The organism is Collimonas fungivorans (assembly GCF_001584145.1).
Taxonomy (GTDB): Bacteria; Pseudomonadota; Gammaproteobacteria; order Burkholderiales; family Burkholderiaceae_D; genus Collimonas; species Collimonas fungivorans.
In genome coordinates, this window is record NZ_CP013232.1 from 5220117 (window position 1) to 5333404 (window position 113288).

Here is a 113288-nt window from a genome sequence, read left to right on the forward strand (position 1 = left end):
TGTTCTGGGCTTTCTTGTCGGTAATCGCCTTCAATACCGTCTCGATGCCGAACACCGCTTGCTGCGAAGCGAACTGGTCGGCTGTCGCCAGGACGCGGCCGTCTTTCAGCATGGGCTTGATGGCGTTGATGTTGTCGTAGCCGACCACCAGCACCTTGCCGGTCTTGCCGGCGGCCTTGACCGCGGCGACTGCGCCCAGGGCCATGTTGTCGTTACCGGCCAACAATGCCTTGATGTCCGGATGCGCATTCAGCATGGCGGCGGCGATCTGGTTGCCCGGCGCCATTTCCCACTGGCCGGACTGCACGGCAACCACATTGGCGCCGGCGGTCTTCATGGCATCTTGGAAGCCCAGCGTGCGTTGTTGTGCATTGAAGGTTGTCGAGACACCTTCGATGATGCCGACCTTGTCGCCAGTTTTGATCTGCTTGGCAAGATAGTCGCCGACCAGCTTGGCGCCCAGGCGGTTATCCGGGCCGACGAACGGCACCGTGATGCCTTTTTCCTTGAGTGCTGCGTCATCCAGCTTGTTGTCGATATTCACCACGATGATGCCGGCGTCGATCGCCTTCTTGATGACCGGCACCAGCGCCTTGGAATCGGCGGGAGCGATCACCAGGCCGTTGACCTTGGAAACGATCATCTGTTCGACGATCTTGATCTGGTTGGAAGTATCGGTTTCGTCCTTGATGCCATTGGCGATCAGGTCATATTGCGCTGCGTGGGCCTTCTGGTGTTCCTTGGCGCCGTTTTCCATGGTCAGGAAAAATTCATTGGCGAGCGACTTCATCACCAGCGCAACCTTCGGTTTGGCAGCGGTCTGCGCCATGGCTGGCAGAGACGGCAAGGCACAGACCAGGATGGTGGCGGCAATCAGCTTGAGGCGGATACGGGTATTCATCAAAAGTCTCCTGAAATTTGTTGTTGAGCAGCGGATCGGTATGCCGCCATCTTGAGCGCGCAAACGTTTGCGCGTTTCGATGATAGCACCAGATCCCGCAAAAAAACAAGGCCGCTGCCTTGCTTGCCAAAACAGCAATTGAATTATCAGGGGAACTGCTGGGCAGAGGATTCCAGCCTATGAAACAGGCGTCAGGTCAGGCCGAAAGAAAGCGCTCCAGCCGCTGCACGCCGTCTTCCAGGCGCTCCAGGGAACTGGCGAAACACCAGCGCACGTAGCCTTCGCCTTCCGGGCCGAAGGCATTGCCGGGCGCCAGGCCGAGGCCGGCGTCGCGCACCAGCTGCTTGCACAGCGCCAGGCTGTCGCCGACGCCGTCGACGCGGAAGAACAGGTACATCGCGCCTTTGGGCCGCGGCGCGGTAATCCCCGGCAAGGCGTTCAGGCGCTGGTACAGGAAATCGCGCGCCGCGCGATAACGGATCACCGTGCTGCCGATGATTTCGTCGCCGCGTTCGATGGCAACGACGCCGGCGCGTTGCACAAAGCCGGGGCGCAGGAAGTGTTGTATTCGATCAGCTTGCCGATGTCTGTCATCAAGGTCGGCGGCGCTACCAGCCAGCCCAGCCGCCAGCCGGTCATCAGCCACGATTTGGAAAAACTGTTGGAAGAAATCAGGCGGTCATCGGCGTCCGCGATATCCAGGAAGGAAGGCGCGCACTGCGGCGCGCCGGCCTCGGTATACACCAGCCGCTCATAAACATCGTCGGCAACAATCCAGATGCCGTGCCGGCGGCAATGCGCCAACACGATTTCCTGCTGTTCGCGCGGCATGACCCAGCCGGTCGGATTGTTGGGCGAATTCAGCAGGACGGCGCGGGTGTCCGGCGTCAAGGCATCCAGCAGCTGCTGCAAATCGAGTTCCCAGGTGTAGCCGAACCGCAGCGCCACCCGCACCACTTCGGCGCCAAGGATTTTCGGGATCTCGGCGACGTTCGGCCACAGCGGCGTCACCGCCACCACACGGTCACCGGGATTGATGATCAGCTGCGACAATACCATCAGCGCCGATACGCCGGATGAGGTAACGGCTATCCGGCTGCTATCGACAGGCTGGTGCAAGGCGGACAGGTAGGCAGCGATCGCCGCCCGCAGCGGCGGGATGCCATAGTTGTGGGTATAGAAGGTATCGCCGTCGTCCAGCCCGGCCTTGGCCGCATCGCGGATGAAGGCCGGGGTCACCTGGTCCGGCTCGCCGAACCAGAACGGCAAGACGTCGTCGCGCCCCATGCCGACGTTGGCGACCTCGCGGATGCGCGAAGCTTCCAGTTGACGAACCACGTCGCGGGCGACGGCAGGATGATCCAGGGACATGGCAATATCCGGTGAGCAAAAGCAATAAGCAAGTGTAGCCGAAGCGTGGCCATAGCGTGGCACGGCAAAATCACCGAGCCAGTGATCCAGGCTATTCCGGCGCCAATAAAAAAGCCGCTCAGGAAGCGGCTTTTTCTGGTGCGAATCAGGCTTTATGCGGCCTTGCGCTTGGCGACCACTCTTTTGGGCGCCGCCTTTTTCACCGCCGGTTTCTTGGCCGCCGGCTTCTTCGCTACCGCTGTTGTTTCGCCCTCTTCCGCTTCCACCGCAGCCGCTTTGGCCTTGCCCTTGGCCGGAGCCTTGGCTTTGCGTTCTTCGAACTCGAAGCTGACCTTGCCATCCTTGCCCTTGACCAGGAAGGCCTTGAACGGACGGCGCGTGCGCTGCGAAATGAAGCCCGGCAGCAAATCGGTCTTGCCGTCGTTAAGCAGCTTGACCATCTGTTCGGGCAGGATTTCCTGCTGCAGGATGATGCGGCCGCTGCGGAAATCGCAAGCCTTCGGTTTTGCCACCGATTTTTCACAGACGTAAGCCAGGCCCATTTCGTAGACGCCGTTGCCGCATTTCGGGCAAGGGCCGAGTGCGGTCTGGCCGGTGAAATCGACACCCTCGCCGTCTTCGCCTTCGCCGTCGTTCTGGCCGAAGTCGAATTCCAGCTTGTAGTTCTTGATCTCTTCGTCGCGGCTGATTTTCAGGATCGCGGCAAACGGACGGCCCATCTTCGAGCGGAATCCTTGCAGTGGACCGATGGTGCGCTTGGTCAGCAGTTCTTCGACTTCCGGAATTTCGAACTGGCGGCTGCCCGGCGTCTTGCTCATCGAGAATTCGCATTTGGTGCAGGCAAAGCGGCGATAGTTTTCCTTGACCACGCTGCCGCAGTTAGGACACGGCGCCAGCAGGGTCGCATAGTCGCCTGGGATGGTGTCGTTATCGTATTCCTTGGCGCGCTTGACGATGATCTGGGTCAGCTGCGCGATTTCGCGCATGAACTCTTCACGGCTGATGGTGCCGCGTTCGATCTGCGACAGCTTGTGTTCCCACTCGCCGGTCAGCTCGGGCTCGGTCAGCTCATCGACGCCGAGGCCGTGCAACAGGGTCATCAGCTGGAACGCCTTGGCGGTCGGCATCATTTCCCGGCCTTCGCGCAGCAGGTATTTCTCGTTCAGCAAACCTTCGATGATGGCAGCACGCGTCGCCGGCGTACCGAGCCCCTTGCCGGCCATCGCTTCGCGCAGCTCGCCGTCGTCCAGCAGCTTGCCGGCGCCTTCCATCGCCGACAGCAAGGTCGCTTCGGTGTAGCGCGCCGGCGGCTTGGTGACCAGGCCGTTGGCGGTAATCTTGTCGGTCTTGACCTTCTCATCCTTGGCTACTGCAACCAGCGTGCCGCTGTTTTCCGGATCCTTCTCATCCGCGGCTTCCTTGCCGTAGATCGCCAGCCAGCCCGGATTGGTCATGACCTTGCCTTCAGTCTTGAACTGGTGGCCGGACACTTCCGTATAGCGGGTGGTGACCTGGAACTCGGCTGCCGGGAAAAACACGGCCATGAAGCGGCGCGTCACCAGGTCGTACAGTTTCTGTTCCGGTTCCGACAGGTTCTTCGGCGCCTGCGTGGTCGGGATGATCGCAAAGTGATCGCTGATCTTGGTGTTGTCGAAAATGCGCTTGTTTGGCTTGACCCAGCCCTTGTTCAGGATCTGTGCGGCAAACTGCTGATAGTTATTGTTCTCGGAGACCGTTTCCAGTGCTTGCTTGACGGTGCTCAGGTAATCTTCCGGCAAATGGCGCGAATCGGTACGCGGATAGGTCAGCACCTTGTGTTTTTCGTACAGCGCTTGCGCCAGGCCGAGGGTATTCTTGGCGGAGAAGCCAAAGCGTGAGTTCGCTTCGCGCTGCAGGCTGGTCAGGTCGAACAGCGCCGGCGCCATCGAGGTGGTCGGCTTCGATTCTTCCTTGACGTTGCCCAGCTTACCGCGGCAGGCGGCCACGATCGATTCGGCGGCAGCCTTGCTCCACAGGCGCTCGGCACGCTTTTCCGGATCGTTTTCATCTTTCTTGTGCGCAGTGTCGAGCCAGCGGCCTTCATAGATGCCGGCGGCGCACACGAATTCGGCGCGCACTTCCCAGAAATCGCGCGGCACGAACTTCTTGATCTTCTCTTCGCGCTCGACCACGATCGACAGCGTCGGTGTCTGCACCCGGCCGACGGTGGTCAAATAGAAACCGCCTTCTTTCGAATTGAAGGCGGTCATTGCACGCGTGCCGTTGATGCCGATCAGCCAGTCCGCTTCGCTGCGACAACGGGCGGCGTCGGCCAGCGGCAGCATGTCCTTGTCTTCGCGCAGGTGGGTGAAGCCGTCGCGGATTGCGCCCGGCGTCATCGACTGCAGCCACAGGCGCTTGACCGGCTGCTTGGCTTTCGTATATTGCGCGATCAGGCGGAAAATCAGCTCGCCTTCACGCCCGGCGTCGCAGGCATTGATCAGGGCGGTGACATCCTTGCGCTTGATCAGCTTGTTGAGCACCTTGAGGCGCGACTCGGTCTTGGCGATCGGGTTCAGCGCAAAATGCGGCGGGATCATCGGCAGGTGGGTGAAGGTCCACTTGCCGCGCTTGACGTCGTATTCTTCAGGAACGGCGATTTCCAGCAGGTGGCCGACCGCCGAGGAGAGGACGTATTCGTCCGATTCAAAGTACTCATCGTGCTTGGTGAAGCCGCCGAGCGTCTTCGCGATGTCGTTCGCGACAGAAGGTTTCTCGGCAATGATGAGGGTCTTGCTCATAGTGTTGTCTCGAAAGTAGCGCGCATTATTTCAGCGCATGTTTTTGCTTTGGCTCGCCGCGGCAGTCCGGAAATTTAGTTGCCAACGGGAAATCTCCCGTAATATATCAGTAAACTCTTTGCAGCAAACCCTTAGCAGCAAACTGATAGTAGTAACTCGCAGCAAATTTCACAGCCGGCGCCGCACGATGCGGCCAATGATAAGCGGGTTGTTGGAAAAGTCGCAAGTAGCAAGACCTCGGTCTGGCCAGCATGCAGCAGGTGAAAGTCGTGTTTAGTGCAGCTGGCGCGGCTCAGGATCGTCGTCTTCGTCGAGAAACAGCTCGTCGAACATCAAGCCGTCCGGCTCCTTGCCCTGGCTCCATAGCACCATCAATACGATCACCTTGAGTTTGTCGAGCGGGACCGGAGTCTCGCTGACGGTCAACGCGCGCTCAATGACAATCTCGCGTTGCACCGGGTTGAGCATCTTGGCCGACTCCAGGAACTGGATGAAGCCGATCGCAGGAATGCCCAGCACATCGATCTCTTGCTGGGCGTAAATGCGGATGCCAAAAGAAAAAGCGGTTTGCTGCGGGTATTTATCGGCGAACTCGTGGTTGGTTTCCGCCAGGTCCGTCAGCCAGCCGAGCGCCTTGGCTATCTCTTCTTCTTCAAAGCCGATCGCCGACAGCTTCTTGACCAAAGCCTCCGGTTCAGGGCAGGCGTCGGGCCGATAATAAGTTTCATACAGATAAACAAGGACTTCAAACATGGTTCTACTGTATCGCTAAGGTAAGGGTAAGACAAGCAAAGTACAAGGGTAAGCGCAAAAACGCAGGGCAATGAAGCCGTTTCAGCCGACAGTATACGTATATTAGTATCGCAGATTTATGCCGGACCGCCCGAAATGGCAAAATATCATCATCCTTGCGCCTGGCTTGCATCAGCCGATGCGGCGGTAAATTGCGCCGGGCAAAACCTCTATCAGCCCCGCCAGCTCCAGCTCCAGCAACTGCCCGCCCAGGCTCGCCGCATCGCTGCCGCTGCGCGCCGCCAGAACGTCGAAACTGACCGGATCATACCCGAGTATAGCAAGCAGCTTCTGACCGCTGCTGTCAGCCGGCGCCGCATCGGACAGCGCCGCGGGTTCCGCCGGGGTTGCCGCTACTGCCCGCAAACTGCCCAGCTCTTCCAGGATATCCTGGGCCGATTCCACCAGCTTGGCGCCCTGCTTGATCAGCTGGTGGCAGCCTTTCGACAGCGGCGAGTGGATCGAACCGGGGATCGCGAACACATCCCGCCCCTGCTCGGCCGCCATCCTGGCGGTGATCAGCGAACCGGACTGGGCCGCTGCCTCGACTACCAGCACGCCGCGCGCCAGGCCGGAAATGATGCGGTTGCGGCGCGGAAAGTTGGCGGCGACGCCAGGCATGCCCAGCGGATACTCGCTGACGATGCAGCCGGCCTCGGCAATCTGGTGCGCCAGCCCACGGTTGCGCGCCGGGTAGACGATGTCGGCGCCGGTGCCGATCACTGCCACCGTGCTGCCACCCTCGGGATTGCCGGCAGCGCCGCGTAAAGCGCCCTGGTGGGCGGCGGCGTCTATCCCCAAGGCCATGCCGGAGATAACGGTAAGGCCGCGCTGGCTGAGGATTTCGGCAAAGCGGTCGGCATTGGCGATGCCCTGGACCGTAGCGTTGCGGCTGCCCACCACGGCCATGGCCGGCCGCTCCAGCAGTTCGGCGCGACCCTTCACGTACAGCATCAGCGGCGGATCGGAAATGTCCAGCAAGGCTTGCGGATAGCTGCTGTCGGCCAGCGTGAAAAGCCGGTTGCCAGGCTGTTGCAGCCATTCCTTGGTGCGCTCTATCAGCGCCTGGAGAACTTCCGACGGCGCCGCCAGCAAGGCGTAGGCAATACGTTCGGGCACCACTTTATGCAAAGCGGAGAAGGAAGAGGAAAAGATATTGGCCGGCAGGCCGAAGGCCGCCAGCAGCCGGCGCGCGGTTTCCGCGCCGACGCCGGCCGTCTGTTCCAGACGCAGCCAGGCTGCCAGCTCATCGGCATCGACCATGGCGTCGCTTGCATTGCCGCCAGCAGGCGGGCGGCGGTCTGCACCGCCGCCATCGTCATGAAGCTTATCGTTGTTTATCGTTGTCAACAGCAGTAAAGACCTTTATTCCGGCGACCTGGCGATATCGCCGATATCGACCGTGTTCTGGACTTCCATGATCAGGCCATAGGAAATATGGTTGAACACACGGAAAATGAACAGGGTACCGTATTGTTCATCCGGCAGCTTGACCTTGTTGTTGTGATCGGCAGGATCCTTGACGGTTTTACCGAAACGGTACAGCTGCAGCACGGTGCCGATATCGATATTGTCAGCCTTGCCGCGGTTGATGCTGAGGATCTGGTTCTGCGCCGCGGTAGCCACGCCGCCGTAGACCGAGACCACGCGAGCGTTGACTTCGGTGGCCGGCGCATGCGGCACATAGTTCAGGATCGGCTCAACCGGGCGCGGGATGATGCGGTCGCCGACCTGCATTTCTTCCTTGGTGTCGACCACGCTGAATGTCGCCGCTTCGTCGGCAGTCTTGCCTCTGCGCTCCAGCTTCAGGGTGCCGAGGTACAGCGCTTCATTGGCGATGACCTTGCCGGTATCCGGATCCTTGAGCGGATTGCCGGGACGGAATACCTGGAACGCGCTGGCGTCAGCCAGGTCGCCGCGGACATAGGCTTTATCGCCCTTGCCGAGGTTCAGATGGCCGTCCTGGACCGCCACGATATGTGGCGAATTCGCCAACTCGTCGTCTTCGACGATCAGCGGCTGCGACAGGAACGGGCCGATGGCGTCGGTGGAAATGGCGGTGATCGCATCGCGGCCTATGCCTTGCACACGCGTTTGCGGCGACAACTTGACGACGCCGGGTTCGCCAGTCGATTTGCCGAGGCGCAGGCGGCCGTTGACGCGGTCAAAATAGACGATCTGGCCTGGATAAATCCAGTGCGGATTGCGAATCTGGTCCTGGTTCAGGCCCCATACCTGCGGCCAGCACCAAGGATGTTGCAGGAACTGCCCGGAAATTCCCCACAGCGTATCGCCACGCACTACAACGTGCTGATCCGGGGCATTGGGCAAGAATTCACAACGCATGGTCTTGACCGCTTGGGCATGGGCCATGCCGCCAAATCCGGCACTTAAAGCAAGAAGGAGTGCAGCTGTGCTAAACTTTTTCATATTGTTTCCGGTGGATACTGCGTTAAATTGGCGCCTACACCCTCGTTGGTTCGTCGCCACGGCTTTGATCGGCAAAGCAAAAAACTTGCCATAGTGAATCAAATTTTGCCCATAATCGATTGAACTAGCAAGAGAAAACCCCTTCCAAACCGCCTAAATTGTTACGCAATCTCGTATGTCCTTATTAAATATCCTGCGTTATCCTGACGTCCGTTTGCACAAAATTGCCAAGCCTGTGACAGTTTTTGACACCCGGCTCAAAAAATTGATCGCCGACATGGCTGAAACCATGTACGAAGCGCCCGGCGTCGGGCTGGCTGCTTCGCAAGTCGACGTCCATGAACAACTGGTGGTGATCGACACTTCCGATACCGGCACCGACCTGCGGGTTTTCATCAATCCGGAAATCCTCTGGGCCAGCGAAGAAAAGCAGGTTTACGACGAAGGCTGCCTGTCGGTGCCAGGCGTCTATGATGGCGTCGAACGTCCGGCGCGCGTCAAGGTGCGCGCCCTGGATGCCGACGGCAAGCCGTTTGAGGTCGATGCCGATGGCTTGCTGGCGGTGTGCATCCAGCATGAAATGGATCACTTGATGGGCAAGGTTTTTGTCGAATACCTGTCGCCTTTGAAGCGCAACCGGATCAAGTCCAAGATGCTCAAGGAAGAACGCGAGCTGAAACGCGACAAGCAATACGCTACAAGATAAGCAACACCGATGACTCTTCAAACGTATTTCATATGGAGATACATTTCTGTTTTGCGCAGTTATTGCGTTACCTGAAATTCCCGCCCTATTTAGTTGGGGACAGAGTAATTCGCCACGCTACGGTGGCTCTTAAACTCTACCCGAGCGGCTCTGTCCCGCAATTGTTGTGACTGTATCGCCCTCATGAAAATCATCTTCGCCGGAACCCCCGAATTCGCCGCGGTGGCGCTCAAGGCCTTGCACGACGCTGGCCATCAGGTCCCGCTGGTGCTGACCCAGCCAGACCGCCCGGCCGGCCGCGGCATGCAGCTGCATGCATCGCCGGTCAAGCAGTTTGCGCTGGACCACCAGATACCGGTAGCGCAGCCGGTATCGCTGCGGCTGGACGGCAAGCATCCGGACGTAGCCAGGGAAGCCCATGAACTGCTGCAAGCCACGCCGCACGACATCATGGTGGTGGCCGCCTACGGCCTGATCCTGCCGCCCAGCGTGCTGGACATTCCGCCGCGCGGCTGCCTCAACATCCACGGCTCGCTGCTGCCGCGCTGGCGCGGTGCGGCGCCTATCCATCGTGCAATCGAAGCCGGCGACGGCGAAACCGGCATCACCATCATGCAAATGGACCAGGGACTGGATACGGGCGCCATGCTGCTGATCGAGAAAATGGCGATCAGCGCCAGCGACACCACCGGTACGCTGCATGACAAGATGGCAAAACTCGGCGGCGACATGATTGTCGAAGCGCTGCGCCGCCTGGAGCAGGATGCCTTGCCGGCGACGCCGCAGCCGGAGCAAGGCGTGACCTATGCCGCCAAGATCAGCAAGGAGGAAGCGGCCCTCGATTTCTCGCTGCCGGCCGCAGTCCTGGAACGCAAGATACGCGCATTCAATCCGTTCCCGGCCGCCTCCGCCGTGTTCGCCGGAGTCACCCTGAAGTTGTGGCAAGCTCAGGTAGTTGCCGCCGACGGCAAGCATGTGGCGGGAACCGTCATCAGCGCGGACGCGCAAGATGGCGTGATCGTGGCCTGCGGCAGCGATGCACTGCGCATTACCGAATTGCAAAAGCCGGGCGGCAAACGCTTGCCGGCAGCTGAGTTCCTGAAAGCCTTCCCGATGCAGGGCGGCAGATTCAATTAGACGCCGGTCGGGCGACCAACACACATTCCAGGTTTTGAGAACCGCTCCAGCTTGCGTTCGGCGCCAGCTGGAGCGGATGCTCGACTGCTGCGGCCTCGATGCAGACAAACTGCTGGTAAGAATCCAGCTTCAGGTCGGCGATTTTTGCGCAGCCGTTTTCCCATGGATTCCACACCACTGCATCGGCAAACCCGTTCTGGGTCACGATCATGCTTTGTTTGTGGCTGCTTAAGGTAATCGGCTTGTCGACCGCAAAATAAACCCGGTCAACTTCCTCGGTGACATGCAGCACCTCTTCCTCTGCAACCTTGATGCGGCGATTGTCGACCGAGTCGCGGTAGCGATAGCCTTTGAGGCCGTACAAGGCAGCTTCGGCAACCTGCGCATTCAGGTAGGTATGCAAGGCGCAGGTGAATTCGAAAGGCTGGCTGCCGGTATTTTTCACCACCAGCTCGGTATTCAGGCTCTGGCCGGAAAATGTGATGCGCAACTCAAGCGCGAAAGCATGCGGGAATACCTGCCGGGTCTGTTCCGAATCGGTCAGGCCGAGGCAGATCAGGCCGCTGCCGTCTACCTGCCGCGAGGATTCCAGCAAGGCCCATGCGCTAAGGCGGGCAAAGCCGTGTTTGGGTAGCGGCCCTTCGCTGGCGAACTGCGGGAAAATCACCGGGATGCCGCCGCGGATTGCCGCATCGCTGCGCCATGAATTGAGCGGGCTCATGAACAAACGCTCGACGCCGTCCGGTCCGCGCCAGGAACAGACGTGGCCGCCGTGCAGCGCCACCTCCACCCGGGCGCCGTCGGCCGCGATGGCGATAATGAAATCGTTGGTCTCTTGCAGGTTTTTCGGATTTAGCACAATCATGTCTCCCGTCGCTGGCCGCGCCCCATCAACATTATGCAGAAGTTTACCGTCATACGGGTTTGCAAACCGGAACGGCCAGGCTGATCCCGTGCTGCGTGAAACCGAAGTGTTCATAGAAGCGATGCGCGTCCATCCGTTTCAGGTTGGACGACAAGGCAATCTTGTAACAGCCGGCCTCGCCGGCTATGCGCACGGCATGATCCAGCATCACGCTGCCTATGCCCTGGCCGCGGCAGGCGCGGCTGATGACGACCGCATCCATCACTGCCTGCTGGCTGCCTTCATGGGTCAGGCTGCAGAAAACCAGCAGGCTGAAGCTGCCGACCGCTACCCCATCGGCGAATACCAGGAAAGCCCGGAAGTACGGATAGACAGCCATCCTGGCCATGATCTGGCGCGCGCCTTCGGCGTCCAGCGTGGCGCGGGTTGGTTCATCATCCATCTCGGCCAGCAGCGCCACCAAAGTCTCGGCGTCGCCAGGTGTGGCCTGGCGCACCGTAACCTGCGGCAAAGGGGGATCGGAAACGGCGGAAGTCATTGCTTTTTACTCCGTGTCGGAATTATTCGTGAGAATAAAGACTATACCGAAAATTCCGCGCAGAGAAAAAAATGGCGCGACTGGCTTGCTGAAAATCGCAGGCGGCGCGCCATCGGTTGATGCAAAAACAGAAATGAAATATTTAAATAAACAATTTGCGCAAGCGCGATGAAACCAGGTCAATCGCGCTGACCGCCAGCACGATCATGATCAGCACCGCACATGTCTGGCCATATTCGAAGCTGCGGATCACTTCCCACAAGATCACGCCGATGCCGCCGGCGCCGACCATGCCGACCACCGTCGCCGAGCGCACATTGGCTTCAAAACGGTACAGCACGTAGGAAATCCAGAGCGGCATCACTTGCGGCAATACACCGTAGACGATTTCTTCCAGGGCGTTGGCGCCGGTGGCGCGTATTCCTTCGACCGGCTGCGGATCGATGGCTTCGACCGCTTCCGAAAACAGCTTGGACAAAGTACCGGTGGTCGCCACAAACAGGGCCAGCACGCCGGCAAACGGTCCCAGGCCGACCGCCACCACGAACAGCATGGCAAACACCATTTCATTGATGGCGCGCGCCGCATCCATCAAGCGCCGCACCGGCTGGTTGATCCAGGCCGGAGCAATATTGGATGAAGCCAGCAAACCGCAAGGCACCGCGCACACGATCGCCAGTGCCGTACCCCAGACCGCGATCTGTATGGTCACGATCAATTCCTGCAGGTAGGTGCGCCAGTCGTGGAAATCGGGCGGGAAAAAACTGGCGGCGTACGTGCCCATGTTGCCGCCGTCGCGCAGCAGTTCCAGCGGCCGCATGTCGGCCCCGCGCCAGGAAGCGATCAGCACGGCCAGCAGCACACCCCAGAACAGGGTGCGGCCTATCGATTGCTTGGGCGGTGCAGGGAATGCAGTTTGCATTTTCAGAGATACAGGACTTGTCATTCTCAGGATTTGGCCAGGTCGGACAATTTACGGTTGATGTCGTCCAGCTTGGCTTTCTTGTCGTCGGCGCTCAGGTTGGCGTCGGCTTCCAGCTTGCCCTTTTGCTTGAACAGTTCCAGTTGGCGGATGGGATTCAGCTGCGCATCGCTGGACTCTTCAAAGCCGCTGTATTCCAGCTTGGCCAGCTGCGCTTTTTCCTGCGCTGCATTAGGACCGGTCTTGCCGTAAGTGACGAAAAATTCCTTGATCTTGGCTTTGACGTCGGTCGGCAAGTCTTTACGCCACACCAGCGGATCGGCTGCGATCAGCGGCGATTTCCAGACAATCCGGACTTCCTTGGCGACTGCCGGCTGACGCTCTTCGATGCGGGCCATGGTGTCTGAAGCAAACACCGCGGCATCGATCTGCTTGTTGGCGACCGCCAGGATATTGGCTTCGTGGTTGGAAGTGCGGATCACCTTGAACGCTGTCTTCGAATCGACATTGTTTTTTGCAAAGATGTAGTAGCTTGGCACCAGGAAACCGGAAGTCGAATTCGGATCGCCAATGCCGAAAGTCAGACTCTTGGCGTTTTTCAGGATGTCTTCGATGCTCTTGTTCGGGCTGTCTTTCTGCACGCCCACCAGGCTGTAATAGCCGGCGCTGCCATCCGGATTGACCACATGCGCGAATACTTCGCCGCTGGCGCGGTCGACCGCTTCCATCGCCGATTTGTTGCCGAACCAGCCCATCTGCACCTTGCCGAAACGCATGCCTTCAATGATGCCGGCATAGTCGGAAGCGAAGAAGCCGTTGACCTTGATGCCGGTGCGCTTACTCAATTCATCCAGCACCGGCTGCCAGTCCTGCTTCAGGTTTTTCGACGATTCGGTCGAGATGATGCCGAAATTCAGCACCTTGACGTCGTCGGCATGCGCAGCCGACGCTGCCAGCATCGCCATGGTGATTGCGGCGCCGGAAAATAATTTTGCAAACATGATGTGGAACTCCTGAATGGAAGGGGTGGTACTCATTTACGAAACTGCGTTACAAGCTGAGCCTCAGGCTGCGACCGCCAGCACCGGCACGCCGTCGAAAGGCCCAGGCTCAGGTACAGCGGCAGCAGGCCGGGTCAAGGTGTTGGAACCGCCCAGGATGTCTTCTGCTTCGCTGCCGTACAGTTCGCGCAGCATCGGCTCGGTCAGGGCGCTGGAAGGGCCGTCGTACACCACGCGGCCTTTATGCAAGGCTACCGTGCGCGGACAGAAACGCAGGGCGACATCGACCTGATGCAGCGACACCAGGACCGTGCTGCCGTCGCGCTGGTTAACATCGGCCAGCGTCTGCATCACGCGCCGCGCCGACTCTGGATCGAGCGAAGCAATCGGCTCGTCGGCCAGCACCACGCGCGCCTTCTGCACGATAGTGCGGGCAATCGCAGCCCGTTGCTGCTGGCCGCCGGACAGCGCCGAAGCGCGTTTATAGGCGTGGTCGGAAATGCCGACCCGCGCCAGTGCTTCCAGGCCCAGCGCTTTTTCTTCCGCGGTAAACAGTTTGAAACAGCTGCGCCAAAGCGGCATGCGCGACAGGCCGCCGGTCAATACATTGGTCAGCACAGGCAACCGCCCGACCAGGTTGAATTGCTGGAAAACGAAACCGACGTTGGCGCGCACTGCACGGATGTTGCGGTCGACAAGACCGTCCTTCTGTACTGACTGGCCATCGATAGAGATTGTGCCGCCGCTGTTATCTGCAGCCATCAATCCGGAAATATGCCGCAAAAGAGTCGATTTCCCGGAGCCTGATGCGCCGATCAAGGCCACCATCTCGCCTTGCGCGAAGCGCAGGCTGACATTGTCGAGGGCGCGAAACCCGCCGCGGAACGTCTTTGATAAACCTTTGATTTCAACCATGATATGTACCGCCATTACTCTTTTGAATGGCGGAAGTATTGCGGTCAAATATGTCAGGCGTATGAAAGTTTTGTGACGATTCGATTACAACAGGCAGAAATGTAGACAATCTACAAGTCTGTTTTGACTGGCTTGGTTGGCGCTAGAAATTACTTTTTTGCGGGGAAGGCACACCCGGTTGTGCCAACACGCATCGTCGCTCCGACAGGGAAAACGATGCTGTATTGACCACGACCCTAGCGCTGTACCACAATCGGATTGACGCTGGTGCGCTGGCGGATCTGCTGCAGGATGCTGTCGGCATCGGAACGGCTGGTGTAAGGCCCCGCATACAGGCGATACAAGCCATTGACAGCGACGCTGTTGAGAGAGTTGACCAAGCCGGACAATTCCTGCATCAGGCGATTGCGGGCGCCATCGGCATTGGCTTGCTGGGAATAGGCGCCGAACTGCAGATAGAAGCCGCTGGCCAGGGTGCCGTTGCCATCGCTCTGCGCCAAGGCGGGAGCGGCCATGGCTGCAGCGGGGGACGATGGCGGATCAAGCAGCAGCGGTTGCGCCGTCAGCACCGGCATGTCCACCGATTCAGCGACCACGGTTGCCGGCGCGCCGTTGTCCCTGGCCGGCTCAGACAGAGCTTGCGGCGGCGCTGCCGCCAGCGTCCCGTTCTGGCGCTGCTTGTTCATGGCGATGATATCGGCCGGCAGCAGGCGCTCCACCTCGAGCTGGCTGCTGCCGCTGTTCAGGTAACCGAGCTTCAGCGCCGCCGTATAGGACAGGTCGATGATGCGGCTGGAGTGGAACGGTCCCCTGTCGTTGACCCGCACGATCACCTGCGCGCCGGTTTTCAGGTTGGTCACCCTGGCATATGAAGGGATAGGCAAGGTCGGGTGGGCGGCTGTCATCTTGTACATGTCGTACAGTTCGCCGGAAGATGTCTTCTGCTTATGGAATTTCTTGCCGTACCAGCTGCCGGTGCCGCGCTGCTTGAACGGCTGGTCGTCGGTCATCGGTGTGTAGGTCTTGCCAAACACCACATAGGGCTTGTTGCCGGTACGCGAATAGGGTTCAACTACAGGAATGGCATCCGGGGTGTCCAGCAGCCCGTCAGGGACGGCATCGCCCGGGCCGTCATCCTTGTAGTAGCCGCCGCGGCCGGAGCCGGCAGGCGGCAGCACAGGCACGTTGCGGCCGGCGGTGTTGCCGGCGCCCGACTTGGCCGGCACGCCCGGAACTGACGACGTTTTCGGCGAAGTGCCGCAACCGGCCAGGATCAGCGATAGCAGCAAGGCGCTGGAATAGGTAACAACGTTGTAGCGGCGCCTTAGCATGCACTCCCCTGAAGATAGAGACTGAAAACAGATAATTGCATCAATGGACCCCGTTGCGGCCGCACAAGTTCAACCGCGCTCAAGTCTGTATCAGCTTGCGATGGCGCTGGATGCTCATCAATATGCCGGCGCCCAGCCCCAGGGTGACCAGCGCGGTGCCGCCATAACTCATGAATGGCAAAGGTACGCCAACTACCGGCAAAATGCCACTCACCATGCCCATGTTGACGAATGCATAAGTAAAGAAAATCAAGGTGATGGAACCGGCCAGCAAGCGCGTGAACATGGTTGGCGCATTGGCCGCGATCATCATGCCGCGCCCGATCAGCAATATGTACAGGAACAGCAGGACGCAGTTGCCGATCAGGCCGAATTCTTCGGAAAATACCGCAAAAATGAAATCGGTGGTGCGTTCCGGAATGAATTCCAGATGCGCTTGCGTGCCTTTCAGCCAGCCCTTGCCAAACACGCCGCCGGAACCGACCGCAATGGTTGACTGGATGATATGGAAACCTTTGCCGAGCGGATCCGAGGTGGGATCGATCAGCATCATCACTCGCTGCCGCTGGTAATCGTGCAGCACCGACCACAGCACCGGCAAGCTGGCGCCGGCCGCCACCGCGAGACCGATCAGCACGCGCCACGACAAGCCGGCCAGGAAGATCACGTAGAAGCCTGCGGCCAGCACCAGGGTGCCGGTGCCCAGATCCGGTTGCCTGATGATCAAGCCGACCGGCAATGCCAGCAGCAATGCCGCCACCAAGTAATCGCGCCAGGTAATCATGCCTTCGCGCTTCTGGAAATACCAGGCCAGCATCAACGGCATCGCGATTTTCATGATTTCCGAAGGCTGAATCACCATGCCAATATTTATCCAGCGCCGCGAACCTTTTTTTACTATCCCGAACACCGCCACCGCAATCAGCAGCGACACGCCCAGTGCATAGGCCGGTATCGCAAACCGCATCAGGGTCTGCGGCGGAACATTGGCGGCAATCCACATGATGACAAACGCTACCAGGATATTACGCAGCTGGTCTTCAACTCTTCCCGGAAAATCGATTCCGGCTGAATACAAGGTGATGATACCGACTGACAATATCAAAAACATGATCAGCGACAGAGCACCGTCAAACACCGCTATATGCGATTTGATGCTTTGCCAGACGGCATGCCTATCGGTCAGGTTCATGGTTCCAGTTACTCGCGGTTACCCGGGGTTTCTTCACCCGGCTTATAGGCGTCTTCCGTGCTCTCGGTAGCCCTGGTTTGACTTTCCCGCTGTGCCGGCACGGCATCGTCTTCTTCCGACACCGGCGCTGCTGCAGGTGCCGGCGACGCTGCCTTGCCGCTATCCCCCGGACGCTTGCCCAGCATGTAGAAATCCAGCGCCTTGCGTACGATCGGCGCGGCGGCGGCGGCGCCGAAGCCACCGTTTTCGACAATCACCGCAATCGCGATGCGCGGCTTGTCGGCAGGTGCGAACGCGGTATACCAGGCATTGTCGGCCAGGCGCGTGTTATTGTGCCGCTTGTCGTATTTCTCGCCTTGTTTGATGCCTAAAACCTGGGCGGTCCCGGTCTTGCCGCCCGATTCATAACCGGCGCCGGCAAATATTGCTCTCCCAGTACCTTCATGCGTTACGCCTACCATCGCCTTCTTGATGAAATCGATATTTTCCTGCTTCAGCGGAATGCGGTAACTTTCCTTCGGCACGGTTTGCGTTCGCGTACGCGTCGTGCCGTCTTCGATGATCTTGACCAGATGCGGTTTCATCACCACCCCGTCGTTGACCAAGGTCGCTACCGCATGCGCCATCTGCAGCGGCGTAAAGGCATTGAAGCCTTGGCCGATGCCAAGTGAAATGGTATCGCCGCCAACCCACTTCTGCGCTGCCACCCGTTTGTAGTATTTCCGTTTCCAGTCAGTCGACGGCAAGATTCCACGCTGCTCGTGCTCCAGGTCGATACCGGTCAACTGGCCGAAACCGAACGGTTTCATGAAATCGTGGATGGTGTCCGGTCCCAGGTCGTTGGCCAGCATGTAGTAATAGGTATCGCAAGATTCAACGATAGACTTGTACATGTCTACCCGCCCGTGGCCGCCTACCTTGTCGTCGCGGAACTGGTGCCCGCCCAGCATGAAATAGCCGATATCGTTGATAGCGAAAGACGTGGTGCGTTTGCCTAGCTCCAGCGCCGCCAGCGCCATGAATGGCTTGTAGGTCGACCCGGGCGCATAAGTGCCGCTCATGGGGCGATTGATCAACGGGTGATCGGGCGAATTATTCAGCTCGTCCCAGCTTTGCTGATCGATGCCTTCAACAAACAGATTGGGGTCGAACGACGGCTGCGAGACATACGCCAGCACGTCGCCGGTGGACGGCTCGATCGCCACCAGCGCGCCGCGCCGATCGCCGAACGCTTCCTCTGCCACCTTCTGCAGTTCGATGTCGATCGACAGGATCAGGTTGTTGCCCGGTGTCGCAGAGACGTGCGACATGCTGCGCACTGCGCGGCCGCTGGCGGCGATCTCGATTTCTTCGTAGCCGGTGTTGCCATGCAATTGCTGCTCGTAGCTCTTTTCCAGGCCGTCCTTGCCGATGTAGCTGGTGCCTTTATAGTTGGCGGCGTCTTCGCTGTCGTCGATGCGGTCGGCATCCTTCTGGTTGATGCGGCCGATATAGCCGATCACGTGAGCCGCCACTTCGCCCAGCGGATACTGGCGGAACAGGCGCGCCTGCACGTCTATGCCGGGGAAGCGATAACGCTGGGCGGTGAAGCGCGCCACTTCTTCGTCGCTCAGGCGGGTGCGGATCGGCAGGCTGGCAAAACTCTTGGAATCTTCCAGCATCTTCTTGAAGCGGCGCCGGTCTTTCGGCGTAATGTTGACTATCTGCGCCAGATCGTCAATCACGCTTTCGAGATCGCCCTTGATTTTGGAACGGGTGATTTCCAATGTGTAGGCAGAATAATTGCGCGCCAGGATGACGCCGTTGCGGTCCATGATCAGGCCGCGGTTCGGCACCACCGGCACCAGCGAGATCCGGTTGTCCTCGGCTTGCGCTGCGTAGGCATCGTGGCGCACCACCTGCAGCCAGATAAAACGCGCGCCCAGCAGGCCGAAACAGATCAGCACAAAAGCCACGGCCGCCGTTATCCGCAAGCGGAACTTGCGCAATTCGTGTTCGGTGTTTTTGAATTCGGTCATGGACGCGGCTAGATGGGACGATTGTCATCGCGATCGACCGCGCGCCGCTGCGGCGCCAGCAGCAGCCACACCACGATCGGCCACAGCGCCACGCAAACGAAGCTCTCGGCGAAATACAGCCAGCCTGGAAACTTGCCGCTGACGGACATCCGTATCACCAGCTGTATCAGCTGCGTCAGCAACATCAAGGGCAGTACATGCAGCGCTTGCACGCTGACCGAGAACCACAGCACGCGGCGATGGATCATGATGGCAAAATAAGACAGCAGCGTGTACGCCAGCGCGTTCTGGCCAAGCAGGGTAGCTTCATGCACGTCCATCAGCAGGCCCATGCAGAAAGCGATGCCGATGCCGATCTTGCGCGGCTGGTGGATGCTCCAGAACACCAGCACCAGCGCCACGAAATCCGGCACGCCCGGCCATTGGCCCCAGGGCAGCAGGTTGAGCAGGAATGCCAGCAGCAGCGTCATCGCGATGAACAGCGGGTTGGCCGGCAACAGGATGTAATGGGGACGCATCATCGGACACCGGCTCCTTGCGGATTTTTGCGAGCGGCTTCGGGATTGCTTTCTTTCCCTGCTTCTTTCGCGGCTTCGCGCGTCTTGTCGCGGGTACTTTCGGTCAGCCGCCGCTTGCTCAGTATGTCGGCCTTGCTGTTGGGGATGGCGGCTTCGTCGTCCGGACGCGCCACGGGATTGGGATCAACCAGCAGGATCAGCAGCTGGGTGTGCCTGTCGATACCGGCCACCGGCTCGCAGACGATATGCGCAAAGGCATCGGCCGACTTGCTTTCGACCTGCACTACCTTGGCCACCGACAGGCCGGCAGGATAAACGCCGTCGATGCCGGAAGTCACCAGCAGGTCGCCCTTCTGGATATCGGCGTTGGAAGACATGAAACGCAAGTCCAGGTAACCCGACTGGCCGCGCCCGTAAGCCACGCTGCGCAAGCCGTTGCGCAGCACCTGCACCGGGATCGCCTGGTCCTTGTCGGTCAGCAGCGTGACCTCGGAGGTAAACGGGAATACGCGCGTCACCTGGCCGACGATGCCGGCGTCGTCGATCACCGGCTGGCCGGTAGCCACGCCTTGCTGCGAGCCGCGGTCCATGATCACCTTGCGGGCAAACTGGTCACGCGCGTCGTACAGGATTTCGCTCATCACCGATTTCACCGGCAGCCGTTGTTCAACCCCGAGCAATTTGCGCAGCTGGGCATTTTCAGCGGCCAGCTGCTGCGCCTGCTGCAATTGCTGGGCGCGTTCGCCTTGCTGGCTGCGCAGGGCCTGGTTTTCTTTTTCCACCGTAGACAGCGAAGAAAAATAATCGACCACCCGGTTGGTGGCGTCGCGCGGCATCAGGGCCACCATCTGCAGGGGATAAAGCGCGGTGCCGACCGCCTGCCGCAGCAACAGCAAGGCATGGATGCGCGAATCGGCAATCAGCAGCGCCAGCGCCAGCAGCGTGCATATCACCGCCTTGGCGCGGGCCGAAGCGCCTTGCTTGAAGAGGGGTGGTGGGCTGTATTCCATCAGTAATGGACAGGTTCGGTTTGGTCAGTGGCTGGCGGTACAAATACGTTCTTGCTCATGTCCGTATTCATGCCGTAGATACGAAAGCGGGCCGCATGCATCAATGCACCGACCCGGTTGCCGCTGCCCGGCCTCAAGAGCAAGCTTATGAGGTTGGGCAAGCGTCGCATCAGTCTGGATTACTCGTAGGAAAAGATCGAGCCCAGCTTGTCCATCCGCTCCAGCGCCATGCCGGAACCGCGCACCACGCAGGTCAGCGGGTCTTCGGCCACGATCACCGGCAGACCGGTTTCTTCCATCAGCAGGCGATCGAGGTCGCGCAGCAAGGCGCCGCCGCCGGTCAGCATCATGCCCTTCTCGGCGATGTCCGCGCCCAGTTCCGGCGGGGTCTGTTCCAGCGCATTCTTGACGGCGGAAACGATGTTGTTGAGCGGATCGGTCAGGGCTTCCAGGATTTCATTGCTGGAGATGGTGAACGAACGCGGGATGCCTTCCGACAGGTTGCGTCCCTTGACTTCCATTTCGCGCACTTCCGAACCCGGGAAGGCGGAGCCGATTTCTTTCTTGATGGCCTCGGCGGTCTGTTCGCCGATCAGCATGCCGTAATTGCGGCGGATGTAGTTGACGATGGCTTCGTCGAACTTGTCGCCGCCGACGCGCACCGAGCCTTTGTAGACCATGCCGCCGAGCGAGATGATGCCGACTTCGGTAGTGCCGCCGCCGATATCGACCACCATCGAACCGGTAGCGTCCGACACCGGCAGGCCGGCGCCGATCGCCGCCGCCATCGGCTCTTCAATCAGGAACACCTGCGACGCGCCGGCGCCCAGCGCCGATTCGCGGATCGCGCGGCGCTCAACCTGGGTCGAGCCGCAAGGCACGCAGATGATGATGCGCGGCGACGGTTTGAACAGCTTGGTGTCGTGCACCATGCGGATGAACTGCTTGAGCATCTGCTCGGTGACGGTAAAGTCGGCGATCACGCCGTCTTTCATCGGCCGGATCGCTTCGATGTTGCCAGGGACCTTGCCCAGCATCTGTTTTGCTTCGCGCCCGACGGCTTGAATTGTCTTCTTGCCGTTAGGCCCGCCCTGCTGGCGAATTGCGACAACCGACGGCTCATCCAGGACAATACCTTGATCGCGCACATAAATCAGCGTATTCGCGGTACCCAGGTCAATCGCCAGGTCATTCGAAAAGTAACTGCGTAAAAATCCAAACATGAATTGTTCCAATGCGCAACAATGGTGCGCTCAAACGTTTTTTAGGGGGGTGTCTAGTATCCGGCGCATGGTAAAGATCGATTACCTGCCGCATGGACGCAACATTCTACCTTATAATTTGACTCAAATTAGGGCGTATAGCGCTCAAAATGCTTGCTTTTTACAAAAATCCAAGAAGTTATCGGCAAGCAAAGTGTTTCTATTTTAACCACATGCGCCTAAGTGCGCGCTTGAAAATCGAAAATCATGTCATTAGCCCTTTCCGACGTTAAGCGTATTGCCAATCTGGCACGCCTCGAACTCACCGAAGACCAGGCCGCTTCCACGCTCGACAAACTGAACGGCATTTTCTCGCTGGTCGAGCAGATGCGCGCGGTAGATACCACCGGCATCGAGCCGCTGAGCCATCCGATTGCAGCGCTGCAGCAGGATTTGTCGCTGCGCTTGCGCGACGACGTGGTGACCGAATCGAATCATCGCGAGGATTACCAGAAAGTGGCGCCGGCGACTGAAGACGGCCTGTACCTGGTGCCGAAGGTCATCGAATAATCATCAAATACGCCGGGCTGCGTTCGCGGTAAGCCTTTGTCGTCCCGCAAAGTTAATATTTAAAAGTACTCATGCATACCAAAACACTCAAGCAATTGTCGGTGCTGCTGCACGAAAAGAAGATCTCGGCCGAGGAGCTGGCGCAACTGTACCTGGCCAGGATCCAGCAAAGCGACCTGAACGCCTTCCTGCATGTCGACCAGGAATTGACGCTGCAACAGGCGCGCGCCGCCGACTTGCGCCTGGCGCAAAACGACAGCACGCCGCTGACCGGCGTGCCGATCGCACACAAGGACATTTTCGTGACGCGCGGCTGGCGCGCCACCGCCGGTTCGAAGATGCTGGAAAACTATATCAGCCCGTTCGACGCCACCGTGGTGGAACACTTCAACCACGCCGGCATGGTGACCCTGGGCAAACTGAACTGCGATGAATTCGCCATGGGTTCGTCCAATGAAAATTCACATTTCGGCCCGGTCAAGAATCCGTGGGACAAGACCGCGATCCCGGGCGGTTCCTCCGGCGGTTCGGCGGCAGCCGTCGCCGCGCGCCTGACGCCGGCCGCCACCGCCACCGACACCGGCGGTTCGATCCGCCAGCCGGCCTCGTTGTGCGGCGTGACCGGCATCAAGCCGACCTACGGCAGCGTCTCGCGCTTCGGCATGATCGCCTTCGCTTCCTCGCTGGACCAGGCCGGCCCGATCGCGCAGACCGCGGAAGATTGCGCCCTTCTGCTGAACGCCATGACCGGTTTCGATCCGCGCGATTCGACCAGCCTGGAACGCAAGAAAGAAGATTTCAGCGCCGGCCTGGACCAGGACCTGAAGGGCCTGCGCATCGGCATTCCGCGCGAATATTTCAGCAGCGGCCTGTCAGCCGATGTCGAACAGGCAGTACGTGCAGCGCTGCGGGAATATGAAAAACTGGGCGCCACGCTGGTCGACATCTCGCTGCCGAAAACCGAGCTGTCGATCCCGGTCTACTACGTGATCGCACCGGCCGAAGCATCGTCCAACCTGAGCCGCTTCGACGGCGTCCGCTACGGCCACCGCGCCGCCGACTACAAGGACCTGGCCGACATGTACAAGAAGTCGCGCGCGGAAGGTTTCGGCGAAGAAGTGAAGCGCCGCATCCTGGTCGGCGCCTATGTGCTGTCGCACGGCTATTACGACGCCTACTACCTGCAGGCGCAGAAAATCCGCCGCCTGATCGCCCAGGATTTCCAGAACGCGCTGACCGGCCCGAACCGCCAGTGCGACGTCATCATGGGACCGGTATCGCCGACCGTGGCCTGGGACCTGGGCGCCAAGGCGGACGATCCAGTGGCCAATTATCTGGCCGACATCTATACGCTGTCGACCAGCCTGGCCGGCCTGCCGGGCATGTCGATACCTTGCGGTTTCGGCCAGGGCGAAAAAAATGCGCGGCGCCCGGTCGGGCTGCAGATCATCGGTAATTATTATGAGGAAGCCAGGCTGCTCAACGTCGCGCACCAGTACCAGCGCGTGACCGACTGGCATTTGCGCAGCCCCGAGTAAAAAGCGATCGCCCAGCCCATGTCATCGATCGTGCTTTTTTTTCAGAGTCGCCGCGCCAGGCTGGCGGTATTGGCACTGTTTGCCTTGAGCGCCACGCTGGTGACGCCGGCACTCCAGGCACAGCAATTGCAGACCAAATTCGGCTGCAACCTGACCCGCGATGCGGATGGCGAAAAGGTGATTTACGGCGACACCGGGGAATTCAAGCTGGACGGCGACCGCATCGAAGCGTTGCGCTGGGAATCGGCGCTGTACCGGCCGACCCATGGTTTCGAATGCAGCATCGACACCGGCGATAACCCGCAAGCCGAAGTCCGGCAGGATGGCGGCAAGGACAACTGGCGCATCACCTTGAAAGATGCGGTTGCCGCGCGCCGGCAACGCGGCTACGATTTTTACGATCACGGCATGAATTGCAGCATCCGCCTGCAACGCGACGGCGACAGATTGCACGTGATACCGAGCTGCCCGGCGCTGTGCGGCTCAAGAGCAAATTTTACGGAACTGTCGGTGGATTTAAAGACCGGCGAGTGTAGTTACCAAGATAAATAAGGAAATCATTATGCAGTGGGAAGTCGTGATCGGTCTGGAAACGCATACGCAACTCTCGACCAAGTCAAAAATCTTCAGCGGCTCGTCGACCCAGTTCGGCGCCGCCGCCAACACCCAGGCCAGCCCGGTCGACCTGGCGCTGCCTGGCGTGCTGCCGGTGCTCAACCGCGGCGCGGTGGAGCGCGCGATCCAGTTCGGCCTGGCGGTGAACGCGACGATTGCGCCGCAATCGATCTTTGCGCGCAAAAACTATTTCTATCCCGACCTGCCGAAGGGTTACCAGATCAGCCAGTTTGAAATCCCGGTAGTCCAGGGCGGCAAGGTTTCCTTCGTGCTGGAAAAAGACGGCAAGAGCGAACTCCGGACCGTGCAGCTGACGCGCGCCCACCTGGAAGAAGACGCCGGCAAATCGCTGCACGAAGACTACCAGGGCATGAGCGGCATCGACCTCAACCGCGCCGGCACGCCGCTGCTGGAAATCGTCACCGAGCCAGACATGCGCAGCGCCGCCGAAGCGGTAGCCTACGCCAAGGCCCTGCATTCGCTGGTGATGTGGCTGGGGATTTGCGACGGCAACATGCAGGAAGGTTCTTTCCGCTGCGACGCCAACGTCTCGGTGCGGCCGGTCGGCCAGGCCGCTTACGGCACCCGCAGCGAAATCAAGAACCTGAACTCCTTCCGCTTCCTGGAAGAGGCGATCAACTACGAAGTGCGGCGCCAGATCGAAGTGATCGAAGACGGCGGCAAAGTAGTACAGGAAACCCGCCTCTACGATCCGGACAAGAAAGAAACCCGGTCGATGCGCAGCAAGGAAGATTCCCAGGATTACCGCTATTTCCCGGATCCCGACCTGCCGCCGCTGGTAATCGGCGCTGAATGGGTTGAGCGCGTCCGCGCCACCATGCCGGAACTGCCAGGCGCGATGCGCGAGCGTTTCGTGCGCGATTTCGGCCTGTCGGAATACGATGCCGCGGTGCTGACCCAATCGAAAGCGATGGCCGGCTACTTCGAAGCGGTGACGGTGAAAGCCGGTAAGGAACAAGCCAAACCCGCCGCCAACTGGCTGATGGGCGACCTGTCTTCGGCGCTGAACCGGGAAAACGTCGAGGTGGTCGATGCCCCTGTCAGTGCAGTACAGCTGGCGCTGCTGCTGCAACGCATCGCCGACGGCACGATCTCCAACAAGATTGCCAAGGAAGTATTCGGCGCCATGTGGGAAGCCAAATCCGCACAGGAAAACCTGGCCGACGAGATTATCGAAAGCAAGGGACTGAAGCAGATTTCCGATAGCGGTGCGCTGGAAAAAATCATCGATGAAGTGCTGGCGGCGAACGCCAAGTCAGTCGAGGAATTCCGCGCCGGCAAGGAAAAGGCGTTCAATGCCCTGATCGGCCAGGCCATGAAAGCCACCAAGGGCAAGGCCAATCCTGCGCAGCTGACCGAGCTGCTGAAGCAGAAACTGACTGCTTAAAAAAATAGCGGCTGGCGTCATCGCCAGCCGCTATTGTTTCATCATCTTCCAGCCTAGCGCGATGCCTGCGCCTCCGGCATCGCACCCACCAATTCCCTGTAGTGCTTCAGCGTCTCGTCGAACTTGCCGTTGATATGGGTCAGCTCGGCCTGGTGGTCCGCCATGTTTTTCTGGTTGTAGGCGATGTCGCGGTTAGCGTCGTCAATCTTGTTGCGCAGCGAGATCGGCAAGGTTTTCCGGTGCTTGTAGAATTCGGCTTCGGTATTGGCGGTTTTCAGCTGGTTCTGGGCATCGTCGATGGCAACCTGGTCGCGCTTGATCAGGTCCTGCGACAGCGACAGGTAATAGCGGCGCGAGGCCTCGATATCGGCTTCGCTGCGATAACGCGACAGCAGCGCACGGTCCTGCTGGCGCCGCTGTTCTTCCGCCGCCAGCTCGATGCGGCGCTTGTCGTCCAGCGCCTGCTGCTGGCGCTTTTGCTCAGCCGTCAGCGGCGCCGGGATTTCACGTTTGACCACGCCGGCCTTGCTCAGCTCCAGCACCTTGCTGTTGGAACATTCCGGCATCGGATGATCGCCTGTGATAGTACGGCCTGCCGCATCCTTGCAGGTATAAATCTGGCCGTGCGCAAGCAGCGGCAGGAAACCTGCCGCACTGAAAAACACACCCCGTACAAGAGTTAGAGCAATCCGATTCATTCCCGTCATCCACGACAGCTACACATTAAATTCTGCACTCCGGCGCGAACGACTGGACTGTCGTCAAGCTACGCCGTAACGCTCCCTGTAAGCCGCCACTGCTGCCTGGTGGCGGTTCAATTCAGCGTCGGCGCCAGCGCCGGAAATATATTCCAGCAAGTCGTTCAGGTTGCCGATCGAAATCACCGGCATGCCATACGCTTGCGTCACTTCTTCTACCGCGGAGTTGGCCGACAACGCATCGTCCTTGCCCGACTTCTCCATCCGGTCCAGCGCGATCACCACCGCACAAGGCGTGGCGCCGGCGGCGCGGATCATCTCTACCGACTCGCGCACCGAGGTGCCGGCCGAAATCACGTCGTCGATGATCAGTACCCGCCCCTTCAGCGGGCCGCCGACGATATTGCCGCCTTCGCCGTGATCCTTGGCTTCCTTGCGGTTATAGGCGAACTGCACATTACGTCCTTGCGCCGCCAGCGCCACCGCAGTCGCCGAGGCCAACGTGATGCCCTTGTAGGCTGGCCCGAACAACATGTCAAACTGCAAACCCGAGTCGATCAGGGTGCGCGCATAAAACTGTGCCAGCTGACCCAGCGCAGCGCCCTCGTTGAACATGCCCGCATTGAAGAAATACGGTGAAGTGCGCCCTGCCTTGGTCACAAACTCGCCGAATTTCAACACTCCAGCCTTGACCGCAAATTCTATAAATTGTTGACGTAAATTGTTCAAAATGCACTCCAGACGGTTGAGGCTGACAAATTTTGTCGCTGTTTACAGCACATTAGCGACACCAGACCGCCATTTTAAATGGAGTTCATCCCTTCCACAGCAGTAAGTGCAAACACCATGCCTGCTCGCAACGGGTTTTTAACCATGAACCCTGCCTCGCGCACGATGGCGGACCTTCGGTTATCCTTAGGCATCCTCTTATACCTTTTTATCGACCAAACATGCCAAGAATCATTTCCGCCAATCTCAACGGCATCCGCTCAGCGGCCAGAAAAGGCTTTTTTGAATGGATGGCCAAACAGTCAGCCGATTTCGTCTGTGTCCAGGAACTGAAGGCGCAAGCCGCCGACATGACGCCGGAATTCCTGGCGCCGGAAGGTTACACCGGCCATTTCCATTACGCCGAAAAGAAAGGTTATTCGGGCGTCGGCCTGTATAGTAAACGCAAGCCGAATGCCGTGCGGATTGGCTTCGGCAACCCTGAATTCGACGCCGAAGGGCGCTATGTGGAATGCGATTTCGGCGACCTGACGGTGATCTCGCTTTACTGCCCGTCCGGCTCCTCCAGCGAAGAACGGCAGATCGCCAAGTTCCGCTTCATGGAAGCCTTCCTGCCGCACCTGCAGCAGCTCAGGGAAAGCGGCCGCGAAGTCGTGATTTGCGGCGACTGGAATATCGCGCACCAGGAACGCGACCTGAAGAACTGGAAGGGCAACAAGAAAAATTCAGGCTTCCTGCCGGAAGAACGTGCCTGGCTCACCCACCTGTTTGAGCAAGTCGGCCTGGTCGACGTGTTCCGCCAGGTCGACCAGCGCGATGAGCAGTACACCTGGTGGAGCAACCGCGGCCAGGCCTGGGCCAAGAACGTGGGATGGCGCATCGATTACCACATCTCGACGCCCGGCATCGCCGCCAATGCGCATGCCGTCGCCATCTACAAGGACGAGCGTTTCTCCGACCATGCGCCGCTGACAATCGACTACTCCTGATCTACCCTGCTTGACCTTGGACCGGCTGGCCGTCGACAAAGACGATCAGCTCGCCCTCGCCGAACTTGGTCCACACCTCGTTGGTGGTGAGCGGTTCAGTGACAATCACCGCCACCCGGTCTTGCGGCGTCGTCACCTGCGAGAAATCGACGCTGACGTCTTCGTCCGACAGGTGGGCTTCGGCAAACGGAAACTGGCGCACGATGTAGTACAGCTTGGTGGAACAATGGGTGTACAGGGCCGAGCCGTCCGACAGCATCACGTTGAAGGTGCCGTGGGCGGCGATCTGCTGCGTCAGTTCGCGCAAGGCCAGCGTCAGCTCAGCCTGCGCCGGCGGCGTATCGCCGAAACGGCGCCGCAGCTGCTGCAGCAGGTAGCAGAAAGCCAGTTCGCTGTCGGTATTGCCGACCGGCCGGTATGGGCCATCCAGCAGCGGCGCAAATTCCTTGAGGTCGCCGTTATGGGCGAACACCCAGTAGCGGCCCCACAGTTCACGCACAAACGGATGGCAATTCTGCAAGGCAACCTGGCCCTGGGTAGCTTTGCGGATATGGGCGATGACGTTTTTCGACTTGATCGGACAACGCCGGATCAGCTCCGCCACCGGCGAGGCGATCGCCGCCTGGTAATCGACAAAATGGCGCACGCCGCTGCCTTCGAAGAAAGCGATGCCCCAGCCGTCGCTATGGTGATCGGTCTGGCCGCCGCGCGTGGCGAAGCCGGTAAAACTGAACACAATGTCGGTCGGCACATTGCAATTCATTCCAAGTAACTGACACATATTCCTGAACCAGGTGAGATAAGCCGCTAAATACAGATTCTATCTGTCTCCTGGCAACGGTATCACGCAGCCGCTGTAATCAAAAGTTAAATATGGTGGCGCTATATGGTGGCGCTTGTTGTGCCGATATCAGGCCGGCGCTATACCTTGTATAGCCTGCATCAAATGGCCCGCGCCCGCTTTGCCAGCAATATGTACGGGCAAACGAGCGCCGGCATCAGATCCGGCGCCTTATAAAGAGGAAGAGACAATGCCGCCGATCCCCCGCCCGTCCTGCGCCGACGCAGGTTCCGCCATGCCTGAACAGGAATGCCGCATCCGCTGGTGGCTGCTATTGCTGCCGCTGGCGCTGCTGCTGGCCAGCGTGAGCGTCATCAGCAGCGCCGCCGAGCTGCCCAAGATCATTTACGTGCGGCCGGTGCCGAACAACGACGACGTACTGCTGCAGCAAGGCAGCAGCGGCGTCAGCAACGCCGCCAAGCTGTACCGGCTGCAAGCCAGCACTCTGGAAAGCCAGCCGACCCGCGCCGGCCGCCAGCAGCAGCTGGACAACGCGGTCCAGCAGGGGGCCGCGATCGTGGTGGTGATGGGCATCGAATTCAAGGAAATACTGGACAAGGTTGCGCGCCTGGCGCCGCAAGTCCGCTTCCTGATCCTGGAGCATTGCATCGACAGCGCCGCCAGCAATATCACTTGCATCACTTTCCGGGAAAGCGAAGCCAGCTACCTGGCCGGCATGCAGGCGGCGCTGGCCTCGGGCAGCGGCAAGATCGGACTGATCGGCGCCAGCAATACCGCCTTGCGCCAAAAGAACAGCATCGCCTTCGCCAACGGCGCACGCGCCGCCAAGCCGGCGATTACGGTGCATGAACCGCTGTGGGTGGAAGGCCCGCAGCCGTTCAACGACCCGTCGCGCGCCGAAGCGCTGACCAAAACCATGCTGGGCGACGGCGTCGACGTTATCTGGGCCGCTGCTGCCGGCAGCAACTCCGGCGTGTTCAAGGCGCTGACGCCGCAATCGCGCGCCAAGGCTATCGGCAGCGGCGTCAACCAGTGCATACAGGCGCCCGGGCGGGTGCTCGACAATGTCGAAGTCCATGCCGATACGGCGATTATCCTGGCAGTAGGCTTGCTGGCCAACGGTTCGACCGCGCCGCGCTTTGACTTCGGCCTGAAAGAAGGCGCGGTGGCGCTGACCGCGCTGGGCCTGGACGCCGCTTATTCCGAATGCGAAATCCTGCGCCAGCGGCCTTTGCTGTTGAAGCTGCGTGAGACCGGCAACGCTATCGCCAGCGGCAAGCTCAAAGTCGATTAAATGGCGGGCCCGGCCCGATTCTGATAGCGTTGTGGTTTTATTCCGGGTGGAGCAGCATGGATCAACTGGCAGCGATGCGCGCATTCCGGCGCGTAGTCGAGACCGGCAGCTTCACTGCTGCCGCGGCAGAACTCAACCAGTCGCACACCATCGTCTCGCGCCAGGTGCGCCAGCTGGAGCTGGAGCTGGGCGCGCAGCTGCTGAACCGCACCACGCGCCGCTTCGCCTTGACCGAAGCCGGTCAGGAATATTATGAGCGCAGCCGGCACATTATCGACCAGCTGGATGACGCCGCCCAGGCAGTGTCGGCGCATCAGGCGCGCCCTTCCGGCGTGTTGCGGATCAACGCGCCAATGGCGTTCGGCACCCTGGAACTGACGCAATGGCTGCCGCAGTTCATCCTCGCCAACCCGCAGCTCAAGGTCGACCTGGTCTGCAACGACCGCCTGGTCGACATCATTGAAGAAGGTTTCGACGTCGCGCTGCGCCTGACCCGCGCCCTGCCCGACTCAACCCTGGTCGCAAAGCGCCTGGCATCCTGCGGAATCCTGCTGGCGGCGGCGCCGGACTACCTGAAACGGCATGGCGTGCCGCAGCAGCCGGCCGACCTGGCGCAGCATAATTGCCTGACTTATACGCTGGCGCAAAAGCCGAATGAATTCCTGTTCCAGGCCGCCGACGGCAGCGAGCACGCCGTGACCGTGCGCGGCAACCTGCAGGCCAATACCGGCATCGCTTTGCGCTCGGCGGCCCTGGCCGGGCTAGGCATTGCCGCCACCAGCTCCTTCATCGTGCACGACGACTTGCGGCGCGGCGACCTGCTGCACGTCCTGCCCGAGTTCACGCTGAAACCGCGCGACCTGTTCGCGATCTATCCGCAAAACCGGCACCTGTCGCCCAAGGTCAGAGCGTTTGTCGATTTTGCGGCGGACTGGTATCGCAGCCCGCGCTGGGAATGAGACTCCGACGCCTGCTTATAGATGCAGATGGAAATGGCCGCCACCGAACAAGCCTATCAGGCCGATGGCGATCAGGTAGAAAGCAACGATATAGTTCAGGAGTTTCGGCATGACCAGGATCAGGACGCCGGCGAGCAGGGAAACTACAGGTACTAGCGACAGATGGATATTCATGGACAATCTTTTTATGATGGAAAATGGCCGAGCCGTGGATTTTACAAGATGAGCGCCATCATACGATGATTTTCCAGACCGAATTCACTGTTCGCATTGAACCCAAAGGGTGGAGGTTTGTGGCGTCCGATGCCATCCCCTTGCTGCAAGCCGCACGAAACTCGGCCGTCAGTTTACCGAGTTCATGCAGGAACGGCACATGCCGCACCTGCATGTGCCGTTTGCTGAGCGGACAAATACGTTATCAGATCGAATGGCCGGGCCTGAGCAGCGATGAAAAGAAGGACGGTTACATCCTGCCCTGCATCGCCTATCCGCAATCAGACCTGGTCATCGAAGAGCCCCGCGCCACTGCCCTGCCGCCGCCAGTTTTAGGCTAAGCGCGCCGCCACCGCCCGGTGCTGCTGCGTCAATCCGCCAAAGCCGTAAGCCGCAGCGCGCACATCGTGGACATGGACATAACTTTCGTGATGCAGTTCGCCCAGCAATGCGCCGATTTCCTTGAAGACGGCGTCGATATACGCCGCCTTTTCGTCGGCAGTATTGGTTTCGTCGGTGATGCGGATATCGAGGAAGAAGCTGGTTTTTCTTTGCGCCGCCAGGGACGGGCCGCCGACAAACCAGTGTGCCGGATCGACGTGTGAAATCGCGATCGAAGTCAGCTCCGGCTTCTTGTGCAGGATCGCCGCGGTCAGGCGCGACAGGGTGCTGGCTACCTTGGCGGAAACGACGGTGTCGGGCGTGGTGGATAGCAGTACGGCAAGGATAGGCATGATTTCAGCTCCATGTTTAGTTTAGTTAAGCAACTCAGATAGCCAGTTCCAGGATTTCACTGGTAGTGCGGATTTCCGCGACTGCATCGGACAAGCCGGTCAGCACCGCCTTGTGCAGGTCCTTGTGACTGACCACGCTGCCGTCCCAGCTTTCGATATCGCGGGTGGCGCTGGCGTCGCTGGCGATAATGACCTGATAGCCATGGGCGACACCATCGAAAGCGGAAGCCGCCACGCAATTGTTGGTCATCAAGCCGCTGATGATCAGCTTCTTGACGCCGCGCGCCTGCAATTGCTGCTGCAGGTCCGTGCCGGCAAAGGAACTGGGGAAAGACTTGCGAATGGTGGAATGATGCACAGCGCACCGCACCTCCGGATGGATTTCCGCCATCGCCGTGTTTTGCGTAAACAGCGGCCGCTCGGCGGAACCCCACTGCTGGATATGGAATACCGGCATGCCATGCTTGTCGGCCAGCGCAATCAAGCGATTGGCGTTGCGCAGCACCGCCAGGCCGTCGGGGATCGGCAGCTTACCCGTGAAATATTCGTTCTGGATATCGATCACCAGCAACGCGGTCGATTGCGGCGCCAGGCTGGCGCTGGCAGCGGCGCCGACGATGGTGCGGATGGTCGGGTTGCCATCTGGTTTGGCTGTCGAGGCGGTCATGTGAACTCCTGGTGGTGATCTGGAGTACACAGGTTAAGCCAGCGGCTTGGCAGAGAACAGCGGGCTGGCAACACATTATTTGTGCTGAAACAGCACAAATGCCTGAAAACTTGGCTCTTTCGCTTCGGGATACAAAGAAGACTAAATTCAGACCGAATTTAGAATACAATCAGTCCATCGGCAGTAACAACAGCTTCCAGCGGAAGGAAACCGGTAATGAAATTCTCGACTCAAGTCAGACCAATCAGTTATCTCAAGAGCCATGCGGCCGAGATCGTCAAGGACATCACTGAAAGCCGCGAGCCCATGCTGATCACCCAGAATGGCGAAGCCAAACTTGTCGTGATGGATGTGCGGTCATATGAAGAACACGAAGAAACCCTGTCCTTGCTGAAAATTCTGGCGCTAGGCAACCGCGAAATTGAACAGGGACAGCTCCATGCCGCGGCTGACGTATTTGCGGAACTGGACAAAGAAGACGCGCAATGAGCTTTCAAGTCGTTTTCCTTAATTCGGCAAAGCTGGATTTACAGGAGCTGAAAGCCTACATCACAAAGAATTTTGGCCATGAAACGTGGCAAGCCAGTTACGGTAAACTAAAAGAAGCCGTGTTGGGCCTTGAAGATTTTCCCCTCAAGGGAAAAGTACCCGAAGAAATTCAAAGCCTGAATCTCACGCAATACCGGCAGGTCATCTCCGGCATGAACCGGATCATTTATGAAATCCGCCAGCAAACTGTCTTTATCCACATCGTTTGCGATACCCGCAAAGACATGAGATCGCTTTTGACCAAACGATTGCTGAGAATCTAGGTTTTAATCTGCCAACGGCAAGGGACTGGACGGCTTGATCTCCTCCAGGCACACCATCGATCGCACGCCAGCCACCCCCGGCACCTGCATCAGGCGATCGGTCAGGAACGCCGACAGCGACTTCAGGTCGCTCGCCGCCACCTTCAGCAAATAATCGAAATCGCCCGAGATCGTGTAGCACTCCAGGATTTCCGGGAACAGCCGGATCGCCTTTTCCAGCTTGCGCACCTGCTTGAACTGCTCGCGCGCGATGTTCAGGTTGACGAAGGCCACCACGCCGAGCCCGATGGCGGCCGGCTCCACCTGCGCCGCATAACCGCGGATGATGCCGTCCTTCTCCAGCCGCTGCACGCGCCGGTAGCACTGCGGCGGCGACAGGTTGACTTGTTCGGACAGCTCCACGTTCGAAGCGCGGCCGTTAGCCTGCAGGGTTCGCAGCAAAATTCGGTCATAGCGGTCGAGTTTTTCCATCTCAATCTCCTTTTATGCATGATTCGTGCACATTACAGTGTATTCATGAGTAATTATGCACAAATATTTCCAATGCTTGTGATTATCATGTAGGCAGATGCAGTACACCTATAAAACAGCATTTTGCAGCTACCTCTAAGCACCGCAGCCGGCGCCCGCTGACCGGGACCAGATGTGATTGACGCTTGCGTCGATCCATACGCTAGGTTCTTAGAAGTGGCCTCACCAGGAGCCGATCATGAAGAACCATGCAATAACTCTCGAAGACCGATACTGCGCACACAACTATGAACCGCTGCCGGTAGTGCTCAGCAGCGGCAAAGGCATATGGCTGTGGGACCAGGACGGCAAGCGCTACATGGACATGATGTCGGCCTACTCCGCCGTCAGTTTCGGCCACAGCCACCCGGCTCTGGTAGCGGCATTGAGCAAGCAGGCCGGTCAGCTGGCGGTGGTCTCGCGGGCGTTTTACAGCGACCAGCTGGGACCATTCCTGCAATTGCTGTGCGAAATGACCGGCATGCCCAAAGCGCTGCCGATGAACAGCGGCGCAGAGGCAGTCGAGACTGCCATCAAGGCGGCCCGCAAATGGGCCACAAGGTAAAAGGCATCGCCGACCAGACAGCTGAAATCATCGTTTGCCGCGGCAATTTCGCCGGCCGCACCACGACCATCGTCGGTTTTTCGTCGGAAGCCCAGTACCGCGACGGTTTCGGGCCGTTTTCCGGCGGTTTCGCCACGGTGCCGTTTGGCGACGCCGCCGCGCTGGAAGCTGCCATTACTCCGCGCACCGCCGCTTTCCTGGTGGAGCCTATCCAGGGCGAAGCCGGCATCATCGTGCCGCCCGAAGGTTACCTGGCGAAATGCCGTGAAATCTGCGACCGCCACAATGTGCTGCTGATCTGCGACGAAGTGCAGACTGGGCTGGGCCGCACCGGCCGCCTGCTGGCCAGCGACCACGACGGCATCAAACCGGACGGCCTGATCCTCGGCAAAGCGCTGGGCGGCGGCTTGCTGCCGGTGTCGGCGTTCCTGGCGCGGGAAGACCTGATGGCGGTATTTACCCCCGGCGACCACGGCAGCACCTTCGGCGGCAATCCGCTGTCGGCTGCCGTCGGCCATGCCGCGCTGCGCCTGCTGCGCGAAGAAAAGCTGGCAGATAACGCTCAGCGCATGGGTGAGCGCTTACTGACAGGGCTACGGGCGATACAGCATCCGGCCATCCGCCAGGTCCGCGGCAAAGGTTTATTGATCGGCATGGATCTCGACCCGAGCTTCATTTCCGCGCGCGAATTCTGCGAACGCCTGATGCAGCAAGGAATCTTGTCGAAGGACACGCATGACACGGTAGTGCGCTTTGCGCCGCCGCTGATCATTAGCGCCAACGATATCGACGCTGCTCTGGAAGCCATCAAGCACACGTTTTCATCTTTACTCACACCCCCGACTCACCTGACCGAAAGGAGCTACGCATGACCAACCACCTGCTGGACCATACCGCGGACGACACATTCCTCATGTGTGCTCCGGACCACTTTGAAGTGTCTTACGTCATTAATCCGTGGATGGCTGGCAATATCGCGCATGGCAACCGGAGTCTCGCCATGCAGCAATGGCTGGCGCTGGTGGAAGCCATCGGACAGGTAGCCAAGATCAAGATGATGCCGGCCATGCCAGGCGTGCCTGACCTCGTGTTTACCGCCAATGCCGGCGTGGTGCTGGGCAACAAGGTGGTGCTGTCGCGTTTCCGCCATGTCGAGCGGCAAGCGGAAGAGGTCTATTTCGAAGCAGCGTTTACCGCCCATGGTTTCGAAGTCCTGACCTTGCCGCCGGAACTGCCTTTCGAAGGCGCCGGCGACGCCCTGATGGACCGCAGCGAAAACCTGCTGTGGTTCGGCCATGGCCATCGCTCCGATATCGCCTGCGCCGCCAGGTTGTCGGAAATGCTGGAGATTGAAGTGCAGCCGCTGAAACTGGTCGATGCCCGCTTCTATCACCTGGATACCTGCTTCTGCCCGCTGGCCGGCGGTTATGTCATGTATTTCCCGGAAGCCTTCGACGCTGTCTCGCAAGCATATATTGCGGCGCGCGTGCCGGCCGACAAGCGGATCATCGTCGGCAGCGAAGACGCCTTGCATTTTGCTTGCAACACTGTCAACTCCGGCAGCCATATTTTCCTCAACCAGGCGTCCGAAGCCTTGGTCGCACAGCTGCAAGCCCACGGTTTCACCGTGCACCAGACCGCACTGACCGAGTTCCTGAAAGCAGGCGGCGCAGCGAAATGCCTCACCCTGAAGCTCAACGAACCGCAGCAAACGGTCGCCCCCCAGGCCAGCCAGCAAGCCGCCTGACAAGCGCAAGCCATTGATTTAACGTATAATTTCTGGCATTGCCATTGCAAAAAACCCGGCGCTATCGGCGACCGGGTTTTTTGCGTCCTTATTGACCAGAGCATGACCAGAGTACGCTAATGACGCCTTCCGCAACAAGCCCTGCTGTATCCACCGAAACCCGCCTGCGCGAGCTGCTGGCGCAACGCATCCTGATCCTGGATGGCGCGATGGGCACCATGATCCAGCAATACAAGCTGACGGAAGAGGACTATCGCGGCGGCCCCAAGGGCCGTTTCATCGACTTCACCGGCCCCGGGCGCGAGCTGTTCGTCAAAGGCAATAACGAACTGCTGTCGCTGACCCAGCCGCACATCATCAGCGCCATCCATGAAGAATACCTGGCAGCGGGCGCCGATCTGATCGAAAGCAATACCTTCGGCGCCACCACAGTAGCGCAAGACGACTACCATATGGCGCACCTGGCCTACGAGATGAATGTGGCCTCGGCACGGCTGGCGCGCGCCGCCTGCGACAAGTACTCGACGCCGGACAAGCCGCGCTTCGTCGCCGGCGCGCTCGGGCCGACGCCGAAAACCGCATCGATCTCGCCCGACGTCAATGACCCGGCGGCGCGCAACGTTACCTTCGACCAGCTGGTCGCCTCCTACCTGGAGCAAACCCGCGGCCTGGTGGAAGGCGGCGCCGATGTGCTGCTGGTGGAAACCATTTTCGACACCTTGAATTGCAAGGCGGCGCTGTTCGCCATCGACACCTTCTTCGAAGAGTCGGGCTTGCGCTTGCCGATCATGATTTCCGGCACCGTCACTGACGCTTCCGGCCGCATCCTGTCGGGCCAGACCGTGCCGGCCTTCTGGAATTCGATCCGCCACGCCAAGCCGCTCACTGTCGGCCTCAACTGCGCACTGGGCGCGGCGCTGATGCGCCCCTATGCGGAAGAGCTGTCCAAGATCGCCGACACCTTCGTCTGTATCTATCCGAACGCCGGCCTGCCCAATCCGATGAGCGACACCGGTTTCGATGAAACTCCGGACGTGACCTCTTCGCTGCTGAAGGATTTCGCCGAAAGCGGCTTCGTCAATATCGCCGGCGGCTGCTGCGGCACCACGCCGCCGCATATCAAGGCGATTGCAGACACCGTCGCCAAGATCCCGCCGCGCGCCGTGCCGGAAACCACGCATGAAATGCGCTTGTCCGGACTTGAACCGTTCACCATCGACGACAGCTCGCTGTTTGTCAACGTCGGCGAACGTACCAACGTCACCGGCTCCAAGGCGTTTGCCCGGCTGATCCTCAACGAGCAGTACGACGAAGCGCTGGCAGTGGCACGCCAGCAGGTGGAGAATGGCGCGCAGGTAATCGACATCAACATGGATGAGGCGATGCTGGATTCCATGGCAGCCATGCAGCGCTTCCTCAACCTGATCGCCTCCGAACCGGACATCGCGCGGGTGCCTATCATGATCGACTCGTCCAAATGGACAGTGATCGAAGCCGGCCTGAAATGCGTGCAGGGCAAGGCGATCGTCAACTCGATTTCGATGAAGGAAGGCGAGCCGGAATTCCTGCGCCAGGCCAAGCTGTGCCGCCGCTACGGCGCCGCCGTGATCGTGATGGCCTTCGATGAAAAGGGCCAGGCCGACACCTTCGAACGCAAGATCGAAATCTGCGAGCGCGCTTACAGATTGCTGGTGGACCAGATCGGCTTTCCGCCGGAAGACATCATTTTCGACCCGAACATTTTCGCGATCGCGACCGGCATCGAAGAGCACAACAACTACGCAGTCGACTTCATCAACGCCACCCGCTGGATACGCGAGAACCTGCCGCATGCCAAGATCAGCGGCGGCGTCTCCAATGTCAGCTTCAGCTTCCGCGGCAACGATCCGGCGCGCGAAGCGATCCACACGGTATTCCTGTACCACGCCATCAAGGCCGGCATGACCATGGGCATCGTCAATGCCGGCATGATGGGCGTCTACGACAACCTGCCGGCCGAATTGCGCGAACGGGTCGAGGACGTGGTGCTGAACCGCCGCGAAGATGCTACCGAACGCATGATCGAAATCGCCTCGACCCTGAAGGCCGGCGACAAGAAGGAAGAAGCGACGCTGGAATGGCGCAGCGGCACCGTGCAGCAGCGGCTGGCGCATGCGCTGGTACAAGGCATCACGCAGTGGATCGTCGAAGACACGGAAGAAGCACGCCAGGAATTGCTGAACAACGGCGGCCGGCCGATCCATGTGATCGAAGGGCCGCTGATGGACGGCATGAACATCGTCGGCGACCTGTTCGGCCAGGGCAAGATGTTCCTGCCGCAGGTAGTCAAGTCGGCGCGCGTGATGAAACAAGCGGTGGCGCACCTGATTCCCTATATCGAGGAAGAAAAGCGGCTGCACGAAGAACTGACCGGCATTGCCGCCAAACCCAAGGGCAAGATCGTCATCGCCACGGTCAAGGGCGATGTGCACGACATCGGCAAGAACATCGTCTCGGTGGTCCTGCAATGCAATAACTTTGAAGTAGTCAACATGGGCGTGATGGTGCCATGCTCGGAAATCCTGGCGATGGCCAAGGCCGAGAACGCCGATATCATCGGCCTCAGCGGCCTGATCACGCCGTCGCTGGAAGAAATGGCGCACGTCGCCAAGGAAATGCAGCGCGATCCGTACTTCCGCAGCGTCAAGATGCCGTTGCTGATCGGCGGCGCCACCACCAGCCGCGCCCATACCGCGGTGAAAATTGCACCGAACTACGAAGGACCGGTGGTCTACGTGCCTGATGCATCGCGCTCGGTTTCGGTGGCGCAGTCGTTGCTCACGCCAGAGCAGCGCGACCAGTACATCGATGAAATCGCGGTGGATTACGAACGCATACGCGAACAGCACGCCAACAAAAAGGCGGTGCCTTTGCTGACCCTGGCGGCGGCGCGCGAGAACCGTACCCGCCTGCAGTTTGCACCGGTCAAGCCGAAATTCATCGGCCGCCGCGTCTTCAAGAACGTCGACCTCGGCACGCTCGCGCGCTACATCGATTGGGGCCCGTTCTTCCAGACCTGGGACTTGGCAGGCCCGTATCCGGCCATCCTCAAGGATGAAGTGGTGGGCGAAGCAGCCAGCAAGGTATTCGAAGAAGGCCAGGCGCTGCTGAAGAAGCTGATCGACGGCCGCTGGCTGACCGCCAACGGCGTCATCGCGCTGATGCCGGCCAACACGGTGAATGACGACGATATCGAAATCTATACCGACGATACGCGCGAAAAAGTCGCATTCACCTATTACGGCTTGCGCCAGCAAACCGTGAAACCGGTAATCGACGGCGTTCCCCGGCCCAACCAGTGCCTGTCCGATTTCATTGCGCCGAAATCGTCCGGCATCGCCGACTATATCGGCCTGTTCGCCGTCACCAGCGGCATCGGTATCGAGAAATACGAAAAACGCTTCGAGGATGCGCACGACGATTATTCCTCGATCATGCTGAAATCGCTGGCCGACCGCCTGGCGGAAGCCTTCGCCGAATACATGCACGAGCGGGTGCGCAAGGACCTGTGGGGTTATGTGCCCGATGAAAGCTTGTCCAACGAAGCCTTGATCAAGGAAAGCTATAGCGGCATCCGTCCGGCTCCCGGTTATCCGGCCTGCCCGGAACACACGGTCAAGGCCGACATGTTCCAGCTCTTGCAGTGCGAGGAGATCGGCATGCAGCTCACCGAATCGTTCGCCATGTTCCCGGGCGCGGCGGTGTCGGGCTTTTATTTTGCCCATCCAGAATCGAAGTATTTTGTGGTCGGCAAGATCGGCGACGACCAGGTCAGCGACATGGCGGCGCGGCGCGGCGCCGGCAAGGACGACGTCGAACGCTGGCTGGCGCCCAACCTGTAAAGGAAACCGGCATGCGCCACAGTCTGCAGCTGAAGCAGCAATTACAACAGACGATACAGGCTGAAATCTCCGCCCGCACGCAACAGCACCAGGCGCAGATCGCCGCGCTGAAAAGCCCGGCGCCAAACCGAATGACTAGCCTGGCGGCGCGCGGCGCCAGGCCGCTGGTGCTGCTGGCCCATGGCGATTCCTGGTTTGACTATCCGCTGGACGGCAATGCGCTGTCGCTGCACGGCACCGATGTCATCGCGCAGTTGCAAACCACCGGCGCCATGCCTCCTTCGATCCTGAACGTTTCCCACAACGGCGATTCAAGCTCCGACGAAATGGCGCTGCCCAAGCAGCAGCGTTTGATCGCCGCACTGCGGGACAGCAATAACTGGATCGACGACAAACCTGACGCCATCCTGTTTTCCGGCGGCGGCAACGACATCGCCGGCGACAAGTTCTGCATCCTGCTTGATTATGCCGACAGCGCCAGCGACGGTCTCAACCTGGTGCGCTTCGCCAAGCTGCTGGAAATGGTTGAAGCCTCTTACCTCGACCTGTTTGCGTTTCGCGACAGGTATGCGCCGGGCGTGCCGGTTTTCGGCCACTGCTATGACTTTGCCATTCCCAACGGTTCCCATCCGCTATGCGCCGGGCCGTGGCTGCTGCCGTCGCTGGCTTACTGCGGCTGGACTGCAAGCGACGGCATCCCGATCGTGCGCCAGGCGCTGGAGGGCCTGGCGGCAAGGTTGCGCAAACTGGCCGCGGTTTCCGCCAACAATTTCGTCCTGGTTGAAACCCAGGGCACGCTTGCCGCCGCCGACTGGGCCAATGAGTTGCACCCCTATCCGGCCGGATTCCGGAAGATCGCAGAAAAATTCGCCGCGGCGCTACGCTTGCGCTTTCCCGGCCATATCTGATCACATCTCGCCTCCACCAATGAAAAAAGCCCCGCTGCAAGCGAGGCTTTTCAGTCCGGCGACAGGCCTCGGCCTGCGTTGCCGTCAGTCGCCGCCCAAGTGGATGAACTTGAACAGGAAGATCGCGGCAATCACCCAGACCATCGCCGGCACTTGCTTCGCGCGGCCGGTGAACAGTTTCAGCGCCGCATACGAGATGAAGCCGAAGGCAATCCCGTTGGCGATCGAATAGGTGAACGGGATCATCAGCACGGTGATCACGGCCGGCACGCTTTCGGTGCTGTCTTCCCAGTTCAGGTGCACCAGTTCGCGCAGCATCAGGCCGGCGACATAGAACAGCGCCGGCGCGGTAGCGTAGGCCGGCACGGCGCCGGCCAGCGGCGAAATGAACAGGCAAGCCAGGAACAGGATGCCGACCGCCAGCGAAGTCAGGCCGGTACGGCCGCCAGCCTGGACGCCGGCCGCGCTTTCAACATAGGCGGTGGTGCTGGATGTACCCAGCAGGGTGCCGGCCACAATCGCCGTGCTGTCCGCCAGCAACGCCTTGTTAAGACGCGCCATCTTGCCATTGACCAGCAGGCCGGCGCGGTTCGCCACGCCCATCATGGTGCCGGTGGCGTCGAACATTTCGACCAGGAAAAACACCAGTACGATATTCAGGATGCCCATTGACAGCGCGCCCATGATGTCGAGCTTGAACAGGGTCGGCTCGATCGACGGCGGCATTGCAACCACGCCGGTGAAGGTATTGCCGCCGACCAGGAAGCTCAGCACGGTCACAGTCAGGATGCCGATCAGGATCGCGCCCTTGACCTTCAGGTGGTCCAGCACCACGATCAGCAGGAAACCGATGATCGACAGGATCACCGGGATCTGGTGCAGGTCGCCGATCTGCACGAAGGTAGCCGGATTGGCGACCACCAGGCCCGAACTCTTGAGCGCGATGAAACCGAGGAACAGGCCGATGCCGGAAGTAATCGCAATCCGTATCGTGGGCGGAATGCCGTTGACGATCATGCCGCGTATCCCTACCAGGCTGACGACGATGAACAGGCAACCGGAAATGAAGACTGCCCCCAGTGCTACTTCCCAGGACACGCCCATGCCTTTCACCACCGCATAGGCAAAGTAGGCGTTAAGGCCCATGCCGGGCGCCAGCGCGATCGGATAGTTGGCGTACAGGGCCATGATCAGGGTGCCGATGGCGGCCGCCACGCAGGTTGCAACGAAGACAGCGCCTTTCGGCATGCCGGCGTCGCCCAGGATGGCAGGGTTGACGAAGATGATATAAGCCATCGTCAGGAAAGTGGTCAGCCCGGCGATCAGTTCGGTGCGGACATCTGTACCGTTTTCCTTGAGTTTGAAGAAATTCTCGAGCAATTGCATTGTTGTGTCTCCGTGATTATTGTTGTTTTTGGTTTTCTGGCTGCCGCGTTGCTCCCGCCGTTTCTTTTGGTGCGGAGTTCTGGCAAAGTAATGTGTTACAGAATGGGGTCACAAATATGCTCCAGGCTAAATATCAATTATTCCAGCGAGATGATAACCGCTCCCGCTGCCGCATTGATAGCCCTGCATTTGCCCCAGCCAAAGATTTTCTCATTCTCGAAAATCGGAAAAACCGTCAAATACATTTCCATTAAGAAATATTCCGTTCGCAATGGCTATATTTGCCAAATGGAATCACATATCCATTCTCTATTCCATTTTCGAGATACCTGACATCAGCCGTTTCGCTATATGAAGCGGCGGCACAAATGCTAATCTGGGCTCATAATTAATAGGCCGTTGCAAAGCCTAGCCTAGTCCCACGTAACCCGCACCCAGGCGAAAGCGGCAATACGATCCAGAGGCATGGTTTTTGCAACCGCAGCTAAACCATATTGGAGATTGCCTTGTCTACGCCCGCACCTCATTCCACGGCCGCTAGCGTCATCCGTTTCTACTACCGTGGTGAAATCCACGCAGTGGACCAGGCTGCGCCGACCCGCACCATCTTGCAGCACCTGCGGGAAGACCTGCACTGCACCGGCAGCAAGGAAGGCTGCGCCGAAGGCGATTGCGGCGCCTGCACCGTCGTCATCGGCGAACAGAGCGCAGACGGCGTCACGCTCAAATCGGTCAATTCCTGCATCCAGTTCCTGCCGACGCTGGACGGCAAGGCTTTGTATACCGTCGAGGACCTGAAACAGGACAGCGGCGCCCTGCACCCCGTGCAGCAAGCGATGGTGGAATGCCACGGCTCGCAATGCGGTTTCTGCACGCCAGGTTTCGTGATGTCGCTGTGGGACTTGTACTTGAAACACGACGGCAGCCACGCCTCTTCCTCCCCCGCTGCCTGCAGTACAACCGGAGCGGCCGGCGGCGCCTGCCAGCCATTGCAGCGCAAGGACATCGATATCGCGCTCTCGGGCAACCTGTGCCGCTGCACCGGCTACCGGCCTATCATCGACGCCGCGCACCGGATGGGCGAACTGCCGGCAGTCGGCTTCGACCGCCAGGCTTTGCAGCAGGCGCTGCAGCCATTGCAACGCGACGACACCTTCGTCTACCAGCACGGCGGCCAGACTTTCTATGCGCCACGCACGCTGGCGCAGCTGGTGGAAGTGCGCGCCGCCAATCCGGGGGCGCGTATCCTGGCCGGCTCGACCGACGTCGGCCTGTGGGTAACCAAGCAGATGCGCGACCTGGGCGACATCATCTACCTCGGCCAGGTAAGCGAGCTGAACGCCATGGCGCTGCGCGAAGGACAACTGGAAATCGGCGCCGGCGTGACGCTGAACGACGCTTATGCGGAAATCTGCAAGCACTATCCCGAACTGTCGGAAATGTGGCAGCGCTTTGCCTCGCTGCCGATCCGCAACGCCGGCACCCTGGGCGGCAACGTCGCCAACGGCTCGCCTATCGGCGACTCGCCGCCATGGCTGATCGCACTCGGCGCGCAAGTCGTGCTGCGCGGTCCGGCCGGCCAGCGCGTGATGCCGCTGGAGGCGCTGTACCTTGATTACATGAAAAAAGACATGCAGGCCGATGAATTCGTCGAGGCCGTACGGTTGCCGCTGCCGCATGCCGGACAACGCTTCCGCACCTACAAACTGGCAAAGCGTTTCGACCAGGATATTTCAGCTGTCTGCGCGGCGTTCTCGGTAACTCTGGATGGCGACAAGATCAGCGATATCCGCATCGCTTTCGGCGGCATGGCGGCAACCCCGAAGCGCGCTGCGCTGACTGAGGCCGCCTTGCGTGGCCAGGCCTGGAGCGAAAGCGTGCTGGAAAACGCGGTAGCGCTGATGACGGACGATTACAAACCGTTGTCCGACATGCGCGCCTCCAGCGAATACCGGATGAAGACGTCGCAAAACCTGTTGCGCCGGTTCTGGCTGGAAACCCGCGTCGATGCGCCGTTGCGCAGCGACCAGGTGAATCCTTTTGTATGTGCCTGAGTTGACATCATGAATAAGCAAACTGAAGTTTTTATGAAACCCGCGCCGCAAGACAGCAATGCCGGCAACAGCTCGGCCTGGGCCGAAGTCGGCCAATCGCATCCGCACGAATCGGCGATATTGCATGTGCTGGGCGAAGCCACCTACACCGACGACATCCCGGAAGCGCAAGGCACTTTGCACGCCGCGCTCGGCATGTCGCAAAAAGCCCATGCCCGGATCCGCTCGATCAACTTCGATGCAGTGCGCAGCGCGCCCGGCGTAGTGGCAGTCTTTACCGAAGCCGACATTCCCGGCACCAACGATTGCGGTCCGATCATTCATGATGATCCGATCCTGGCCAAGGGCCTGGTCGAATATGTGGGCCAGCCGATCTTCGCGGTCATCGCAGACACTCACGACAATGCACGGCGCGCAGTGCGCAAGGTAGTCATAGACTATGAAGAACTGCCGGCGATCCTGACGCCGCAAGCTGCGCACGCGGCGAAATCCTATGTCTTGCCGCCGATGCACCTGGCGCGCGGCAATGCGCAACAAGCTTTCGAAACCGCCGCGCACCGCGTCAGCGGCCAGTTGTATGTCGGCGGCCAGGAACAGTTTTACCTGGAAGGCCAGATTTCCTACGCCATCCCGAAAGAACAGAACGGCATGCTGGTGCTGTGTTCGACCCAGCATCCGACCGAAATGCAGCACGTGGTGGCGCATGCGCTGGGTGTGCATTCGCATAACATCGTGGTGGAATGCCGGCGCATGGGCGGCGGCTTCGGCGGCAAGGAATCGCAATCGGCCTTGTGGGCGGCGGTGGCGGCGATTGCCGCGGCCAAGCTGAAGCGCCCGGTCAAGCTGCGCGCCGACCGCGACGACGACATGATGGTGACCGGCAAACGCCATTGCTTCTATTACGATTACGAAGTCGGTTACGACGATGCCGGCCGGATTGTCGCCGCAAAAGTCGACATGGTGAGCCGCGCCGGTTTCTCGGCCGACCTGTCGGCACCTGTGGCAACCCGTGCAGTCTGCCATTTCGATAATACCTATTACCTGTCCGATGTCGACATCAAGGCGAGTTGCGGCAAGACCAATACCCAGTCGAACACTGCCTTCCGCGGTTTCGGCGGCCCGCAAGGCGCGATTGCGATCGAATACATCGTCGATGAAATCGCCCGCAACCTCGGCCGCGATGCGCTCGATATCCGCAAGCTGAATTTCTACGGACGCAACGATGAAGAGGGCCGCAACGTTACCCAGTACGGCCAGAAAATCGTCGATAACGTGATCCATGAGCTGGTGGCCGAACTCGAATCCACCAGCGAATACCGGCAACGGCGCGCCGCCGTCGAAGCCTTCAACGCCGGCAGCCCGGTGCTGAAAAAGGGCCTGGCGCTGACGCCGGTCAAATTCGGCATCGCTTTCAACGTCACCCACTTCAACCAGGCTGGCGCACTGGTGCACGTGTATACCGACGGCTCGGTGCTGGTCAATCACGGCGGCACCGAAATGGGCCAGGGCATCAACACCAAGGTGGCGCAGGTGGTGGCGCATGAACTCGGCATCCCGCTGGAACTGGTGCGCGTCAGCGCTACCGACACCAGCAAGGTCGCCAATACTTCGGCCACCGCGGCATCCACCGGCGCCGACCTGAACGGCAAGGCGGCGCAAGATGCCGCCCATACGATCCGCCAGCGCCTGGCGGAATTCTTCGCGAAATTGCATGGCGGTGATGCCAAGGCTGTGGCTTTCGCCGCAGGCGCGGTCCATCTCGGCGAGCACAGCCTGGCGTTTGGCGACTTGGCGCAGAAGGCTTATCTCTCGCGGGTGCAACTGTGGTCCGACGGTTTCTACGCAACGCCGGGCTTGCACTGGGATCCGAAAACCATGACCGGCCGCCCGTTCTCTTATTTTGCCTACGGCGCCTCGGTGTCGGAAGTGGTGGTAGATACTTTTACCGGCGAATGGAGGCTGCTGCGCGCCGACGCCTTGTATGATGCCGGCCAGTCCCTGAACCCGGCTTTGGATATCGGCCAGGTGGAAGGCGCGTTCATCCAGGGCATGGGCTGGTTAACCACGGAAGAACTGTGGTGGAACAAGGACGGCAAGCTGATGACGCATGCGCCGTCGACCTACAAGATCCCCGGCATTTCCGATTGTCCCCAGGATTTCCGCGTCAAGCTTTTCAAGAACCGCAACGTCGAAGACAGCATCCATCGTTCCAAAGCGGTCGGCGAACCGCCCCTGCTGCTGCCGTTTTCGGTCTTTTTTGCGATCCGCGACGCCATCGCCAGCGTCGGCGGCAAGCGCTTCAATCCGCCGCTGAATGCGCCGGCGACCAGCGAAGCCATCCTGAAATCGGTCGATGCCGTGCGTGCGATGTCACGCGCGGCCTGATTCAGGCATATTCGGAGACTCATCATGAGCAACTGGCTGGACGCACTCACCACGCTGATCACGCAACCCGCGCAAACCACCACGGCGATCCTGGTCACCGTGGCCCAGGTTGAGGGTTCAGGTCCGCGCGAACCGGGCGCCAAGATGGTGGTGACCGCAGTCGGGCAGTTCGATACCATAGGCGGCGGCCACCTGGAATTGCAGGCGGTCAGGATCGCCCGCGAAATGCTGGACGAAGGCTTGTCGCTGAGCCGCGAACGCAGACTGCAACGTTTTTCTTTAGGACCGTCGCTGGGCCAATGCTGCGGCGGCGTCGTGCATCTGGCGTTTGAACGGGTGACGCCGGCCTCAGCCGATTATTTCAGTTTCCTTCAACGCCGCCTGCGCGAAGCGGAAGACAGCTGGCGCCTGGTGGCCCTCGACGATGCCGCGCCGCCGGCCTTGTGCGACGGCGACGGCGAACGCCTGCACGGGCCGGGACGCTTGCCCACCCTGCCGTCTTTGTCGACGCCTTCGGTCAACGCCCTCGGCGCCTGCCTGGTCTTGCGCGACGATAACGGCAAGCGCTGGCTGCTCGATGCCTGCCTGGCGCCTCGCCCGCAATTGTTCCTGTTCGGCGCCGGCCATGTCGGCGCAGCCATCGTCAAGGCGCTTGGCGACTTGCCGTGCCGGGTGGTCTGGATCGACGAGCGCGAAGAAATGTTTCCAGACGAGTTGCCGGCCAACGTCCGGGTGGAAGCAACCGATACGCCGGAAGCCGTGGTGGACAGCGCCCCGGCCGGCTCCAGTTTCCTGGTCATGACGCATAATCACGCGCTCGACCAGCGCTTGTCGGCGCAGATCCTGCAGCGCGACGATATAGCCTGGTTCGGCCTGATCGGTTCGAAAAGCAAGCGCATGCAGTTCGAGCATCGCTTGCATGAGCGTGGCATCTCTCTTGAGCGGCTGGCCGACATGGTCTGCCCGATCGGCATTCCGGGCATCGTCGGCAAGGAGCCGGCAGTCATCGCCGCCTCGGTCACCGCGCAGCTGCTGCAAGTCTGGGAACATATCGCCAGGCAGCAGCAGACAGCTGCGCCGCATCTGCGGCCACAGCTGCTCAGCACAATCTAATTTACATCAGTCATTCATTGCAGCGCTCGCACGCGCTTTCATTCGAGGATAGTTTTATGGCAGTCATCAGCTTCAGCAATATCGACCAATCAGCTTTGCAGGCATACCGCGCCAGCGTTCTTCATTTCCATGCCGATCCGGCACACCATGCCGACGCTTATGCATGGCACGAAGACGGTTTGCTGCTGGTTGCCGACGGCAAGGTAGTGGCGGCCGGCGATTACCAGCAGCTGTCTGCGCAGTTACGGACCGAGCTGAAAAGCGAATTGAAAATCCAGGATTACCGCGGCAAGATCATCATGCCCGGTTTCATCGATACCCATCTGCACTACCCGCAAACCGACATGATCGCCTCGCCGGCTCCGGGACTGCTGCCGTGGCTGGAGAAATACACTTTCCCGACCGAGCGCAAGTTCAGCGATCCGGCCCACGCCAAGGATGTCGCCACCTTCTTCATCGATGAGCTGCTGCGCTGCGGCACCACCACGGCGATGGTGTATTGCACCGTCAATCCAGTTTCGGTGGATGCTTTCTTCAGCGCCAGCGAAGCACGCAACCTGCGCATGGTGACCGGCAAGGTGCTGATGGACAGGAATTGCCCGGAATTCTTGCAAGATACCGCCGAAGGCGGCATCCGCGACAGTGAAGAACTGCTGAAGAAATGGCACAAGCGCGGCCGCCAGCTGTATGCGATCACACCCCGTTTTGCGCCCACCTCCAGCAACGCCCAGCTGCAGCTCGCCGGCGAACTGGCGCAAGCTTATCCGGACGCTTACCTGCAAACCCACGCGGCGGAAAATATCGATGAGGTGGCCTGGGTCAAATCTCTGTTCCCGGAGTCGCGCAGCTACATGGATGTTTACGACAAGTACGGCATGCTGCGGCCGCGCTCGATGTACGGCCATTGTGTCTGGCTCGACAATCACGACCGCCAGCGCATGGCCGAGACGCAATCGGCTATCGCAGTCTGCCCGACCTCGAACCTGTTCCTCGGCAGCGGCCTGTTCGACTTCAAGGGCGCCGATGCAGCCGGAGTATCCGTATCGCTGGCGACCGATGTCGGCGGCGGCACCAGTTTCTCCATGCTGCAAACCATGAACGAAGCCTACAAGGTCGCGCGCATGGCCACTACCTACCTGCCGGCGATGCGAATGTTCTACCTGGCGACATTGGGCGGCGCGCGCAGCATGCAGCTGGAAGGCACGATCGGCAATTTCGTCGCCGGCGCCGAAGCCGATTTCATCGTACTCGATCCGCAAGCCACGCCACTGCTGGCGCGCCGCAGCGAACGCACCGAGAGCCTGGAAGAGCTGTTGTTTGCCCTGGCCTTGCTGGGCGATGACAGGGCGATTGCGGCTACCTATGCGGCCGGCGAGCTGGTCCATAGCCGGGCTGCAGCCAGCCTGTAAACCCAATTAGCCCGGTTTGCCCGGGCTAATTAATTGATTGCATCGTCCTCGTTCTCAACCGTATTTAGGGCCGCAGCACGTACTTGTTTTCGCTGACGCATTCATAGCGCTGCAAGACATTGCCGCTGTCGTCGACGCTCTCCAGGTACACATCGAACTGCCACAGGCGCGCCATGTGCCGCAGGATTTCATCGGTGCCGTCCGCCAGCGGCCGGCTGTCGCTGCGGAAATGGCGCAGGGTCAGGCTGCGGTCACCGCGCGTATTGACCGACCAGACCTGGATGTTCGGTTCACGGTGGTTGATGTCGTATTGCCGCGACAAGGCCTGCCGCACATACTGGTAGCCGGCATCGTTATGGATCGCCGAGACTTCCAGTTCGCTGCGGTTCTCGTCATCCAGCACCGCGAACAGGCGCATGTCGCGTATCAGCTTCGGCGACAGGTACTGGGCGACAAAACTCTCATCCTTGAAATTGCGCATCGCGTAATGCAAGGTTTCCAGCCATGGCGTGCCGGCCAGTTCGGGGAACCATTGCCTATCTTCGTCGGTGGGCTTTTCGCAGATGCGGCGGATGTCGCTCATCATGCCGAAACCCAGCGCATACGGATTCATGCCGCTGTAATACGATTTGGTCACCGGCGGCTGGTACACCACATTGCTGTGCGAGTGCAGGAACTCCATCATGAAGCCGTCGGTCAGCTTGCCTTCGTCGTATAGCGTATTGAGGATGGTGTAGTGCCAGAACGTGGCCCAGCCTTCGTTCATGACCTGGGTCTGGCGCTGCGGGTAGAAATACTGCGCGACCTTGCGCACGATGCGGATCACTTCGCGTTCCCACGATTCCAGCAGCGGTGAATTTTTCTCGGCGAAGTACAGCAGGTTTTCCTGCGTCTCGGGCGGGAAGCGTCCTTCCACCTGCTCGGCCGCTTCCGATTTTTTTTCCGGCAAGGTGCGCCACAATTCATTGACCTGCGACTGCATGTATTCGGCCCGCTCGCGCCGCTGCGCCTGTTCTTTCTCCAGCGACAGTTTCTGCGGCCGCTTGTAGCGGTCGACGCCATAGTGCATCAAGGCATGGCAGGAATCCAGCAGTTCCTCGACCTTGGAAAAGCCGTAGCGCTCTTCGCATTCGGCGATGTATGCCTTGGCGTAGACCAGGTAGTCGATGATGGCGTGGGCGTCGGTCCACAGCTGGAACAGGTAGTTGCCCTTGAAAAAAGAATTATGCCCATACGCTGCATGCGCCACCACCAGCGCCTGCATAGTCATGGTGTTTTCTTCCATCAGGTAGGCGATGCAGGGATTCGAATTGATGACGATTTCGTAAGCCAGCCCCATCTGCCCGCGCTTGTAGTCGCGCTCGGTCATCAGGAAATGCTTGCCGAACGACCAGTGCCGGTAATTCACCGGCATGCCGGCCGAGGCATAAGCGTCCATCATCTGTTCGGCGGTGATGATTTCCAGCTGGATCGGATAGATATCCAGCTTGTAATTGGCGGCGACGCGGGCGATCTCATCGTTGTACAGCTCGATCAGATCGAAAGTCCAGTCGGACGGGCACGGCAAAGGCTGGTGGATCAGACGGTCGTTCATGACTGCACCTGCTTTTCAAACAGTTCGCGGAACACCGGATAGATCTCGCTGGCAGCCTGCACTTTTTTCATGGCAAACTGGGGATTGACCGCAGCGATCTGCTGATATTCGGTCCATAGGTTCTGCTCTTCGACGGTAACCTGGATGTAGGCGAAATAACGCGAGCGCGGCAGTATTTCGAGCTCCAGCAACTGCCGGCATTTCGGTGAATCATCATTCCAGTTGTCGCCGTCGGAGGCTTGCGCGCCGTAGATATTCCAGTCGCCCGGCGGATAGCGGTCGTCGATGATCTGCTTCATCAGTTCCAGCGCGCTCGACACCACCGTGCCGCCGCTTTCCTGGGAATGGAAGAAGGTTTCTTCATCGACCTCGTCGGCGCGCGTGTGATGGCGGATGAAGACTACTTCGATATGTTCGTAGTTACGGGTCAGGAACAGGTAGAGCAGGATAAAAAAACGCTTCGACAGGTCTTTGCGCTGCTCATCCATCGAGCCCGATACGTCCATCACGCAAAACATCACGGCCCGGCTGGACGGTTGTGGCACCTTGACCCGGTTGACGTAACGCAGGTCGAAAGGATCGATGAACGGGATGCGCCAGATGCGGCCTTTGAGGTGATGGATATCGTCTTCCAGGCGCTTGATTTCCTCGCGCCGGTCCTGTGGATCGGCCTTGAGCGTCTCCATCAGCAGTTCCAGCTCGCGCAGCCTGACCACCAGCGGCGAACCAAGCGCGATCCGCCGACCCAGCGAGCTGCGCAGGGAACGCACGATGTCGATATTGTTGGGCGTGCCGTCGGTCGAATAACCGGCGCGCATGTTTTTCCAGCTCGGCACCGCCAGCAGGTTGGTCTTGATCAGGCGCGGCAATTCCAGGTCTTCGAAGAAGTACTGCATGAATTCTTCGCGCGACAGCTGGAACACGAATTCATCTTCGCCTTCGCCCTGGTCGCTGGCCGAGCTGCCGCCGCCGCTCTGGCCGCCGTCCGGACGTGCAATGCGGTCGCCTTGCAGATAATCCTGGTTGCCGGGATGGACCATCTCGCGCTTGCCGCCGGGACCATGGCCGAAGATCGGTTCGTTGATGCCCTTGCGCGGAATGCTGATGCTCTTGGCGTTTTCGATTTCCTTGATGCCGCGGTCGCGCACGGCTTCCGTCACCGAGCGATGGATGGCCGCCCGGAAGCGCCGTAAGAAACGCTCCCGGTTGGCAATGCTTTTGTTCTTGCCAGACAGTCTACGGTCGATTATCTGATGCAACACGGTCGGCTCTCCCAGGGTGAGTCGCTGAACTTATCCTATACTTTATCCATGCCTACCCAGTGCCCACCTTACGATGATTTACGCACACGCAGATACCATTCGCACAGCAAGCGCACCTGCTTCGGCGTGTAACCCTTGCTGACCATGCGGTTGACGAAATCTTCATGCTTGCGCAATTCTTCGTTCGACCCTTTGGCGTTGAATGAAATAACCGGCAACAAGTCTTCGGTGTTCGAGAACATCTTCTTCTCGATCACCACGCGCAGTTTTTCGTAGCTGGTCCAGAGCGGATTCTTGCCGGCGTTCGAGACCCGTGCGCGCAACACGAAATTGACGATCTCGTTACGGAAATCCTTGGGGTTGCTGATGCCGGCAGGTTTTTCGATTTTTTCCAGCTCGCCGTTCAAGGCAGCGCGGTCAAAGCTTTCGCCGGTGTCATGGTCGCGGAATTCCTGGTCCTGTATCCAGAAATCGGCATACGTCACGTAACGGTCAAAGACGTTCTGGCCGTATTCCGAATACGATTCCAGGTAGGCGGTCTGGATTTCCTTGCCGATGAATTCGGCATACCGCGTGGCCAGCGTATCCTTCACGTAAGACAGGTATTTCTGCTCGATTTCTTGCGGGAACTGCTCGCGTTCGATCTGCTGTTCCAGCACATACATCAGGTGCACCGGATTGGCCGCGACTTCGGTCGAATCGAAATTGAATACGCGCGACAGTATCTTGAAGGCGAAGCGGGTCGAGACCCCGGTCATGCCTTCATCGACGCCGGCATAATCGCGATACTCCTGGAACGACTTGGCTTTCGGATCGCTGTCTTTCAGGTTCTCGCCGTCATACACCTGCATCTTGGAGAAGATGCTGGAGTTCTCCGGTTCACCCAGGCGCGTCAGGATGGAAAACTGCGCCATCATCTTCAGCGTGCCCGGCGCGCAGATCGCCTTGCCCAGCGAAGAAGTGCGGATCAGCTTTTCGTAGATCTTGATTTCTTCCGACACCCGCAGGCAATACGGCACCTTGACGATATAGATGCGATCGAGCAAGGCTTCGTTGTTCTTGTTGTTGCGGAACGCTTTCCATTCCGATTCGTTGGAGTGGGCCAGAATGATGCCGTCGAACGGGATCGCGCCAAAACCTTCGGTGCCCTTGAAATTGCCTTCCTGCGTGGCGGTCAGCAACGGGTGCAGCACCTTGATCGGCGCCTTGAACATTTCGACGAATTCCAGCAAACCCTGGTTCGACAGGCACAGGCCGCCGGAATAACTGTAGGCGTCGGCGTCGTCCTGCGAATATTGCTCGAGCTTGCGGATATCGACCTTGCCGACCAGGGTCGAGATGTCCTGGTTGTTTTCATCGCCCGGTTCAGTCTTGGAAATCGCGATCTGCCGCAGGATCGAGGGATAACGCTTGACCACGCGGAACTTGCGGATGTCGCCGTTGAATTCATGCAGGCGCTTGACGGCCCACGGACTCAGTATCGATTTCAGGTAGCGGCGCGGAATGCCGTACTGTTCTTCCAGGATAGCGCCATCTTCTTCGTAGTCGAACAAACCGAGCGGCGACTCGTTGACCGGCGATCCCTTGAGGGAATAGAACGGCACATGCTCCATCAATTGTTTGAGGCGCTCGGCGATCGACGATTTGCCGCCGCCCACCGGACCGAGCAGATACAGGATCTGCTTGCGTTCTTCCAGCCCTTGCGCGGCGTGCCGGAAATAAGCGACCACCTGTTCGATCACTTCTTCGGCGCCGTAGAATTCCTTGAACGCCGGATAGACCTTGAGCACCTTGTTGGCAAAGATGCGCGACAAGGAAGGGTCGTGCCTTGTATCAACCTGCTGCGGTTCGCCTATCGCCATCAGCATGCGTTCCCCGGCTGTTGCATAACAGCTGGGATCAGTCTTACAAAGCGCAAGATATTCTTCTAAGGAAAACTCTTCTTCTCTGGTTTTGTCGAACCGACTCGCAAAGCTGCTGTAGATATCCATATCACCCCCGCATCAACGATGTTGCGAAAACAAATTGAAGATTATTTCTACCGATTTCGACCTCTTCAGATACTCACAGTTCCTTGATCGGCCAGCTTCGTTTTTCGACGCGGCCCAGAAGAGGATTTACACGATTTGATTCTAAACCTTTTTCTAAGATGCAACAGGGTTTTCTGATTTTTCATTCCAAGGCGCGACCTTGAATAAAATCAACATCCCTGGCAGCGCCAGTACAAAACATAATATGAAAAAATGGAACCAGCCGGTTTCGGCAACAATGTAACCGACCGAGGAATTGATAAAGGTGCGTGGCACCGCAGCAAGGCTGGTAAACAAGGCATATTGCGTCGCCGTGTAGCGCGGATCTGTAGTGCGCGCGATATAGGCCACGAAAGCGGCGGTGCCGAGGCCGACGCCAAACGCCTCGCCGCCGATCACGATGGCCAGCACCAGCGGATCGGGGCCGGCCTGGGCCAGCCAGGCGAAACCAAGGATGGTCACCGCCTGCACCACGCCGAAAATCCACAAGGCGCGGTTGATGCCGATCTGCACCATCCAGATGCCGCCAACCAAGCCGCCGACCAGGCTGGCCCACAAGCTGGTGGTCTTGGAAATGACGCCGATCTGGGTCAGCGAAAAACCAAGATCGATATAAAACCTGGTAGCAAGCGCGGTCGCCATGCTGTCGCCCAGCTTGTACAGGAAGATGAAAGCCAGCACCCACAATGCGCCGCGCCAGCCGTCGCGAGCGATGAATTCCTGGAACGGCAGCACCACGGCTTGCCGCAGGTTCTTCGGCGGCGCGCCGTATACCGCCGGTTCCTTGATCATCAGGGTGCAGATCAGGCCCGGCAGCATGAATCCCGCCGTAATCCAGAATACCGCCTGCCAGCTCATGTGGTCGGCCAGGAACAGCGACAAGGCGCCCGGCACCATGCCCGCTACCTTGTAGGCGTTGACGTTGATCGCCGCGCCCAGGCCCTGTTCGTTGTCAGGCAGGATTTCGCGCCGGTAGGCGTCGATCACGATGTCCTGGCTGGCCGACAGGAAGGCCACCAGCGACGCCATGAAGGCAATCGTCGCCACCTGGGTATGCGGATTTAGCATGCCCATGCCGCCAATAGCGACAAACAGGCTGGCCTGGGTCAGCATCATCCAGCTGCGCCTGCGGCCCAGCTTGCCGAAATGAAAGCGGTCCATCAGCGGCGACCACAGGAATTTCCAGGTGTAGGGAAACATCACCAGCGCAAACAGGCCGAGCGCTTTGACATCAAGGCCGGATTTGCTCAGCCATGCTTGCAGCAGACTGAGCAGGATAAACAGCGGCAGGCCGGAACTGAAGCCGAGGAAGGCGCAGATCAGCATGCGCCGGTTGAGATAGTGGTGCCAGGGATTTGAATCTGATGTCATGGATGCGCCCGCGGCGGCGGGAGTTTAGGATCCGGGGCCAGGCTGCAACCGCTAGTTGCAGCCTGGCCCCGGCTTCCTTATTTTTTTCGGAAACGGAATACCGCAAGACTACCACGCCAGTTTGGCAGCATCGATATCGGCTGGCCGTCGTGCAAGGCGACGCATTCGAGCACTTCCAGGCCGACTTCATTGGCCAGCTCTTCAAAATCCTTGATGGTGGCGCAGCGCAGGTTGGGCGTGTCATACCACTCGTAAGGCAGCGACTTGGACACCGGCATGCGGCCGCGCAGCAGCGCTACCCGGTGCGGCCAGTAGGCAAAATTGGGGAAGGAAACGATCGCTTCGCGCCCGACCCTGGCGATGTCACGTAATACTCCTTCAACATTTTTCATCATTTGCAGGGCCGACAGGCACAGCACGGTGTCGAAAGCGTTGTCGGCAAACAGCGTCAGCCCGGCTTCCATGTCCTGCTGAATCACCGAAACCCCGCGCGCCACGCACACCGGGATCTTGGCGTCGTCGATTTCGACGCCATAACCGGCGCACTGCTTGTCGGACTGCAGGTAATCGAGCATGACGCCGTCGCCGCAGCCCAGGTCGAGCACCTGCGACTCGCCGCGCACCCAGTGCGCGATAAAGGCCAGGTCGGGTCGCAAGCTGCTTAATTGATCAAAATTCATGCACTGCTCCTGCTGCTTCAGTTACTGCTTTCGATGCCGCCGGCTGTTCCAGTTCCTGCCAGATGCGGTTGTAATATTCGCCCACCACGCTCATGTAACGCGGGTCGTCCAGCAAAAAGGCGTCGTGGCCGTGCGGCGCATCGATCTCGGCATAACTGACGCGGCGCTTGTTGTTGACCAGCGCCTGCACCATTTCGCGGCTGCGTTCCGGCGAAAAACGCCAGTCGGTCATGAACGAGACCAGCAGGAATTGCGCCTGGGTCTTGCTCAGGGCGCGGGTCAGGTCGCCGTCGTATTCCTTGGCCGGGTCAAAATAATCGAGGGCCTTGGTGATCAGCAGGTAGGTGTTGGCATCAAAGTATTCGGAGAATTTGTCGCCCTGGTAGCGCAGGTAGGATTCGATTTCGAAATCGATGCCGAAGCCGAACTGGTAACTGCCGGAACGCAGGTCGCGGCCGAATTTCTCGGCCATGTCGTCGTCCGACAGATAGGTGATGTGGCCCACCATGCGCGCTACCCGCAAACCGTTCTTCGGCACCACGCCATGGGCGTAATAGTCGCCGCCATGGAAACCGGGGTCGGTCAGGATAGCCTGGCGCGCAACGTCGTTGAACGCGATGTTTTGCGCCGACAGCTTGGGCGTCGAGGCGATCACCACGCAATGGCGCAGGCGGGCCGGATACAACAGGCTCCAGGCCAGGGCCTGCATGCCGCCCAGCGAACCGCCCATGACGGCGGCGAACTGGACGATGCCGAGCGCATCGGCGAGGCGCGCCTGCGCTTGCACCCAGTCTTCCACAGTCACGACCGGGAAGTCCGCGCCATACGGTTTGCCGGTGGCGGCGTTGATATGCATGGGGCCGGTCGAGCCGAAACAGGAACCGAGGTTGTTGACGCCGATGACAAAGAACTTGTTGGTGTCGAGCGCCTTGCCCGGCCCCACCATGTTGTCCCACCAGCCGACGTTCTTTTCATCGTCCCGGTAGACGCCGGCGACGTGGTGCGAGGCGTTCAGGGCGTGACACACCAGCACTGCATTCGACTTGTCGGCGTTGAGGCTGCCGTAGGTTTCGTACACCAGTGTGTAATCCGCCAGCAGCGCGCCGCTTTGCAATTGCAGCGGCGTCGCGAAATGCATGGACTGCGGGGCAACTATTCCGAGGGACATGGTAAGGACCTAATAACAATAAAAAAAGCCCGAGAGCTTTCGCTAATCGGGCTAAATTCTGGGCTTGTACTTCAAGCTCGCTTTAGCCGTATTTATTTGGCAGCGCCTGGTCCAGGGACCTGGTGCTGCCGCGCGCCCGCAAGCTGAGGTGGTGAGACCATTCAAATCGGCGCGATAGCTCAAGAATAACCAAGTCGGGGCCTGGCGTCAAACCGGAACCGTATAACTATCAGGACTTACGCAACACCGCCCCAGCGGCGTTACTCCTCCTCGCCGTACGCCGCGTACTGTCTTCGTCGTCGTGCCTTGCTGGGGCGGTGTTGCGTAAGTCCCGATAGATTAGGCGGTCATGCGCATCTGGCTGACTGCGGCAGCAATTGCGCTCGGCTCGGTATTGCGCAGGATTTTCCTGGTCTGCAGCGTCAATTCGTCCAGGTCGCTGTTCAGCACTTCCTGCTTCACCGCCAGCAGCTGCGCCGGATGCATGGAAAACTCCAGCAAACCCATGCCCAGCAGCAAACGCGTGAATTTGACGTCGCCCGCCATTTCGCCACATACCGAGACCGGGATACCGGCCTTGCGCCCCAGCGCGATCACGGTCGACAACAGAAACAGCACCGCCGGGTGCAGCGGATTGTACAAATGCGCCACTTCGTGGTCGACGCGGTCGATCGCCAGCGTGTACTGGATCAGGTCGTTAGTGCCGATCGACAGGAAATCCATGCGCTTGATGAACATCGGCAAGGCCAGCGCCGCCGCCGGGATTTCTATCATGGCGCCGGTCTGGATCGATTCGTCGAAGGCCACGCCTTCATCGCGCAGCTGCTGTTTGGCCTGGCCGATCATGGCCAGGGTCTGGTCGATCTCGAAAGCGTGCGCCAGCATCGGGATCAGCAGCTTGACCTTGCCGAAGGCCGAAGCGCGCAAGATCGCCCGCAACTGCGTCAGGAACAGCTGCGGCTCGGCCAGGCAGTAACGGATCGCACGCAAGCCCAGCGCCGGGTTGAGCGCGGTCTGTTCCTCGGTATTGATCGGCTTGTCGGCGCCGACATCAAGCGTGCGGATAGTCACCGGCCGGCCCTTCATCGCCATCACCGCCTGGCGGTAGGATTCGAACTGCTCATCCTCGGTCGGCAGCTCGTGCTGGGGGCCGATGCGGCCCATGAACAGGAATTCCGAACGGAACAGGCCGACGCCGCTGGCGCCGGCATCCATCGCCGCGGCGCAATCGCTGGGCAGTTCGATGTTAGCCAGCAGGCTGATTTCCGTGCCGTCCAGCGTCACCGCACGGGTTTTCTTGATCTTGCCGAGTTTTCTGCGCGAACGCAGCAGGTGCGCCTGCCGTTCGCGATATTGTTTGAGTATCACTGTTGCCGGATCGACAATCACGACGCCGGCATCGCCGTCAATGATGATCCAGTCATCCTGCTTGATCAGGCGCGAAGCGTTGTTCATGCCGACCGCAGCCGGGATATCCAGGCTGCGCGCCACGATCGCGGTATGCGAATTCTGTCCGCCGAGATCGGTGACGAAGCCGGCAAAGGCGCGGTCGCGGAATTGCAGCATGTCGGCCGGGGAAATGTCGTAGGCCACCACCACGATATTGGCGAACGAAGCGCCGTCGCTGTCGACTTCCGGCAAGCGGGTGGAGGTGCCGGTCAGCACTTTCAGCAGGCGCTCGCCCACCTGCAGCACATCCATCTTGCGCTCGCGCAGGTAAGTGTCTTCGATTTCGTCGAATTGCGCCGACAGCTCGTCGATCTGGGTCACCAGCGCCCACTCGGCGTTGTATTGGCGGTTGCGGATGATATCGAGCGACATCTCGGCCAGCATCGGGTCCGACAGGATCAGCAGGTGGACGTCGACAAAGGCGCCCAGTTCGGGCGGCGATTCTTTCGGCAGGTCGGCGCGTATGGTCTGCAGTTCGGTACGCACCCTGGTGACGGCGCTCTGCAGGCGCTGGACTTCGGCTTCGACCTCGGTTTCGCCGATCAGGTAGTGCTTGACGTCCATCGCCGCCGGCGCCAGCAGATGGGCGCGGCCGATCGCGATGCCGCGTGAAACCGGAATGCCATGTAAGGTGAAGGATGCCATCTGGTCGCCCAATTTTATACATTGCGGGGCAGAGTCCGACAGCGACTCCGCTCCCAACTGACTAGATAGATAGATAAAACGCGCAGGTTGCAATTAAATTGCAAAAAATAATTGGGCAGTGTCCGTACACGCGTCTCGGCGTGTACGGACACAAATCAGGATCATTCCCCTTCGCCGAACTTGTCTTGAATCAACTGATATAAGGCATCAAAGCAGGTCTTCTCATCTTCCCCTTCGGCTTCCAGCGTTATCTTGCTGCCCTTGCCGGCCGCCAGCATCATCACGCCCATGATCGACTTGGCGTTGACGCGACGGTTGTTGCGGATCATCCAGACTTCACTTTTGAATTTGCTTGCCAGTTGCGTAAATTTGGCCGACGCGCGAGCGTGCAAGCCGAGTTTATTGATGATTTCGATTTCTTGTTGAATCATTTGTCTTTTATCTAATATTGGATTTATTGAAAGACCCCGCCCGGCAGACAATCATTTAATGCGCCACGCGCACCCGGTTATCGACCCTGACCGCCCCGCCCTGGCCGCCCGCCAGCGCCATTTCTGTCACCACGTCGAGCGTATCGTTGCGATAGGTCAGGGCGCGCAGCAGCATCGGCAGGCTGATGCCGGCAATCACCTGGGTCTGGTTGCCGGTGCAAAACGGCAGTGTGCAATTGGATGGCGTACCGCCCATGACGTCGGTAATCACCAGCACCCCCGAACCATCGTCCAGGCGCGCCGCGGCCTGCTTGGCCAGTTTCTGCACTTCGACGGGATTCTGGTCGGCCACCACATCGATTGCTTCCAGCCGCTCCGGCATCTGGCGAAACACGTGAGAGGCAGCTGCGATGAATGCCTGGCCCAGAGGGGCGTGGGTTAAAAGGAGAATGCCAATCATAGTTTCAATTTCAAATCCGGCTTGCGGATTCGTCCCGGTTTACAACGGTTTTACAGCAACGACCGTCCTGGTCTGCAGCTTCGGCTGCCAGTGACCAGGACAACAAAATAAGTTACAGCGCCGCTTCCAGCGCATCGATGAACATCTCGGCAACATCAAAACCGGCCTGCTGCTTGATTTCCTGAAAGCAAGTCGGGCTGGTGACGTTGACTTCGGTCAGATAATCGCCAATCACGTCTAATCCTACCAGTAACAGGCCGCGCTGTGATAACACCGGTCCAAGTGCTTCGCCGATTTCGCGGTCGCGCGCCGTCAGCGGCTGGGCGACGCCGATGCCGCCGGCCGCCAGGTTGCCGCGCACTTCGCTGCCCTGGGGGATCCGCGCCAGCGAATAGGGCACGACTTTACCGCCAATTACCAGAACGCGCTTGTCGCCGGCGACTATTTCCGGGATGAAACGTTGGATCATGATGGTGCGATGGCCGTTGTCGGTCAGGGTTTCGATGATCGAGCCCAGGTTCAGGCCGTCTTGCCGCACCCGGAAAATGCCGGTGCCGCCCATGCCGTCGAGCGGCTTCAGGATCACGTCCTGGTGCTCCGCGTGGAAGGCGCGCAAGCGGGCCGCATCGCGCGTGACCAGGGTCGGCGAGGTGTATTTGGAGAATTGGGCAATCGCCAGCTTTTCATTGTGGTCGCGGATCGCCTGCGGTTTGTTGAATACCCGCGCACCTTGTGTTTCCGCCAATTCCAGCAGATACGTGGTGTAGATGTATTCCATGTCGAAAGGCGGGTCCTTGCGCAGCAGGATCGCATCGAACTCGGACAGGAACATGGCGGAGGGTGCACTGGCCTTATACCAATCCTTATCGTCCCCGGTTAAATTCACGCGGACGACATTGGCCGTGACAATCCCGCTTTCCAGCGCCATGTCCTTTTGCTCGAACGCATAGATGGTATGGCCGCGCTTGACGGCTTCGACCATCATGGCGTAAGTCGAATCCTTATACGTCTTGAAGGTATCGAGCGGATCGGCAAGGAAAGCAATTTTCATTTTTCAGGCCCTATGGTTGTCAGGACAGCGTATTAATATTCTTCCGGGTTCGGATCGGTTTTTTCCATTTCCAGCGAAGCAGCCAGTAAACCGAGGCGTGCGACCACCCCATACATATAGAAGCGGTTCGGCGCAGTGGTGCCCGGCTTGGCCAGCATGTCCGGCAGCGCATGCTGCTGGGCGAATGCGAGCGGCACAAAATGGGCGCCTGGCGCGTTCAGGTTTTCGTTGATGCCGCGCTCGGCATGCACCCGGTAGAAACCGCCGACCACATAGCGGTCGATCATGTACACCACCGGTTCCGCCACCGCGTCGTTGATGTGTTCGAAAGTATGTACGCCTTCCTGGATGATCAGGTCATGGATTTCGCCGCCGGCTTTGCCCAGCGACAGTTTCTCGCGCTGCTTGCGGCTCAGGTCCTTGATCTGGCTGACGTCGGTCACGCTCATCACGCCCATGTCGTCGGTGCCGGCGTCGGCCTTGACGATCACGAACGGTTTTTCAGTAATCCCGTATTCCTTGTATTTCTTGCGTATCTTGGCCAACAGCGAACTGACGCTGGCGGCCAGCTTGTCATCGCCGTCCACCGCCAGGAAATCGACCTGGTCGACCTTGGCGAAAAACGGATTCAGCATCCACGGATCGACATCCACCAGCTTCGAGAATTTCTTGACCACCTCATCGTAAGCCGTGAAATGGTTGCTCTTGCGGCGCACGGTCCAGCCGGCGTGCAGCGGCGGCAATACATTCTGCTCGTTCAGGTGCTCCAGTATCGACGGCGTGCCGGAAGACAGATCGTTATTCAGCAAGATGGTGCAGGGGTCGAAATTCTTCAGGCCCAGGCGGCGACCATTGGCGGAGCGCTCCAGCGGCTCCAGCGTGATGGTGCTGCCGTCAGGCAATTCGATCGTTTGCAATTCTTTCACGCTTTCATCAAGCGTACCCAGCCGTACATGCAAACCGGTCTGGCGGAAAATCTGCATCAGGCGCGCTACGTTCTGCAAATAGAAAGTATTGCGTGTGTTCAGCTCCGGCAGCAGCAGCAGGTTTTTGGCGTCCGGACAATATTTTTCGATGGCCGCCATGGCCGCCTGTATCGCCAGCGGCAGCATCTCGGGCGACAGATTGCTGAATCCGCCCGGAAACAGGTTGGTGTCCACCGGGGCCAGCTTGTAGCCGGAATTGCGCAGGTCGACCGAACAATAGAACGGCGGCGTGTGCTCTTGCCATTCCATCCGGAACCAGCGCTCGATAGCCGGCGTGGCCGCGAGGATTTTCTTTTCCAGATCGAGCAAAGGGCCGTTCAGGGCGGTGACAAGGTGGGGAACCATATAAAACTTTCTTTTGGGAACTATGCAGCAAACTTGCGCGTGCCTGTGGCAGGAATGTCTTTCAGGACTCCCATGACAGGCAAGAGACGCAGATTCTAACGGGAAACGCATTATTTCGCCGCTCAACTGTTGAGAAGCCGCTGGGATGTCATCCACGGCGACGGTCCGGCAAGCGCGTCCATGAGCCAAGTTTACATCGGGCCGGTCGCGGATTTTTAAAGTCCCGGAAAAACAAAAAAAGCGCCGTCGGGCGCTTTCAAAAGATATCATATTATCATCGAATCCGGCCGGGGCAGCCTGCTCCCGCAAGAATCAGATCCGTTTGTACATGAAGCTGCTGTCGCTCAGCTTGCCCGTAGTCGAACGGGCATAAGCGGGAACAATGCCCGCCAGTTCAAACCCCAGGGCGCTGTACAAGGATTCCGCCGCATCGCCGGTGCGCGTTTCCAGGAACAGCAGGGAGCGGCCATCAGCGCGCGCAATCGCTTCCGTCTGCTGCATCAGCACGCGCGCGACACCCTTGCGCCGCACATCGGGATGCACCAGCAGCTTGGAAATCTCGGCCCGGTGACGGCCATTGGCCGGCGCCGCCAGCACCAGCTGTACGGTGCCGACGATCTGGCCGGCAAACCGCGCCACCAGCAAGCGCCGGCCACCGCTCACCAGCGAACCGCTGACGCCGTACCAGAATGAAAAGGCATCTTCGGCATTCGGCGTTTCCAGGAATCCGATGCTGGCGCCCTGCTCCACACAAGCCATCAGGATATCGGTGAGCGGGCCCACCACCTGATCGAACTGGTTCGCCTTGACGTCTTCAACCGTGCATGCGGTCAGGCGTTGCGGGGTGATGGTCGGATCCAAGCTGGAATCTCCTGAAGCATATGCGGCAAAAAAACAAAATCCCAGGGCATGCCTGGGATTACATCGAACGGCGCGCCGGATAGCCAGTACAGCAGCTATCCGGCAGGCTCAGGCAAGACTTAGTCGTGATAAGCAGATTCGCCATGGCTGGAGATGTCCAGGCCTTCGCGTTCTTCTTCTTCGGTCACGCGCAAGCCCATGACGATGTCGACCAGCTTGAATGCGATCAGCGAAACCACACCCGACCAGACCAGGGTTGTCAGCACGCCTTCAAACTGGATCCACAGCTGGCCAGGGATCGAATAGTCCGGTGTCACGGCATTGGCGACGTAATCATAGATGCCGGTGCCGCCCAGGCTAGGCGCCGCAAACACGCCAGTCAGCAACGCACCCAGGATACCGCCGACGCCATGCACGCCAAACACGTCCAGCGCATCGTCCGCACCCAGCAAGCGTTTCAGGCCGGTGACGCCCCACAGGCAGACGAAGCCTGCCAGCAAGCCCATGATCAGCGCGCCCATCGGGCCGACAAAACCGGCGGCTGGCGTAATTGCCACCAGGCCCGCAACAGCACCCGAAGCGCCGCCCAGCATCGAAGGCTTGCCCTTGCCGATCCATTCACCGGCGCTCCAGCTCAATACCGCAGCGGCAGTCGCCAGCAAGGTATTGATGAAAGCCAGTGCAGCGCTGCCGTTGGCTTCCAGCGCGGAGCCAGCGTTGAAACCGAACCAGCCGAACCACAGCAGCGAGGCGCCGACCATGGTCAGGGTCAGGCTGTGCGGCTTGAACGCTTCCTTGCCGAAACCGACGCGCTTGCCTATCACGTACGAACCGACCAGGCCGGCGATAGCGGCATTGATATGCACCACGGTGCCGCCGGCGAAATCAAGCGCGCCCTTCTGGAACAGCCAGCCGCCGGTTGCGGTCAGTTTTTCTGCAGCGGCAGCGTCGGTGAAACCATCCGGACCAGGCCAGAACCAGACCATATGCGCCATCGGCAGATAGGCGAAGGTGAACCAGAGGACAGTGAACACCAGGATCGCCGAGAACTTGGCACGCTCGGCAAAAGCACCGATGATCAGGGCACAGGTAATTGCGGCAAACGCACCCTGGAACACCACGTAGGCAAACTCAGGCACCACAACGCCTTTGCTGAACGTGGCGGCAACGGAATCCGGCGTCATGCCATGCAAGAACAGGCGGCTGAAACCGCCGAAGAACGCATTGCCTTCGGTGAACGCGATGCTGTAGCCGTAGAGTATCCACAGCACGATGATCAGCGAGAACACAGTGAAACACTGCATCAGCACCGACAGCATGTTCTTGCTGCGCACCAGGCCGCCGTAGAACAGGCCCAGGCCCGGCAATGTCATCAGGATCACGAATGCTGTACATACCAGCAACCAGGCGGTATCGCCCTTGTTCGGTACTGGCGCGGCAGCGGCGGCAGGAGCGCTGGCAGCCGGTGCAGCTGCGGCAGGCGCTGAAGCAGCCGGCGCCGCGGTAACTGCTGCAGGCGCAGCAGCTGGAGCGTCTGCGCTAGCTGCTGCTACGCTTGCGCTAGCACTTGCTGATGGCTCGTCGGCAGCCGATGCCGGCAACATGGAAGTAGCCGCGATCAGCGTGCAAGCCGCCAAAATCGTAGCGAACGTACTTTTGATGTTCATATTTTTTATCCCCTTAGATTGCATCTTTGCCGGTTTCACCGGTACGAATACGAATAACTTCCTGCAGATCAAATACAAAAATCTTGCCGTCGCCGATCTTGCCGGTGCGGGCCGCGTTTTCAATCGCTTCTACCGCCTGCTCCAGGATGCTGTCGTCCACCGCTGCTTCGATTTTTGTCTTCGGCAAAAAATCGACCACGTACTCGGCGCCGCGGTATAGCTCAGTATGCCCTTTCTGGCGGCCGAAACCCTTGACCTCGGTCACGGTAATGCCTTGTACGCCAATCGCCGAAAGCGCTTCACGCACCTCGTCGAGCTTGAATGGTTTGATGATTGCTGTAATCAGTTTCATGTCGGCCTCGTGTTTTATCGTATTTAGGGATTCAGCTCGCTTAGGTTTTGCGTAATCCGGCTTTGCTTTATGCTCACGTCCTAGTCAGTTGGGGACAGAGTAATTCGTCGCCATGCGGCGCCTCTTAAACTCTGTCCCGCAATACGTCAGAAAGTCTTCGCTACCGAAAACACCACCCCGTCGCGGCCCAGGTTCTTGCCGCTCGGGCTGACATAGGCGTTGTCCTTGGCGTTGGTGCCGACATAAGCCAGCCCCAAAGTCACGCCCGCCAGCTGCTCGAAAGTCTTGGTGGCGCCGATTTTCCAGTCGGTGTAGCTGTAGAAGCTGGCGTGCTCCACTGTCTGGTGGCCCACATGCAGCCCCAGCGTGACGCCCGCGCCGACATCGATATTGGCGCCGGCATCGTAATAAGCGCTGCCTTTGCTGTCGACGGTGCCGAACAGGTTAGTCAGCGCATGCGAGTACTTGAAATAAGCCGGACCGTAGCCGAGTTGTCCGTACAGTTCGAAGGTATTGGCGTTGCGGCCGATCTGGCTATAGTTGTTGGTCGGGTAGTAGTAATACAGGCCGCCCACGTCATACGTGAAACCGCCCGGCAGCTCGCCGCGCTTGCCGGCGTAGATATCCCATTCAATCGAACCCTTGCCGCCGGTGCCGGTGTTGGCGGTGTCGACCGCATCCTTGATCCACTTGATGTTGGACAGCCAGGTCCCCGCATACAGCCCGGTCGGGTTATTGGTGTAGTCCGCGCCACCCTGTATCGCCGGGTCCAAACGCGTTTGCGAGATGCCGCGGAAGCGATAGTCGTTGACCGCGCCAATGTTATAACTGATCTCGTTATCCGGCTTGGCGTCTTCGGCATGAGCGAGACCTGCGGAGAAACTTGCTGCTATTGCTGCGGCTAAAATCAGCTTTTTCATGGATGTCCCTGTTGGTATGTTGAATGAAAAACCGCTAAATCAGTACTCCTCGGACTTTCCATAGCAGAACCCATGCCAACCGCGCCGACTGCCGTTTTTCGATGGCTAGCGCCCCTTGTGGGGCGTTTTATCCACTGCTTTTGCTGATTGTTAATCAAGGGATGTGCTTGCACAAAAATATCGGCAGCGAAATGCACCATCATGGGGCTCCAGTTTAAAGAAGCCTCATTTTGGTGCGCCAACATGGAATAGAAAACTACATGACAGCCTGTAGTCGGCTACAAATCAGGATCGGGATTGTTGCAAGGACAATAAGCGCATGCCGGATAGCCGCTTTGCCTACTTCGCAGTGGACCTATGAATATAGCCAATCTTGGACCTTTCGTAACACCAGCTTGTGGCGCTACGATAGATGCTGCTTTGCGTCCATCGCCACGCCGTTCCACAGGAGGTTATCTTGGCATCTGCACCACGCTCGTCAATTCAGATCAAGCCGCTCAGCGAGCAGGATTTCCCCGCCTGGCAGCTGCAATGGCAGGGTTACCAGGATTTTTATGAAGTCGATATCCCGCAAGCTACGCGCCTGGTGACCTGGCAGCGCCTGCTCGATCCCAAGGAACCTGCGTTCGGCGCGCTGGCGATGGCAGATGGCAAAGCGGTCGGCCTGGTCCACTGGATTTTCCACCGCTCCTGCTGGACGGTGGAAGATTCCTGCTACCTGCAAGACCTGTACGTCGCGCCGCAACAGCGCGGCGCCGGCGTCGGCCGCTTGCTGATCGAACATGTTTATGCGCAAGCCAAGGCCGCCGGCGGCACTCGCGTGCACTGGCTGACGCACGAAACCAACAGCACCGCCATGCAGCTGTACGACCGCATCGCGCAACGTTCCGGTTTCGTACAGTATCGAAAGCAAATCACTTGATGAGAGAAGCAAGGCAGTAATGACTTAAACCGCCCTTCCGGATCAGAATTCCGATGTCGGGTCTGCCTGTATCGGTTATCATTTTTCTTATTTACCTCGAAGGGCCGATCATGAACAAACCCAACTTTTTTGACGACATCCAAGCCAAGATCAACCAGGCCATCGAAAACTCTCCTGCCAAGGATATCGAGAAAAACGTCAAGGCCATGCTGGGCCAGGGTTTCTCCAAGCTGGACCTGGTCACACGTGAAGAATTCGACGTGCAAGCCCAGGTACTGGCAAGCACCCGCGCCAAACTCGAAGCGCTTGAAGCTCGCGTTACCGAGCTTGAGGCGCAACTGAAACGCCCATGACAGGGAGCTCGAAAAACCGTCGCGAGCGGCGCAAGGTCAGCAGGAGAAGCGCAGCCGTACGAAAGTACGGTGAGCATCGCAGTGCTGAGATTGCGTCGCGCAGCAGGTTTTCCGAGGCTCCCTAACCGCGCCAGTGACGCTGGCGGTGCTAAAAAGCCGGGCGCTGGCAGGCATGCAAGCGCCCGCAGTCACGGTTGAAGTCCACCTGGCCAACGGCTTGCCGTCTTTCACCATCGTCGGCCTGCCCGAAACCGAGGTCAAGGAATCCAAGGACCGGGTCCGCGCGGCACTGCAAAACGCCCGTTTCGAATTTCCCTCACGCCGCATCACCGTCAACCTGGCGCCAGCCGATTTGCCGAAAGAATCGGGCCGCTTCGATTTGCCGATCGCGCTCGGCATCCTGGCGGCATCCGGGCAGATGCCGTCGGATGAACTCGATCAATACGAATTTGCCGGAGAACTGTCGCTGTCGGGCGAGTTGAGGCCGATACGCGGCGCACTGGCAATGACTTTCGCCATGACCGCCGATTGCGGTGAACGCCATGCTTTCATCCTGCCGCGCGGCAATGCCGACGAAGCGGCGCTGGTTGGCGATGCCCGCATTTTTCCCGCGGATTCCCTGTTGCAGGTATGCGCCCATTTTTCTTCCCGGCAGCAAGAAACCAGGTTGTTGCGCCATACGGCAGAGCTGCGGCGGCGGCCCCCTCCCTACCTCGATTTCTGCGATGTCAAAGGACAGATGCAAGCCAAGCGCGCGCTGGAAGTTGCCGCGGCGGGCAGCCATAGCGTGTTGCTGGTGGGCCCTCCAGGCACCGGAAAATCCATGCTGGCGACGCGTTTCCCCGGGATTTTGCCGCCCATGAGCGACCGCGAAGCGCTGGAATCGGCGGCAGTACAGTCGCTCACCAGCGGCTTTTCCGGTGAACGCTGGAAGGTAAGGCCGTACCGGGCGCCGCACCACACTGCTTCCGGCGTGGCGCTGGTTGGCGGCGGCAGCCCGCCGCGCCCCGGTGAAATTTCCCTGGCGCATCGCGGCGTGCTGTTCCTCGACGAACTGCCGGAGTTCGACCGCCGGGTGCTGGAAGTATTGCGCGAACCGCTGGAATCCGGCCACATCACGATCTCGCGGGCCGCGCGTCAGGCCGATTTCCCCGCGCAATTCCAGCTGATCGCAGCGATGAATCCTTGCCCTTGCGGCTATCTTGGGCATGCGGTCAAGCAATGCCGCTGCACGCCCGACCAGATCCTGCGTTATCAAAACAAGATCTCGGGGCCCTTGCTCGATCGCATCGACATGCAGATCCAGGTAGCCGCGGTGCCTCACGAACAGTTGCTCGGGCAGGCCGACGGCGAGTCCACCGCCGCAATAGCGGCCAGGGTGGCGCAGGTGCATGCCGTGCAGCTGACGCGCCAAGGTAAGCAAAACAACGGCTTGTCGGCCAGCGAAATCGATTGTTACTGCAAGCCCGACGGCGCCGGCGAAAAACTGTTGAGCGGCGCGATGGCGCATCTGCACTGGTCGGCGCGCGCCTATCACCGGGTGCTGAAAGTGGCGCGCACCATCGCCGACCTGGCCGCGGCCGATATCATCGGCGCGCCCCATGTGGCGGAAGCGATCCAGTATCGGCGCGCGCTACAGGACAAATGAATTCATGCCTGCGCAAAATAACGCGGCGCCATGCAATTTACTGGCTGGATGAACGCTTTGCTGTTTTCTACCTGGCCGGAGCTCCACTATCGCCGTCGCCCTGGACAGAAAGCTGGCCGCCGGTTCCCAATCCGCCCGCCACCGTTTGCTGGCGATAATTCCTCACCGCACGAAAATTTAACTTCCGGGACCTCTTCTTTTTTTGGGATCTCAAGAGTCAATTTGCAAAACCATCCCGCGGCATTCATCGCGCTGCGTTCTTCGCCTGGTTCAACAGCAGTTCCGCGGCCTCCCAGGCGCGTTCCGCTGCCGACGGATCATTGAACGCGCGAGCGTCGATCGTGGCGCCGTCGAGCAGCATCACAAACACGCCGGCCAACTGTTTTGCGGTCTTGTCTGGCACTATTTCCAACAGTAATTCTTCAAACCATCCGAACAATTTCACCCTGTAGCCGATTGCTACTTCCGATACCCCGGGATAGGCAGTGCCGAATTCGGCAAGCGCCCGCTCGAACAAGCAACCCGCGAATTCAGGACTGCGAAACCAGGCTCCGTACCAGTCAAAAATGCCTTTGATCCGGGCGTCAGCGTCTTCCATCGGCGCCAGCTGCTGAGAGATGCTGTCGACGATGAATGTGAAGCGCTGCCCCAGGACCTCCCCGATCAAGTCGTTTTTTCCGGCGAAATGGCGATACATGGTCATTCTCGCCACGTTGGATTCGTCAATGATCCGATCCACACCGACCGGATGAAAACCATGCGCGGAAAACAACTCGGTCGCCTTGTCCACAATTTGCTGGCGCTTGCCAGCCCCTCTTTTAATGTTGTCCACGAGCCATCTCCAGTGAAAAGTAGCAACGTCTCCACACCACATCAATTATCCGAATGACATTTTGACAAATGAGGTTTTCTGACGTTAACGGGTGCAGCCTATCATTGAGCAGCTGTAGCGATGGTCAAGATTGCAATGTTGATGCGAGGAAATATTACAACATGTGAGTAGAACGATCTATATTTTTAGTTCTCATTTGCAATATTTCTGTGCTCCCAGGCAATTTCCCGCAGCGCTGCAGCTGCGTGCCTGCGCCATTAAAAACAGGCGCAGGAAACTCAAGGCGCGGCTGGAAGTCCAAAAATCATCAGGATTGGAGGTCATATGTTTACCAAACCGAAAACCTACAAGGCCGGTCATGATGGTTATGTTGCGGAAATCACGCAGTTCCTGGACAAGTTTCTCGAAGAGCACCCCGAAGTGATCGATGAGCAAAGCAAGGGCTGGCACATATTCTGGGATCGCGACGTCAACCTGGACGAACAAAAAAGGGCGGACAAGGACAGCGTGCCAAGCAAACCCTATTACTACAGCTGAATACGCAGATAGCTATCCGGTTTAAGCTGATTTTAATTTGCGGCCGCTAAGATGGTTTCCGTAGGCGCGCCAGATCCATCTCTTCACCGTCGCGCCCTCTTCTTTTCCTCATTCCGCCATCACCCATGCCGGGAGATGCATTTTTGGAGGAAGCACCATGAACACGCGCTCTCTTTTTGCCGTATCCGTATTGCTGGCGGCCAATCTCGCCTTTGCCGCCGATGTCGTGCCGGGCCGGCTGCAACCGGTCACCAGCGGCGCCGTCACTTACTTGTCCGGCGGTATCGGACAAGACGAATCGACCGCCATACAGCAGGCGGCAAAAAATTATTCGCTGGAACTTGAGTTTGTCGTCAACGCCTCGCCTCGCGCCGAATTTACTTCTGATGTGCAGGTGAAGATCAGCGACGCCAGCCACAACGCAGTCCTGGATACCGTATCGAAAGGGCCTTTCCTGCTGGCGCAGCTGCCGGCAGGCCGTTACCGGCTTGAAGCGATCAAGGACGGCAAGAGCAAGTCTCGGGATGTGACAATTAAACAGGGATCGCATCAGCACATCATGTTCGAATGGGCCGAGTAGCGGATCTGCAACATCGCCGGCGAGCCCCGGTAACTGCAATTCGAGACTGCAGTGCAATGGAATCTGGTGATTTTGGATGGCTGTTAGGAGAAATGCATAGCGTTGATCAACATTTAGTTCGTGACAAACAGGAGCGCCGGCGTAGTATATAAATGAAACGATTGGTTCTTCGCCTGATAAATATGTCTCATTAGAAACATGTCTCTCGGAAAAGGAGTTAAAAAATAATATTTTCATTTGCTGGCTTGAAAACTGCTTACTCGATCATTACCTTCTGTCTTAACTACCGGGAGCGCATATGAACCTGATTTATAACAGTGACCAATACAGCGTCGTCGAATTTGGTGCCGATGAACAACGCGAAGCCTTGCGCTTCGGCGGCTATGAAATCGTCGATAAATCATTCAAGCGTGAGATTTTCATTGCTGGTGCCTTGGCTGAGTTTTTCCGTAAAGGGGTCGAAGACCTGATTGCGACCGAGCCGAGCATCGAAGATATCGATGCCTTTTTAGGCAATTATGACTCGATGATGAGTCAGCCCGTAACCTTGCAGTAAGCTCCTTTCCGATCCACCTCGTTTCAGTCAACCTGCGGTTGCCGACGCTGTCGGCTCCATCGGGAAGACTGGGACGGCTTCGGTGTCGCCGCAGTTTCGCTTTCACCTAACCTCCCAGGACTTCCGTAAAACTGCCCCAGCAACGAGCTTGCCAACCCCTGACGACGAAGACAGTACTGCCTACGGCTAGGAGGAGTAACGCCGCTGGGGCAATTTTACGGAAGTCCTACCCTCATGTACGCCAATTCCAGCCCGATCCACAGTGCCCAGAGCGGCGTCCATGACCAGCTTGCAGCCACCGTCGCCAAACATGCGGCGCACGTTTTTCAAAAACCGGTCAGCGTTTACAACCAGCGTGCCTTCGACGACAGCATGGCCGCCTGGCGCGCAGCCGGCAGCTTGCCTCTGATCCTCGATGCGGGTTGCGGCGTCGGCCTGTCGACCATGCACCTGGCGGCACAGTATCCCGATCATTTCGTGATCGGGATCGACCAGTCGGCAGACCGGGTTGGCCGCAATACCTTGTGGCCAGGCGCGGCGCCGCTGCCGCAAAATTTCGTGCGGATTCGCGCCGACCTGGTGGATTACTGGCGCCTGCTGCTGGCCGCACGGATTTTCCCGGTACGGCACTATCTGCTGTACCCCAATCCGTGGCCGAAGATCGGCCAGCTGAGCCGCCGCTGGCATGGCCATCCGGTGTTTCCGGATATCGTCGCGCTGGGGGGAATCCTGGAATGCCGCAGCAACTGGCGGATCTATGTAGAGGAATGCGCCAGCGCCCTGGGCCAGCTGAGCGGCGAGGAGGTTGGCTGCGAAGCGTATCTGCCGCAACAGCCTATCACTCCGTTCGAGAGCAAGTACCTGGCTTCCGGCCATCAGTTGTGGCGCTGCCAGGCGGATCTCGGTACACACTGAATCCCGCCAGCCGGAGCGCCGGCCGCTAGCGGGGATTCGCGCAATTCAAATTTCGACTTTAGTGCCCAGCTCGACCACCCGGTTCACCGGGATATGGAAAAAGTCCGACGGCTTGGCGGCATTCTGGTACATCCAGGCGAAAAGTTTTTCACGCCATAGCTGCATGCCCGGAATCTTGCTCGGGATCACAGTGTCGCGCGCCAGGAAGAAGGAAGTATCCATCACGTCGAATTCCAGGCCGAACTGGCTGCTGGCCAGGGCCATCACGGTATGCACGTCGGGCGTTTCCTTGAAGCCGAAGGCGGTGCGCAGGATGTACACGTCGCTGCCCAGCTCCTTCAAGGTCAGGCGCTTGTCGTCGTCGACGAAAGGCACATCCCAGATGCTGATCTTGAGGAAGAACACGCGCTTGTGCAGGATGCGGTTGTGCTTCAGGTTGTGCAGCAGCGCCACCGGCACGGTGCCCACGTTGCCGGTCATGAATACCGCAGTGCCCTCCACCCGGTGCGGCGGATGGGCCAGCAGGCCTTCGACGAACGGTTCCAGCGGAATGCCTTCATCCTTGCTACGCTCGCGCAGCAGCATGCGGCCGGAGTACCAGGTCATCAGCAGGAAGAAGGCAAAGCCGCCGAGCAGCAGCGGGAACCAGCCGCCGTCGACGATCTTCAGCAGGTTGGCGGCAAAGAAGGCGAAGTCAACGATGAAAAAGGCGCTGATGACCAGCGCCACCAGAAATGGATTCCACTTCCAGACGGTGCGCATGACGACTGCCGCCAGCACTGTCGTGATCAGCATGGTGGTGGTCACCGCGACGCCGTAGGCAGCGGCCAGGTTGTCGGATTTCTTGAACGCCAGCACCACTGCCACCACCAGTATCAGCAGCATCCAATTAATCACCGGCACATAGATCTGGCCGCGTTCGTCTTCCGAAGTGTGGAGGATGCGCATGCGCGGCACGAAACCCAGCAAGATGGCCTGGCTGGTAAGCGAGAACGCGCCGGAAATCACTGCCTGCGATGCGATCACGGTGGCGGCGGTCGCCAGGATCACCATCGGCAACAGCAAAGCGTCCGGCACCATCAGGTAAAACGGATTCTGGACCGCGCTGGGATTGGTCAGCAGGTTCGCGCCCTGGCCGAAATAATTCAGCATCAGGCAAGGCATGACAGTAAACAGCCAGGCAAAACGGATAGGCCGGATGCCGAAGTGTCCCATGTCGGCATACAGCGCTTCGGCGCCGGTCAGCACCAGCACCACCGAGCCCAGCACGACGAACGCTTGCAGCGCGTGTTGCTGCATGAAGACAAAGGCGTAATAAGGATTGATCGCTGCCAGGATTTCAGGCGCCTTGATCACGTTATAGATGCCCAGCAGGCCCAGCGACAGGAACCAGACGAACATCACCGGCCCGAACAGTTTGCCGACCACCGTGGTGCCATGTTTCTGGATCAGGAACAGGGCGATCAGGATCACCAGCGCCAGCGGCACCACATAGCGGCTCAGCCCCGGCGTGGCGATTTCCAGCCCCTCCACCGCCGACAGCACCGAGATGGCCGGCGTGATCACGACGTCGCCGTAGAACATGCATGCCCCGAATACGCCCAGCATCATCAGCAACTTGGCGCGGCCAGAGCCGTTTTTTGCGGTGCGCAGCGATAGCGCCATCAAGGCCAGCACGCCGCCCTCGCCGTTATTGTCGGCGCGCATCACGAACAGTACGTATTTCAGCGAGACCACGATGGTGATGGCCCAGAACAGCATCGAGATGATGCCCAGCACGCCATCAGGCGTGAACGGGATGCCATGCTCCGCGCTGAAACATTCTTTCAGCGCATACAGCGGGCTGGTGCCGATATCGCCAAACACAATGCCCAGTGCAGCCAGCGTGATGATGTGGAAACGGGATGACTTGAATCCGGCGCTGTTGCTGGTTTGTGTATTACTCATGTTCTCTCTCTTATTGGTAAGGGCAAGCCTGCACAGATATAGCAAGACACGGCCCGCTTACTTCAATTTGATATTTGCTTGAAACTTTTTGCGGCAATGCACAAGGAGCCGGATTTTACTCTCAACCCCGGGGCCGGAACCAGTTTGCAATGTCGCCGGCGTTGCTAAAATACATCCCCACGCTCATCGATTTGTGCTTATCACACTCAAGTTTAACGAATCGGGACTACATTGATTGATGACAAAAGACTATCACAGCAGCCTTACTCGGCGTCTTTCAACGCCAGCGCCCGTTCATACAGGGCGTTTTTCTTTTGCCCCGTAATTTGCGCCGCCAGCGATGAAGCTTGCTTGACTGACAATTCCGACAGCAGAATCCGTAAAATCCGCTCGCCCTCCGCGCTGTCGTCGACTGCGACAGGCGCGGCTTCGATCAGCAGCACGAATTCGCCCTTCTGCCGGTTGCCGTCGGCCGCCAGCCAGGCCGGCGCTTCGCCCAAGGGACAACGGTGCACGCTCTCGAACAACTTGGTCAGCTCGCGCGCCAGCACCACCTGGCGCGCCGGACCGAAGGCCTGCAGCAAGGCGTCGACGGTTTCCACGATCCGGTGCGGCGCTTCGTACAGCACCAGGGTTGCGCTTGCGCCAGCCAAGCCGGCCAGCACGATCTCGCGCTGCCTGGCCTTGCTCGGCAGGAAGCCGACGAACTGGAACTGGTCATTGACCAGGCCGCTGACCGACAGCGCGGTGACTGCCGCCGACGGTCCCGGCAAGGGTAAGGCGCGCAAGCCGGCGCGCAGCACGGCGTCGACGATGCGGGCGCCGGGATCGGAGACCGCCGGCGTGCCGGCGTCGGACACCAGCGCGATGCGTTCGCCGGCTTGCAGGCGCGCGACAATCTTTTCCGCGACTTCACGTTCGTTATGCTCGTGCGCCGCCAGCAGGGTCTTGGACAAACCATAGCGTCCCAGCAAATGGGCAGTATTCCTGGTGTCCTCGCATGCCACGGCGTCGACCATGGACAATACATGCAAGGCGCGCAGGCTGATATCGCAGACATTTCCGATCGGTGTGGCCAGCACATATAATGTCGACGCGGGATACGCTTGCTGCGCCACCTCATCCAAAATCGCTGGGTTGACGAGGCTGCTGGCAGATTGATGAGTCATGGGGAGTTATGAATGTTATATAAATGGGCCAAGCTGGCACTGACGCTACTGGCGGGTATCCTGTTGAACGGATTGTGCCCGCCTGCGCTGGCAAACACAACCTTGGCCGGATCCGCCGGCCCCGATGGCGGCGCCGACACCATTCCGCTGGCCAGCATCGCCTTGCTGCTGCCGCTGCGCTCCGGCCCGCTGGGCGCGGCCGCCGACGCCGTGCGCGGCGGCTTCCTGAATGCCTACGAGCGCGACAAGAACGGCCTGGCGGTGACCGTGATCGAAGCGGCCGATACGCCTGGCGACATGCTGGCCGCCTACCTCGCTGCCAGCAAAAAATACGATATCCTGGTCGGCCCGCTGTCACGCACCGGCCTCACCGCCATCATCCAGAACGGCCAGGTGGACAAGCCTACGCTTGCCTTGACCCAGCCGGATTTTTCCAACGGCAAGGAAATGACCCTGCCGCCGCAGCTGCTGCCTGTCGGCTTGTCGATCGAGGCTGAAGCGCGCCAGGTCGCGAGCTGGGTCGGCGCCGACTATGCGCCGGGCAAGGTGTTCGTGCTGAGCACCGGCACCGCCTGGCAAAAACGGGTCGCCAATGCGTTCGTGCAGCAGATCCAGGGCAGCGGACTGCACGCCGACGTCATGACCTTGAACCTCGAAGACGGCGTGTTCAATGCCGGCGCTCTGGGGCAGCTGCAGCAACGGATCGAAAGCGAAAAACCGCGCTTGCTGTTTGCCGCCCTCAATGCCGACCAGGCGCGCCAGATCCGCACCGCGGTGGGCCAGGAAACACCGATCTTCGGCATCTCCCAGCTCAATCCGCTGACCCTCAACGACAATAATCCGGAACACCAGATCCCTGAGCTGAACGGTGTGCGCTTGCTGGATATCCCCTGGCAGGTGGAAGCCGATCATCCGGCCGTGATGGTGTATCCGCACCGGCCGCTGGCTGCCGACCAGCGCGGCAACGCCGACCTGGAGCGCCTGTACGCCCTGGGCATCGACGCCTTCCGCATCGCCCATGAAATCGCCGCGCGCAATACCGTATTCCAGATCGACGGCGTGACCGGCCAGCTGAACATCAGTTTTGGCGTAGGCATGCCCAGCTTTGAACGGATAGAGCCGGCCGCAGCCTACCAGAACGGCGTCGTCACGCCGCTCGGCGCGCCCTGACACGGCTGCGGCGCCCGGATGAAACTCCTGGGAACACGCTCGCCGCGCCAGATCGGCGGCCAGTTGGCGGAAGATCGGGCGCTCAACTACCTGCAGCAACGCGGGCTACAGCTGGTCGAACGGAATTTCCGCTGCAAGGGCGGCGAAATCGACCTGATCCTGCATGAGCCGGCTTCCGAGCTGCTGGTTTTTGTCGAAGTCAGGCAGCGCAGCAACAGGCGCTACGGCGGCGCCGCAGCCAGCGTCACGCACAGCAAACAGGCCAAGCTCATCATCGCCGCCCAGTTTTTCCTGCAGCGCTACTCCCAGCCGCCGGCCTGCCGCTTCGATGTTGTCGCCATCGAAGGCGACGCCGTCGAATGGATCAGGCAGGCATTCGAAACTTAGCTCCCGGGCGGGGCAACGACCGCTATAATCAGGCCACGATAACCAAGGCAAGCATATTGAGCAGGAAATTATCCTGCCGGTACCGTCCGGGGCGCGGACCACAAACCCCAGCATTTCACACAGAATACCGACATCATGATAAATCAACGCATCCTGGCGCACTTCAATGAAAGCGCTGAACTGAAAGCCCGCGCAGCCGAAGTCCTGGCGGGTCCGATTGCCAGCGCGGTTGAACTTATGTTCTCCGCGCTGTCCAATGGCAACAAGATTCTTGCTTGCGGCAACGGCGGTTCTGCCGCCGACTGCCAGCATTTTGCGGCGGAGCTGGTGGGGCGCTTTGAACGGGAGCGGCTGCCGCTGCCGGCGCTGGCGCTGACTACCGATACTTCGATCATCACGGCGGTCGGCAACGATTACAGCTATAACGAAATCTTTTCCAAGCAGGTGCAGGCGTTTGGACAAGCAGGCGATGTGCTGCTGGCGTTCTCGACATCGGGCAATTCCGCCAATGTGCTGGCTGCCATCGATGTCGCGCTGGAACGCGACATGCGCGTCATCGCCCTGACCGGCAAAGGCGGCGGTGCCATCGGCAAGAAACTGACTGAAGCAGATGTGCATATCTGTGTGCCGCATGACCGTACCGCGCGCATCCAGGAAGTCCATCTGCTAACGATTCACTGCTTATGCGACGGCATCGATGTCGCTTTATTTGGAGGAGATGCGAATGATTGATCGGCCAAACCCGCGGCAAAACCCAGGTTGGAGCAATTGGCAACGTCCGTTGGCTGCCATCGCTTTGTGCGGCACGGTGGTGGTGGCTTTGCAAGGTTGCGTGGCGCTGGCGCTGGGCGGCGCTGTCGCCGGCGGTTTCGCCGCGACGGATCGCCGCACCCTGGGCGCGCAGACCGAGGACAAGGCCATCATGGTCAAGGCTGAAACGCGGATTCCCGGCGTGATCGGCCAGGACGGCCACGTCAACGCCACCAGCTACAACCGCAAGGTGCTGCTGACCGGCGAAGTACGCGACGATGCAGCCAAGGCAGCGGCCGAGCGCGAAGCGCAATCGATTGAAAACGTGCATGCGGTTGCCAATGAACTGGCGGTCGGCGCACCGTCGAGCTTCTCGGCGCGTTCCAACGATACCTTCATCACCAGCAAGGTCATCGCCTCCCTGGTGGATGCCAAAGACGTGTTCGGCAATTCGATCAAGGTCGTGACCGAACGCGGCAATGTCTACCTGATGGGCCGCGTGACCGAACGTGAAGGCAAACGTGCCGCCGAAATCGCCGCCGGCGTCAGCGGCGTGCAAAAAGTTGTCAAGGTATTCGACTACATCACCGAAGAAGAATTGACGCAGATGTCGTCGGCGCCAAGGGAAAGCGGCAAGGAAAACGCCAAGTAATCCGGCTTGCCTTGAGGTTGCCGGCAATAAGCCGGAACAGAAACCGGCTTGCTTTTCCGCTTCTTGTCATATAACGTTGCCGCTGGACAAATTGTCCGGCGGCTTTTTTTTGGGGAAAACCATGATCGGCTTCATCATTCTTCTGGTAATTGTGCTCGTCATCGTGTTTTGGGCGGTCGGTATCTATAACCGCCTGGTGAGCTTCCGCAACCGCTTCAAGAACGCATTCGCCCAGATCGACGTGCAGCTCAAGCGCCGTTACGACCTGATCCCGAACCTGGTGGAAACCGCCAAGGGCTACATGAAGCATGAACGCGAAACGCTGGAAGCGGTGATCGCGGCGCGCAACCAGGCGGTCAGCGCCAATGCCAAGGTCGGCGGCAACGCCACCGATGCGGCCGCCGTGCAGCAGATGGCTGCCAGCGAAGGCGCGCTCAGCGCCAGCCTCGGCAAGCTGTTTGCCTTGTCGGAAGCCTATCCGGACCTGAAAGCCAACCAGAACATGATGCAGCTGACGGAAGAGCTGACCGGCACCGAAAACAAGATCGGCTTTTCGCGCCAGGCGTACAACGACAGCGTGATGGAATACAACACCGCGATCGAACAGTTCCCCGGCTCGATCTTCGCCAACATGTTTGCCTTCAAGCCGGCGGAGCTGCTGCAGGCCACCGAAGCGCCTGAAGAACGCAAAGCGGTCAAGGTGACGTTCTAAGCCCGGCACCCGAGCCTGGCAGAAGCAGCGCGCATGACTTTCTTCGAACAGCAGCACCAGGCGCGCCAGGAAACCAGGAAACTGGTGTTCCTGTTCGTGCTGGCGGTGATCGCCATCGTAGTCGCCGTCAACCTGGCGATGGCGCTGTTATGGACGTTCAAGTTCGGCAGCCACCATGGCGTGCTGCGTCAGTATCCGAAAGGCTTCTTCGAAGTCAACACCCTCGTCACGCTGCTGCTGATAGGCGGCGGCACGCTGATCCAGACTTTCAACCTGCGCGACGGCGGCGATGCCGTGGCGCTGATGGCCGGCGGCCGCATCGTTTCGCCCGCCAGCGGCGATCTGCAGGAGCGGCGGCTGTTGAACGTGGTGGAAGAAATGGCTCTGGCGTCCGGCATCGCCTGCCCCAAGGTCTACCTGCTGGAGCAGGAAGACGCAATCAACGCCTTCGCTGCCGGCTACAACCAGAATGAAGCGGTGGTCGCGGTCACGCGCGGCACCTTGAACCGGCTCACCCGCGATGAACTGCAGGGCGTAGTCGGCCACGAGTTCAGCCATATCCTGAACGGCGACATGCGCTTGAACATCCACCTGATCGGCGTCCTGTTCGGCATCCAGATGATCGCCGGCTTCGGGCAGCAGCTGATGAATGTCGGCCGCTACTGGGGCGGTCGCGACGACAAGGGCCCGCCTTGGCAGCTGGTGCTGTTCCTGGCCGGCCTGGTGCTGTTCGTGGTCGGTTATATCGGCATCTTCTTCGGCCGCCTGATCAAATCCGCGGTATCGCGCCAGCGCGAATTCCTGGCCGACGCCAGCGCCGTCCAGTTCACCCGCAATCCCGAGGGCATAGGCGGCGCCTTGCGCAAGATCGGCGGTCTCACCGACGGCAAGAAAATCGGCTCGCAGATCAATCATCCGAATGCCGAGCAGCTGTCGCACCTGTTCCTCGGCAGCGCCCGTCCGAATTTGCTGGACGGCTGGTTCGCCACCCACCCGCCGTTGGCGGAACGCTTGAAACGAATCTACGGCCGCAGCATGTCGCCGCTGGAAGCGCCTGAACTGGCGGTGCCGTATGCCGCCAGTGTCGAACGCCTGCCGGACCTGCCGTTTGCGGTTGCCGGCCTGGCCGGCGGCGCGACTGTTTCGGCAGCTGTCTCGGCAACCCCGCCGCCAGCCGGCGGCTTGCCGACGCCGTCGCTCGAATTCGGCAACAGCAGCGGCAAGGCTGCGTTGACCTCCCAGCTCAACGGCGCGGTGCACGATCCGTTCGCGGCGCGCGCGGTGGTTTACGCCCTGTTGCTGGGCGAAGGCGCGGAACGTGAAGCGCAGCTGGCGCTGCTCAAGAACGCAGCGCCGCAGCAGGCCGCGCTGACTACCTTCCTGGCCGAATCGATCGTGCAGCTGCCGCTCAGCGCCCGGCTGCCGCTGGTTGACCTGGCGACGCCTGCATTGCGCCAGCTGGCGCAGCCTGAACGCGACAACATGCTGGCGCTGATGGATCAGCTGATCGCCGCCGACAGCCGCATCACACTGGCCGAGTTCGTGCTGCAGACTATCCTGGCGCGCCGCATGGCACCGCGCTCCGGACGCCTGGTGCCGGTCAAATTCAACAAGCTGTCGGAACTGGACGGCGACATTGCCGTGCTGCTGTCGCTGGTGGCGCACGTGGCGGTGCCGGCCAGCCAGGCCGACGCCGTCGGCGCAAGGCTGGCGGCTTTCCTGCGCGGCGCGCATGTCTGTCCCGAACTCAATCTCGCCGCCCAGCACTACTGCAACGGCGCCAGCCTCGGCTTTCCGCGGGTAAGGCTGGCGCTGGACCATGCCAACCAGCTGGCGCCGCTGGCCAAACCGCAGCTAGTCAAGGCCCTGCTGGCGGTAGCCGACGACGGCGCGCCATTGCAGATCGCCAGCGCCGACATCCTGCGCGCAATCTGCGCCGGCATCGAAGCGCCGATACCGCCGGCGGTGGCCGCTACTTACCACGCTTATCCCTGGCAATTCGATAGTTAATTGTCAATTTCCGAGCTTTCGGCAGAGCTGCCCGCAGGTAGTTATAATGGGTGCTCTCGGGTATTGCCCGTATTGGATTCCGTCATGCAAGCTCAAGCTGAAAATACCGCCGGCAAACGGCTCTGGATCAAGGTTGCAGGCGCCGCCGCAGTGGTTGCGCTGGCGCTGGCCGGTTACCTGTCGATGTCGAATACCCATGCGGCGCCGGATGTCTCGTTCATCAATATCAAGGGCGAGCAGGTATCGCTGAAGAGCTTGCGCGGCAAGGTGGTGATGGTGAATTTCTGGGCCACCAGCTGCACCACCTGCGTCGCCGAGATGCCGCAAATGGTGCAGACCTACAATATGTACAAGGACAAGGGCCTCGACTATGTCGCCGTGGCGATGAGCTACGACCCGCCTAACTACGTCATGAATTTTGTGCAAACCCGCGGCCTGCCGTTCCAGGTCGCCCTGGATACGCAAAGCAAGCTGGCCGACTCCTTCGGCGACGTCAAGCTGACGCCGACCACCTTCGTGATCGACAAGCAGGGCAATATCATCAAGCGCTACGTGGGCGCGCCCAAGTTTGACGAGTTGCACGCCTTGCTCGACAAGGCGCTCGCAGCAGCATAAAAAAAGGCGCATCAAGCGCCTTTTTTCATGCCTGCCTGTTTTATCAGGCTTACCCCGCAGACTTACCTCGACGTCGCCGCGCGCGAAGCCGTGTCATACAGGCCAGAGGCAGTGCGCAGCAATTTGGCGGTATCGCCCAGCGCCTGGTTCGACAAACCGGTATCTGACAGCACGGTGATCAGGCACTCCTCACGCATCTCCCGGTATTTGAGGCAAAGCGCATAACCGCCGGCGGTGGCCGAAAAATACGCTTCCTTGCCGACTTTTTCGCTTTGTATGTAACCGGCTTTCACCAGTTTCTTCAGCGCGTAACTGGCAATATGCGTGTCCTCGATATTCAGCACAAAACAGATGTCGGCCAGGCTCTTTTTGCGTTCGCGGTGACAAACATGGTGCAGCAAGGAAACTTCGACCGGCGTCATGTCCTTCACGCCGGCCGCCGACATGCAGCGCGCCATCCAGCGGTTGAACGCATTGCCGGCAATGATCAATGCATATTCCAGCTCCGACAGCTCAACGCTGCTTTCCGAAGCCAGGTGGGCGGATGACAGGATTTTAGGTGGAGCGACGTTCATACATTTCCTACAAAACACCAAGAAAAATCAATCATACAACTACCTGTGCGAAACGCCAGACTGTCTGTATTTCAGCAACAACATAAACTATTTACATACAAATTATTGACATTTTATTTTTGATGGACGATATTGCCCTTTGCTTAAGCTCTGGTTAACAAAGAGTAAGCTCGTTTTGGGGGTAGACTAATTCGGCACGCTGCGACGGCTGCTGACCTGTCCCGCCATTTTTCTTTGCAATTCAACGTGTTGTCCCAGCAGTTAGAGAACAGAGCCGTGCACCGCCTTGCGGCAGCTACGTTCTGCGCCGCAATTGCCGACCATTCTGCCGAAGGAAACCAGCCGCAATGACCCAAGCCGTCATACAAGCTCTTGGCGAAAGCGCCCTGATACTGAACACGGGGGCCAGCGCTACCCTGGACTGCCAGCAGCGCTTGTGGGCCATCGCCGCCAAGGCAGCGCATTGGCCGCATGTGCGCGACGTGGTGCCGGGCATGAATAACCTGACTATCCTGTTCGACCCGCTGGCGGCCGATGCCGAGCAGCTGGCGGACAAGCTCCAGAACGCCTGGGATGCCGCTTCCGTCAGCCAGAAAACCGGACGCAAGATCGAGATTCCAGTCACCTACGGCGGCGCCAGCGGTCCCGACCTGGAAGAAGTCGCGCGCCACACCGGCTTGTCGCCGGCCGAGATCGTCAAGCGCCATACGGCGGCTGAATACATCGTCTACTTCATCGGCTTCCAGCCCGGCTTTCCTTACCTGGGCGGACTCGATCCGCAACTGGCCACGCCACGCCGCAGCCAACCCCGACTGGTAGTGCCGGCCGGTTCGGTCGGCATCGGCGGCAGCCAGACCGGGATTTACCCGGCGGCCTCGCCCGGCGGCTGGCAGCTGATCGGCCATAGCGCGCTGCGCCTGTTCGATCCCGCCGCCAATCCCCCTACCCTGCTGCAGCCGGGCGACCGCGTGCGCTTCGTCGCCAGCGAGGTGATCGCATGATCAAGATCTTGCGCGCCGGGCGCATCAACTCGATTCAGGACATGGGCCGCAGCGGTTTCCGCCATCTCGGCATCTGCCAGTCGGGGGCGCTCGATCGCACCGCACTGGCCATAGCCAACCTGCTGGTCGGCAATCCGAGCGACGCCGCCGCCATAGAATTCACACTCGGCCCCTGTGAGCTGGCATTCACCGCCGACGGCCGCATCGCCCTGGGCGGCGCCGATTTCGCGGCGACGCTGGACCACAAGCCGCTACCGTCATGGTGGAGCGTGCGGGTACGGGCCGGACAGATCCTGAGGCTGAACGCCGCCCGGCATGGCATGCGCGCCTACCTGGCGATCGCCGGCGGCATCGATGCCGCCCCTCAGCTCGGTTCGCGCGCTACTGACCTGCAGGCGGGTTTTGGCGGCCATGGCGGCTGCGCGCTGAAGGAAGGCGACAGCCTGACTGCCGGCGCGCCGGATGACCCAACCGCAGCGCTGCATGGCGCGGCGTCTTTCGGCATACGCCCGCCCTCCTGGTACGAAGACGATGCCGAAACGCTGGCGATCCGCGTGATACCCGGCCCCGAATATGAGCTGTTCACGCAAGCCACGCAAAAAACCTTCTGGAACAGCAACTGGACCTTGACGCCGCAAAGCAACCGCATGGGCTTTCGCCTGAGCGGGCCGGAACTGAAGATCAAGAAAGGCAGCGACCTGCTGTCCCACGGCGTGCTGCCGGGCGTCATCCAGGTGCCGCCCGCCGGCCAGCCTATCGTGCTGATGGCGGATGCGCAAACCACCGGCGGTTATCCGAAAATCGGTGTCGTGATCAGCGCCGACCTGGCCCGGCTGGCCCAGCTGCGCTTCAACCGCACCATACAGTTTGTCGAATGCGACGCAGCCCAGGCGCGCGAAGAATTGCGCCGGGATGCCTCGTATCTGCAACAGATCGAAACCGCGATGCACTGGTTGCGTCCGGCCAAATAGGAGCAAGCGATGCCCAAGAAAGAACACAAGCAGGTAGATCTCAACGCCGACCTCGGTGAACAAAGCAACGGTAGCGACGAGGCTCTGCTGGCACTGGTCAGCTCGGCCAACATCGCTTGCGGCTGGCATGCCGGCAGCGCCCTGATGATGCAGCAATGCGTAGCCTGGGCGGTAGCGCAAGGGGTCGCCATCGGCGCCCATCCGAGCTTTCCCGACCGCGACAATTTTGGCCGCACCGAAATGCAGCTGCCGGCCAACGAAATCTATAGCGGCGTCCAGTACCAGATCGGTGCGCTGGCGGCGATCGCCGGTGCGCACGGCGCCCAGCTGGCGCATGTCAAGCCGCACGGCGCGCTGTACAACATGGCGGCGCGCGACGCCCGGCTGGCCGACACCATCGTCGCCGCCATCCGCGATGTCGATCCGGGCCTGGCCTTGTTCGGCCTGGGCGGCAGCGAGCTGATCGCCGCCGCCCAGCGCGCCGGCCTGCACGCCGTGGAAGAAGTGTTCGCCGACCGCGGCTACATGGCCGACGGCAGCCTGGTCAAGCGCGGCACGCCCGGCGCCCTGATCGAAGACGAGGAGCAGGCTCTGGCACAAACCATGCATATGATCCGTGAAGGCAAGGTCCATGCAATCGACGGCAGCTGGGCCGCGGTCAAGGCGGACACGGTTTGCCTGCACGGCGACGGTGCACATGCGCTGGAATTTGCGCGCCGCATCCATGCCGAACTGAAACAGCAAGGCATCGCCATCCGTGCGCCGCGGATAGCCGCTGCCGACACCTTGTTTCCCCTGCTGGGCTAGTGGACTGTAGCAGCCGATTCGGGAGTGAAGGGCGCGTATCCGGCGCGCAGGGCAAGGCGCAAAGCGGAGCAATAGCGAGACTATTGCGAGCATTTGCAACGCCGCCATGCGGGTCGGGTACGTGACAAGCACTTCTGAATTGGCTGTTACAGTTCACTAGGAAGCAATAACACCAGGACGTCAACAGAATCGGCGGCGCAGCAACGACCGTCTCAACATTAGGAGATAGCAATGACCGTAACAGAATTATTGCCGCTGATCGGCATACCGATAGTGGTGGCTGGTTTTGCATTGAAATTCAATCCCTTGCTGGTCGTCACCGTGGCAGGGCTGGCGACCGGCCTGTCGGTCGGCATGGATATCGGCACCTTGCTGGAAACCTTCGGCGAGAAATTCATCAACAGCCGTTCGCTGGCGGTGTATGTGCTGATCCTGCCGGTGATCGGCCTGCTTGAAAGCTACGGGCTGAAAGAACGCGCGCAAGACTGGATTTCCAGCATGGCGGCCGCTACCTCGGCGCGCATCCTGATGTTGTACTTTGTGTTGCGCCAGGGCCTGGGCGCACTCGGCCTGACCTATATCGGCGGCCAGGCGCAAACCGTGCGGCCGCTGCTGGCGCCGATGGTTGAAGGCGCCGCTACCGCGCGTTACGGCGAACTGCCGCTGCATATCCGCGACAAGCTGCGCGCGCATTCCGCCGCTTGCGACAACGTCGCCGTCTTCTTCGGCGAAGACATTTTCATCGCCTTCGGCGCGGTGCTGCTGATGGACGCCTTCCTCAAGGAAAACGGCATCCTCGGCATCGAGCCGCTGCATCTCGGCCTGTGGGCGATTCCTACCGCCATCGCTGCCCTGGTCATCCACATGTTCCGCCTGGCGCGGCTGGACGCCAGCATCGCGCGCGACATCGCCGCCTGGAAAAAAACCCAAGGACAAGAGGTGACCGCATGAGCGCCCTCATCACCATCAACGAGATCTATTACCTGATCGGCGTCATCCTGATGCTGCTGGTCGGCATGACCTTGCGCGACAAGGGCAATCCGAAACGCCTGACCACGGCCCTGTTCTGGTTCCTGTTCGGCACGGTATTCCTGTTCAGCGACCTGCTGGTTGCTTCGCTCGGCAAACCGCTGGCGTATCGCATCATCGGCGTCGTCGTGATCCTGATTTCACTGATCGCCGGCTGCGGCCTGCTGTCGATCGGTACTTACAAACAGCGCAGCGCCGAACAGCGCCAGGCGTCGGCCAACCAGATCGGCAACTGGATTTTCCTGCCGGCGGTACTGATCCCGATCGTCACCGTGCTGTGCACCGTCTTGCTGAAAGGCGTTTCCATCGGCGGCCTCTACCTGCTTGACCAGAAACAGCTGACGCTGGCAGCGCTGTGCGTGGGCTGCATCTGCGCGATCCTGGCCGGCTGGAAACTGACCGGCGGCACGCCGCTGCATGCGGTGCGCGAATCGCGCCGCCTGCTCGACGCCATCGGCTGGGCTTCTGTCCTGCCGCAGATGCTGGCGATGCTGGGCGGCGTGTTCGTCGCCGCCCATACCGGCAAATCGGTGCAGGACGTGGTCAGCCTGTTCGTCAATCCCGACAGCCGCTTCATGCTGGTGGTGATCTACTGCGTCGGCATGGCCTTGTTCACCATGATCATGGGCAATGCCTTCGCCGCCTTCCCGGTGCTTACCGCCGGCATCGCGCTGCCGTTCCTGATCGTCGGCCACCATGCCGATCCGGCGCCGCTGGTCACCATCGGCATGCTGGCCGGTTACTGCGGCACCCTGATGACGCCGATGGGCGCCAACTACAACATCGTGCCGGCGGCGCTGCTGGAGCTGAAGGATAAATACCTGGTGATCAAGACCCAGATCCCGACCGCACTGACATTATTGGCAGCCAATATACTGCTGATGTATTTCCTCGTATTCCGCTAAGGAGCAACCATGCATCTGACTCTTGACCAGGTTTCGGCCTTCGTGCGCCTGCCCTTGCGCTCGCTGCGCCACGAATATCCCAACCACATCATGCACGTACTGAACGATGCGCAGGATGCGCAAACCCCGCGCGCCCTGCATCCGGTGTTCTACGGCTGCTACGACTGGCACTCGGCGGTGCACGGCTACTGGCTGCTGGCGCGCTGCGCCCGGCTGTATCCGGCGCTGCCGCAGCAGGACGAGATCGCGCAGATGTTCGACGACCACTTCAGCGCCGCCAACATGCAGCAGGAACTGGCGTATTTCCAGACACCTGGGCGGGTCTCTTTCGAACGTCCCTACGGCTGGGCCTGGATCATGGCGCTGGCGCAGGAACTGGAAACCTGGCAGCATCCCAAGGCCAAGGCCTGGCTGGCCACGATGGAACCGCTGGTGGCGGAAATACGCAGCCGCGTGTTCAGCTATTTTGCCAAGCTCGGTTATGCGATCCGCGTCGGCACCCATTACAACAGCGCGTTCGCCTTGAAACTGATACTCGATTTCGCGCGCCATCGCAACGATGCGGAACTGGACAGCGCCATCGTCACCGCCTCCTGCCGCTACTTCATGGGCGACAGCAATTATCCGGCGCATTACGAACCGGGCGGCGATGAATTCCTGTCGGCGGCGCTGACTGAAGCCTTGCTGATGGCAGATGTGCTGGAGGCCGATGTATTCGTCGACTGGTTCGCCCAGTACCTGCCGAAGCTGGCCGATATCGACCGCCTGATGAATCCGGCTGACGTCAGCGACCATAGCGATCCCAAGATCGCCCACCTGAACGGCTTGAACCTGAGCCGCGCCTGGTGCATGAAGCGGATTGCCCGGCGCCTGCCGGAAAACGATCCGGCCGCCGCCACGTTGACCGCGGCAGCGCGCCGCCACATTGAAGCCGGGCTGCCACATGTCGTCAGCGGCGAATATGCCGGCGAACACTGGCTGGCGACGTTTGCCATGCTGGCGATGGAAACAGTGTACTAAGGCAGATCATGACCCAGCCCACTATTTTGCTCACCGGTTTTGAACCGTTCGAACAGGAGCCGCTCAATCCGTCGTGGGAGGCGGTGCGCGCCCTGGACGGCTGGCCATGCGCCGGCGCACACGTCGCGGCGCGCCAGTTGCCCTGCGTGTTCGGCAAGGCGTTGCAGGTGCTGGACCAGCTGATGAAAGAACTCAAGCCGGCCCTGGTGATCTGCGTCGGCCAGGCCGGCGGGCGCAGCCAGATATCGCTGGAACGGGTAGCGATCAATGTCGACGACGCCCGGATTGCCGACAACGCCGGTTGCCAGCCCATCGACCAGGCTATCTACAGCGATGGCCCGGCAGCGTATTTTTCGACGCTGCCGATCAAGGGCATGGTCAAGGCGATGCGCGCCGCCGGCGTCCCGGCGGAGGTTTCGCAAACCGCAGGCACCTTCGTCTGCAACCACGTGTTTTACGGCTTGATGCACCAGCTGGCGGCGCACGCTTCCAAGGCGCGCGGCGGTTTCATCCATATCCCGTACATCCCGTCGCAGGCAGCGCGCCATCCCGGCCAGCCCAGCCTGGCGCTGGAGACGCTGGTCGAAGGTTTGCGCATCGCGCTGCAAAGCGCCATGACCTTGCAGCAGGATGTAGCCGAAGGCGGCGGCCAGCTGCATTGATTGCAGCCCCTGTCGATTCGGTTAATTTCCTGATGCCCGGCGGGCGATCTTGTATCATTGGTTTAACGGGGTGATGAGACACGCCCTGATGATGCAGCCTTGCCACAGGAAACCGTATGTCGGAAACTCAAGTCGTGGTCGTTAGCCCGGAAGGCGAGTTATACGCCGGCAGCGCCGGATTGGTCACTTTGCCGGGCATCGCCGGTTCGCTCGGCATCCTGCCCGGCCACACGCCGCTGCTGACCCGCCTGAAGCCAGGCGCGGTCCATATCAAGCGCGTGAGCGGCGAAGACGATTATATTTATGTCGCCGGCGGCTATGCCGAAATCCAGCCGCACTCGGTCACCATCCTGGCCGACACCGCGATCCGCGGCAAAGACCTCGACGAAGCCAAAGCCACCGCGGCCAGGCAGCAAGCCGAGGAACGCCTGCAAAACCTGGCTTCGAATATCGACTATGCCATGGCGCAGGCCGAACTGGCGGAAGCCACGGCGCAGCTGGCGACGCTGGCGCAGATGCGGCGCGGAAAATAAATCGGCCGGAGCGACAAACTTGCATCCATCGCCGTACTAGTCAACGTGGCTGCGGCCTGTTTTGGCCCGGCCGGTTGCTGCCCTGCGTCGGTCGTCCGCCAGCGCCCGGAGGCTTGGCGCCTGGCGGCCGGACTCCGTTACCTGGCGGCCTGGCGCCGCCTACCGGCGGACGATTGCCATTTCCCACTCCTGGCCGATGCGGTCGTTGCGGAAATACACCGGGCGGCTTTGGCCTTGGCGGCGGCCGCACGACTATCGGCGGCCGCGGCCGGATCGGGCGATGCGCCCAGTGCGACTGCTGCCCGTACCAAGGACGCCCGCGATAATTCTGTCCCCAGTAGGTGCCGATGGTGAAAGCGATGATCGGCAGTCCGATGGCGCTGCCGTATGTGATCAGGGGCACCTGGCTGCCCTGGTAGGGATAGTTCAGGTTCTGCGCATACACCCAGCCGCGGTTGCCGTCTGGCAGCGACACATCGCACCAGCTATAGCCGTTGATGCAGCCGGCTACCGTTACCGGGGTGCCGGGCCGCAGCTGGGCCACCAGCGGATAGTCGCGCGCCGGTCCGGCGCGCAGGTTGACGTTCTTGCTGGTGAACGCCTGCTGCTGGGCGATTGCCGCAACGGGCATGCTGAAGCAAGCGACTGCAAGCAGCGGTAACAGACGGATGCGAATCATGACCACCTCCAATGGATTGACAATCGATGCCGGGCGCAGCCAAGAATACCGCGAAACTTACCTCATGGAAATATCTGATTCGCTGATGCCCGCTCATTGATATCCGCTCTCGCGCAGCATGGCGATGAATAAGCGCAAGCTGACCGGCATCTGGCGCCGGCTCGGATAATAGAGGAAAAACCCCGACATCGGCGGGCACCAGGCATCCAGCACGCGCAGCAAACGGCCCTGCTCTATCGATTCCTGCGCCTGTGCTTCATAGACATAGGCAAGGCCAATGCCGTCGAGCGCCGCGCGCAGTATCAGGTCATCGTCGTCCAGCAGCAGCGGGCCGTCAACCGCGACAGCCAGCGATGCGCCGCCCTGGCTGAACTCCCATGCATACACCGCGCCGCTCGGAAAACGGCGGCCGATGCAGGCATGCTGCTTCAGGTCCTGCGGCTGCTGCGGCAGGCCGCGGCGCGCTGCATACATGGGCGAAGCCACCACGATCAAGCGCACTGGCGGCCCCAGCGGCACAGCGATCATGTCCTGCGCCAGTCTCTCGCCAAAACGGATGCCGGCGTCGAAACCGCCGGCGACGATATCGACCAGGCCGTCGTCGGTCACCACTTCCAGCCGGATCTGCGGATAAGCCGCCAGGAAACGCGCAAACAGCGGCGCCAGCAACAGCCGCGCCGCCGGCCGCGGCACGTTCAGGCGCAGGGTTCCGCGCGGCACATCGCGAAAGTCGTTGATCTGGTCCAGCGCATCGCTGATCTCGCGCAGCGCCGGTCCCAGGCGCTGCAGCAGCTGCTCGCCGGCTTCCGTCGGCGTCACGCTGCGCGTAGTGCGATTCAGCAGCCGCACATCGAGCCGGGTTTCCAGGGTGCGCATGGCATGGCTCAGGGCCGATGCCGAGACGCCGCATTCCAGCGCTGCCTTCTTGAAGCTGCGGTGGCGGGCGACGCAGGCGAAAGCGTCCAGTTCACTGAGGTCAGGTTTGTTCATTCATGAATTTTGTTCAGTATTTCATTGAATATAACATGGCTTATCAATGGTAATGATGCGAGGGATACTGTTCCCACGATCACTGACAAAGGAGCCATTCCAATGAAGACCCGCACATTAGGCCGCAACGGCCTGCAAGTTTCCGCACTCGGCCTCGGCTGCATGGGCATGAGTTTCGGCTACGGCGGCGCCGACGAAGCGCAGTCCATCCGCACGCTGCAGCGCGCCGTCGAACTGGGCGTCACCCATTTCGATACCGCCGAAGTCTACGGCCCGTATACCAACGAAGAACTGGTCGGACGTGCGCTCAAGGCTGTGCGCGGACAAATCACCATCGCCACCAAGTTCGGTTTCAAGATTTCGCCGCATGGCGAAGGCGTGGCGCGCATGACCGGCGTCGATAGCCGGCCGGAACATGTGCGAAGCGTCGTCGAGGATTCGCTCAAGCGGCTGGGAGTGGAAACCATCGATCTGCTGTACCAGCACCGGGTCGATCCGCAAGTGGCGATCGAGGACACGGTAGGCGCCATGGCCGACCTGGTGCGCGCCGGGAAGGTGCGCCACCTGGGCTTGTCGGAAGTCTCCGCCACTACCTTGCGGCGCGCCCACGCGGTGCATCCGATTGCCGCGGTGCAGTCTGAATATTCCCTGTGGAGCCGCGACCAGGAGCGTGAAGTGCTGCCGGCTTGCGCGGAACTGAGTGTGGGTTTTGTGCCGTACAGTCCGCTGGGCCGCGGTTTCCTGACCGGCAAACTCAACAGCACGCAGGGATTGGCGGCCGACGACTACCGCCGCACGCTGCCGCGCTTCCAGGATCAGGCGATGCAGAGCAATCGTGTCCTGCTCGATGCACTGGCGACGCTGGCCGACCGCCGCGGCTGCACCCCGGCGCAGCTGGCGCTGGCCTGGCTGCTGGCGCAAGGCGAGCAGATCATGCCTATCCCCGGGGTAAGGCAAATCAAGCATCTGGAAGAGAATGTGGCAGCGGCCGATATCGTGCTGCGGAGCGACGAACTGGCTGCCATCCGCGCTGCGCTGCCGGACGAAAAAATCGTCGGCGCACGCTATGGCGCAAAGGAACTGGAGATGATCAATCTCTGATCAGGCCGGCTTGCCCTCCAAGGGCAAGCCGGTTTCTTCATTACTGGCCGTTGACTGCCATGCCGGCGTCATGCGCCTGCTGGTCGGCATGGTAGGAACTGCGCACCATGGCGCCTACCGCGGCATGGGCAAAGCCCATCTTGTAGGCTTCCTCTTCATACATCTTGAACACGTCAGGATGGACATAGCGCCGCACCGGCAGGTGGTTCCCGCTCGGCATCAGGTACTGGCCGATGGTCAGCATGTCGACATCGTGGGCGCGCATGTCGCGCATCACTTGCAGCACTTCTTCATCGGTTTCGCCGAGGCCGACCATGATGCCGGATTTGGTCGGCGTGTTCGGATGCAGGGCCTTGAAACGTTTCAGCAGGTTCAGCGAATATTCGTAGTCCGAACCTGGCCGCGCTTCCTTGTACAGGCGCGGCGCGGTTTCCAGGTTGTGGTTCATGACGTCAGGCGGCGCCAGGTTGAGGATTTCCAGCGCGCGGTCCATGCGGCCGCGGAAATCCGGCACCAGGATTTCGATGCGAGTGTTCGGCGACAGTGCGCGCACGTGGCGGATGCACTCGGCAAAATGGCCGGCGCCGCCGTCGCGCAGGTCGTCGCGGTCGACGCTGGTGATCACGACGTAATTGAGTTTCAGCGCAGCGATGGTCTTGGCCAGGTTTTCCGGCTCGTTGACGTCAAGCGGATCGGGCCGGCCGTGGCCGACATCGCAGAACGGGCAGCGGCGGGTGCACTTGTCGCCCATGATCATGAAGGTGGCCGTGCCTTTGCCAAAACATTCGCCGATATTCGGGCAGCTAGCTTCTTCGCACACCGTGACCAGGCTGTTGGCGCGCAGGATATCCTTGATTTCGTAGAAGCGCGAAGACGGCGAGGCGGCCTTGACTCGGATCCAGTCCGGTTTTTGCAGGCGCTCGATCGGGATGATCTTGATCGGGATGCGCGCGGTCTTGCTCGCGCCCTTCTGCTTTTCGGACGGATTGTAGCTGGCGGCGGCAACAGTGGTTTCGGCAGGCAGCGACGGCGTGGTTTCTGTGGTCATGGTCTAGGCAAGTCCTTGCTGGAGTCTCGGTAACGACTCAGTTAAAACGGTCAATCAGTTTGTGAGCAAGCGCTAACTGCATCTCAGAGAGAGCTATATCAACGCCCAGTGTTTTCATATCGACGGTGGCGAGGCCTTCGTAGCCGCACGGGTTGATCCAGGAAAAAGGCTCCAGGTCCATGCTGACATTGAGCGACACACCGTGGTAAGTGCAGCCGCTGCCTCTTACTTTCAAGCCAAGGGCGGCAATCTTTGCACCTTGCCAGGCGCCGTCGGCAATATAAATCCCGGGCGCGCCGGCCTTGCGTTCACCGGCCAGATTATACGCTGCCAGCGTGTCGATCACCGCCTGCTCGATGCCCTGCACGAATTCCCGCACGAACAGGCGGGCGGCGGGACGCCGGCGGCGCAGATCCAGCAGCAGGTAAATCACCACCTGCCCTGGTCCGTGATAGGTCACTTCGCCGCCGCGGTCGGTCTGTATCACCGGGATCGCATGCGGCGCCAGCACATGGCTCGGATCGGCGCCCAAACCCAGCGTAAACACCGGAGGATGCTCGACAATCCAGAGCTGATCCGGGGTATCTGCGGAACGAGAATCTGTGAATGCGCGCATTGCGTCAAAACTGACGGCGTACGGCTCAACGCCGCGCTGGACAATCTGGGGGCTGGGCGGATGATCGGGGGAACGGAACTGCTGCACACTGGACATAAGCGCAAGTGTAGCGAAAAAAAGCGGCCGGCGTGCAGAAACGGCTGGCACGCCGGCGCGCGATCAGGACCTCAGGGGACCAAGTAAACTTGTCGGGGATTGCCAGTTCGGCAATTCGCTGATGCGCTGCAGCCACGCACTGACATGCGGCGGCAGCGTGACTTTGGCGGCATCAGCCCAGAACAGGTAGCCGCACAGGGAAAAATCGGCCACGGTCGGCAGTTCGTCGATGATGAAAGCGCGGCCGTCGGCCAGCTCCGCTTCCAGCCGGGCGATATCCACGTCAAACCGGCTTTGCAGCCAGTTGACGGCGCCGGTTGGGTATTCCTGCGGGGCAAAGCTGCGCGCCCAGCGCAGCTGCGGCAAGCACATGCCGAGCCGGTTGGCTTCCCAGAACAGCCATTCCTGCACGCGCGCCATGCGGCTCGCCGATTCGGCGCCGAAGCCGCCCGTGTGCTGCGCCAGGTGGCAAAGGATGGCGTCAGATTGCGCATAAGGCTGGCCGTTGTGCACCAGCAACGGCACCTGGCCGAACCTGGCCAGGCTGCGGAACGGCTCCGGCCGCTGGTCGCGCGGCTGGTCGATGTCGATGTTCCGGTAATCGTGGACCACGCCGCCGACCGCCAGCATCAAGGCGACCTTGTAGGCGTGTCCCGAATTTGCGTTGCCGTAGAGCGTGATCTCGTCCTGCATGGATCAGCAGGCTACAGGACGGGCGCCTAGCGGCTTGCCGAGGCCGGCGCGTGCGCTCGAAGCCGGCAGGCGAGTCGATTGCCGCTGGACCTGCACCACGCTGTTGCCCTTGATGGCTTCGATAACGACATGGCTGTCGGCGGCAACGTTGAGGAACTGTCCGGCATGCAGCCAATAGTCGTCGCCGTGGCCAGCCACCGTCACCCATACGTGGCCTTGCATGATCTGCAGGGTCTGGGCCACCGGTGCAGTGACCGACATGGCTTGGCCGGCGCCTATCGACAGTGATTCGTTAGCTAATAATTTTCTCATGATGTCACTCCTTGTAACTGCTGGTATATTGGATGTCACGTCAGCCGTGAACTGCCATTTAGCCGCTTGATATAGACATTCCTTGTTTCTACAGAGTCATTCTAGTCAAGCGGCGGGTCGTTGCAAAACGAGTAATTTTCCTCCGCCTTGCTAATTTAATTCACATAAAATGGCCGATCTCAGAAAACTGCCGAATCTCTCCGCCCTGCGCGCCTTCGAGGCAGCCGCGCGCAATGACAGCTTCTCGCGCGCCGCCGAGGAAATCTTTGTGACGCCGGGCGCGATCAGCCACCAGATCCGGGCCCTGGAGCAGGAACTGGGCATCATGTTGTTCAGCCGCCACGGCAAGCGCATCACGATCACCGAACAGGGCCAGCGTTTTGCCGCCGTCATCCGCAAATCCCTGAATGAAATCGCGTTTGCGGCCGAAGCCCTGAAAATGGACGCCAAGCAGAAGCGGCTGACGATTTCCGCCCTACCCTCGTTTGCCGCGCGCTGGCTGGCGCCGCGCTTGTGGAAATTCATCGACCTGCACCCGGATACCGAAGTAGTGCTGCAATCGAGCAACCACCTCAACGACCTCGAGCGCGAACCTATCGATGTCGGCCTGCGTTACGGCCTGGGCCATTACCCGGGGCTGGTGGTGGAAAAACTGATGGACGATTTTTATTATCCGGTGGCCAGTCCGAACTACCGAGGGGGCAAGCTGCCGAAAACGCCGCAGGAGCTGGAGCAGTGCAGCCTGCTGCGGATGGATACCGAGTCGTCCTGGCTGCCGTGGTTCGAGGCGGCGGGAGTCGACCTGGTGGAGCCTACCGGTGGCTTGCTGATCGAGGATGCTTCGATGCTGCTGCGCTCGGCGTCGGATGGCTTGGGGATTGCGTTGACCCGGCACGCGATTGCGCTGCAGGAGATTGCTTCGGGGGAGCTGGTGCGCTTGTTCGACGTCGTCGCGCGCTGTCCGCTATCGTATTATTTCGCCTGTACCAAGGAGGCAATGAGCAAGCCGCAGGTGCAGGCTTTCCATCGCTGGCTGCTGGACGAGGTGAAGGCTTTCAAGGCGCAAAGCGAATGGCCCGGAGAGCCCGGGCCATAATCCGCTTTACAGGACCATCTTGACCATGGGGTGCGACGACAGGGCCCGGTACAGGTTATCCAGCTGCTCGCGGTTGACGGCATACACGTTGGCCGTCAGGCCGGTGTAGTTGCCCTTGGACGATGGCCGCACTTCCAGCTTGTCGATATGAAAAGTAGGATCATGCTGCACCACCACGCCGACGATGGTTTCCGCGAAAGCGTCATGGGTCGGTCCCATGATCTTGATGGGAAATACGCTTGGATATTCGATCAGGCTGTCGGCTGGATCGATTGGCTTGGTCAGGTCGCTCATGGTCTTTTACTCTTTAGTGATGTTACTGGCAGGTAGTTTACTCTCCTGGCACATCAGCGGCACGCCATTCTCTAAGAATGACTTGTTCAAATGAAAACAGAGTGGAGAATTTCCCACCCTGCAACTTCTCCCACTACCCGACAGAAACCTGTTCCGTTCAGGCAGCGGCCTTGGCCAGCTGATATGCCTCGTATAACTGCTTGTATATGGGGCCGGGAGCGCCGTTTCCAATAGCCTTGCCGTCGATAGCCACCACCGGCAGCACTTCCTTGGTGGCTGACGACAACAACACCTCGTCAGCCGCAAACACCTCTTCGCGCGCAATCCGGCGCGCCTCGAACGGGATGCCGCCGGCGGCGCACAACTCCTCGATCAGGCGGTAGCGGATCCCTTCCAGGATCAGGTTGTCCTTGGGCGGCGCCATCAGCTTGCCGTGCTTGACGATCCAGACATTCGACGACGACGCTTCGGTCAGCCAGCCGTCGCGGAACTGGATCGCTTCCACCACGCCGTGCTCGGCCGCGTTCTGCGCTGCCAGCACATTGCCCAGCAGCGAGATCGACTTGATTTCGCAATGCAGCCAGCGCTGGTCTTCCATCGACACGCAAGGCACGCCGCTGGCGCGCAAGGCGTCGCTCGGCAATACCAGCGGGTTGGTCATGACGAACACTGTCGGCGTCAAAGCTTCTTTCGGGAACGCATGGCCGCGCTTGGCGACGCCGCGCGTGACGTGGATATAGACCATCTGGTCATCCGCCGGATGGGCGTCGATCACGCCCTGGATCAGCGCCAGCCACTGTTCCTTGTCATGCGGATTTGTAATACTGATTTTCGCCAGGCTGCGGAACAGGCGCGCCAGGTGGTGCTCGGAACGGAACAGCTTGCGGCCGTAGATAGGAATCACCTCATACACGCCGTCGCCGAAAATAAAGCCGCGGTCGAGTACCGGGATGCGCGCTTCGGACAGCGGCGTCATGCTGCCATTGAGATAGACAAGGTCTTGCATGATCGGATTCCTGAAAAATGTGGGAATCCAATTCTGGCACAGCGCCAGCTTGCAGGGTATGCAAAAAAAGTATGCGGGAGACGGATGGACGCGGCTCCAGGGAAGCCTTTCCGGCATGGCCGGATGATTTCGACGCGATGCGGTAGCATGTGCATACTTCAACTTCGAGGAAGCGTTCCTCCCGCCTTCCTCTTCTATCCCGACCATGACTGTCACCCCCGCCACCCCCGTCCTTACCCGCTGCGCCTGGGCCAATCCCGCCAACCCGCGTTACCTGGCCTACCACGACGAGGAATGGGGCAAACCCTGCCATGACGAGGTGCGGCTGTTCGAAATGCTGAACCTGGAAGGCGCACAGGCCGGCCTCAGCTGGGAAACCATCCTCAACAAGCGCGACAACTACCGGCGCGCTTTCGACAACTGGGACGCCAAGAAAATCGCCCGCTACGACCAGGACAAGGTAACTGCCCTGCTGGCCGACGCCGGCATCGTCCGCAACCGCCTGAAGATCGCCGCCGCCATCAGCAACGCCCAGGCTTATCTCAAGCTGCGCACCGAAACCGGCGGCCTGGCGCCTTTCCTGTGGGCCTATGTGGACAGCAAGCCGATCCAGAATGAATGGACGCTGCTGGGCGGCAATCCCGCCACCACGCCCTTGTCCGACCGCATTTCCAAGGACCTGGCCAAGCGCGGCTTCAAATTCGTCGGCTCGACCATCATTTACGCCTACATGCAAGCGATCGGCATGGTCAACGACCATTGCGTGGAATGCTTCCGGCACCAGGCGGTGGCTGAGTAATTCCGATGCCAATCTAATCTTGCGGCGGACCGCCCTGGTCCGCCAGCAGGTGAGCGACCACATCGGTCAACTGCTCGACCAGCTCCGGATCCATGTACTGGTATTCGTCCGGGATATCCAGTACGTGGATGGTTTTGTGTTCCAGCAGTCGCCCGAACTCGGCGACGATGCGGTTCTTGTGCTTTTTCTCCATCACAAAGATCACATCGGCCCAGCTGATGTCGCCGGCGCTGATTTTCCTGCGCGCATTCGGGCTGGTTCCGGCCGAACGCGCCTGTATCCCGGGCTGGCCGCGCCATACCTGCTCGCCTGTCGGGCTGCGCCACTGGTTGCGGCTGCAGACAAAGAGTAATTTAGTCATTTACCGGTTTGCTGTTTTATTTGTAGGCGGATGTGTTTGAGCCGCAGCCAGCGCCTGCTGTGCATGCTTTTTCACGCAGGCGCAGACACGGAACGACTCTCGGCTCACCCGACAAGCCGCATGCCGGCGCTCTTGGCAGCCTTGCTGTCCAAAGTCGCCGTATGCAGGCAACCGGCATCATCGGCCGAACGTTCGATGAGGCAATCTGCAAAATCTGCGTTTGACCGTGCGTAGACATGCAGCGCCCTTAAGACAATTTCTGCATTTTCGACTTTGAGTGTCCGCACGCGCAGCAATTTTTCCAATATGGCGACGACTTCGTCTTTTGTCGCCTGGTAGCATCCCTGCATTACCCATACCAGCTCCACCAAAGCGACCACGCTGATAAATCCTTGGTCAGCATCGGAAAGCGATTCGATTAATGCCGTCGCCTTGGGCGACTGCTTGGGATCGTCTTGTGCGACATAACGCACCAGGATGTTGGTATCCAGGCCGATCATCGTTTGCCGGCGCCGCGCTGCGCAATGACTTGGTTCATTTGTTCGATACTGACCGGAGCAACGGGTTTGCGCAGCATTCCCTTCAGGGACTGCACGGCTTCAGTGGCTGCAACAAACGCATATTGTCCCTTCTCGATTTCCACAAATTCAACCCGGCTTCCGGTATCCAGGCCGAGCGCGGCCCGCACCGCGGCAGGTATCGTGATCTGACCTTTCGAAGTCACGGTAGCGGTAGACATAGAAGTCCTTTCAAATTCATTATTCCTTACTTTATAGTAAGGAGAATAAAAAATCAAGATTGCCGGCAAGCCAAGTGGGAACACCGCCCTTCCCGTCGCCACGCTGTTCTGCTACATTGCCGCCATGCCTAAACTGACCTTAGACCGTATCCTGCAATCGCAGGGTTTCGGCAGCCGAAAATATTGCCGTGAGTTAATTGAAGACGGCGAAGTCGTCATCAACGGCGCCGCCGTCACCGACTACAAGTCCACGCCCGACACCGACGGCCTGGTGTTCACCCTGTTCGAAGAGGAATGGACCTACCGCGAACACGTCTATATCGTGCTCAACAAGCCGGCCGATATCGAATGCTCGCGCAAACCCAGCCACCACCCCGGAGTGCTGAGCATCCTGCCGGAGCAGTTCAGCTGGCGCGACGTGCAGCCGGTCGGGCGGCTCGATCACGACACCACCGGCCTGCTGCTGATGTCGGACGACGGCAGCTTCATCCATGCCCAGTCGTCGCCCAAGCGGCATGTGCCGAAGCTGTATGTCGCCACTACCCACGATCCGGTCACCGAAGAACTGGTGCAAAGCCTGCTGGCCGGCGTCAAGCTGCATGACGAGCCGCAAACTCTGGCGGCCGTCAGCTGCCGCGTGCTGGGCACGCATGAAATCGAGATAGTCCTGGAACAGGGTAAATACCACCAGGTCAAGCGCATGCTGGTCGCGGCCGGCAACCATTGCTCGGCCTTGCGCCGCACCGCCATCGGCGGCCTGACGCTGGAAGCGCTGGAGCTGGAACTGGGAGAATGGTGCTACCTGGAGCCGGAGCACCTGGCTTTGCTGGTGCCGAGCTAAGACGTAAAAAAAGCGCAGGGCCTGAGCCTTGCGCTTCCTGTTTCCGGTTGTCACCGCAGCTTAGTGCGAACGGATCATGGTGCCGAACGCCTGTTCGGTCAGCACTTCCAGCAGCAGCGAATGCTCGATCCGGCCATCGATGATGTGCACGGTATTGACGCCCGACTTGGCCGCATCCAGGGCCGACGAAATCTTCGGCAGCATGCCGCCGGAGATGGTGCCGTCCTTGAACATTTCATCGATTTCACGGGCCGACAGGTCAGTCACCAGGTTGCCTTGCTTATCTTGCACGCCAGCAATATTAGTCATCATGATCAGCTTTTCCGCATGCAGGATCTCGGCGATCTTGCCGGCCACGACGTCGGCGTTGATGTTGTAGGCCTGGCCGTCGGCGCCAAAGCCGATCGGCGAAATGATCGGGATGAAGGCGTCATCCTGCAAGGCTTTGACCACCGCAGGATTGATCGCTTCGATCTCGCCGACAAAACCGATGTCGAGGAATTCGCCCGGCTTTTCGCGGTCCGGCATGCGATATTTGCGGGCCCGGATCAGGCCGCCGTCCTTGCCGGTCAGGCCGACTGCCTGGCCGCCGTAGTGATTGATCAGCATCACGATATCCTGCTGCACTTCACCGCCCAGCACCCATTCCACCACTTCCATGGTTTCTTCGTCGGTGATGCGCATGCCTTGCACGAAAGTGCCCTGCTTGCCGATTTTCTTCAGGGCGTTGTCGATTTGCGGGCCGCCGCCATGCACCACCACCGGGTTCATGCCGACCAGCTTGAGCAGGATCACGTCGCGCGCGAAACCGTGCTTCAGACGCTCTTCGGTCATGGCGTTGCCGCCGTATTTGACGACAATGGTTTTACCGTGGAACTGACGGATATACGGTAACGCCTCGGCCAGAATTTCAGCTTTGATTCCTGGGGCAACGTTGGCAAGATCGTTGGTCAAATCGGCCATGGACAGTCCTACAAGAGAGGTTTCTGAGCTTGTCAGAAGAGAATAAAAAGGTGCAAAGACTGCAACTCGATGGAGTTAAAAATCGCTGCGCGATGGATCAGCGCGATTTTACATGGAAAAGCGCCCGCTTAGGTACGGCAGGCAAGCCAATAATATTGCGGTGTTGCGTAGCGATGTTGTGTGGCTATATCAATGCCGGGAAGATGGTTATCATGGGGCCGATTTACCACCGTATTCAAAGGATAAGCAGAATGGCGCAATGCCCCGCCTGCCGGCAGCAGTTTTCCTGCGGCGCCGGCCAGCATCCGGACCAGCCTTGCTGGTGCAGCCGCCTGCCGCCGCTGGCCAGCGCCAAACCTGCGGCAACGGAGTGTTATTGCCCGGATTGCCTGCAGCGCTTGCTGCGGCAGGAACAGACCGGAGAAAAACCAGCGTCTTAAAGACTAAGGACTAAGGACAGCTGCGCACTTCCTGCGCAGGGAAATCCAGCTTGATCTTGTCGAAGGCAAGCCGGTTGTCGCCGCCGAGGTCGCGCAGCTGGAACGCTACCTTGCTGGAACTGACGCTGCGCGCGCCGACCTTGGCGCCGCTCAGGCCGCGCTTGGCCAGGCTGGCGACCTGCTTTTGCGCGGCTTCGTCGGTTTTGAAAATGCCCAGGGAAATGCCATAACGCAGCGGGCTCGAATCCTGGATCACGAAAAAATCGCTGATTCCCAGCCGGCGCACCTCGTCGGCCTTGGCGTCGGCCGCTTCCTTGCTGCCCAGCGACGGCAGATACACCATATGGCTGGCCACTTCCTGGGTTTCGCGGCGGACAAACTTGACGGCCGGCATGCGCTCCGCCAGCTGGCTCGAAAAGCGCCGCGCTTCGGCCGCGCTGAAATTGCCGACTTCGGTGCAAGCCACCGGCGCCAGGTCGGCCGCGGTGGCCGCCATGGCGGCCGGCGCCAGCGCAGCGCTGGCGAGCGAGGCCGCCGCAGCCGGAGCATTCTCGGCCGCAGTCATCCTGATCTTGTCCGGCTGCAGCTGCCTGCCGATGCGTGCCGGCTCCCTGCCGTCGCTGTAGAGCGCGCCGAGATAGCCTTTTTGCATGGCAAACAAGGCGGCATTCGCCAATAACAACAGCCAGAAAATTATTTTCAACATAGCTTAAATAGTTGCCGCGGCAGTTTGTAGACCGATCAATACCAGATTATCAACTGTTTCGTGCGCTATGGACAGATAGGGCGCAATCAGCGCCGCCGAACCGCCGGCCACCACGCATAGTACGTGCGCCCCCGGCGCTTGCCTGCCGAGCAGGCCAAACGCCCGTTCGATGGCGCCGACCTGAGCATTGATGCAGCCGCTGATGATGGCGTCGTCGGTATTGTCGGCAAACAGCGTGTTGACTTGCACATGGTCCGTAATATGCGGCAGCTGGGCGGTGCTGCGCGCCAGCGAAGTCGCCATCAGTCCCAGCCCCGGCAAGATCATGCCACCGGTAAATACGCCGTCGGCGCTGACTGCGTCGATCGTGGTGGCGGTGCCGCAGGTGGCGACCAGCAGGGCCTGCTGCGGAAACAGCCGTTGCGCGCCCAGCGCCGCGGCAAAGCGGTCGCAACCGAGTTGCGCCGGATCGCGATAAGCATTGCGCAGGCCGGCCAGTTGCGGCGGCGAGACAAACCAGTGCGGCCGCACGGCGGCGCCGAAAACCGTCTCCAGCAGCGTCTGTAAACGCTCCTGTATATGCTCGCCGGCAACGTTCGAAATCAGTATGCGCGTCACCGCCAGCTTGCGCCAGCGTTCGCTCAGCGCCACCAGCTCGCCATGTGCCGCCGAACCGCTTTCCAGCCAAGCGCCGGCCAGCTCGCCCGTCACCGGCAAGGCTGTAAGCGCCCATTTGATGCGGGTATTGCCGACATCGATCAACAGCATGGCCATGGTTCAGCCTTCCTTCGGACGCAATGAAATATCGCCGGCCATGATCGCAATCGGATTGCTGCTGCCGTCCGTTTGCAGCAGCAGGCGTCCGATCTGGTCGATGCCCAGCGCCTTGCCTTCGTGCAGTGTCTTGCCCTGGTCCAGGATAGCTACCTGCTGGCCGGCAAACGCATGCAGCCGGTTCCAGCGTTCGACAAAAGCCGGCAGGCCTTCGCTTTCGAATTGCCACATGTTTTGCGCCAGCCCGCTCAGCAATGCGCCGAGCAGCAAGTCGCGGTCCTGCGCTGCCGCCGCCGGCAGATTGGCGGTGCGGCGTCCGATCTGTTCTTGCAATTTCTCCGGTATGGAAAGATTGATGCCGATACCGATCACCGCCCACAGCTGCTGGTCCGGCGCGGTCGCGGTTTCGATCAGGATGCCGGCCAGCTTGCGGCCGCCCTGCAACACGTCGTTCGGCCATTTCAGCTGGACCTCGACACCAAAGTCGGCCAGGGTCTCGGCAATCGTCACGCCCACCGCCAGCGGCAAACCGACCAGCGCCTGCAGCGGCGAGGCAAACGGCCAGGCCAGTGAAAACGTCAGCGCCGCCGCCGGCGCCGTCAGCCAGGCGCGGCCGGCGCGGCCGCGGCCGGCGGTCTGCGTCAACGCCACCAGCAAGGTCGGTGCGCGCAGCGCGTCTTTGCCGCTGGCGGCGACGCGCGCCAGCAGATCGGCATTGGTCGATCCGGTTTCGGCGACTACTTCGATCAGGCATTGCTCGGCGTGATGGCCGGCAAAAGCGGCGATGCGGGCAGCGGATAACTGGCTCGCGGGCGAAATTGGTGCAATAAATTGTGCGGTCATGCCGCGCATTGTAGCGGGAGTAACAGGAAAAAGCGGGAAAAATGCTGGCGAAATGCAACTCGCAACGCATGGAATTGCCTATGTAAACACAATAAAAAACAACGACATGGCTAATCCGTATGGCATATTCCTTTAGAAACCGTTAAATCGCCTGCGCCGCTGCTGCTTGCAGCCTGGCTTTATCACTACTTTCAATCATTACTGTCATAGTGTGGAAAGCAATTCTCCCTTAAACTGATGCGATGCCGAACCCAGATTCCACTACTCCTGTTCTTGATCTCAAAGATGGCAGCCTGGTAGCCGCCCGCGGCAACTGGCAGGTACATGCCTTGACCCAGCCGGGAGTGATCAAGGCGCTGCAGGCCAAGCTGAAAAACCTGGCCAGGCAAAACGACGCGCTGCGCTGGGACCTGTCGGAGATCGGCACGCTGGATCATATCGGCGCGCAATTCCTGTGGAACGCATGGGGCAAGACCCGCCCCAAACAACTGACCGTGGCGCCGCAGCACCGCGATTTTTTCCAGCGCCTGGCCAGCGCCGGCACCCTGGCCTTGCCGCCCAAACCGCCGCGCCGCCGCCTGTTCAACGTGATCTACGACAAGGGCGTCGATATATTTGAGCACGTGGCCGGTTTCATCACCCTGCTGGGGCAGCTGGTGCTGGATTTCCTGCGCATGGTGCAAGCGCCGCAGCGCGCACCATGGAAGGAGATTTCCGCCAATGTCTACCACGTCGGTTACCAGGCTTTGGGTATCACCGCACTGGTCGGTTTCCTGATCGGCGTGGTGCTGTCGTTTTTGTCGGCACAGCAATTGCACACCTTCGGCGGCGACATCTACCTGGTCAATATCCTCGGCATGAGCATCATCCGCGAACTGGGGCCGCTGCTGGCGGCGATCCTGGTGGCCGGCCGTTCCGGTTCGGCCATCACCGCGCAGCTGGGCGTGATGCGCGTCACCGAAGAACTCGACGCCATGCTGGTGATGGGTTTGCCGCACGGTTTCCGCCTGATCTTGCCGCGCGTGCTGGCCTTGCTGGTAGCGATGCCCTTGCTGGTAATCTGGACCGATGCGATTGCCTTGCTGGGCGGCATGGTCGCCGCGCAGTTGCAGCTGGGTTTGTCGCCGACTTATTTCCTGCAGCAGCTGCCGAATGCGGTGCCGCTACCCAACTACCTGATCGGCCTCGGCAAAGGCGCGGTGTTCGGCGGCCTGATTGCGATGGTGGCCTGTTATTTCGGCCTGCGCATCGAGCCTAATACGGAAAGCCTGGGACACGGCACCACCACTTCGGTGGTGACCGCGATTACCATCGTGATCGTGGCCGATGCGGTGTTTGCGATCATTTTCAGCGGCGTGGGATTCTGATGGCCGAATACACGCCCAAACCCACACCCGTCATCGAGATCGACAAGCTCTGGACCCAGTTCGGCCAGGCGGTGATCCACCAGGACCTGGACCTGCGCATAGACGCCGGCGAGATCGTCGGCCTGGTAGGCGGCTCCGGCTCCGGCAAGACCACGCTGGTGCGGCAGATATTGGGGCTGAACCGGCCAACCAAGGGCAAGGTGACAGTGTTCGGCACCGATATCAGCCAGGCCGATGTCGATCAGATGTATGCGCTGCAAAACCGCTGGGGCATGCTGTTCCAGCAGGGCGCCCTGTTTTCGGCGCTGACTGTGCTCGACAACGTGGCCTTGCCGATGCGCGAGCTGCGTGCCCTGCCGGACCAGCTGATCAGGGACGCCGCCTTGCTCAAGCTGCAGATGGCCGGCATCGGCCCCGAACATGCGCTGAAGATGCCGTCCGACCTGTCCGGCGGCATGATCAAGCGGGTGGCGCTGGCGCGCGCGCTGGCGCTGGAACCGGAACTGCTGTTCCTGGATGAACCAACCGCCGGCCTCGATCCGGCCTCGTCGGCGGCGTTCATCGAGCTGATCCGATCGCTGCACAAGGACATGCGCCTGACCGTGGTGATGATCACCCACGACCTGGAACCGCTGCTGGCGCTGTCGACCAAGATCGCGGTGCTGGCAGACAAGCACGTAATCGCCTACGACACACCGGAGCGCGTGATGAAGGTGCGCCATCCGTTCATCGAATCATTTTTTCTTACTGCTAACCGTTATGAGCATGAAACTTGCGGATAAATGCAGAAAGCGTAGATAGGAAGTCTTATGGAAAATAAAGCCCATGCCCTGATCGCCGGTTTGTTCACGGTGGCCTTGCTGATCGCGGCGCTGTTCGGCGTCATGTGGTTCAACAGCGACCGGGTGGAACGGATTCCTTACGAGATCGCCACCAAGCTGTCGGTGCCGGGACTCAACCCGCAAGCCGATGTACGTTACCGCGGCCTGGACGCCGGCAAGGTCGACACCATCACCTTCGATCCCAAGTCGCCGGGGCAGATCCTGATCAAGATCAAGATCAACCCGGACACGCCGATGACGCAATCCACCTTCGCTACCCTGGGTTACCAGGGCGTGACCGGGATCGCCTACATCCAGCTCGACGACGACGGCAGCAAGCCGCTCAAGCTCGACAGCAGCAAGCAGCACCTGGCGCGCATAGAACTGCGCCCCAGCCTGTTCGACAACCTGCAGACCAAGGGCGCGCTGATCCTGTCGCGTGCCAACGAGATGGTGGACAAGCTCAACGGCCTGCTGGATCCGGAGAACCAGAAAACCATGGTGAAAGCGTTCAGCGACGTCAGCAAGACCGTCAATGAATACCAGGGCATCCCGCAGCAGCTGCAGCCGACACTGAAGCAGCTGCCGGCCCTGACCGGCCAGCTGAACCAGACGCTGGCCTCGGTCACGGCGCTGTCGAATAACATGATGGTGCTCAGCAAGAACCTGAATACCTTGACCGCCAGCCTGCAAGGGCCGGACGGCGCTGTCGCCAACCTGGCCGGGGCGGTGCAGAATATCGGCTCGGTCGCCAACGGCGTCGAATACGATACGCTGCCGCGCTTCAATGTGCTGACCACCGAAGCGCGTTCGTCGATGCGCAACCTGAACCAGACCATGGACCATTTCAACCAGCAGCCGCAAAGCATCCTGTTCGGCAGCAAGCCGCTGCCTCCGGGTCCTGGCGAAGCCGGTTTTGTAGCTCCAGGCAAATAAACACACGCGCGACAGAGAGAACACCCTGTCGCCAACCGATTAAAGGCACATGCCATGACCGCTCTCCTGAAAACCCTGTCGTCCTTCCTTGCGATTGCCCTGGTCGCCGGCTGCGCCAGCAAGATCGACGCGCCGACCCAATACGACCTGGGCCTGCTGCCGCCGGCAACTGCAATCGCGGCGCCGACCTTGCCGGCGGTCAGCCTGGCCGACGTCAATGCGCCAGCCTGGCTGGACAACAACATGATGTATTTCCGCCTGGCCTACGCCAACCAGCTGCAGCCGCGGCCATACGCCGGCAGCCGCTGGACCATGCCGCCGGCGCAGCTGTTCCAGCAGCGCCTGAAATCGCGCCTGGCGCAGGCCGGCGGCACGGTGCTGGCGCTGTCGGACGCTGCGCTCAACATTCCGGTGCTGCGCATCGACATGGATGATTTCACGCAAACCTTCGATACGCCGTCGCACAGCCTGGCGACGCTGCAGGTGCGGGCCTCGCTGTTCAACGGCCGCACGCTGCTGGCGCAAAAGAGCTTCAGCCGCCAGGCGGCTACACCCAGTGCCGACGCCGCCGGCGCCGCCAGCGCTTTTGTGGCGGCCAACGATGGCGTGATCGATGACCTGATGGGCTGGCTGGCGACAGTGGCGCCGAAAAAATAATGACGCAGCAAGCAATCCCGACAACCTCCTCGGCCGCGTCCTCGTTCGCCCGCGTCAGCCTGCTGATTTACCTGCTGCTGATCGTCTACGCCAGCTGGTATCCGTTCACCGGCTGGCGCGATCTCGGCCTGACCGCGTTTGCCTACCTGGACACGCCGCTACCGCACTACTGGACCGTGTTCGACGTCTGGACCAATATCGCCGGCTACCTGCCTCTGGGCATGCTGATGGTGCTGTCCTTGCCGCGTTCGCGCCGCTGGTCGCCGTATTGGGCGGTATTGCTGGCCACGCTGGCCGGGATCCTGATCTCCGGCAGCATGGAAGCGGTGCAGACCTTCCTGCCGACCCGCGTCGCCTCCAACCTCGATCTGATGACCAACAGCGCCGGCGCCCTGCTCGGCGCTGTGCTGGGCGTGATCCTGCGGCCGCGCTTCGGCCCCGACAGCCGCTTGCTGCAGCTGCGCGAACACTGGTTCAACCGTGAAGCCAGCCAAGGCATGGTGGTGGTGGCGCTATGGCCGCTGGCGCAGATTTATCCGCTCAGCCACCTGTTCGGCTTCGGCCAGTTCACTTCCATGCTGTCGACCTGGCTGTCGGATTCCCTGGAGCAGCCTATCGACTTGCAAGCCTGGCTGACCAACGATATCCAGTTCAGCGCCGACCAGTACTGGCTGACCGAGACCATCATCACCGCCTGCGGCCTGACCGGCGCCGCCCTGACTTTCCTGATCCTGCTGCGCCAGCATGCGCCGAAACTGCCGCTGACCCTGCTGCTGGTGTTTGTCACGCTGATGATCAAGATCCTGGCGACGGCGCTGCTGTTCGCGCCCGACAACGCCTTCGTCTGGCTGACCCCGGGTTCGTTCGGCGGCCTGCTGATCGGCGGCCTCATGCTGAGCGGCCTGGCGTATGCGCCGCAGCTGGCGCAACGGCGCCTGGCCGGGCTGACCCTGGCGATATCTTTATTGCTGGTCAATGTCATGCCGGACAATCCGTATTACACCGAAACCGTGCAGACCTGGTCGCAAGGGAAATTCCTGAACTTCAACGGCGTCGCCCAGTTCCTGGCCTTGCTGTGGCCGTTCTGCACGCTCTGGTTCCTGTTCCATCCCATGCACAGGCGGCGCAGCAAGGCGGCACAGCGGCAGGCGCAACGCGACTCGCGCTAGCGCCGTTCCTGAAATCAAAATGCCGGCGGTGTATGATTCCCGTCTGTATTGGTCAACTATTCCAGAATCCTGCCATGAGCGATAAGCCGTTTTACGAACACCACGTATTTTTTTGCCTGAACCAGCGCGAACCGGGCGAACGCGTCTGCTGCGCCAACGCCGGCGCGCAGGCTGCGCAGGAACATGCCAAGCGCCGCGTCAAGCAGCTCGGCCTGGCCGGCGAAGGCAAGGTACGGATCAACAAGGCCGGCTGCCTCGAGCGCTGCGAAGAGGGACCGGCGCTGGTGATTTATCCGGAGGGCGTCTGGTATACCTACGTCGACAATGAAGATATCGACGAAATCATCGATGTCCATATCGTCGGCGGCAAGATTGTCGAACGCCTGAAAATCTAAGCAGCACGCATTCCGTCACCATCACTCAGAATCATCAATGCAATGAATGCCCAAACGCTTCCCTTTTTCATCGCCGGCGCGGTCGGCCAGCTCGAATGTGCACTAGACCTGCCGGATCCCGCAATCTTCGCCGCGCCGCGCGGCCTGGCGCTAGTGGCCCATCCCCATCCGCTGTTCGGCGGCACCATGGACAACAAGGTGGTGCATACGCTGGCGCGCGGCTTCCTGGCGCTGGGATATGTCACGGTGCGCATGAATTTCCGCGGCGTCGGCAAATCCGAAGGTACGCATGACGAAGGCCGCGGCGAGACCGACGACATGGCCCTGCTGCTGGCCCACATGCGCCGGCAATATCCCGACCTGCCGCTGACGCTGGGCGGATTTTCGTTCGGTACCTTCGTGCAGGCGCAATTGCAGCAGCGCCTGGAGGCGGCCGGAGCGCCGGCCGAACGGCTGGTGCTGGTCGGTACAGCTGCCGGCAAGTGGCCCATGCCGACCGTGCCGGCCAACAGCATCCTGATCCACGGCGAACTGGACGATACGATTCCGCTCAGCGCGGTATTCGAATGGGCGCGCCCGCAGGACATCCCGGTGATCGTGATTCCCGGCGCCGATCATTTTTTTCACCGCCGGCTGCAACATATCAAGAATCTCATGGTCGAAATGTGGCGTCGCTGACAGACCGTGGTTTAAGCGCTGAACAAGCAAACTCGAAGCAGGCTCGTTTAGCGTTTAAGCCGTCCGGGGAGGCGGTGGCGCTATAATTCTGTCGGCATGGTTGTTTGCGGTTGTTTGCTTGCCGCCTCCGCTTACGCATTTTTCAACCCCTTACGCAGATAAAGTTGCTCATCGTCCACACTCGTTGTTCACATGATGCAAGTTTGTTGCTACTGATTTCATTACTCGAAACTCCATGAAAAAAATACTCGCGGCGCTCGCTGCCACTGTCCTCTCCATATCCGTAGCCTTTGCCCAGACATTGCCGCCGCCGACAGTGGCCGCCAAATCGTGGCTGCTGCTCGACACCACCAGTAACCAGGTAGTGGCGTCGCAAGATCCGGACATGCGCATCGAACCGGCTTCGCTGGCCAAGATCATGACCGCCTATGTGGTCTTTGATGCGCTCAAGGACAAGAAAATCACCCTCGACCAGATGGTCAATGTTTCGGTACGCGCCTGGAAGGTCGATCCCAGCAGCTCCAAGATGTTCATCGAACCGAATACGCCGGTCTCCATCAACGACCTGCTGTACGGCCTGATGGTGGTGTCGGGCAACGACGCCGCGGTGGCGCTGGCGGAAGCCGTGGCCGGTACCGAAGATTCCTTCGTCGCGCTGATGAACCACGAAGCCGAACGCATGGGCATGAAATCGACGCACTTCGGCAATCCGCACGGCTTGCCGAGCGCAGACACCTACTCGACCGCGCGCGACCTGGCGACGCTGGCGGCCCACGTGATCGTCGACTTCCCCGAGTTCTACAAGATCGACTCGACCAAGAAATACACCTACAACAAGATCACCCAGCCTAACCGCAACCGCCTGCTGTGGCTGGATCCGACCGTCGACGGCATGAAGACCGGCCACACCAGCAGCGCCGGCTATTCCATCATCGCCAGCGCCAAGCGCCCGAATGCAGGCGGCGACCGCCGTTTGCTGGCGGTCGTGATCGGCACCAATTCCGACGGCACCCGCACCCAGGAAGCGCAAAAGCTGCTGAACTGGGGCTTCCAGAACTTCGACGCAGTCAAGCTGTATGCCAAGGGCCAGGCCATCGATACGCCGCAAGTCTGGAAAGGCGCCAAGAGCCAGATCAAGATCGGCTTCACGCATGACGTCTACGTGACCGTGCCGAAGGGCATCGCCGACAAGATCAAGCCGGTGCTGGAACGCACCGATCCGCTGATCGCGCCGATCCAGCAGAATGCCAAGGTCGGCACCGTCAAGGTGAACGCCGACGGCAAGACCATTGCCGAGTTCCCGGTAGTGGCGCTGGAAGACGTGAACCAGGCCACCATCTTCGGCCGCGCCTGGGATTCGATCCGCTTGCTGTTCAAATAAACGCGATGGCCCCGACGGGGGGCTTGAACAAAAAAAGACAGCCGCGGCTGTCTTTTTTTATGGGGAAAACAGCTCAACGCCGGTTGCGGCGGCTCCAGGCTTCCAGGAAAGCCAGCGTCACATTCGCCTCGTTGGTTTCCGCCAGGCCGCTGCCGAAGAAAGCGCCGACATCCTTGAAATCATTGCCTCCGGCCAGGTCCGACAAGCTGCGGAAAGCGATAAAAGGAACGCGGTTGGCGTAAGCCACCTGGGCAAAAGCAGCGGTTTCCATATCCACCACCTGCGCCTGCAGGTTATCGAACAGATAGGCCCGGTAACCGGGATTGGCCAGGAAAGCGCTGCCGGAAACACCACGGCCGCCAACCCGCAACTCAGGCTGGACACTGACGCACAACGATGGATTTTTCGGACCGCATTTCGCCAGCGCCGGTTTCAGGGTACGGACCAGCGCCAGCATTTCGGGATCTGCCTGGAACTCGAAGCGGAATTCGCCTTGCGGCGCATTGGTCGCGTTCATCACGAAATTGTCGCGCATGAACAGTCCGCTGCTGACCGGACCGCTGGGCGTATCGAACTTGAAATCCGGGCGCGGCTTGCCGTTGTCAGCCGCCAGCTTGACGCCCAGGCAGCTGACGTCGCCAGCCGCGCCGCACGGCGCAGGCAGGCTGCCGTCACCGTTCCAGTAGACTTCCATCGGCATCGCCCAGCTCTCAGGTACGGTGACATCGCCGACATGGCTGGACGGATCGACGCCGCCGGCGATGCCGCTCATCAGAAGGCGTTCGACACGGAAATGATCCATCATCAGCTGCGTCACCATGGTGGCGTTCACCAGGCTGACGCCGCTCAGCACTATCACCACCTGGTTGCCGCGCAGTTCACCTGTAGTAAACCGGTTGCCGTTGATTTTCCAGTCACGCTTTTTCTGCGTCTGTTCCAGCAGGATATCGGCCTCGGCGCCGAACGCCGAGACGATGCCGATGCGTGGTTTGCATTCGCTCAGGCAATGGCTCTTCGCCAGCGGCGCCGCGCCGGCGGTCGTCATCAAGGCGGCGCCGGCCAGTACGGCGCAAACGGTCTGGCGCAGCATTTTTAATACAGGAACAGGAGCAGACAAGGGCTTTCCTTTCATTTGGCAAAAAGGGTCGGTGGATCAGGTATTTTCCGGTCCCGCGGCAGGCGCGGCATTGCCCGGCCTGAGGCCATGGCGCCAGCGCAGCAGGCCGATAGCGTAGGTGACATAGTAGGCTGCCAGGATGCCGAAGATCAGCAGGGTCAGCGGGCTGCTGGAAAACTGGCTCGGGGTCCAGACCTGCGGCCCGGGCGCCAGGTAGAACTGGGC

At 60.1% G+C, this 113288-nt stretch carries 114 protein-coding genes and 2 pseudogenes (2 of these 116 cut by a window edge); 55 read left to right on the forward strand and 61 right to left on the reverse strand.

All coding sequences use genetic code 11. The annotated features are described in order from the left end of the window. From CFter6_RS22920 to CFter6_RS22945, 6 genes and pseudogenes are all read right to left on the reverse strand, one after another. Positions 1-901, reverse strand: the 5' portion of a protein-coding gene (locus tag CFter6_RS22920) for a sugar ABC transporter substrate-binding protein (protein WP_041742629.1). 56 nt of this gene lie to the left of the window's left edge; 901 of the gene's 957 nt are visible here — the first part of the coding sequence; it begins with the start codon at positions 899-901; its stop codon lies beyond the left edge, outside the window. Between the two features lie 196 nt (positions 902-1097). Continuing rightward, positions 1098-2272 (reverse strand): annotated as a pseudogene (locus CFter6_RS22925) (pyridoxal phosphate-dependent aminotransferase). A gap of 152 nt (positions 2273-2424) precedes the next feature. Next, the gene (locus CFter6_RS22930) at positions 2425-5052 is read right to left on the reverse strand and encodes a DNA topoisomerase III (RefSeq protein ID WP_061541857.1); all 2628 of its coding nucleotides are present in this window, start codon (positions 5050-5052) and stop codon (positions 2425-2427) included. A gap of 273 nt (positions 5053-5325) precedes the next feature. Continuing rightward, entirely contained in the window at positions 5326-5805 is a 480-nt protein-coding gene (locus tag CFter6_RS22935) for a Smg family protein (RefSeq protein ID WP_014008079.1), read from the reverse strand. Positions 5806-5976: 171 nt separating this feature from the next. Next, positions 5977-7107 carry a DNA-processing protein DprA gene (gene dprA, locus CFter6_RS22940; protein WP_061542540.1) on the reverse strand — a complete coding sequence of 377 codons (1131 nt, stop codon included), beginning with the start codon at positions 7105-7107 and terminating at the stop codon, positions 5977-5979. Between the two features lie 102 nt (positions 7108-7209). Next, complete coding sequence (locus CFter6_RS22945) at positions 7210-8274, reverse strand: LysM peptidoglycan-binding domain-containing protein (RefSeq protein ID WP_061541858.1); 1065 nt, start codon at positions 8272-8274, stop codon at positions 7210-7212. 175 nt (positions 8275-8449) lie between these two features. On the opposite strand from CFter6_RS22945, the gene def reads away from it, so the two are divergent. Continuing rightward, a complete protein-coding gene (gene def / locus CFter6_RS22950) occupies positions 8450-8980 on the forward strand; it encodes a peptide deformylase (protein ID WP_061541859.1) in 531 nt (176 codons plus the stop codon). A 183-nt stretch (positions 8981-9163) separates the two neighbouring features. Continuing rightward, positions 9164-10117 (forward strand): methionyl-tRNA formyltransferase, encoded by a 954-nt coding sequence (fmt, locus tag CFter6_RS22955; protein ID WP_061541860.1) that lies wholly within the window; start codon positions 9164-9166, stop codon positions 10115-10117. Here fmt and CFter6_RS22960 read toward each other — a convergent pair. The 11 genes from CFter6_RS22960 to CFter6_RS23010 form a co-directional block, all read right to left on the reverse strand. Next, positions 10110-10976, reverse strand: coding sequence for a D-hexose-6-phosphate mutarotase (locus CFter6_RS22960; protein ID WP_167351432.1), 867 nt, complete (start codon positions 10974-10976; stop codon positions 10110-10112). The genes fmt and CFter6_RS22960 overlap by 8 nt on opposite strands. Positions 10977-11031: 55 nt before the next feature. Then, complete coding sequence (locus CFter6_RS22965; protein ID WP_061541862.1) at positions 11032-11520, reverse strand: GNAT family N-acetyltransferase; 489 nt, start codon at positions 11518-11520, stop codon at positions 11032-11034. 142 nt (positions 11521-11662) lie between these two features. Next, complete coding sequence (phnE, locus tag CFter6_RS22970; RefSeq protein WP_417924782.1) at positions 11663-12442, reverse strand: phosphonate ABC transporter, permease protein PhnE; 780 nt, start codon at positions 12440-12442, stop codon at positions 11663-11665. Positions 12443-12468: 26 nt separating this feature from the next. Next, positions 12469-13443, reverse strand: coding sequence for a phosphonate ABC transporter substrate-binding protein (phnD, locus tag CFter6_RS22975; protein ID WP_061541864.1), 975 nt, complete (start codon positions 13441-13443; stop codon positions 12469-12471). Between the two features lie 63 nt (positions 13444-13506). Continuing rightward, positions 13507-14358, reverse strand: coding sequence for a phosphonate ABC transporter ATP-binding protein (phnC, locus tag CFter6_RS22980; RefSeq protein WP_061542541.1), 852 nt, complete (start codon positions 14356-14358; stop codon positions 13507-13509). 236 nt (positions 14359-14594) lie between these two features. Next, positions 14595-15689, reverse strand: coding sequence for a septal ring lytic transglycosylase RlpA family protein (locus tag CFter6_RS22985; protein ID WP_061541865.1), 1095 nt, complete (start codon positions 15687-15689; stop codon positions 14595-14597). 79 nt (positions 15690-15768) lie between these two features. Next, on the reverse strand, positions 15769-16881 hold the full coding sequence (rodA, locus tag CFter6_RS22990) for a rod shape-determining protein RodA (RefSeq protein WP_061541866.1): 1113 nt from the start codon (positions 16879-16881) through the stop codon (positions 15769-15771). A gap of 8 nt (positions 16882-16889) precedes the next feature. Further along, positions 16890-18899, reverse strand: a complete 2010-nt coding sequence (gene mrdA, locus CFter6_RS22995) for a penicillin-binding protein 2 (protein ID WP_061541867.1) — start codon at positions 18897-18899, stop codon at positions 16890-16892. An 8-nt stretch (positions 18900-18907) separates the two neighbouring features. Then, positions 18908-19420, reverse strand: a complete 513-nt coding sequence (gene mreD, locus CFter6_RS23000; protein WP_061541868.1) for a rod shape-determining protein MreD — start codon at positions 19418-19420, stop codon at positions 18908-18910. Further along, positions 19417-20427: a rod shape-determining protein MreC gene (gene mreC, locus CFter6_RS23005; protein ID WP_061541869.1), complete on the reverse strand. Its 1011-nt coding sequence runs from the start codon at positions 20425-20427 to the stop codon at positions 19417-19419. The genes mreD and mreC overlap by 4 nt, the downstream gene beginning before the upstream one ends. 179 nt (positions 20428-20606) lie before the next feature. Next, a complete protein-coding gene (locus CFter6_RS23010) occupies positions 20607-21650 on the reverse strand; it encodes a rod shape-determining protein (protein WP_041742639.1) in 1044 nt (347 codons plus the stop codon). A 246-nt stretch (positions 21651-21896) separates the two neighbouring features. Between CFter6_RS23010 and gatC the strand changes: the two genes are divergently transcribed. The 4 genes from gatC to gatB all read left to right on the forward strand — a co-directional run bounded on the left by gatC (position 21897) and on the right by gatB (position 25760). Further along, positions 21897-22199: an Asp-tRNA(Asn)/Glu-tRNA(Gln) amidotransferase subunit GatC gene (gatC, locus tag CFter6_RS23015; protein WP_061541870.1), complete on the forward strand. Its 303-nt coding sequence runs from the start codon at positions 21897-21899 to the stop codon at positions 22197-22199. 71 nt (positions 22200-22270) lie between these two features. Next, positions 22271-23737: an Asp-tRNA(Asn)/Glu-tRNA(Gln) amidotransferase subunit GatA gene (gene gatA / locus CFter6_RS23020; RefSeq protein ID WP_061541871.1), complete on the forward strand. Its 1467-nt coding sequence runs from the start codon at positions 22271-22273 to the stop codon at positions 23735-23737. 18 nt (positions 23738-23755) lie between these two features. Next, positions 23756-24289: a hypothetical protein gene (locus CFter6_RS23025; protein ID WP_061541872.1), complete on the forward strand. Its 534-nt coding sequence runs from the start codon at positions 23756-23758 to the stop codon at positions 24287-24289. 10 nt (positions 24290-24299) lie between these two features. Continuing rightward, positions 24300-25760 (forward strand): Asp-tRNA(Asn)/Glu-tRNA(Gln) amidotransferase subunit GatB, encoded by a 1461-nt coding sequence (gene gatB / locus CFter6_RS23030; protein ID WP_061541873.1) that lies wholly within the window; start codon positions 24300-24302, stop codon positions 25758-25760. A gap of 53 nt (positions 25761-25813) precedes the next feature. Here gatB and CFter6_RS23035 read toward each other — a convergent pair whose 3' ends face one another. Then, entirely contained in the window at positions 25814-26458 is a 645-nt protein-coding gene (locus CFter6_RS23035; protein ID WP_167351433.1) for a DUF4124 domain-containing protein, read from the reverse strand. 63 nt (positions 26459-26521) lie between these two features. Then, positions 26522-27187 (reverse strand): orotate phosphoribosyltransferase, encoded by a 666-nt coding sequence (pyrE, locus tag CFter6_RS23040; protein WP_061541875.1) that lies wholly within the window; start codon positions 27185-27187, stop codon positions 26522-26524. A gap of 221 nt (positions 27188-27408) precedes the next feature. Between pyrE and CFter6_RS23045 the strand changes: the two genes are divergently transcribed. Further along, a complete protein-coding gene (locus CFter6_RS23045; protein ID WP_061541876.1) occupies positions 27409-28176 on the forward strand; it encodes an exodeoxyribonuclease III in 768 nt (255 codons plus the stop codon). A gap of 1 nt (position 28177) precedes the next feature. On the opposite strand, the gene CFter6_RS23050 is transcribed toward CFter6_RS23045, so the two are convergent. Then, positions 28178-28957 carry a class II glutamine amidotransferase gene (locus tag CFter6_RS23050; RefSeq protein WP_061541877.1) on the reverse strand — a complete coding sequence of 260 codons (780 nt, stop codon included), beginning with the start codon at positions 28955-28957 and terminating at the stop codon, positions 28178-28180. Between the two features lie 250 nt (positions 28958-29207). Here CFter6_RS23050 and CFter6_RS23055 point away from each other — a divergent pair, with 250 nt between their 5' ends. Then, positions 29208-30272: a BMP family ABC transporter substrate-binding protein gene (locus tag CFter6_RS23055; RefSeq protein WP_061541878.1), complete on the forward strand. Its 1065-nt coding sequence runs from the start codon at positions 29208-29210 to the stop codon at positions 30270-30272. A gap of 56 nt (positions 30273-30328) precedes the next feature. After that, positions 30329-31231: a LysR family transcriptional regulator gene (locus tag CFter6_RS23060; protein WP_061541879.1), complete on the forward strand. Its 903-nt coding sequence runs from the start codon at positions 30329-30331 to the stop codon at positions 31229-31231. 15 nt (positions 31232-31246) lie between these two features. Here the strand turns inward: CFter6_RS23060 and CFter6_RS25280 are convergent, their stop codons facing one another. Continuing rightward, positions 31247-31405 carry a DUF3096 domain-containing protein gene (locus CFter6_RS25280; RefSeq protein ID WP_081466531.1) on the reverse strand — a complete coding sequence of 53 codons (159 nt, stop codon included), beginning with the start codon at positions 31403-31405 and terminating at the stop codon, positions 31247-31249. A gap of 65 nt (positions 31406-31470) precedes the next feature. Between CFter6_RS25280 and CFter6_RS25285 the strand changes: the two genes are divergently transcribed. Next, a complete protein-coding gene (locus CFter6_RS25285; protein ID WP_082815057.1) occupies positions 31471-31785 on the forward strand; it encodes a 2Fe-2S iron-sulfur cluster-binding protein in 315 nt (104 codons plus the stop codon). Here CFter6_RS25285 and CFter6_RS23070 read toward each other — a convergent pair. Together CFter6_RS23070 and CFter6_RS23075 are read right to left on the reverse strand one after the other, a co-directional pair. Next, on the reverse strand, positions 31777-32178 hold the full coding sequence (locus CFter6_RS23070; RefSeq protein WP_061541881.1) for a tautomerase family protein: 402 nt from the start codon (positions 32176-32178) through the stop codon (positions 31777-31779). The two genes, CFter6_RS25285 and CFter6_RS23070, sit on opposite strands and share 9 nt — an antisense overlap. A gap of 34 nt (positions 32179-32212) precedes the next feature. Continuing rightward, positions 32213-32845, reverse strand: a complete 633-nt coding sequence (locus CFter6_RS23075) for a cysteine hydrolase family protein (protein WP_061541882.1) — start codon at positions 32843-32845, stop codon at positions 32213-32215. 216 nt (positions 32846-33061) lie between these two features. Here CFter6_RS23075 and CFter6_RS23080 point away from each other — a divergent pair, with 216 nt between their 5' ends. Beyond that, positions 33062-33334, forward strand: coding sequence for a type II toxin-antitoxin system Phd/YefM family antitoxin (locus CFter6_RS23080; protein ID WP_061541883.1), 273 nt, complete (start codon positions 33062-33064; stop codon positions 33332-33334). Continuing rightward, positions 33331-33657, forward strand: a complete 327-nt coding sequence (locus CFter6_RS23085) for a type II toxin-antitoxin system RelE/ParE family toxin (protein WP_061541884.1) — start codon at positions 33331-33333, stop codon at positions 33655-33657. Before CFter6_RS23080 ends, CFter6_RS23085 begins: the two co-directional genes overlap by 4 nt. A 3-nt stretch (positions 33658-33660) precedes the next feature. Here CFter6_RS23085 and CFter6_RS23090 read toward each other — a convergent pair whose 3' ends face one another. Further along, a complete protein-coding gene (locus CFter6_RS23090) occupies positions 33661-34128 on the reverse strand; it encodes an Lrp/AsnC family transcriptional regulator (RefSeq protein ID WP_014008110.1) in 468 nt (155 codons plus the stop codon). 238 nt (positions 34129-34366) lie between these two features. Here CFter6_RS23090 and rocD point away from each other — a divergent pair. From rocD to CFter6_RS23110, 4 genes and pseudogenes are all read left to right on the forward strand, one after another. Continuing rightward, positions 34367-35604, forward strand: a pseudogene (rocD, locus tag CFter6_RS23095) (ornithine--oxo-acid transaminase). Next, on the forward strand, positions 35601-36479 hold the full coding sequence (locus CFter6_RS23100) for a dimethylarginine dimethylaminohydrolase family protein (protein ID WP_061541885.1): 879 nt from the start codon (positions 35601-35603) through the stop codon (positions 36477-36479). The pseudogene rocD and the gene CFter6_RS23100 overlap by 4 nt, the downstream one beginning before the upstream one ends. A gap of 119 nt (positions 36480-36598) precedes the next feature. Further along, a complete protein-coding gene (gene metH, locus CFter6_RS23105) occupies positions 36599-40360 on the forward strand; it encodes a methionine synthase (RefSeq protein WP_061541886.1) in 3762 nt (1253 codons plus the stop codon). Between the two features lie 11 nt (positions 40361-40371). After that, complete coding sequence (locus tag CFter6_RS23110) at positions 40372-41268, forward strand: SGNH/GDSL hydrolase family protein (RefSeq protein WP_061541887.1); 897 nt, start codon at positions 40372-40374, stop codon at positions 41266-41268. 84 nt (positions 41269-41352) lie between these two features. Here CFter6_RS23110 and CFter6_RS23115 read toward each other — a convergent pair whose 3' ends face one another. Further along, a complete protein-coding gene (locus CFter6_RS23115; protein ID WP_061541888.1) occupies positions 41353-42654 on the reverse strand; it encodes an NCS2 family permease in 1302 nt (433 codons plus the stop codon). A gap of 506 nt (positions 42655-43160) precedes the next feature. Between CFter6_RS23115 and xdhA the strand changes: the two genes are divergently transcribed. Genes xdhA through guaD form a run of 4 tightly spaced genes read left to right on the forward strand, consistent with a single transcriptional unit; the run spans position 43161 to position 49615 of the window. Then, positions 43161-44708: a xanthine dehydrogenase small subunit gene (xdhA, locus tag CFter6_RS23120; protein ID WP_236904458.1), complete on the forward strand. Its 1548-nt coding sequence runs from the start codon at positions 43161-43163 to the stop codon at positions 44706-44708. 9 nt (positions 44709-44717) lie between these two features. Further along, the gene (xdhB, locus tag CFter6_RS23125) at positions 44718-47093 is read left to right on the forward strand and encodes a xanthine dehydrogenase molybdopterin binding subunit (protein WP_061541890.1); all 2376 of its coding nucleotides are present in this window, start codon (positions 44718-44720) and stop codon (positions 47091-47093) included. A gap of 24 nt (positions 47094-47117) precedes the next feature. Then, positions 47118-48206 carry a xanthine dehydrogenase accessory protein XdhC gene (xdhC, locus tag CFter6_RS23130; RefSeq protein WP_061541891.1) on the forward strand — a complete coding sequence of 363 codons (1089 nt, stop codon included), beginning with the start codon at positions 47118-47120 and terminating at the stop codon, positions 48204-48206. A gap of 56 nt (positions 48207-48262) precedes the next feature. After that, the gene (guaD, locus tag CFter6_RS23135; protein WP_061541892.1) at positions 48263-49615 is read left to right on the forward strand and encodes a guanine deaminase; all 1353 of its coding nucleotides are present in this window, start codon (positions 48263-48265) and stop codon (positions 49613-49615) included. A gap of 64 nt (positions 49616-49679) precedes the next feature. Here the strand turns inward: guaD and CFter6_RS23140 are convergent, their stop codons facing one another. The 15 genes from CFter6_RS23140 to CFter6_RS23210 all read right to left on the reverse strand — a co-directional run bounded on the left by CFter6_RS23140 (position 49680) and on the right by CFter6_RS23210 (position 66887). Then, positions 49680-51209: a SpoVR family protein gene (locus tag CFter6_RS23140; protein WP_061541893.1), complete on the reverse strand. Its 1530-nt coding sequence runs from the start codon at positions 51207-51209 to the stop codon at positions 49680-49682. After that, complete coding sequence (locus CFter6_RS23145; protein ID WP_061541894.1) at positions 51206-52471, reverse strand: YeaH/YhbH family protein; 1266 nt, start codon at positions 52469-52471, stop codon at positions 51206-51208. The genes CFter6_RS23140 and CFter6_RS23145 overlap by 4 nt, the downstream gene beginning before the upstream one ends. 68 nt (positions 52472-52539) lie before the next feature. After that, positions 52540-54462, reverse strand: a complete 1923-nt coding sequence (locus tag CFter6_RS23150; protein WP_014008124.1) for a PrkA family serine protein kinase — start codon at positions 54460-54462, stop codon at positions 52540-52542. A gap of 153 nt (positions 54463-54615) precedes the next feature. After that, the gene (locus CFter6_RS23155; RefSeq protein WP_061541895.1) at positions 54616-55872 is read right to left on the reverse strand and encodes an AmpG family muropeptide MFS transporter; all 1257 of its coding nucleotides are present in this window, start codon (positions 55870-55872) and stop codon (positions 54616-54618) included. A gap of 77 nt (positions 55873-55949) precedes the next feature. Further along, the gene (gene metW / locus CFter6_RS23160) at positions 55950-56552 is read right to left on the reverse strand and encodes a methionine biosynthesis protein MetW (protein ID WP_061541896.1); all 603 of its coding nucleotides are present in this window, start codon (positions 56550-56552) and stop codon (positions 55950-55952) included. Next, the gene (gene metX / locus CFter6_RS23165) at positions 56542-57720 is read right to left on the reverse strand and encodes a homoserine O-succinyltransferase MetX (RefSeq protein ID WP_061541897.1); all 1179 of its coding nucleotides are present in this window, start codon (positions 57718-57720) and stop codon (positions 56542-56544) included. The genes metW and metX overlap by 11 nt, the downstream gene beginning before the upstream one ends. Before the next feature lie 339 nt (positions 57721-58059). Continuing rightward, on the reverse strand, positions 58060-59814 hold the full coding sequence (gene ptsP, locus CFter6_RS23170) for a phosphoenolpyruvate--protein phosphotransferase (RefSeq protein ID WP_061542542.1): 1755 nt from the start codon (positions 59812-59814) through the stop codon (positions 58060-58062). A 161-nt stretch (positions 59815-59975) separates the two neighbouring features. Next, on the reverse strand, positions 59976-60245 hold the full coding sequence (locus CFter6_RS23175; protein WP_061541898.1) for an HPr family phosphocarrier protein: 270 nt from the start codon (positions 60243-60245) through the stop codon (positions 59976-59978). A 55-nt stretch (positions 60246-60300) separates the two neighbouring features. After that, complete coding sequence (locus CFter6_RS23180; protein ID WP_120234125.1) at positions 60301-60705, reverse strand: PTS sugar transporter subunit IIA; 405 nt, start codon at positions 60703-60705, stop codon at positions 60301-60303. Positions 60706-60817: 112 nt separating this feature from the next. Further along, positions 60818-61756 (reverse strand): glutathione synthase, encoded by a 939-nt coding sequence (gene gshB, locus CFter6_RS23185; protein WP_061541900.1) that lies wholly within the window; start codon positions 61754-61756, stop codon positions 60818-60820. 32 nt (positions 61757-61788) lie between these two features. Beyond that, positions 61789-63087 carry a glutamate--cysteine ligase gene (gene gshA / locus CFter6_RS23190; protein WP_061541901.1) on the reverse strand — a complete coding sequence of 433 codons (1299 nt, stop codon included), beginning with the start codon at positions 63085-63087 and terminating at the stop codon, positions 61789-61791. 312 nt (positions 63088-63399) lie between these two features. After that, positions 63400-63948 carry a GNAT family N-acetyltransferase gene (locus CFter6_RS23195; protein WP_236904459.1) on the reverse strand — a complete coding sequence of 183 codons (549 nt, stop codon included), beginning with the start codon at positions 63946-63948 and terminating at the stop codon, positions 63400-63402. Positions 63949-64067: 119 nt separating this feature from the next. After that, positions 64068-65615, reverse strand: coding sequence for an ammonium transporter (locus tag CFter6_RS23200; RefSeq protein WP_061541902.1), 1548 nt, complete (start codon positions 65613-65615; stop codon positions 64068-64070). A 13-nt stretch (positions 65616-65628) separates the two neighbouring features. After that, positions 65629-65967 carry a P-II family nitrogen regulator gene (locus tag CFter6_RS23205; RefSeq protein WP_014008135.1) on the reverse strand — a complete coding sequence of 113 codons (339 nt, stop codon included), beginning with the start codon at positions 65965-65967 and terminating at the stop codon, positions 65629-65631. A gap of 146 nt (positions 65968-66113) precedes the next feature. Continuing rightward, positions 66114-66887, reverse strand: coding sequence for a TorF family putative porin (locus CFter6_RS23210; RefSeq protein WP_061541903.1), 774 nt, complete (start codon positions 66885-66887; stop codon positions 66114-66116). 412 nt (positions 66888-67299) lie between these two features. Here CFter6_RS23210 and CFter6_RS23215 point away from each other — a divergent pair, with 412 nt between their 5' ends. The 3 genes from CFter6_RS23215 to CFter6_RS23225 all read left to right on the forward strand — a co-directional run bounded on the left by CFter6_RS23215 (position 67300) and on the right by CFter6_RS23225 (position 69810). Then, complete coding sequence (locus CFter6_RS23215; protein WP_150118844.1) at positions 67300-67809, forward strand: GNAT family N-acetyltransferase; 510 nt, start codon at positions 67300-67302, stop codon at positions 67807-67809. Between the two features lie 110 nt (positions 67810-67919). Further along, positions 67920-68162, forward strand: coding sequence for an accessory factor UbiK family protein (locus tag CFter6_RS23220; RefSeq protein ID WP_061542544.1), 243 nt, complete (start codon positions 67920-67922; stop codon positions 68160-68162). 133 nt (positions 68163-68295) lie between these two features. Continuing rightward, the gene (locus tag CFter6_RS23225) at positions 68296-69810 is read left to right on the forward strand and encodes a YifB family Mg chelatase-like AAA ATPase (RefSeq protein ID WP_061541905.1); all 1515 of its coding nucleotides are present in this window, start codon (positions 68296-68298) and stop codon (positions 69808-69810) included. A 244-nt stretch (positions 69811-70054) separates the two neighbouring features. Here the strand turns inward: CFter6_RS23225 and CFter6_RS23230 are convergent, their stop codons facing one another. Continuing rightward, positions 70055-70642: a TetR/AcrR family transcriptional regulator gene (locus tag CFter6_RS23230; protein ID WP_236904460.1), complete on the reverse strand. Its 588-nt coding sequence runs from the start codon at positions 70640-70642 to the stop codon at positions 70055-70057. A 324-nt stretch (positions 70643-70966) separates the two neighbouring features. On the opposite strand from CFter6_RS23230, the gene CFter6_RS23235 reads away from it, so the two are divergent. From CFter6_RS23235 to trmB, 4 genes are all read left to right on the forward strand, one after another. After that, on the forward strand, positions 70967-71179 hold the full coding sequence (locus CFter6_RS23235) for a DUF3460 family protein (RefSeq protein WP_061541906.1): 213 nt from the start codon (positions 70967-70969) through the stop codon (positions 71177-71179). Positions 71180-71336: 157 nt separating this feature from the next. Beyond that, a complete protein-coding gene (locus CFter6_RS23240) occupies positions 71337-71759 on the forward strand; it encodes a hypothetical protein (protein WP_061541907.1) in 423 nt (140 codons plus the stop codon). Positions 71760-72057: 298 nt separating this feature from the next. Beyond that, positions 72058-72315 (forward strand): BTH_I0359 family protein, encoded by a 258-nt coding sequence (locus CFter6_RS23245; protein ID WP_014008142.1) that lies wholly within the window; start codon positions 72058-72060, stop codon positions 72313-72315. Positions 72316-72549: 234 nt separating this feature from the next. Continuing rightward, on the forward strand, positions 72550-73230 hold the full coding sequence (gene trmB, locus CFter6_RS23250) for a tRNA (guanine(46)-N(7))-methyltransferase TrmB (protein ID WP_061541908.1): 681 nt from the start codon (positions 72550-72552) through the stop codon (positions 73228-73230). Between the two features lie 45 nt (positions 73231-73275). On the opposite strand, the gene CFter6_RS23255 is transcribed toward trmB, so the two are convergent. Both CFter6_RS23255 and rsmI read right to left on the reverse strand, forming a co-directional pair. Next, positions 73276-75177 carry a potassium transporter Kup gene (locus CFter6_RS23255; RefSeq protein ID WP_061541909.1) on the reverse strand — a complete coding sequence of 634 codons (1902 nt, stop codon included), beginning with the start codon at positions 75175-75177 and terminating at the stop codon, positions 73276-73278. A gap of 263 nt (positions 75178-75440) precedes the next feature. Beyond that, positions 75441-76346, reverse strand: coding sequence for a 16S rRNA (cytidine(1402)-2'-O)-methyltransferase (gene rsmI / locus CFter6_RS23260; protein ID WP_061541910.1), 906 nt, complete (start codon positions 76344-76346; stop codon positions 75441-75443). Between the two features lie 12 nt (positions 76347-76358). Here rsmI and CFter6_RS23265 point away from each other — a divergent pair, with 12 nt between their 5' ends. From CFter6_RS23265 to CFter6_RS23295, 7 genes are all read left to right on the forward strand, one after another. Beyond that, positions 76359-77516 carry a penicillin-binding protein activator gene (locus CFter6_RS23265; protein WP_061541911.1) on the forward strand — a complete coding sequence of 386 codons (1158 nt, stop codon included), beginning with the start codon at positions 76359-76361 and terminating at the stop codon, positions 77514-77516. Between the two features lie 18 nt (positions 77517-77534). Then, positions 77535-77903 (forward strand): YraN family protein, encoded by a 369-nt coding sequence (locus tag CFter6_RS23270; protein WP_061541912.1) that lies wholly within the window; start codon positions 77535-77537, stop codon positions 77901-77903. Positions 77904-78038: 135 nt separating this feature from the next. Further along, a complete protein-coding gene (locus CFter6_RS23275) occupies positions 78039-78635 on the forward strand; it encodes a phosphoheptose isomerase (RefSeq protein ID WP_041742665.1) in 597 nt (198 codons plus the stop codon). After that, positions 78628-79305 (forward strand): BON domain-containing protein, encoded by a 678-nt coding sequence (locus CFter6_RS23280; protein ID WP_061541913.1) that lies wholly within the window; start codon positions 78628-78630, stop codon positions 79303-79305. The genes CFter6_RS23275 and CFter6_RS23280 overlap by 8 nt, the downstream gene beginning before the upstream one ends. A gap of 121 nt (positions 79306-79426) precedes the next feature. After that, entirely contained in the window at positions 79427-80017 is a 591-nt protein-coding gene (locus CFter6_RS23285; RefSeq protein WP_061542546.1) for a LemA family protein, read from the forward strand. A 33-nt stretch (positions 80018-80050) separates the two neighbouring features. Beyond that, positions 80051-82027 carry a M48 family metallopeptidase gene (locus CFter6_RS23290; protein WP_061541914.1) on the forward strand — a complete coding sequence of 659 codons (1977 nt, stop codon included), beginning with the start codon at positions 80051-80053 and terminating at the stop codon, positions 82025-82027. A gap of 84 nt (positions 82028-82111) precedes the next feature. Beyond that, positions 82112-82642, forward strand: coding sequence for a TlpA disulfide reductase family protein (locus CFter6_RS23295; RefSeq protein WP_061541915.1), 531 nt, complete (start codon positions 82112-82114; stop codon positions 82640-82642). A 62-nt stretch (positions 82643-82704) separates the two neighbouring features. Here the strand turns inward: CFter6_RS23295 and CFter6_RS23300 are convergent, their stop codons facing one another. Then, on the reverse strand, positions 82705-83217 hold the full coding sequence (locus CFter6_RS23300; RefSeq protein WP_061541916.1) for a winged helix DNA-binding protein: 513 nt from the start codon (positions 83215-83217) through the stop codon (positions 82705-82707). A gap of 347 nt (positions 83218-83564) precedes the next feature. Between CFter6_RS23300 and pxpB the strand changes: the two genes are divergently transcribed. The 8 genes from pxpB (at position 83565) to CFter6_RS23340 (ending at position 90145) form a co-directional block, all read left to right on the forward strand. Then, positions 83565-84218 (forward strand): 5-oxoprolinase subunit PxpB, encoded by a 654-nt coding sequence (gene pxpB / locus CFter6_RS23305; protein WP_061541917.1) that lies wholly within the window; start codon positions 83565-83567, stop codon positions 84216-84218. Next, on the forward strand, positions 84215-85189 hold the full coding sequence (locus CFter6_RS23310; RefSeq protein WP_061541918.1) for a 5-oxoprolinase subunit C family protein: 975 nt from the start codon (positions 84215-84217) through the stop codon (positions 85187-85189). Before pxpB ends, CFter6_RS23310 begins: the two co-directional genes overlap by 4 nt. Before the next feature lie 9 nt (positions 85190-85198). Beyond that, positions 85199-85996: a 5-oxoprolinase subunit PxpA gene (pxpA, locus tag CFter6_RS23315; RefSeq protein ID WP_061541919.1), complete on the forward strand. Its 798-nt coding sequence runs from the start codon at positions 85199-85201 to the stop codon at positions 85994-85996. A gap of 231 nt (positions 85997-86227) precedes the next feature. Then, the gene (locus CFter6_RS23320) at positions 86228-86947 is read left to right on the forward strand and encodes a DUF969 domain-containing protein (protein WP_061541920.1); all 720 of its coding nucleotides are present in this window, start codon (positions 86228-86230) and stop codon (positions 86945-86947) included. Beyond that, positions 86944-87930: a DUF979 domain-containing protein gene (locus CFter6_RS23325; RefSeq protein WP_061541921.1), complete on the forward strand. Its 987-nt coding sequence runs from the start codon at positions 86944-86946 to the stop codon at positions 87928-87930. The genes CFter6_RS23320 and CFter6_RS23325 overlap by 4 nt, the downstream gene beginning before the upstream one ends. A gap of 9 nt (positions 87931-87939) precedes the next feature. Continuing rightward, positions 87940-88950: a DUF2891 domain-containing protein gene (locus tag CFter6_RS23330; protein WP_061541922.1), complete on the forward strand. Its 1011-nt coding sequence runs from the start codon at positions 87940-87942 to the stop codon at positions 88948-88950. An 8-nt stretch (positions 88951-88958) separates the two neighbouring features. Beyond that, a complete protein-coding gene (gene pcp / locus CFter6_RS23335; protein ID WP_061541923.1) occupies positions 88959-89612 on the forward strand; it encodes a pyroglutamyl-peptidase I in 654 nt (217 codons plus the stop codon). A gap of 116 nt (positions 89613-89728) precedes the next feature. Beyond that, positions 89729-90145 carry a F0F1 ATP synthase subunit epsilon gene (locus CFter6_RS23340; RefSeq protein ID WP_014008161.1) on the forward strand — a complete coding sequence of 139 codons (417 nt, stop codon included), beginning with the start codon at positions 89729-89731 and terminating at the stop codon, positions 90143-90145. A 40-nt stretch (positions 90146-90185) separates the two neighbouring features. Here the strand turns inward: CFter6_RS23340 and CFter6_RS23345 are convergent, their stop codons facing one another. Further along, a complete protein-coding gene (locus tag CFter6_RS23345; protein ID WP_061541924.1) occupies positions 90186-90824 on the reverse strand; it encodes an SH3 domain-containing protein in 639 nt (212 codons plus the stop codon). 93 nt (positions 90825-90917) lie between these two features. Beyond that, complete coding sequence (locus CFter6_RS23350) at positions 90918-91814, reverse strand: LysR family transcriptional regulator (protein ID WP_061541925.1); 897 nt, start codon at positions 91812-91814, stop codon at positions 90918-90920. A gap of 102 nt (positions 91815-91916) precedes the next feature. On the opposite strand from CFter6_RS23350, the gene CFter6_RS23355 reads away from it, so the two are divergent. Next, positions 91917-92915, forward strand: coding sequence for an aldo/keto reductase (locus CFter6_RS23355; RefSeq protein ID WP_061541926.1), 999 nt, complete (start codon positions 91917-91919; stop codon positions 92913-92915). Between the two features lie 40 nt (positions 92916-92955). Here CFter6_RS23355 and lipA read toward each other — a convergent pair whose 3' ends face one another. The 4 genes from lipA to CFter6_RS23375 form a co-directional block, all read right to left on the reverse strand. Then, entirely contained in the window at positions 92956-93963 is a 1008-nt protein-coding gene (lipA, locus tag CFter6_RS23360; RefSeq protein ID WP_061541927.1) for a lipoyl synthase, read from the reverse strand. 37 nt (positions 93964-94000) lie between these two features. After that, entirely contained in the window at positions 94001-94675 is a 675-nt protein-coding gene (gene lipB, locus CFter6_RS23365) for a lipoyl(octanoyl) transferase LipB (protein ID WP_050808683.1), read from the reverse strand. Positions 94676-94738: 63 nt separating this feature from the next. Then, positions 94739-95368: a glutathione S-transferase family protein gene (locus tag CFter6_RS23370; protein ID WP_061541928.1), complete on the reverse strand. Its 630-nt coding sequence runs from the start codon at positions 95366-95368 to the stop codon at positions 94739-94741. 3 nt (positions 95369-95371) lie between these two features. Next, complete coding sequence (locus CFter6_RS23375) at positions 95372-95680, reverse strand: DUF2917 domain-containing protein (RefSeq protein ID WP_061541929.1); 309 nt, start codon at positions 95678-95680, stop codon at positions 95372-95374. Between the two features lie 169 nt (positions 95681-95849). On the opposite strand from CFter6_RS23375, the gene gcvA reads away from it, so the two are divergent. Further along, on the forward strand, positions 95850-96776 hold the full coding sequence (gene gcvA / locus CFter6_RS23380) for a transcriptional regulator GcvA (RefSeq protein WP_061541930.1): 927 nt from the start codon (positions 95850-95852) through the stop codon (positions 96774-96776). A 6-nt stretch (positions 96777-96782) separates the two neighbouring features. Here the strand turns inward: gcvA and CFter6_RS23385 are convergent, their stop codons facing one another. Beyond that, positions 96783-97070 (reverse strand): DUF493 family protein, encoded by a 288-nt coding sequence (locus CFter6_RS23385; RefSeq protein WP_061541931.1) that lies wholly within the window; start codon positions 97068-97070, stop codon positions 96783-96785. Between the two features lie 157 nt (positions 97071-97227). Next, positions 97228-98076, reverse strand: coding sequence for a D-amino acid aminotransferase (locus tag CFter6_RS23390; RefSeq protein ID WP_061541932.1), 849 nt, complete (start codon positions 98074-98076; stop codon positions 97228-97230). Positions 98077-98281: 205 nt separating this feature from the next. On the opposite strand from CFter6_RS23390, the gene CFter6_RS23395 reads away from it, so the two are divergent. Continuing rightward, positions 98282-98875, forward strand: a complete 594-nt coding sequence (locus CFter6_RS23395; protein WP_061541933.1) for a DNA-3-methyladenine glycosylase I — start codon at positions 98282-98284, stop codon at positions 98873-98875. Positions 98876-98888: 13 nt separating this feature from the next. Here CFter6_RS23395 and CFter6_RS23400 read toward each other — a convergent pair whose 3' ends face one another. From CFter6_RS23400 to CFter6_RS23410, 3 genes are all read right to left on the reverse strand, one after another. Beyond that, entirely contained in the window at positions 98889-99236 is a 348-nt protein-coding gene (locus CFter6_RS23400; protein WP_061541934.1) for a low molecular weight protein tyrosine phosphatase family protein, read from the reverse strand. 104 nt (positions 99237-99340) lie between these two features. Next, positions 99341-99736, reverse strand: a complete 396-nt coding sequence (locus CFter6_RS23405) for a PIN domain-containing protein (protein ID WP_061541935.1) — start codon at positions 99734-99736, stop codon at positions 99341-99343. Continuing rightward, on the reverse strand, positions 99733-99975 hold the full coding sequence (locus CFter6_RS23410) for an AbrB/MazE/SpoVT family DNA-binding domain-containing protein (RefSeq protein WP_061541936.1): 243 nt from the start codon (positions 99973-99975) through the stop codon (positions 99733-99735). The genes CFter6_RS23405 and CFter6_RS23410 overlap by 4 nt, the downstream gene beginning before the upstream one ends. 124 nt (positions 99976-100099) lie before the next feature. Here CFter6_RS23410 and CFter6_RS23415 point away from each other — a divergent pair, with 124 nt between their 5' ends. Next, complete coding sequence (locus CFter6_RS23415; RefSeq protein WP_061541937.1) at positions 100100-100816, forward strand: pseudouridine synthase; 717 nt, start codon at positions 100100-100102, stop codon at positions 100814-100816. A gap of 60 nt (positions 100817-100876) precedes the next feature. Here CFter6_RS23415 and argB read toward each other — a convergent pair whose 3' ends face one another. Then, on the reverse strand, positions 100877-101779 hold the full coding sequence (argB, locus tag CFter6_RS23420; RefSeq protein WP_014008176.1) for an acetylglutamate kinase: 903 nt from the start codon (positions 101777-101779) through the stop codon (positions 100877-100879). 251 nt (positions 101780-102030) lie between these two features. Between argB and CFter6_RS26100 the strand changes: the two genes are divergently transcribed. Continuing rightward, entirely contained in the window at positions 102031-102219 is a 189-nt protein-coding gene (locus tag CFter6_RS26100) for a cysteine-rich CWC family protein (RefSeq protein WP_061541938.1), read from the forward strand. 10 nt (positions 102220-102229) lie between these two features. On the opposite strand, the gene CFter6_RS23430 is transcribed toward CFter6_RS26100, so the two are convergent. From CFter6_RS23430 to CFter6_RS23440, 3 genes are read right to left on the reverse strand one after another with little or no spacing between them, the layout of a single operon-like run. Further along, complete coding sequence (locus CFter6_RS23430) at positions 102230-102925, reverse strand: SPOR domain-containing protein (RefSeq protein WP_061541939.1); 696 nt, start codon at positions 102923-102925, stop codon at positions 102230-102232. 3 nt (positions 102926-102928) lie between these two features. Next, positions 102929-103699 carry a type III pantothenate kinase gene (locus CFter6_RS23435; protein ID WP_061541940.1) on the reverse strand — a complete coding sequence of 257 codons (771 nt, stop codon included), beginning with the start codon at positions 103697-103699 and terminating at the stop codon, positions 102929-102931. A gap of 3 nt (positions 103700-103702) precedes the next feature. After that, positions 103703-104542, reverse strand: a complete 840-nt coding sequence (locus CFter6_RS23440; protein ID WP_061542547.1) for a biotin--[acetyl-CoA-carboxylase] ligase — start codon at positions 104540-104542, stop codon at positions 103703-103705. Between the two features lie 242 nt (positions 104543-104784). On the opposite strand from CFter6_RS23440, the gene CFter6_RS23445 reads away from it, so the two are divergent. The 8 genes from CFter6_RS23445 to CFter6_RS23480 all read left to right on the forward strand — a co-directional run bounded on the left by CFter6_RS23445 (position 104785) and on the right by CFter6_RS23480 (position 111946). Then, the gene (locus tag CFter6_RS23445; protein ID WP_061541941.1) at positions 104785-105909 is read left to right on the forward strand and encodes an MlaE family ABC transporter permease; all 1125 of its coding nucleotides are present in this window, start codon (positions 104785-104787) and stop codon (positions 105907-105909) included. Continuing rightward, positions 105909-106691, forward strand: a complete 783-nt coding sequence (locus tag CFter6_RS23450; RefSeq protein WP_061541942.1) for an ABC transporter ATP-binding protein — start codon at positions 105909-105911, stop codon at positions 106689-106691. The genes CFter6_RS23445 and CFter6_RS23450 overlap by 1 nt, the downstream gene beginning before the upstream one ends. Positions 106692-106718: 27 nt before the next feature. After that, positions 106719-107666 (forward strand): MlaD family protein, encoded by a 948-nt coding sequence (locus CFter6_RS23455; RefSeq protein ID WP_061541943.1) that lies wholly within the window; start codon positions 106719-106721, stop codon positions 107664-107666. 54 nt (positions 107667-107720) lie between these two features. Then, complete coding sequence (locus tag CFter6_RS23460; RefSeq protein ID WP_061541944.1) at positions 107721-108323, forward strand: ABC-type transport auxiliary lipoprotein family protein; 603 nt, start codon at positions 107721-107723, stop codon at positions 108321-108323. After that, a complete protein-coding gene (locus CFter6_RS23465; RefSeq protein ID WP_061541945.1) occupies positions 108323-109492 on the forward strand; it encodes a VanZ family protein in 1170 nt (389 codons plus the stop codon). Before CFter6_RS23460 ends, CFter6_RS23465 begins: the two co-directional genes overlap by 1 nt. Positions 109493-109566: 74 nt before the next feature. Then, a complete protein-coding gene (locus CFter6_RS23470) occupies positions 109567-109887 on the forward strand; it encodes a (2Fe-2S) ferredoxin domain-containing protein (RefSeq protein ID WP_041742684.1) in 321 nt (106 codons plus the stop codon). Positions 109888-109929: 42 nt separating this feature from the next. Next, positions 109930-110565 (forward strand): alpha/beta hydrolase, encoded by a 636-nt coding sequence (locus CFter6_RS23475; RefSeq protein ID WP_061541946.1) that lies wholly within the window; start codon positions 109930-109932, stop codon positions 110563-110565. Between the two features lie 235 nt (positions 110566-110800). Then, positions 110801-111946, forward strand: a complete 1146-nt coding sequence (locus CFter6_RS23480; protein WP_061541947.1) for a D-alanyl-D-alanine carboxypeptidase family protein — start codon at positions 110801-110803, stop codon at positions 111944-111946. Between the two features lie 73 nt (positions 111947-112019). On the opposite strand, the gene CFter6_RS23485 is transcribed toward CFter6_RS23480, so the two are convergent. After that, positions 112020-113063, reverse strand: coding sequence for a 5'-methylthioadenosine/S-adenosylhomocysteine nucleosidase (locus CFter6_RS23485; RefSeq protein WP_236904461.1), 1044 nt, complete (start codon positions 113061-113063; stop codon positions 112020-112022). A 36-nt stretch (positions 113064-113099) separates the two neighbouring features. Continuing rightward, on the reverse strand, positions 113100-113288 hold the end of the coding sequence (locus tag CFter6_RS23490; protein WP_061541949.1) for a CcdC protein domain-containing protein. The gene runs 360 nt beyond the window's last position; only the last 189 of its 549 coding nucleotides appear in the window; the start codon falls outside the window, past its right edge; the stop codon is at positions 113100-113102.

Coding starts and splice junctions, on each gene's coding strand:
- CFter6_RS22930 (WP_061541857.1), bottom strand. CDS start 5,052: ATGAGCAAGACCCTCATCATTGCCGAGAAACCTTCTGTCGCGAACGAC.
- CFter6_RS22935 (WP_014008079.1), bottom strand. CDS start 5,805: ATGTTTGAAGTCCTTGTTTATCTGTATGAAACTTATTATCGGCCCGAC.
- dprA (WP_061542540.1), bottom strand. CDS start 7,107: ATGGTCGATGCCGATGAGCTGGCAGCCTGGCTGCGTCTGGAACAGACG.
- CFter6_RS22945 (WP_061541858.1), bottom strand. CDS start 8,274: ATGAAAAAGTTTAGCACAGCTGCACTCCTTCTTGCTTTAAGTGCCGGA.
- def (WP_061541859.1), top strand. CDS start 8,450: ATGTCCTTATTAAATATCCTGCGTTATCCTGACGTCCGTTTGCACAAA.
- fmt (WP_061541860.1), top strand. CDS start 9,164: ATGAAAATCATCTTCGCCGGAACCCCCGAATTCGCCGCGGTGGCGCTC.
- CFter6_RS22965 (WP_061541862.1), bottom strand. CDS start 11,520: ATGACTTCCGCCGTTTCCGATCCCCCTTTGCCGCAGGTTACGGTGCGC.
- phnE (WP_417924782.1), bottom strand. CDS start 12,442: ATGCAAACTGCATTCCCTGCACCGCCCAAGCAATCGATAGGCCGCACC.
- phnD (WP_061541864.1), bottom strand. CDS start 13,443: ATGTTTGCAAAATTATTTTCCGGCGCCGCAATCACCATGGCGATGCTG.
- phnC (WP_061542541.1), bottom strand. CDS start 14,358: ATGGTTGAAATCAAAGGTTTATCAAAGACGTTCCGCGGCGGGTTTCGC.
- CFter6_RS22985 (WP_061541865.1), bottom strand. CDS start 15,689: ATGCTAAGGCGCCGCTACAACGTTGTTACCTATTCCAGCGCCTTGCTG.
- rodA (WP_061541866.1), bottom strand. CDS start 16,881: ATGAACCTGACCGATAGGCATGCCGTCTGGCAAAGCATCAAATCGCAT.
- mrdA (WP_061541867.1), bottom strand. CDS start 18,899: ATGACCGAATTCAAAAACACCGAACACGAATTGCGCAAGTTCCGCTTG.
- mreD (WP_061541868.1), bottom strand. CDS start 19,420: ATGATGCGTCCCCATTACATCCTGTTGCCGGCCAACCCGCTGTTCATC.
- mreC (WP_061541869.1), bottom strand. CDS start 20,427: ATGGAATACAGCCCACCACCCCTCTTCAAGCAAGGCGCTTCGGCCCGC.
- CFter6_RS23010 (WP_041742639.1), bottom strand. CDS start 21,650: ATGTTTGGATTTTTACGCAGTTACTTTTCGAATGACCTGGCGATTGAC.
- gatC (WP_061541870.1), top strand. CDS start 21,897: ATGTCATTAGCCCTTTCCGACGTTAAGCGTATTGCCAATCTGGCACGC.
- gatA (WP_061541871.1), top strand. CDS start 22,271: ATGCATACCAAAACACTCAAGCAATTGTCGGTGCTGCTGCACGAAAAG.
- CFter6_RS23025 (WP_061541872.1), top strand. CDS start 23,756: ATGTCATCGATCGTGCTTTTTTTTCAGAGTCGCCGCGCCAGGCTGGCG.
- gatB (WP_061541873.1), top strand. CDS start 24,300: ATGCAGTGGGAAGTCGTGATCGGTCTGGAAACGCATACGCAACTCTCG.
- CFter6_RS23035 (WP_167351433.1), bottom strand. CDS start 26,458: ATGAATCGGATTGCTCTAACTCTTGTACGGGGTGTGTTTTTCAGTGCG.
- CFter6_RS23045 (WP_061541876.1), top strand. CDS start 27,409: ATGCCAAGAATCATTTCCGCCAATCTCAACGGCATCCGCTCAGCGGCC.
- CFter6_RS23050 (WP_061541877.1), bottom strand. CDS start 28,957: ATGTGTCAGTTACTTGGAATGAATTGCAATGTGCCGACCGACATTGTG.
- CFter6_RS23055 (WP_061541878.1), top strand. CDS start 29,208: ATGCCGCCGATCCCCCGCCCGTCCTGCGCCGACGCAGGTTCCGCCATG.
- CFter6_RS23060 (WP_061541879.1), top strand. CDS start 30,329: ATGGATCAACTGGCAGCGATGCGCGCATTCCGGCGCGTAGTCGAGACC.
- CFter6_RS25280 (WP_081466531.1), bottom strand. CDS start 31,405: ATGAATATCCATCTGTCGCTAGTACCTGTAGTTTCCCTGCTCGCCGGC.
- CFter6_RS25285 (WP_082815057.1), top strand. CDS start 31,471: ATGATTTTCCAGACCGAATTCACTGTTCGCATTGAACCCAAAGGGTGG.
- CFter6_RS23070 (WP_061541881.1), bottom strand. CDS start 32,178: ATGCCTATCCTTGCCGTACTGCTATCCACCACGCCCGACACCGTCGTT.
- CFter6_RS23075 (WP_061541882.1), bottom strand. CDS start 32,845: ATGACCGCCTCGACAGCCAAACCAGATGGCAACCCGACCATCCGCACC.
- CFter6_RS23080 (WP_061541883.1), top strand. CDS start 33,062: ATGAAATTCTCGACTCAAGTCAGACCAATCAGTTATCTCAAGAGCCAT.
- CFter6_RS23085 (WP_061541884.1), top strand. CDS start 33,331: ATGAGCTTTCAAGTCGTTTTCCTTAATTCGGCAAAGCTGGATTTACAG.
- CFter6_RS23090 (WP_014008110.1), bottom strand. CDS start 34,128: ATGGAAAAACTCGACCGCTATGACCGAATTTTGCTGCGAACCCTGCAG.
- CFter6_RS23100 (WP_061541885.1), top strand. CDS start 35,601: ATGACCAACCACCTGCTGGACCATACCGCGGACGACACATTCCTCATG.
- metH (WP_061541886.1), top strand. CDS start 36,599: ATGACGCCTTCCGCAACAAGCCCTGCTGTATCCACCGAAACCCGCCTG.
- CFter6_RS23110 (WP_061541887.1), top strand. CDS start 40,372: ATGCGCCACAGTCTGCAGCTGAAGCAGCAATTACAACAGACGATACAG.
- CFter6_RS23115 (WP_061541888.1), bottom strand. CDS start 42,654: ATGCAATTGCTCGAGAATTTCTTCAAACTCAAGGAAAACGGTACAGAT.
- xdhB (WP_061541890.1), top strand. CDS start 44,718: ATGAATAAGCAAACTGAAGTTTTTATGAAACCCGCGCCGCAAGACAGC.
- xdhC (WP_061541891.1), top strand. CDS start 47,118: ATGAGCAACTGGCTGGACGCACTCACCACGCTGATCACGCAACCCGCG.
- guaD (WP_061541892.1), top strand. CDS start 48,263: ATGGCAGTCATCAGCTTCAGCAATATCGACCAATCAGCTTTGCAGGCA.
- CFter6_RS23140 (WP_061541893.1), bottom strand. CDS start 51,209: ATGAACGACCGTCTGATCCACCAGCCTTTGCCGTGCCCGTCCGACTGG.
- CFter6_RS23150 (WP_014008124.1), bottom strand. CDS start 54,462: ATGGATATCTACAGCAGCTTTGCGAGTCGGTTCGACAAAACCAGAGAA.
- CFter6_RS23155 (WP_061541895.1), bottom strand. CDS start 55,872: ATGACATCAGATTCAAATCCCTGGCACCACTATCTCAACCGGCGCATG.
- metW (WP_061541896.1), bottom strand. CDS start 56,552: ATGAATTTTGATCAATTAAGCAGCTTGCGACCCGACCTGGCCTTTATC.
- metX (WP_061541897.1), bottom strand. CDS start 57,720: ATGTCCCTCGGAATAGTTGCCCCGCAGTCCATGCATTTCGCGACGCCG.
- ptsP (WP_061542542.1), bottom strand. CDS start 59,814: ATGGCATCCTTCACCTTACATGGCATTCCGGTTTCACGCGGCATCGCG.
- CFter6_RS23175 (WP_061541898.1), bottom strand. CDS start 60,245: ATGATTCAACAAGAAATCGAAATCATCAATAAACTCGGCTTGCACGCT.
- CFter6_RS23180 (WP_120234125.1), bottom strand. CDS start 60,705: ATGATTGGCATTCTCCTTTTAACCCACGCCCCTCTGGGCCAGGCATTC.
- gshB (WP_061541900.1), bottom strand. CDS start 61,756: ATGAAAATTGCTTTCCTTGCCGATCCGCTCGATACCTTCAAGACGTAT.
- gshA (WP_061541901.1), bottom strand. CDS start 63,087: ATGGTTCCCCACCTTGTCACCGCCCTGAACGGCCCTTTGCTCGATCTG.
- CFter6_RS23200 (WP_061541902.1), bottom strand. CDS start 65,615: ATGAACATCAAAAGTACGTTCGCTACGATTTTGGCGGCTTGCACGCTG.
- CFter6_RS23205 (WP_014008135.1), bottom strand. CDS start 65,967: ATGAAACTGATTACAGCAATCATCAAACCATTCAAGCTCGACGAGGTG.
- CFter6_RS23210 (WP_061541903.1), bottom strand. CDS start 66,887: ATGAAAAAGCTGATTTTAGCCGCAGCAATAGCAGCAAGTTTCTCCGCA.
- CFter6_RS23215 (WP_150118844.1), top strand. CDS start 67,300: ATGCTGCTTTGCGTCCATCGCCACGCCGTTCCACAGGAGGTTATCTTG.
- CFter6_RS23220 (WP_061542544.1), top strand. CDS start 67,920: ATGAACAAACCCAACTTTTTTGACGACATCCAAGCCAAGATCAACCAG.
- CFter6_RS23235 (WP_061541906.1), top strand. CDS start 70,967: ATGTTTACCAAACCGAAAACCTACAAGGCCGGTCATGATGGTTATGTT.
- CFter6_RS23240 (WP_061541907.1), top strand. CDS start 71,337: ATGAACACGCGCTCTCTTTTTGCCGTATCCGTATTGCTGGCGGCCAAT.
- CFter6_RS23245 (WP_014008142.1), top strand. CDS start 72,058: ATGAACCTGATTTATAACAGTGACCAATACAGCGTCGTCGAATTTGGT.
- trmB (WP_061541908.1), top strand. CDS start 72,550: ATGTACGCCAATTCCAGCCCGATCCACAGTGCCCAGAGCGGCGTCCAT.
- CFter6_RS23255 (WP_061541909.1), bottom strand. CDS start 75,177: ATGAGTAATACACAAACCAGCAACAGCGCCGGATTCAAGTCATCCCGT.
- rsmI (WP_061541910.1), bottom strand. CDS start 76,346: ATGACTCATCAATCTGCCAGCAGCCTCGTCAACCCAGCGATTTTGGAT.
- CFter6_RS23265 (WP_061541911.1), top strand. CDS start 76,359: ATGTTATATAAATGGGCCAAGCTGGCACTGACGCTACTGGCGGGTATC.
- CFter6_RS23270 (WP_061541912.1), top strand. CDS start 77,535: ATGAAACTCCTGGGAACACGCTCGCCGCGCCAGATCGGCGGCCAGTTG.
- CFter6_RS23275 (WP_041742665.1), top strand. CDS start 78,039: ATGATAAATCAACGCATCCTGGCGCACTTCAATGAAAGCGCTGAACTG.
- CFter6_RS23280 (WP_061541913.1), top strand. CDS start 78,628: ATGATTGATCGGCCAAACCCGCGGCAAAACCCAGGTTGGAGCAATTGG.
- CFter6_RS23285 (WP_061542546.1), top strand. CDS start 79,427: ATGATCGGCTTCATCATTCTTCTGGTAATTGTGCTCGTCATCGTGTTT.
- CFter6_RS23290 (WP_061541914.1), top strand. CDS start 80,051: ATGACTTTCTTCGAACAGCAGCACCAGGCGCGCCAGGAAACCAGGAAA.
- CFter6_RS23295 (WP_061541915.1), top strand. CDS start 82,112: ATGCAAGCTCAAGCTGAAAATACCGCCGGCAAACGGCTCTGGATCAAG.
- CFter6_RS23300 (WP_061541916.1), bottom strand. CDS start 83,217: ATGAACGTCGCTCCACCTAAAATCCTGTCATCCGCCCACCTGGCTTCG.
- pxpB (WP_061541917.1), top strand. CDS start 83,565: ATGACCCAAGCCGTCATACAAGCTCTTGGCGAAAGCGCCCTGATACTG.
- CFter6_RS23310 (WP_061541918.1), top strand. CDS start 84,215: ATGATCAAGATCTTGCGCGCCGGGCGCATCAACTCGATTCAGGACATG.
- pxpA (WP_061541919.1), top strand. CDS start 85,199: ATGCCCAAGAAAGAACACAAGCAGGTAGATCTCAACGCCGACCTCGGT.
- CFter6_RS23320 (WP_061541920.1), top strand. CDS start 86,228: ATGACCGTAACAGAATTATTGCCGCTGATCGGCATACCGATAGTGGTG.
- CFter6_RS23325 (WP_061541921.1), top strand. CDS start 86,944: ATGAGCGCCCTCATCACCATCAACGAGATCTATTACCTGATCGGCGTC.
- CFter6_RS23330 (WP_061541922.1), top strand. CDS start 87,940: ATGCATCTGACTCTTGACCAGGTTTCGGCCTTCGTGCGCCTGCCCTTG.
- pcp (WP_061541923.1), top strand. CDS start 88,959: ATGACCCAGCCCACTATTTTGCTCACCGGTTTTGAACCGTTCGAACAG.
- CFter6_RS23340 (WP_014008161.1), top strand. CDS start 89,729: ATGTCGGAAACTCAAGTCGTGGTCGTTAGCCCGGAAGGCGAGTTATAC.
- CFter6_RS23345 (WP_061541924.1), bottom strand. CDS start 90,824: ATGATTCGCATCCGTCTGTTACCGCTGCTTGCAGTCGCTTGCTTCAGC.
- CFter6_RS23350 (WP_061541925.1), bottom strand. CDS start 91,814: ATGAACAAACCTGACCTCAGTGAACTGGACGCTTTCGCCTGCGTCGCC.
- CFter6_RS23355 (WP_061541926.1), top strand. CDS start 91,917: ATGAAGACCCGCACATTAGGCCGCAACGGCCTGCAAGTTTCCGCACTC.
- lipA (WP_061541927.1), bottom strand. CDS start 93,963: ATGACCACAGAAACCACGCCGTCGCTGCCTGCCGAAACCACTGTTGCC.
- lipB (WP_050808683.1), bottom strand. CDS start 94,675: ATGTCCAGTGTGCAGCAGTTCCGTTCCCCCGATCATCCGCCCAGCCCC.
- CFter6_RS23370 (WP_061541928.1), bottom strand. CDS start 95,368: ATGCAGGACGAGATCACGCTCTACGGCAACGCAAATTCGGGACACGCC.
- CFter6_RS23375 (WP_061541929.1), bottom strand. CDS start 95,680: ATGAGAAAATTATTAGCTAACGAATCACTGTCGATAGGCGCCGGCCAA.
- gcvA (WP_061541930.1), top strand. CDS start 95,850: ATGGCCGATCTCAGAAAACTGCCGAATCTCTCCGCCCTGCGCGCCTTC.
- CFter6_RS23385 (WP_061541931.1), bottom strand. CDS start 97,070: ATGAGCGACCTGACCAAGCCAATCGATCCAGCCGACAGCCTGATCGAA.
- CFter6_RS23390 (WP_061541932.1), bottom strand. CDS start 98,076: ATGCAAGACCTTGTCTATCTCAATGGCAGCATGACGCCGCTGTCCGAA.
- CFter6_RS23395 (WP_061541933.1), top strand. CDS start 98,282: ATGACTGTCACCCCCGCCACCCCCGTCCTTACCCGCTGCGCCTGGGCC.
- CFter6_RS23400 (WP_061541934.1), bottom strand. CDS start 99,236: ATGACTAAATTACTCTTTGTCTGCAGCCGCAACCAGTGGCGCAGCCCG.
- CFter6_RS23405 (WP_061541935.1), bottom strand. CDS start 99,736: ATGATCGGCCTGGATACCAACATCCTGGTGCGTTATGTCGCACAAGAC.
- CFter6_RS23410 (WP_061541936.1), bottom strand. CDS start 99,975: ATGTCTACCGCTACCGTGACTTCGAAAGGTCAGATCACGATACCTGCC.
- CFter6_RS23415 (WP_061541937.1), top strand. CDS start 100,100: ATGCCTAAACTGACCTTAGACCGTATCCTGCAATCGCAGGGTTTCGGC.
- argB (WP_014008176.1), bottom strand. CDS start 101,779: ATGGCCGATTTGACCAACGATCTTGCCAACGTTGCCCCAGGAATCAAA.
- CFter6_RS26100 (WP_061541938.1), top strand. CDS start 102,031: ATGGCGCAATGCCCCGCCTGCCGGCAGCAGTTTTCCTGCGGCGCCGGC.
- CFter6_RS23430 (WP_061541939.1), bottom strand. CDS start 102,925: ATGTTGAAAATAATTTTCTGGCTGTTGTTATTGGCGAATGCCGCCTTG.
- CFter6_RS23435 (WP_061541940.1), bottom strand. CDS start 103,699: ATGGCCATGCTGTTGATCGATGTCGGCAATACCCGCATCAAATGGGCG.
- CFter6_RS23440 (WP_061542547.1), bottom strand. CDS start 104,542: ATGACCGCACAATTTATTGCACCAATTTCGCCCGCGAGCCAGTTATCC.
- CFter6_RS23445 (WP_061541941.1), top strand. CDS start 104,785: ATGCCGAACCCAGATTCCACTACTCCTGTTCTTGATCTCAAAGATGGC.
- CFter6_RS23450 (WP_061541942.1), top strand. CDS start 105,909: ATGGCCGAATACACGCCCAAACCCACACCCGTCATCGAGATCGACAAG.
- CFter6_RS23455 (WP_061541943.1), top strand. CDS start 106,719: ATGGAAAATAAAGCCCATGCCCTGATCGCCGGTTTGTTCACGGTGGCC.
- CFter6_RS23460 (WP_061541944.1), top strand. CDS start 107,721: ATGACCGCTCTCCTGAAAACCCTGTCGTCCTTCCTTGCGATTGCCCTG.
- CFter6_RS23465 (WP_061541945.1), top strand. CDS start 108,323: ATGACGCAGCAAGCAATCCCGACAACCTCCTCGGCCGCGTCCTCGTTC.
- CFter6_RS23470 (WP_041742684.1), top strand. CDS start 109,567: ATGAGCGATAAGCCGTTTTACGAACACCACGTATTTTTTTGCCTGAAC.
- CFter6_RS23475 (WP_061541946.1), top strand. CDS start 109,930: ATGAATGCCCAAACGCTTCCCTTTTTCATCGCCGGCGCGGTCGGCCAG.
- CFter6_RS23480 (WP_061541947.1), top strand. CDS start 110,801: ATGAAAAAAATACTCGCGGCGCTCGCTGCCACTGTCCTCTCCATATCC.